Here is a 112,411-nt window from a genome sequence, read left to right as displayed (position 1 = left end):
CTGGTCACCGACGGATGGGTGAAGGTCGTCGAACCCGACGGCAGCAGCGTCGGCCGTCCGGCCCGCCGCTACCGCTTCAACGCCGACGCCGGGCACGTGCTCGGCGTCGACGTCGGTGGCCACAAGATCCTCGTCCTGCTCGCCGACCTCGAGGGACAGGTGCTGCACAGTCACCGGCTGCCGGTCGAGCCCGACGCGGACCCGGCAGCCCGGCTCGCGGCCGTCGACACCGCCATCTCCCAATGCCTGTCGGACGCCGGGATGGGGTCCGACCAGATCTGGGCGGTGACGGTCGGGGTGACCGGCCCGGTCGACGCCGACGGCCGTACCACGCTGTTCACCCCGCTGCCGGGCTGGGCGAGCGTTTCCCCCGCCGAGCACCTCACGACCCGGTTCACCTGCCCGATCCTGGTCGAGAACGACTGCAAACTCGCCGCCGTCGCCGAACGCTGGCAAGGCGCCGCGCAGGACGCCGACGACATCGTCTACCTGCTGGCGGGCATGCGGACCGGTGCCGGCCTCATCCTCGACGGCACCCTGCGGCGCGGGTACGGGGGAGCGGCCGGCGAGATCGGCGCGCTCAAGGCGGTTCGCTGGCTCTCCGCCCCGTCCCACATCGAGAAATGCCCCGGAGTGCCCGAGGACATCCATCCGAACGACAAGGCCGCCTGGGTCTTCGAACGCGCCCGCGAGGGCGACAGCGACGCCAGAAAGGCGCTCCGCCGCTATGTCAAGGATCTGGCCGTGGGCGCCGCGGCCCTCGTGCTGACCCTGGACCCGCAGGTCGTCATCCTCGGCGGCGGCTACTCCCGCTCCGCCGACCTCCTCATCGATCCCCTCGAGCGGGAGCTGCGCCGCCTCTGCCTGCGCGTCCCCGAGATCCGGGCGTCCAACCTCGGCGCGGACAGCGTCGCCCTCGGCGCGTTGCGCGTCGCCCTTGACCAGGTCGACGCGCGACTGTTCACGGACGGGATGCCGGCCCCACTCACCCTCCACGCCTGACTCACACCCTTCCTCAGCTGAGGACTCGAAGGCGGGTCGAGCGGAAGAGACCTGTCGGTAAGGCTGGCCCACCAGCCGCCATCTGTTGTGTTCTCACAGTTCAGGGCCGCGATAGGAGCGTCTGGCTTCTGGCGCGGCCTCACCCCGCTGATCACCACCAATATGACCCCCTACGGCACCGTCCAGCTGCGGCCCGACCGGCGCCTCGACCTGACCGCCCCCACCACGCCCATGGCAGGCGACGAGGGATCAAGCGCATGATCTCGGACAGGGTCAGCGCCGAACGCGCGGACCGAAACCCCGGACCGCCCACCACCCGCAGTGAGCCAAAGCGGCCACCCGCCCCGGACCCCCGCCCAACGCAAGGCCCGCCAACTGGCCAAATACCTGCGCGAGGAACGGCCCGACTACGCCTACCTCAAGGAGGTCTTCCGGCACCCACGCGCCGAACTCGGCATCCAGGTGCAGAACCAGCCCAAGAAGCTGCCCTACGTCCCCACCGAGGCCGAGATCCGCAGCTACTACACCACCGTGTGGGCCGCACGCCGTACCGGCGACATCGTGCTCATCAAGACCCTGCTCTACACCGGCGTCCGCGTCGCCGAACTGGTGAAGATCCGCATCGGCGACGTCGACCTGGACGCCTGCCGCATCCGCATCGCCCAAGGCAAAGCCGGAAAGGATCGCACCGTCCCCTTCCCCGCGCACTTCAAAGAGACCCTCGCCCTGCACATCTCCGCCGCCCGCCGGAGAGGCGCGGCCTTCCTGTTCGCATCATCGTGGAAGAAGCCGTACTCCACCCGCGGTGTACGCGCCATGCTCGCCCACTACGCCGCCAAAGCCGGCCTGCCGCACAACATCCCCACCGCCTGTGGCACTTCCTGTTCACCTGGCTCAAGTCCCAAGGCATCGACGACGCCCTCATCCAGCCCTACTCCGGCCACGCCAGTCGCATCTCGCTGGAGATCTACTCTGGCTTCTCCCCCCTGCCGCCCTGGGCCGGGCTGGCCGTGCTCTGCGGCTACGCCGCCCTCGCGCTGGTGTCTGCCGTACGGCGGAATCCCGCACCCGCTGAAAACGGATGAAGATGGCCGAATATGGCCATCGCGATTGATCTTCTCCGCGATCGGAGCGAACGTGAGTGGACTTCAGCCAACGGGAGGCGGCGATGGTGGCTCAGGATGCCCTGCTCAAGGTTTACGGCGACCGGACGTACACCCATGTGATGATCGTCCGGCATCAGGGCACCACGGTGGCGTTCGCGATGGACACGGCGCGACGGATCGTCTACAACGTCCTGGACCTGGCCAAGCAGAACGCCGCCAAGGGCGAACTGGACGCCGCGTACTGGGCCGACAACCCCCTCGAGCTGCCCTTCCCCCGGGAGATCGAGGAGGTCGGCTACAGCGTCGCGGGCGCGACGGCGATGCCGACGATCAAGAAGGGTGGCCGGATCGAGGCCAAGCCGTCCGAGCAGCTCGACCCCGAAGAGATCGACATGTTCCTGTCCACGACCGCGCGGCTGTCGGCGGCGGCGCCGTTCCAGGTGGTCTCCGACGGCACGTACGTGGTGGTGCTGCGGCAGGCGATCGGGGCCACCCACCCCGACGCGGTGCACAAGCTGACCGGCGGCGGCTGCTCCGGCGACGCGGCCAGGACCGACTACCTGCTCAGCGGCGGCGCCAAGGTGCCGCTGGTACGTGAGACGCTGCTGAGCGACCGCTTCCTGCTGGTGGACGGCAAGCTCAAGCCGGTGCTGGAGGTGCGCCACCGGCGCAGCCGCCACGCCACCCGGCCCGACTCGGCCAAGGACACGCTCGGCACCGAGGACATGGAGGGCCGGCCGTTCTACGAGCCGACGCGTGAGCTGTCGTTCATTCGCAACCTGACCGGCGGGCGGTTCGCGGCGCTGCTGGTGCCGACCGCGATCTCCACCATGTGGCGCTGGCAACTGTTCGCGCACAACGGCGCCACCGGCCGCGTCGACTGCTTCAACATCGAGCAGGGCGCCGACGGCGGCTTCAACACCCAGGGCACGCGCTTCTACACCAGCCCCGACGCCAAGTACCGCGACTCCGTCTTCGAGCGCGCCCCCGGCAAGTGCCCCTTCACCAGCCAGGACCTGGTGCCGGTGGCGGGCGTCGCGGGGCACGCGGAGACCGCGCTGCTACTCGACGGTACGGCAGGCCACGTGGACCTCGGTTCCCCTGGAGCGCTCCAATTCGGCCCGGGGGCGTACACGATCGAGGCCTGGATCAAACCGGCGGCCTTCGGCGGCACCGTGCTGGCCAAGGGCGCCGCCTGCTCGCTCGGGATCGGCGCCAACGGCACGGTCGTCCTGGCCCACAACAGCGGGGCGTGGTCGGTGGTCTCGACCGAGTCGATCTCGCTGAACGACTACACCCACGTGGCCGGGGTCTACGACGGGACCAAGGCGAGCGTCCTGGTCAACGGCAGGGTGAGCCAGAGCGCGAACCTGCAGCACCAGGCCGACGCGACCGCGCCGGTCCTGATCGGCGCGGCGACCACCGCGGGCCAGCCGGGCGGCTTCTTCAACGGCGAGATCGACGAGGTGCGCCTGTGGGAACGCGCCCGCACGGCCGAGGAACTCAAGCGCGAACTGGGCCACCGCCTGATCGGCAACGAGCCGGGACTGGTGGCCTACTACCGCTTCGACGAGGGATCGGGCACGACCGCCTTCGACCAGAGCGACCGCGCGCTGAACGGCACGCTGCGCGGCGGCGTGCAGTGGGTCGGCTCGCAGGCCCCGGTGGGCGACCACCCCGGAGTGCGCCGCGACAGCTTCTCCGTCACAGGCCGCAGCGTGGTCTCCGGGCTGGCCGCCGTCATCTACCACCAGCAGCAGTCCTCCACGGTCGGGTACGGCACGGCCGCCAAACCCGCCAAGCGCCAGGCGAGGGTGCTGCTCGCCTTCGCCACCAAGGCCCCCGCCGACAAGGACGGCCAGGTGGCGACCGTGGACTTCGGCGTGGGCAGGGACGGGCGGCTGACCCAGGTGCCCGACGTGCTGGACATGCCGGTGCTGGATCGCCCGAAGCAGAGCCAGGACCTGGATGCGATCAGCGTGCTGGAGCAGCGGATCAAGGCGCTGGAGACCGAGGTGCGCGACCTGCCCCTGGAGATCGACCGGCTGTCCAAGGTCGCCGTGAACCTGGCCGGGCTCCAGGACTCCCATGACAAGAAGGTCGCGGAGGTCGCCCACTACCAGCGGATCGTCGATAGAGACAAGGGCACGATGTCGGCCTGGCTGTGGCGGCTGGAGATGAAGGGATCTCCCGGCCGGCCGACCATCTCGATCAGGGGCGACAGCCTCGAATCACAGGCGGAGCTGGTGCGAAACGCCGATCCCAACTCGCCGAGCGGCCAATGGCGGTTCATCTGGACCGATGCCAGCGCCAGCGGCCCACGCCGCTACGTCATCATGAACGCCTTGTCCTACCGCAGCATCGCCCCCGCCGGCTCGTCCGCCGACGACATGACCAGGCTCGTCCAGGCACGCCCCGGCGCGGTGTACATCGTGGAGCAGAACGGCGAGTACGTCAGGCTCATCGGCACCGGCAACGGGCTGGCCATCTCCTCGGCGGGCACGGGCAGCACGGTGGTCCACTCGCGGGCGGCCCTGACCAACGACACCGGGCTGATCAAGATGGTCCCCGCCAGGCACATCGGCGACTTCGACACCAGCCTGAAGAAGGCGCAGACCGAACTCGTCTCCCTGCGCATCTCCCTGGACGAGGCACGCAACGCGCAGACCAGGCTCGCCGCGCTCCAGCTCACCCTGGCCGCCAAGACCACCGAACTGGACACCGCGCGCAACCAGCTCGCCCGGATGACCGGCGCCGCCCAGGGCGCGACCGACCTGACCGTGACCATGCCGCTGCTGGCCCTGGACCGCACCGGTCTGAGCTGCGCCGGAGCCGTGCTGTCCTTCGCCCGATGCGCCGATGCGCCCGTCCTGATGGACAGCGCCACCGGCCACGTGGTGCTGTACTTCCGCGGGGTCAACGACCAGTTCTTCGCCGCCTACTTCGACACCTTCGTGATCCCGTCGACCCAGGAGCTGCCCGTCGACAGCAACGCGGTGGTCTTCACGGCCCGTGACGCCTGCATCGACCTGGGCGCCCTCACGATCACGGTGAGCGACGGCGACGCGCCGGGCCGGTGCGACCTGACCATCTCCGGCGGCAAGGAGGGCGAGACCTGGCGCTCGCTGCCGCGCAACGCCGAGCGGATGACCGCGATACTCGCCGGCGTGCCCGGCGAGCCGGTCAGGCTCACCACGGTTGCCACCGTGAACCGCACCCAGGTGGAGCTGGCCGAGCCCCTGACGACCGCCGTTCCCAAGGCCGCGCACCTCACGATCGGCTCGAACGGTTACAGCGCGGGCGCGGACCACCCGGTGGGTGCCAAGACGCTCACGCTGGCCGCGGCCGGTCAGCCGATCACGGTCGGCGCCGTGGTCACGCTGGTCGGCTACGACTATCAGCGGGCCACGTGCGCGCGTCCCGGGGTGCCGCTCACGGCGGGCTCGCGCCTGGTCGGCCTCGCCGCGGGCACGGTCGCCTCCATCGCGAACGGCGCCGCCAAGCGCCTGGTCAGCGGGCACGGCTGCCGCTGGCGTGGCGAGATGCCGGGCCGCGCCTACTCCTTCGACGGCCGCCAGCAGCACCTGCGCCTGCCCGCCGCCCAGCTGGAGCGCGTGACGGTGACGGGCGACCTGACGATGGAGACCTGGGCGCACGTCGCCCCGGTGTCCGGCAAGGCCAGGATCGTGCACGCCAACAGCGGACAGTCGCCGTACACGATGGCGCTGGTCGACGCCCCGTTGAAGACGGCGAAGCTGTTCAACGGCTCGGAGTCGCTCGAACTGAGCAAGACCATCGAACTGGCCGAGCGGGACTTCTCGATCGAACTGTGGGCACGGCGCGATGCCGGGCAGACCCACACCCAGCCCCTGCTACTGCAGGGCGACCCGACGGGACGGCAGAACCGGACGCTGCACCTGCAGATCTTCAACGACAACAGCTTCGGCTTCAGTCTCTGGGGCGATGACCTCGTCGCCCCTGGCCCCCCTGACGTGGGCTGGCACCACTGGGCGGTGACGCACGAGCACGCCACCCGTGCCCAGGTCATCTACCTCGACGGCGTCGAGGTAGCCCGCCGGACCGCCAACGCGGCCTACGTCGGGCGCGGCCCGCTGCTGCTGGGTTTCAAGCCGTTCGCCGGCCAGTACCTGTCCGGCGCGATCGACGAGGTGCGCGTCTTCGGGCGGGTCCGCACCCCCGCCGAGATCAACGGCGAGCGCAACCAGCGGCTGTCGGGCCGCGAGCCCAACCTGCTGGGCTACTGGACCTTCCCCGGACCCTCGGCCCTGCCCTCACCGATCAAGGGCTACCAGCTGGTGGCCGGGGTCGGCGGCCGGTTCGTGCGCAGCCAGGAGACCTTCCCCTGCGGCGAGTGGACGCACCTGGCCGCCGCCTTCCAGCAGTCCTGGGCGGTCAAGCTGGACGGCGGCGCCTACCTGGAGGTGGGCAAGGAAGAGGCGCTGAACGTCACCGAGGACCTGACGATCGAGGTGTTCCTGCAGGCCGATCGGCTCGGCAGTACGATGGGGCTGGTCTCCAAGGGCGAGCTGGGCTTGTCGGGCGGCGTGCCGTACCAGCTCAGTGTGCGCGGGGACGGCAAGCTGGAGTTCGCCTTCGAGGAGCCCGGCGGCAACGTCGTGCGTTACACCTCCACCGCCGGCATCACCCCCAGGGCCTTCCAGCGGGTGGCCGTCGTGCGCAAGAGGCGCAAGGTGGAGGTTTCGGCAACCTCCCAGACCCCGCCGGACACCGATCCGGGCAAGGACATCCGCTTCTACATCAACGGGCAGCCGGTCGGCGCCGATCACTACACCGGCCCCGGCGCCCAGGCCAACAGCAGCAACCTGACCATGGGCAGGATCGGGTCGGGCGCCGCGTTCTCCGGGGTGCTGGGCGAGGTGCGGCTGTGGAGCGTGGCTCGCGAGCCGGCCCAGATCGGGCTGCCGGTCGCCGGGCGCGACCGGGGGCTGCTGGCGCGCTGGGCTTTCGAGGAGAACACGGGCAACGTCACCCTCACCAGCGACGGGAGCTACCCGGCGCGCCTGAGATCCACGCAGTGGGTGCGCGACCCCGATCCGATCGCCAGCCCGTTCCGCCTGTATCGCAACGGTGTGCCGGTGGTCGCGGTTTCCACGCCGGACCCGGGCCCGGCCGACTACGGCGACCAGCAGCTCACGCTGGGCGCCCGGCTGGCCGGCGGCGCGGTGAGCGAGCCGTTCAGCGGCATGCTGGAGGAGATCCGGATCTGGCGTACGGCACGCACCACCGAGCAGGTGCTCGACAACCTGTTCACCCGGCTCAAGGGTGACAAGCAGGATCTGGTCGCCTACTGGCCCTTCGACCGCGACTCCACCGCGATCACGGCCACGCAGGTGCACGATGAGGGGCTGCGGGGCAATGACCTGGAGTTTCCCGCGGCGCGTCCGCGGCCGATGCTCTCCAGCGCTCCCATCGCCACCGACACTGCCCAGGTGCGCTCCGCGCTGGCCGCGATCCGCACCCCCTTCCACGACACGATCGGCGCGGCTCCGGCGGTCGCGGAGTACGCGGACATGCAGCACACGGCCAAGGGCGAGCCGTTCGGCGTGCTCAAACGCTGCTACAGCTTCGTGCGTCAGGGCCGCTGGCACCTGGTGACCGGCTACAAGGTCGGCAACCTGGTGTCGGAGTGGGTGGGGCAGGCCCAGTTCGACCCGCAGCTCATCGGCTACATCGAAAGCGCCCCGCCGGTGCCGTCGGAGAACCTGACCGGCGCCGACTCCTTCGCCGGCGCCTCTTCGGTGGAGTTCACCGAGGCCGACCAGGTCACCTACAGCATGTCCTCCAGCCGCACCAGCAGCATCGATTCCTCCTTCGAGGTGAAGATCGGCCAGGACCAGAACCAGAACCTGCTGATGATCTCCGCGCCGATGGGCGTCGGTACGGCCAAGCCGATCGTGGAGGTGGACTACAAGCTCACGGGCGTCAGGAAGCTGGAGTTCTCCAACGCCTGGTCGGATGAGACCAAGCTCTCGCAGGGCCTGAACACCACGCGCGCCGCCAAGCTGCGCCTGACCGGCAACCTGGAGGACCCCACTCAGTTGCTCAACCCGGCCATCGGCCGCCGTTACGTGCCCGCCAATACGGGCTTCGCGCTGGTGCAGTCGGAGACGGCCGACATCTTCGCGTTGCGCCTGGCCCACACCGGGGCTCTGGTCGCCTACCGGATGATGCCCAACCCCGACATCCCCCGGGACTGGAACATCATCGCCTTCCCGGTCAATCCCCGTTACACCAAGCAGGGCACGCTGGACGGCGCGGTCGGCTTCGACGACCGGGGCAAGGTCCGCGATCCCGACTACCCGGCCGCCGCCGACTACGGTCAGCACAGCTTCTTCAAGCCCCAGGAGGCGTACGCGCTCAAACGCCGCATCGTCCGCGACCAGCAGCGGCTGCGCGCCTACTACGAGTCGATCTCCACCAAGACCCATACGCCCGACCAGACGCAGGTACAGGCCGGCAAGATCCTGCGGAACATGGGGATGACCGCCGAGGTGTCCTCGGGCGATCGCAACGGGAGCAGCAGTTCGGCCCCCGAGAAGTTCTCCCACCGGGACCTGGTCAACACCTACGTCTGGACGGCGCAGGGCGGCTTCTTCGCCGAGACCACCCAGGCCACCGACTCCGTCACGCAGACCCACAGCGGCAGCTACACCTTCAAGGCGGCCGATACGGGGACGGTGGAGTTCAAGATCACGATCGTGGGCTTCGGGCTGACCGGCCACATCGAAGCCTCCCTCGCGGGCAGCACCTCCGTGACCCGCACCCGGGCCAAGGACGTCAGTCGTTCCTTCGGTCTGACCGTCGACTGCGCGCCCTCCGGTGACCTGCAGCGCTACGACAGCGGCAAACCGGTCTTCACGGCGCAGGGCAAGCCCGTCCTGGTGCCGGGGAAGGTGGACGCCTACCGTTTCCTCACCTTCTACCTGGGTGAGAGCAGCGCCAACTTCGACGACTTCTTCCACAAGGTCGTCGACCCGGTCTGGCTGGCCAACAGCGGCGCCGCCGACGCCGCCGCGCTGCGCCAGGCCCGGCAGACGGCCGCCAAGCCGCCCTGCTGGCGGATCATGCACCGGGTGACGTTCATCAGCCGGGTGCTGCCGCCGATCCCGCCGCCGGGGGCGCCGCCGCTGGAGCGGGCGATGCGGGTGGAGAACATCTCCAGCAACTACGAGCTGATCCAGCGGCTGGCGCCGTACACCCGGACCGCGACGGCGAGCAAGGCGGTGCTGGCCACGGCCACTCGGGCGGCGCTCACCACGCATCTGCCCGAGCTGGTGCCGCACGCCGCCGAGGTGATCGACTACCTGGCTGACTACTACGGCATCGACAACTAGGAGGGATCCGCTCCCAGCATGCTCTCCACCAGGTCGGCGGCCCGCAGGGCGCCGCCCTCGGCACGCGCTTGGCTCCGCAGGCGCGCCGAGCGGCGAGTGACCTCCGGGTCGGCGACCAGGGCGAGCAGCGCGGTCCGCAGGGTCTCGGCGGTGGCGTCCTGGGTGTCGATCCGGCGGGCGATGCCCAGCTCGGTCAGCCGGTCGGCGTTCATGAACTGCTCGGCGCCCTGTGGTACGGCGATCATCGGCACTCCGGCCAGCAGCCCCTCGCCGCAGCCGCCTATGCCGGCGTGGGTGACGAAGGCGTCGGCCTGCGCCAGGGTGGCCCGTTGCGGCACCCAGGAGTGCACCTTGACGTTGGCCGGGATCTTCCCCAGTTCGCTCGCGTCGGTGTGCCGGCCGATCTGCAGGACGACGTGCCAGCCGGGCAGGTCGCCGAAGACGGCCAGGCACTGGCGGTAGAACTCCGGCCGGCGCGTGTAGGCCGAGCCCAGCGAGATCAGCAGGACGCGTTCGGCTCCGGCGGGCCGGGTCCAGCCGCCCTGCCGCTCGTGCGGGGGGGTAGCAGGGGCCGACGAAAGTCACCGTGTCGGTGTCGACCTGGTCGGCGTGGGGTTGCATGGCCTTGGGGATGAGCACCAGCGCCCGTGACGGCGGCCCGGAGAAGGCGTCCACGTCTGTCGTGGTCGCCCCGGCCTCGGCGAGCCAGCGGGCGAACCGCTCCCGGTAGGCGTCCGCACCGGGCAACTGCCGCAGCTGCGCCGCCACCTGCTCGTCGTATCCCTTCCAGGCCACGAACGTCGGCGACAGCTGCAGCACCGGCCGCCGCTGCGCCTCGGCGAGCGCCCGCCCGGCATAGGCGCCGATGTCGTACAGATACAGGTCCGCGGGGTCCTGGTCGTAGGCGGCCCGCAGCTGCGGCAGGGCCTGTACGGCGTCGCCGAGGAAGAGGTTCATGGCGACGATGGGGTCGTCGGGCCAGGCGTTGTCGGCCACCGGAAGCACCGAGGCGCACGGGATGAAATCGGCGTCGGCGCCCTCGATCAGGTCGCCGACCGCCGGGTCGTTGGCGTAGGTGACCCGGTGCCCGCGTGCCACCAGTTCCCGGATGATCTCCAGGCTGGGCGGCACGTGGCTGACGATCGGGGTGCCGATCATGGCGAGGTGTGACACGAAAGATCAGCTCATTTCTGGTCGAGGGCTGAGGCTTCCAGGGCGTCCACGTCGCCCGATCAGGGCTGGATCACCGAGGACCCGTTGCGTCGGCTCAAACGCCGCCCCGTCGAGGCCGACCGTACGAGGTCGCTGGACCGTGCCGAGGTCGCCGAGCTGCTTGGCCGGGAAAGGATTGCGCTTCGTGAGCGGACCTTGTGGCGGCTGCTGTACGAGTCCGCGGCACGGGCCTCCGAAGTCCTGGCGCTCGATGTCGAGGAACTGGACTTGCGTAATCGAAAGGCCCGGGTGCGGCGTAAAGGTGGCGCGGTGGACGTGATCGTGTGGCGAACCGGCACCGCCCGGCTGCTGCCCCGTCTGATAGGTGGACGCAGGTCGGGGCCAGTGTTCACCACCGACCGGCGGGCCCGAGTGGAGTTGCCGCCAGCCGACATCGACAGTGGCAGCGGGAGGGCGCGACTGTCGTATCGGCGGGCAGCTGAGCTGTTCGAGGCGGCCACCGGCGGCTGGACGCTCCATCAACTACGGCACTCGACGCTGACCCACGCGGCCGAGGATGGGGCCAACACCTCCACCTTGCTCGCCTTCTCCGGGCACACCTCGGTCGCTTCGCTGGCCCGCTACGCCCGGGTCTCGAGTGAAGCTCTCGGGCGCTGGCAGGCTGGACGCGATCCTGCCGCTCGCAAGCGGTGAGGGCGGACCTTCGAGAAAGCTGAGTGCAAGGGGATCGATATGCCTGCTAGATGACAGAGGAACGGCAGGAAGCCCGCGTGTGTGCCGCGCGGTTGATCTTCGCAGCGCAGGCCTTACGCTGTCTGGCGTACGGCCTGGCCGCCGTGATGGCCGTGGGCGCCGCGGCCCTCGTGCTGACCCTGGACCCGCAGGTCGTCATCCTCGGCGGCGGCTACTCCCGCTCCGCCGACCTCCTCATCGATCCCCTCGAGCGGGAGCTGCGCCGCCTCTGCCTGCGCGTCCCCGAGATCCGGGCGTCCAACCTCGGCGCGGACAGCGTCGCCCTCGGCGCGTTGCGCGTCGCCCTTGACCAGGTCGACGCGCGACTGTTCACGGACGGGATGCCGGCCCCACTCACCCTCCACGCCTGACTCACACCCTCCCTCAGCTGAAGACAGCGCACCCGCACCCAGGTTCTCAGCTGGAGGCGCCCCAGGTGAGGGAGAGGCCGGTGGCGGCGCGTTCGGTGCGGATCTCCATCATGCTGCCGAGGATGGTGGCATGGTCGGACACCACGGGCGTGGCGTCGAGCGTGTAGGTGATCCGGGTGCTGACGAGCACCGGGCTGCCCTCCGGCTCGTGGAGGTGGCGGGCGGTGTCGGGGTCGAGCAGGCCGGGCCGGACCACCTCGGACGCCCGGGCGACCGTCACTCCCGCGTCGGCGAGGGCCGTGTAGAGGGAGACGGCGGTGAAGTCACGGTCCTGGATCTGGTCGGCCACCGGCCGGCGGACCCAGGACACCTGGTGCAGGGCGGGACGTCCCGCGAACTCGCGGACCCGCTCCAGCCGCAGGGCGGTGTCGCCGGGGCGCAGCCGCAGCTCCGCGGCGATCCGGGCGGGGGCCCGGCGCACCGCCCGCCCGGTCACCGAGGTGCGCACATCGTGGCCCTGTTTGCGCAGGTCGTCGACCAGGCTGCGGAGCGAGTCGAGCTGGTACGCCAGGTGGGGCGGGGCGACGAACGTGCCCCGGCCGGGCTGCTGCACGATCAGCCTCTCGTCGCTGAGCTCCCGCAACGCCTGGCGCAGCGTCATGAGGGTCACCCCGTAGGAGGCGCTCAGCTCCCGTTGCGGCGGCAGGGCCTCACCGGGGGCGTAGTGTCCCGACCGGATCTTCGCGGCGAGGTCGGCGGCGATGGCGCGGTATCTCGCCTCGTGCCCGGCGTCGGGGGTCATCGTGGTCGGTCACACTCCTGGTCGAGGGCTTGCCGCAGGGTCGCGAGGAAGGCCCGCAGGTCGTCCGGCCCGGCCCCGTCGAGCACCCGCCGCATGACCGCGGCGCCGACCACCACGCCGTCGGCGTGCCGGCGGGCTTCGCGTGCCTGGTCCGGGGTGGAGATGCCAAATCCTAGCAAGACCGGCCGGTCGGTGGCGCTCCTGATCCGCTCGGTGAGCTCCGCCGCCGAAGCGGCGAGGGCGGTCCGTTCACCGGTGGTGCCCATGAGCGACACCGCGTAGACGAAGCCGCGGCTGCGGCACGAGATCTCCGCCAGCCGCGGCTGCGGCGTCGCCGGCGAGGCCAGCAGGACCAGCTCGATCCCGACGGCGGCGGCCGCGTCCGTCAGCTCGTCCGCCTCGTGCACCGGCAGGTCGGGCACGATCAGGCCGCCGACGCCGGCCCGGCGCAGCGCGGCGCAGAACGCCTCGGGGCCGTCGTGCAGCACCAGGTTGTAGTAGGTGCTGACGACCAGCGGCACGCCCACGTCCGGCATGCCGGACAGGTCGGCGAGGATCCGGCGGGTGCTCGCCCCCCGGGCCAGTGCCGTCTCGCTGGCCTGCTGGATGGTGACGCCGTCCAGCGTGGGGTCGGAGAAGGGCAGGCCGACCTCGATCGCGTCCGCGCCGGCGGCGGCGAACGCCCGCAGGTACTCCGTCCAGCCGGAGGTGATCCCCGCGGTGACGTACGGCATGAGCAGGCCGCGGCCGGTGTCCCGGCGGGCCCGCAGGTGGCGTTCGACCGCGCCCGCGGCCGGCGTGGGGTTGGTCACAGCAGCTCCTTCAGGGTTGAGGCGTCCTTGTCGCCCCGGCCGGACAACGTCATCAGCACCGTCGATCCCGCGGGCAGGTCGCCGTCGCCCGCCGCGCGGATCACCCAGGCGAGGGCGTGCGCCGATTCGAGCGCCGGGACGATGCCTTCGGTACGCGCCAGCCGTACCGCCGCGCCGACCGCCTCGTCGTCGGTCACCGTGACGTAGCGGGCCCGGCCCAGGTCGCGCAGGTGGGCGTGCTCCGGGCCGACCCCCGGGTAGTCGAGCCCGGCGGCGATGGAGTGCGCCTGGGTGATCTGCCCGTCCTCGTCCTGCAGGAACAGCGAGCGGCTGCCGTGCAGGACGCCGAGCCGGCCGCGGGCCGCCCCGGCGCCGCCCTCCGCCTCGACCCCGACCAGGCGCGCCGGGGTGTCGGCGAATCCGGCGAACGTGCCGGCCGCGTTGGAGCCGCCGCCGACGCACGCGACCACGTAGTCCGGCACGCCGGTCCGCAGCTCGGCGGCGCACTGCCCGCGGGCCTCGTCGCCGATGACCCGCTGGAACTCCCTGACCATCCATGGGTACGGATCCGGCCCGACGACGGAGCCGATGCAGTAGTGGGAGTCGCCGGTCGTGCCCACCCAGTGCCGCATGGCCTCGCTGGTCGCGTCCTTGAGGGTGCGGCTGCCCGTGGTCACCGGGACCACCTCGGCGCCCAGCATGCGCATCCGGAAGACGTTCAGCGCCTGCCGCTCGATGTCGCGCTCGCCCATGAACACCGTGGCCTCCAGCCCGAGCAGCGCGGCGGCCGTCGCGGTGGCCACCCCGTGCTGGCCCGCTCCCGTCTCGGCGATCAGCCTGCGCCGTCCCATCCGGGTGGCCAGCAGGGCCTGGCCCAGCACGTTGTTGATCTTGTGGGATCCGGTGTGGGTGAGATCCTCGCGCTTGAGGTACAGCTGCACGCCCAGGGCCTCCGACAGCCGGTGGGCCGGTGTGAGCGGGGTCGGCCGCCCGGCGTTCACGGCGAGCAGCCGCGCCAGGGCGCCGCGGAACCCCGGATCCGCCCACGCCTCGCGGAACGCCTCGTCCACCTCGCGGCACGCCTCCACGAGGGACTCCGGCGCGTACCGTCCGCCGTACTCGCCGAATCGGCCCCGGGCTCGTGGCTCGCCCATCGTCCCGTCCAGCGGGACCGGCTCCCGCCAGGGCAGCGCGTCTCGCATGCCATCCTCCTATCGTTCTATAACTCTGTGAAGAGTTCTATAACAGTGAGTGTGGCACAGGCGGGGTGGACGTGCCACCGCCGGGTGCTCGGCACGGCAGCGCCGGATGGCTAGATCTGGTCCCCGTTCTCGACGACGTGGCGCACGCCGGGGTGGGGTCGTCGTCGTGGCGGTGTGCCGCCGCTGTCCGGGCGGTACTCGAAATGCCACCACTCGTTGTCGTACATGCGGTAGAGGTGGTAGCGGGCGCCGTGTTCCTCGAGCCAGCGCGCGCCTTCGTGGGGGCGCACGTCCAGCGCGATGCCCTTGACGTGCGGGGATTCCGCCGGAGGTAACACGAGCATGCGTGCCGAGGCAGGAGAGCCGGAGCGGCGCACCTCCTCGTCGAACATCCGTTGCTGGACAAGGGGATCGCGGTATCCGGAGGTGAGGCCGAGGAGCTGGCCGTGGCGCCAGAGCGCCTCGGTGCGCGCCGCGATGAACGCCGCCATGGTGCCGTCGGTGAGCCCGGTGAGGTCCTCGGCGGGGAACCGCATCCGCAACGCCCAGCGGCAGGCCAGCTCGCGGGCGCGGCCGGGATGCCGGGCGAACGCCGCGGGCAGCAGGAGCACGGCGAGCAGCAGCGTGACCGCGGCGAACAGCCGGTCTCGGGGCCGAGGCGGGATGGTGCGTGGTTCGCTCATGACGACTACGATTGGCACCCGATATGCGCGCGTTGTCCGCCGCATGTCACCGTTCATCGACGGCGCCCACCGTCTGCGCGACCGTGACGCAACCATGACACGGCGCGGACGAGGCGGGGACACGGCCGGCCGACAGTGAACAGGGTTGACTGGCGGGCGAGTTACGGAGCGAACTGTGATATTCGGCGGCGTGTCGCGAGTGTTGTTGATCGAGGATGACCCGGCCGTGCGGGAGGGCCTCGATCTGGCCCTGACCCGGCATGGGCACCGGGTGCGCGCGGTGGAGTCCGGCGAGCAGGGGCTGGATCGGCTGCGCACGGACCTTCCCGACGTCATCGTGCTCGATCTGATGTTGCCCGGCATGGACGGGTTCGAGGTCTGCCGCCGCGTCCGGGCCGCCGGTGACGTACCGATCATCATGCTGACCGCGCGCGGCGACGACATGGACGTGGTGGCCGGGTTGGAGGCGGGCGCCGACGACTACGTGGTCAAGCCGGTGCAGCCCAGAGTGCTTGAGGCACGCATACGAGCGGTGCTCCGGCGGATCGGCCGGGACCAGGCGGAGCTGGAGCGGCACGGGGACCTGACCATCGATCGGGCCGGGCTGGTGATCGCCAACCGCGGCGTGCCGGTCAGTCTCGCTCCGACCGAGCTGCGCCTGCTGCTCGAGCTCTCCGGCGCGCCGGGCCGGGTGCACAGCCGCCAGCAGCTGCTGGAGTCGGTGTGGGAGCACGGGTATTTCGGCGACTCGCGTCTCGTGGACGCCTGCGTGCAGCGGCTACGCGCGAAGATCGAGGACGACTCGGCGGCGCCCGTCTACGTGCAGACGGTGCGTGGGTTCGGGTACCGGTTCGGGCCGGTGTGAGCAGCCGGTGGCACCTCGACCGCGCCCGGGGCTGCGTGCCCGGCTGTTGTTCGCCTTCGCACTGCTGTGTGTGGTCACCGCGACGGCGGTGGCCGGCGGGATGTACGTCCAAGCCCGCATCGACATCCTGCAGCGGGCCCAGGATGCCGCGGTGGAGGCGATGAGAAGCCGCCTGGAGGCGGTCTTCCCGTTGCGGAGTCCGGCGCCGGGCCCGGACGAGCTCGACGAGATCGCCCGTGCGGTGACCGACCAGTACAGCTCCGCGGTTGCCATCTACCACGGGGCGCACTCGCCGGTCATGTCGCCGCCGGGGCTCTGGAAGCCGCCCAACGTGCCGGTCCTGGACCCCGGGCTGATTCCCGAGGACTTGCGGCGGGTGGTGGCCGGCGGCGACATCGCGTGGCAACGCGTGGTGTGGCGGGGCGAGCCCCACCTGATCATCGGTACGCCGTTGCTGATCGTCGAGCGCGACCGGACGACGCGGATGTCCGGCATCGAGGTCTACACCGCGCGCAGCCTGCTTCCCGAGCAGCTCAGCATCGACCGGCTCGCCACATCCGCCTGGCTCACCGGCGGGGCGGCCCTGGCGTTCGCGGTCGTCCTCGCGTTGCTGGCCACCCGTGGCGTGCTCCGCCCGGTGCGCGAGCTCGGCCGGGCGGCACGCCTGCTGGGCGAGGGCGAGCTGCGGACCAGGATCGCGGTCAGCGGCTCCGATGAGCTGGCCGATGTGGCACACACGTTCAACAACACCGCCGCGGAGCTGGAACGGCACGTCGAGCAGCTGCGCGAGATGGAGGCCGACGCCCGCCGGTTCGTGGCCGACGTGTCCCACGAGCTGCGCACCCCGCTGGCCGCGCTGACCGCGGTCGCCGACGTCCTCGATGAGGAGGCGGCCCGGCTCCCCGAGCCCGCCGGCCGCGCCGCCAGGCTGGTCGGCCAGGAGACGCTCAACCTCACCGGGCTGGTGAACGACCTCATCGAGATCAGCAGGTTCGACTCCGGCGTGGCGGCCCTCGCGCTGAACGAGGTCGACGTGGCCGAGCTGGTGCCCGCGACCCTGCGTGTCCGGGGCTGGTCGGAGCTGGTGGACGCCGAGCTTCCACCCGCGGTGACGGCACGGCTGGACCCGCGCCGAGTGGACGTCATCCTCGCGAACCTGGTCGGCAACGCCCTGCGACACGGCGAGCCTCCGGTGTCGGTACGGCTTTCGGCCGACCCGCACTGGATCGCCCTTGAGGTCCGCGACCACGGGCCGGGGCTGGAGGGAGCGGTGCTGCCGCACGTGTTCGACCGGTTCTACAAGGCCAGCGCGGCCAGGACCAGGTCCGAGGGCAGCGGCCTCGGCCTGGCCATCGCACGGGAGAACGCGCGCCTGCACCGAGGCGACCTCACCGTCACCAACGCCCCGGACGGCGGCGCCGTCTTCACGCTCCGCCTGCCACGCCGGTCACCCGACCCGGACGGAGGCCCCGAGTGAGGACCGGGCTCGCCGGCCGCATGCTCGCCGCGGGACTCGTATCGCTCGTCGCCACGGCCGGCTGCGGTGTGCGGCCCAGCGACGCCATCTCCGTCGGTGACCCGCCGAGCGGAGCCGTCGAACCAGCACCAGCCACGATGACCACCCTCTACCTGGTCGAGAACGGCCGGCTCCACGCGGTGACGCGGCTCACCCGTCGACCGATGTTCCCAGCGGACACGCTCGCGCTGCTGGCGGCCGGACCGTCCGCGCAGGAACAGGCGAACGGACTGACCACCGACGTCCCGCCCGAAGCCGGCCCGTTCTCGGTGACCGCCGAGTCCGCCGGCCATTTGGTGGTCACCCTGTCCACTGCGGCCGACGAACTGTCCACACTGGCCGTCGAGCAGATCGTGTGCACGGCCGCCGCCAAGGCGCCGGAAACCCGTGCCCAGGTCACCGTCGTCGGTGCCGGGCAGCGCGTCGGCCCCCGGAGCTGCCCGGGGTGACTCTTCTGCTCACCCCGTCACGGCGGCGTGGGCGTCGGGTTCGGGGGCGCCCGATGATGGGGTGTGGTCGCGGAGCGGGACCTCGCGGATGAGCCAGGACGCCGCGAAAGCGATCAGCGCGAGAACGGCCGCGCCGATGAGGATGCCCTGCAAGCCGCTGGTGACGGCCTCTCGCACGGCGTCGGCTGTCCGAGCGGGCAGGCCGGGCAGCAGTTCGGGCGTGAGTTCGCCGCCTGTGGCCAGCCGGTCGGCCGCCGCCGGACCGAGGTGCGTACTGAGGTCGGCCCGCATGCGGCCCGCGTACACACTGCCCAGCAATGCGATGCCGAGGGAACCGCCGATGGTGCGCAGCAGGGTGACCGTCCCGCTGGCGGCGCCCATGTCCCGCGGATCGGCACTGTTCATGGTGACCAGCGTCGTACTCTGCATCACCAGGCCCATCCCGGTGCCGATGACCAGGCCGAGCGCGGAGGCCGCCGCCGCCGGGGTGGCGATGTCGAGCAGCAGCAGGAGCAGAGCGCCCGCGATCATCAGTGCGCCGCCGAGGATGGGATGGACGCGGTAGCGGCCGTTGGCGCTGATGAGACGGCCGGTGACCAGCTGCGCGCCGAGCATGCCGAACATCAGCGGCAGCAGCAGCATGCCGCTGGCCGCCGGCGAGAATCCCTGGACGAACTGCATGTACTGCGGCAGGTAGTTCGTCACGCTGAGCATGATCGCGCCGACAAGGAAACTGAGGACCTGGACGAGCGTGAAGTTGCGGTCCTGGAACAGGCGTGGCGGGATGATCGGTTCGGCGGCGCGCCGTTCGACGGCCACGAATCCGGCCAGGGCGAGAACGGCGACGGCGGTCAGGGCCAGAACCTGAGGTGAGGACCAGGAGTAGGTGGTCCCGCCCCAGCTCGCCAGCAGAGTCAGGGCCACGATGGCGGTGGTGAGCAGGGCCGCTCCGCCGTAGTCGATGCGGACTTTGACGCGTTCGACGGGTGGCAGGTGGATGCGGGTGGTGATGATCAGGAGGGCGACGGCGCCGAGCGGCAGGTTGACGTAGAAGGTCCAGCGCCAGCTCAGGTAGTCGGTGAGCAGGCCGCCGACGAGCGGGCCACCGATGTAGGCGATCGGCATGATGACGCCGATCATCGACTGCAGGCGGCCGCTGTGGCGTGGTGGTACGAGCACGCCGATGATGGCCAGCGCGCCGACCATCAGCCCGCCCGCGCCCAGGCCCTGGACGGCGCGGAAGGCGATGAGCTGGCTCATGTCCTGGGACACGCCTGACAGCACGGAGCCGGCCATGAAGAGCGCGATCGCGGTGATGAAGCTGGCCTTGCGGCCGTACAGGTCGCCGAGTTTGCCCCAGATCGGGGTGGTGGCCGCGCCGGCGAGCATGTACGCGGTCACCACCCACGGCAGGTGGTTCAGGCCGCCGAGGTCGCCCACGATCGTGGGGAGCGCGGTGCCGACGATCAGGCCGTCCAGCATGGCCAGGAACATGCCGAGCAGCAGGCCGAACACCGCGAGATACGGCAAACGGTCGTTCATCGCGGTTCAGGCGGCGTAGGGGCGGACGGCCTTGGCCTCGCGCAGGGCGTGCGCCCACCAGGCGAGCTGGTCGAGCATGACCTTGGCCGCGGCGCCGGCGGCGGGGTCGACGGCCTTGCCGTCCCCGTCGAACTGCTCCCAGGCGCGCTGGAAGCCGACGCTGTCGCGGATGGTGACCGCGTGCAGTTCGGCCAGCACCAGGCGCAGCTGCTCGACCGCGCGCGATCCGGCGGAGAAGGCGCCGTAGGACACGAAGGCGACCGGCTTGGCGTGCCATTCCCTGGTGTGCCAGTCGATGGCGTTCTTCAGGGCCGCCGGGAAGCTGTGGTTGTACTCCGGGGTGACGATGACGAAGGCGTCGGCCGCAGCCAGCCGCGGTGATACGGCTGCGAGCAGGTCCTTGGCCTCCTGCGAGGCCGGGGGCTGTCCGAGCACGGGGAGAACGGTGGGCAGCGGGGTCTCGACGAGATCGACGAGGTCGGCGGTCATGTCGTCGCGCTGCGCGATGTGGTCGAGGACCCAGCTGGCCACTCGGGTGCCGAAACGGCCGTCGCGGGTGCTGCCGAGGATGACTGCGATCTTCAGGCGGTCGTCGTTCATGAGCGGTCTTCCTTCTTGTGTGTACGGCGTATCGGAATGAGATACAACGTACACAGCAATGTGTACGTTGTCTACTTTTGATACGTTGTATCTGGGACGAGCCGGAGGGAAGCCGCACGCCATGCCAACCGAGAACGACAAACCGCGCCTATCACTCTGGGAACGCCTGGAACGCCCCACCCCTCCTCAGCGTCAGACGCTCTCCCCGCAGCGCATCGCCACGACCGCGGTCGCGATCGCCGACGCGGAAGGCCTGGAAGCCATCACCATGCGCCGCCTGGCCACCGAACTGGGCGTCGCCCCCATGGCGCCCTATCGCTACGTCTCGGGCAAGGACGACCTCCTGGAGCTGATGGTCGACCACGTCTACGCCGACCTTCACCTCCCGGTCGACCGCGAGTGGCGCGAGACCATGCGCGCCCTGGCCCTGCGGACCCGTGAGCTGATGCTCCGGCACCTGTGGCTGGCTCAGCTGTCCCCGCAGGCGAGGCTCTCGCTCACACCCAACAGGATGACCGTCGCCGAGCGGGCCCTGTCGGCTCTGGACGGCCTGGGCCTGGACGCCGACGCGATGATGAGCATCTTCCGCGCGGTGGACGCCTACGTCCACGGCGCCATGAACTACGAGAGCGCGGTGCGCAACCTCATCGACGAGCACGGCTGGTCCGACGGCGACGACCTGCGTTCGGAACTGGCCCCGGAGATGATGTGGCACATGCGGACCGGCCGCTATCCCACCTTCCGGCGCTACCTGCACACCGCCACCCGCAAGGACGACGCGCAGTGGCAGTTCGAAACCGGCCTCACCTACGTCCTCGACGGCATCGCCGCCACCCTGGCCATCTGACGCCAGAGGCAGGCAGGACCACGGCCGTGGACATTCTGTCCACGCTGCTCAGGGCTGACGCGGGCACGGCCGGTGTCAACGGCTTCGACCTCGCCACGCAACCGGCGAACGTGCGGGAGCCGGTCAGCTTCCGGACCCCTACCGCTCCGGCGGGCCGGTCGCGGGGAGTGTTCGTTCCCATGTCTGTTCCAGCAGGCTCTCGGCCAGCCGCCGGACGGCAGTGCGCAGTTCCTGCGGCGACAAGATCGTGAACGGGAAGCCGAGCCCGGCGAGCATGGCGGCCATGCCGTCCAGGGACTCGGCACGCGTCCGCAGGAGGACTCCGTCCGGGGTTTCGGTGAGTGTGGCCACCGACGGCGGGATGCGCCGGGACGCCTCTGCGAGCGGAACGTGCAGAGTGACCTCGACAGTGTGCGCATACGGTACCTGGGCCAGCGACGCGGTGACCTGCCGCACCGGGTCGGACTCCTCGGGGATCTCATAGGAGGCAGTCCCCGGGACGACGGAGGAGATCCGGTCGACGCGGAAGGTCCGGATCTCGCCGGAGCGGTGGTCGTGGCCGGTCACGTACCAGCGGCCGGAGTGGAAGACCAGGCCGTGGCCGTCCAGTTCGCGTTCGGTCTGGGCGCCTTTCCAGGAGCGGTGGCGCAGTGTGACCCGGCGGCGGTCGCGGATCGCGGCGGCCAGGGTCAGCACGGCCCGGCTCGCGGGCGTCGGCGCCGCGCGTTCGGCGAGGGTGAAGTCCAAGGTCTCCTCCAGCGCGCCGACCTGTTCTCGCAGCGTGGCCGGCAACACTCTCCGGATCTTGGCCAGGGCGGCTTCGGTGGCCTGGGCGGCAACGCCCAGGCGGCGTCCGGCGAGCAGGCCGAGAACCACGGCGGTCGCCTCGTCGTCGGTGAGCATCAGCGGTGGCAGCTTGTAGCCGGGCATCAGCCGGTAGCCGCCGTAGCGGCCGCGCTCGGCGGCGACCGGGATGCCCAGTTCGGCGAGCCGGGCGGCGTAGCGCCGGACGGTCCGCTCGTCCACACCGAGCCGCTGCGCCAGGTCGCGGCCGCCCATCCCGTGGTGCGCCTGGAGCAGTTCGAGCATCGCCAGCATCCGGGTCGCCGGATATGACACAGGTCACCCACTTAATCCGGGCGGATTCTGTCCGCTATCAGCTTTAGCGTAGCGACATCGGCTCACTGGAAGGACGATGAGATGGCGAACTACGTGCTGGTTCCCGGCTTCTGGCTCGGCGCCTGGGCTTGGGACCAGGTGGCGCAGCAGCTGCGCGCCGCCGGACACCAGGTGCGGGCGGTCACCCTGACGGGGCTGGGGGAGAGGGCTGGGGAGCTGTCGCCGGAGGTCGGCGTGGAGACCCATGTCCTCGACATCCTCGCGGCGATGGAGGGATGGGAGGAGGTCGTCCTGGTCGGGCACAGCGGGGCGAGCGTCCCGGTGACCGCGGTCGCCGACCGGCATCCCGAGCGGCTCAGCCGGGTGGTCTACGTCGACACCGCGCCGCTGCCGTCCGGTGTGGCGGTGATCGACTTCAATGACGAGGACACGCAGAAGGCCTGGCGCGCTCAGGTCGGGGACGGATATGCGCTCGATGTGCCCAGCTTCGAGCAGGAGGAGAGGATGTTCGCAGGACTGACTGAGGAGCTTTGGGCGCAGATCCGTGCGAAGGCGACGCCGCAGCCGTGGGGCGCGGTCACCCAGTCGATTCAGCGGCCGCAGCAGATCCCGGCGACGCCGAAGACCATGATCGCCTCGACGATGCCGCTGGTGGTGATCCGCGAGCTGATCGCTTCGGGGAACCCGGCGTTCGCCCCGCTCGGCACACCCGAATGGACCTTCGTCGAGCTGCCGACCGGCCACTGGCCGATGATCTCGCGACCGGCGGATCTCGCCGCGTTGCTCTGACGACCCGGCGAGACGATCCGTCCGGGTGTTCAGCTCTGTGCATGTCAGAACCAGGCCGCACCGGCATCGTCAGGGCGGCCTGGCAAGGCCCGCTCACCACCGGTCCCAGTGCAGGACCTCCTCGCGCGGGATACGGGGGCCGGGTTGAAGTCGGTGCCGATGGTGAAGGCCAGCGGGATGAAGGCCGCCAGCATGACTTCCTCGCACGGAACGCCGAGCACCCGTGCCAGCTCGCGCTCGAGCGGCCCCTGCGCCGTGGTCCACACCGTGCCCAGGCCCCGCTTCTCTTCAGGAAATGGCCCTTCCGTGAAGTACGGAGGTGAGGAACCGCCGGACAGCCGTCGGCGCTGAGAAGGATCTTGATCGCAGCGAGCGAAGACTGTTCATTGATCACGAAGTTCATAGGCGCCTTGCCCGATGTCGGCGTCGGCGACTCATTCGTTGACCCATGCGCAGGCCCTTGAGCGGCAACCAGTAGCGTTAGCGAGCCGTCGGGGCTGGGTTACCGGTGCAAGTGCGGAACCGGTAGAGCAGCAGCGGGAGGTAAGCGGCCGCGGTGGCCATGGTGGTGGCCTGCCGCTCGGTCTCTCGGTTGATGTGGCGTGGGTCGCGGGCTCGCCTGGACATGCTCGGGCTGACGTTCATCTAACGGTTGTTAGATGAACACTCGGGGACCCCTTCGATCACGGGAAACGCCGCCGGGCGGACTCCGAGGCCCGCTCCGCCCGGGCCTGCGCCGCCTTGATCCACCGGTAAGAACCCCGAACGAGACACCTTCAGCACCCAGCACAGCCGCTTGACGCCGAAGGCAGGCGGATGGATGCCGATTCCCAACAGCTCGGGACCGGTGACCAGTAGGCGTCGGATGCGTTCATCCAGCGGGACGGCTCCTCGGTGGTGCCGCAGGCATCACGGACGCCGGCTGTGCGGTGACCGCAGCGGGTCGTCGTGCCGGCCGCTCTGCGGCCCGTGAGTGATGCGGGAGCTCGATGGTGATGTCGAGGCCGCCGCCTGGGCGGACTGTGATCGCGATGTGTCCATGGTGGGCATGGGTGATCGCGCGCACGATGGACAGTCCCAGGCCCAGGCCCGGGCTGTCGGTGCGGACGCGGGTGCCCTGCCCGTGCACGAACGGTTCCAGCAGCGTCTGGGCTTCCTCGGGCGCGATCTCGCGGCCGGTGTTGCAGATCCGCAGCACGGCGCGTGCGCCCGCTGTGCGCGTCTCGACGATGAGGTGCCCGTCGGCGTGGTTGTAGCGGAGCGCGTTGTCGACCAGGTTACCGACCAGGCGTTCCAGCAGGACGGGCTCGCCGGTGACCGGTGCGGGCCGCAGCCTTGCGTGTACGGCTATGCCGGCGGCTGCCGCTTGCTCCTCGGCCGTGCCCAGGGCGGCTGCCGTGATGGCGGCCAGATCGGCCGCCTCCCGCGTGCCGGCTCCGGCCTGGCTGCGGGCCAGCAGCAGCAGCCCGTTCAGGACGCGCTGCATGTGGGTGACGGCGTCGCGCACGTCGCCGGCCATCGCGAGCAGCTCGTTGCGGCTGGGGTTTCCGTCCAGGGTGACGTCGATCGCGGTGCGGGCGGTGGTCAGCGGGGTGCGCAGCTCGTGGGCGGCGTTGGCGGTGAACAGCCGCTGGCTGTCCAGGATCCGGTCGCGCTCGGCGACGCCGCACTGGATGCGGTCCAGCATGTCGTTGACCGTGCCCGCCAGCGCCGACAGTTCGTCGGCCGGGGTGGTGACCGGGACCCGCTCGGTGAGGTTCTCGGCCGACAGCCGGCGGGCGGCGGCGGAGATGACGCGGATCGGCCGCAGCACCCGGCCGGCCACCAGCCAGGCGAGCACGGCGGCCAGGGCGGTCACCACGACGAGCGCCAGACCGGCCTGGGGCAGCAGCGCGGACAGCGTGTCGGCCTGCACCCGATCGGCCAGCTCGCGCAGGTCCTGCGGCTGCGGCACCAGCTGCAGGGTGCCCTGCGCATCGGGGCCGGCTGGGTCCAGGTGGGTGACGAGCGCCGGGCGCCGTTTCATCAGCAGGTAGGTCAGGCCGGTCAGCGCGGCGCCGGCGGCCAGTACGAGGGCGGTCTGCAGGATGGCGAGCCGGGCGCGGGCGGTCAGTCTCATGGGCTGATCCGGTAGCCGGCGCCGATGATGGTCTCGATCAGTGGCGGGTCGCCGAGCTTGCGGCGCAGGGTGCCGACGGTGATCCGGACCGCGTTGGTGAACGGGTCGGCGTGCTCGTCCCACACCCGTTCCAGCAGCATCTCCGCGCTGACGACGTCGCCGCCGGCGGCCAGGAGTTGCTGCAGCACGCCGAACTCCTTGGGAGTCAGGCGCAGCAGCCTGCCGTCCCGCTCGGCGCTGCGCCGGGCCGGATCCAGGCTCACCCCGCCGGTGCGCAGCACCGGTGGACGAGCCGGCGCGCTACGCCGTACCAGGGCGTGCACGCGGGCGACCAGCTCGGAGAACGCGAACGGCTTGCCGAGATAGTCGTCGGCGCCCAGCATCAGCCCGCCGACCCGGTCCTCCACCGCGTCGGACGCGGTCAGCATCAGCACCCGCGACACGCCCCGCTGGACGAGCCGGCGGCAGACCTGGTCGCCGTGCACCTCCGGCAGGTCCCGGTCCAGGACCACCACCTCGTACGGGATGAGCTCGCATTTGTCCAGCGCGCTGCGGCCGTCGAGAGCGAGGTCCACGGTGAAACCGTGCTTGCGCAGCCCGGCCTCGATGTAGCCGGCGAGGGGCTGCTCGTCTTCGACCAGGAGGACACGCATCCGGGCAGTATCGCAACGTCCACATATGGACCACATATGGTTCGCCGATCGCCCGCTGATAGGCGCCGGCCGGTAGATGTGATCACCTCGAAATCCCCTTAGAAAGGATCATGACGAGATGAGCCGTGCACGAGCGGCCGGCATGACCGGGTTGGCATCGGCCATGCTGGCGTTGAGTCTCCACACATCCGCCACCGCCGCCGTCGAGGTCAAGCCGGGAGACGTCCAGCAGGCGATGAAGGACCTGGCGAAGACGGACGGCGTGGTGGGGGCCATCGGCGAGCTGTACGTCGACGGCCGGCGCAAGGGGCAGGGGAGCGCGGGGACGCGCCTGCTCGGCGGCAAGGGTGGGCACATTCCTGCGGCTTCCCGTTACCGGGTGGGGTCCCAGACCAAGCTGATGACGGCCACGGTGGTCCTGCAACTGGTCCAGGAGGGCAAGCTCGGCCTGGGGGACACGCTGGCCGCCGTTCTGCCGCAGGTGGCGCAGCAGGATCTGGTCGAGCGGGCCGGCGAGATCACCGTCCAGCAGCTGCTCCGCCACAGCTCCGGCATCCCTGACTTCTTCGCTTCGGGGAAGTTCGACGACGCCTTCGACTTCACGACCTACTACTCCCCGATCGACCTGGTGAAGGCATCCCGCGAGGTCCCCCGCACCGGGGAGCCGGGCGCGGGGTTCGCCTACTCCAACACCAACTACGCTCTCCTCGGCCTGATCGTCGAGAAGGTAACCGGCCGCAGCCTGTCCGCCGAGCTGGAGCGGCGTCTTTTCGTACCTCTGGGGATGAAGCACACCTATGTGACCACCAGGCCTCCTCAGGGGATCAAGGGCCCGCACGGGCACGGCTACTACCCCGACGCCAAGGGCAGGCCGCGCGACGTCGACCGGCAGAACGCGAGCCTCGGCGGCGCGGCCGGAGGAGTGGTCTCCACCTCCGGCGATCTCAGTGCCTTCTACCGCGCGCTCAACCAGGGCCGGCTGCTGCCGGCGGACCTGCAGAAGGCGGCGGGACAGCCGCGGCCCGATCTGTGTGGCGGAACGGTCGCAGCGGCCGCGGGCAGCGGCCCCGGCTTCCTGGCCGTGACCTACACCTCCGCCGACGGCCGGACCCAGCTCGTGGTATCCACCACGCTGAAGATCGACAACCAACAGGCCATGCCCGTCAATGACGCCATGAACAAGGCCGCCGCAACCGTGCTCTGCCCAAGCCGATGACCGGAGGCGTCCATCCACCGCGACCTGCGTCCACGAGCCTCCGGACCCCGCGAACCGATCAACGGCATCGACGTGGCGCCCGGTAGCCGGGGCCCCGGCGGCAACAGCGTGATGCAGCCTCCTGTCCATGCACTCTTGAAAAGGAATATCTCCATGGTTGTCAGCCGTAGGGCCTTTGTCGGCGGAGCGGTGCTGATGGCGCTTGCCGCCACCGGAGGGCCGGTCGCGCGGGCGGCGGCCGCTGTTCCCTCACGAGAAGATTGGCGTGCCTTTCATGCCTATCTGAAGGAACTGGCCGCTGCCGGGAAGTTCTCGGGAGCGGTCCTGGTGGCCAAGAACGGCCGGCCGGTACTGAACAACGCCTACGGCATGGCCGACAAGGCCGGGAACGAGGTCAACACGCTGCAGACGCGATTCTGCATCGGCTCCATGGGCAAGATGATCACCGGCGTCGCCGTCGCCCAGCTCGTCCAGAGAGGCAAGGTCTCCTTCCAGGACACGATCGGCACGTACGTCAAGGGGTTCCCGAACGAGATCGCCGACACGGTAACCGTTCATCACCTCCTCACCCACACCTCGGGCATGGGCGAGGTTCCCGGGAACGACCATGCGCAGACCGACGTCGACGTCCTGATGAAGGAGATCGTCAAGCAGCCGCTGACGTCCGAGCCGGGCACGAAGATGCAGTACAGCAATGCCGGCTACATCGTCCTGGGCGCGATCATCGAGCAGGTGGCCAAGCAGGACTACGCCGACTACGTCCGCAAGCACATCCTGACGCCCGCGCGGATGCACGACACCTTCCTCGGCCCCTGGACGCCCGTCAAGGTTAAGCGCATGGCTCATCCCTACGCACTGTTCGACACGAACGGCCGGTGGGTCGGCATGCCGACGATGGACGGCACCACACCGGAGGGCGAGCTACGCGACCTCGGCGACCAGCCCGACGGGGCGTCGCCGGCTGGTGGCGCCATCTCCACCGTGGGCGACATGCTCAAGTTCGCCCAGGCCCTGCAGGGACACCGGCTGCTCAATGCCAAGCTCACCCGGATCGTCATGGAGGGCAAGGTGCAAGGCATGAACAAGGACAGCAAGTACGCCTACGGCTTCAGCGACGAGCTGCGCAACGGCGTGCGCGTGGTCGGCCACAACGGCGGCATCCCCGGCTACTGGAGTGAGCTGGACATGTTTCCCACCAAGGGCTACACCATCGTCATCCTCACCAACCAGGACCTCGCCCTCTTCGAGCCACTCAGGAAGGCCAGAACCCTGATAACGGGTTAGCGCCGCCTCTAGGCGGTTGAGTCTTTCCGATCGACACATTGTCGGCTATCCGCAGCAGGGCGGCCTGGCAACCTGGCCGATCGGCACAATCGAGAGCGTGGGCAGGACTGCTGACGAATTGAGGTTAGTAGGCGAGTTCTCCGATGCCGCCATCGACGCGCAGGACGGTGCCGGCGGTGTAGGCGGACTCGTCGGAGGCGAGGTAGACAGCTGCCTTCGCCAGCTCGGTGGCGGTGCCGCAAACGTCCGCCAGCCAGGCGAGGAAGGGTACGACGCCCCCGAGGCCATTGAGCAGGTATACCTCCGGATCTGGCCGGCCCCTTACAGCATCCCCGCCGCGATCAAGCGATGGACGGCTGACCGCCAGAAGGGTCCAGTGCGGGCGGTGTCATCGGAATAGCGCAATAGCTCCACGGACCTCGGCGCGCGGTGGGCTCAGACCTCCAAGCCCACCGCGATCCCCGGATTCCGCCTTGGTGGCCTTGTTCTATTCAGGTTGCGGGCGTCCAGGCTCACATGAGCCTTCAGCGGAACGCGCTGCCCGGTGTCGATGTAGTGGGCCGCACTCCCGGCGTCGGCGAAGCCGGGTCCAGGTGACGATCGTCGCTGTCACGGGCGCACGGCCGGCGGGCGCGTGGCGGCACAGCCTGTACGGCCTGTACGGCCACGACCTCATAAGGCTGCGGTGGCGGGAAACGATCAACGACCTTCCTGGAAGCGATCTTTCCAGCCCTATCTCAACCGCAGGCCACACCCACTCGTGAACACCCCGAGACAGGACCTCTCGTGCTGCGGCGAAGATCCTTTCCGTTCTCGCGCAAGATCATTGTCATCGCCAACGGCGGTTCCTGGGTTCCTCGACCCCGGACCCGTCAGGTCCGGACCTTGCGTCAAGCCGCGGGCCGCAGGTGCTGTCGCGCCCATTCCTCGAAGCTGGTGAGCGAAAGGCCGAAGTCCCTGGCGTACTGCGGGCGGGCCGGCTGGCCGGCTATGTTCATCCACTCGTGTGAGACACCCATCGCCGGCATTCCGGCGGCGAGCGCCTGCTCCTCGGTCATGTCCGGCGCGGACAGGTACGTGCCCAGCGCGCGGGAGAGGACCTCGGCGACCTCCGTCATCGACAGATAGTCACTCGCCAGCTCCAGCTCGACCCCATGGAACCGCTCCGGCTCGGCGATGGCCGCGGCGGCCGCCCTGCCGATGTCATCCACCGCGGCGAGGGACAGCCGGGTATCCGGCTTCACGACACTCACCAGGCCGCCTTCGACACCGCGCGGGAACAGGAAAGCCATGGACGGCAGGAAGTTCTCCATGAAGAAACCCGGCTTGAGGATCGCCCAGCGGGAGAAGCCAGCCGCGCGAACCCGGTCCTGGATTGTGCTCTTGGCTCCCAGGCTGCCGTCCAACGAGCCCCAACGGCCTGCGATCCAGCCAGGAGTCTCGGTGTGCTGACCGGCGCCACTGGTGGACGTGTGTACGAACTGCGGCACTCCCGCGGCCTTCGCGCCCTCGATGAGGTTGACGGCCTGGGCCACCTCTCCGTCGAAATCGAATCCGTCGGCGGTCAGGGCGGCCATCTGAACGGAGAAGACAGCTCGTACGCCCTCGGCGGCCCGGACCACCGAATCGCGATCGTGGAGATCGCCGGTGACCAGCTCGGCACCGAGCGCCTCGACGGCCTTGGCTCGCTCGGTGTCGGGGTAACGCACCAGGGCGCGTACGGGAACGCCTGCAGCGAGCAGGGCACGCGCGGTGGCTCCGCCCTGTCTGCCGGTGGCGCCGCTGACCAGGACGGGTGCGGAAGCTGCGGACATGGTGCTCCTCAGGGCATTAAACGGCGGGGCCCGCCATTTTCTTTTACGGTACGATATGGCGGGCCGCGCCACTTAGCAACTCTGGAGATGACGTCATGCCCGACCGCCAGCGCGCGGACGCCCGGCGGAACTACGCGCGCATCCTCGCCGTGGCCGAGGAGGAGGTCGCCGCGTACGGGGCCGGCGCCTCACTGGAGCAGATCGCCCGCATCGCGGGGGTCGGCTCGGCCACCGTACGCCGCCACTTCCCGACCCGCCGGGCGTTGCTGGAGGCGGTCTCCCATCAACGGATCGAGGCCCTGGCCGCCTGCGCCCGCGAGCTGACAGGCAAGAGCGACAGCCGTGACGCGCTCCTGGAATGGCTCAATGCCGTCGTCGCCTACTGCGTCGCGGCCCGAGGGCTGGCGGCGGCACTGGCCTACGACGGGGCCGAGCCCGACCCCGTACACGAGAACACCTGCTCGGCGATGATGGCAGAGGCGGGGAACCCCCTACTGCAGCGCGCCGTGCGGGACGGGGCGGTGGCGGAAGGCATCACCGTCGCCGACCTGATCGCGCTGATCGTCGGCATCGTCCTCGCGACGGAGCACCACCCTGACCCGGCCGCCCGCGCGGACCGGTTGTTCCGACTGGCCGTGGCGGGCCTGAGCCCGCAGAGCTGAGAAGCCTGCTCGAAGGAGCGTCCCTCGTCCTGCCCGCGTGAGTCGGGGGTCAGAGAGATTGGGAACGGAGTCCGGCGTTTACGGGCTCTCCCAGCTCAGCGAGCCCCTGCCGTTGCGGTCTTCCAGGCGTGGTCAACGCCGGATTCCGTTCCATCGCACAGGAGAGGATAGGTGCCGAGAATGATCATGGTGCGGGAGGCAGCCCCGGGTCTCGACAGGTGCGGCGGGCGGCTGGCGAGGGTCTGGGACGATCTGAGGCATGGCGCGTGGTGATGGTGCCGGCAGGGACGGCCGAGGCGAGCCGGAGTGGCGGCCGGTGAGGGACGTGGACATGATGACCGCGATCGTGCTGGAGCAGTTGGGTGCCAACCGCGACCAAACCACCGCGAACGCGCCAAGCGCGACGCCACCCTGCGCCGCCTCGAAGCACGCGACCCCTCGTGACACCGGCCCCCGTGATCACAGCCGTACGTCAGTAAGGGGCTCCCGTAGCAAACGGCGAAAATGCAACGGATATGGCCCTGACCTGCGAGTTTCTGGCGTTAGGGGCAGGCTGTTGCGACGCGGGCGGTATACACGCGGTGTGCTTTGCGTGCAGCGGGGCTGGCGGTATCGGCGGCGAGTGCGACGCTCTGCTCCAGTGCGGCTCGGTGGAGGTCTAGCGGGGCGGTGACGCGGACCGTGTGGCCTTGACCGCGGCGGATGGTTCGCCCGGTGTCGATGGCCTGGCGAACGGTCTCGTCGCCGACGACGCGTAGGTGGTCGGCGAGCAGGCCAGGCAGATCGAGCGTCACCTGCGGGTCGAGCGCGGGATCGGAGGCGGGTTCGCCGGTGGCGGGGAGGGTGTCGAGATGGTCGGGCGGTTGGCGAGCCCCAGCGTTGTCCAGGACGCGGCGGATGGTCTTGGGTGCGACGTGGTACTGGCGGGCGAGGGCCTTGACGGCGATGCCACCCCGGTAGGCATCTACGACGTCGGCGGCGAGGGCGGCGTCGAGGGCGGTGGGGCGGCCGAGGGTTTTGCCGGAGGCCTCGGCGGCGGCGACGCCTTGGCGGGTGTTCTCGCTGATCATGTCGCGCTGGAACTCCAGCACTGCGGCGAGCACGGAGACCATCATCTTGGTGCCGGGGTCGTCTGAGGCAAGGTCGATGCCGGACAGCAGCCCGGATTCGACGCGCAAGTGCAAGCCGCGCCGGATGAGCACGGGGCGCAGGGCGAGGATGTCGGCCACGGAGCGGAACAGACGGGCGGCGTCCGCGATGCGGATGGTGTCGCCGACGGCGGCCTCGTGCAGGAGCCGGGCGAATCCCGCGCGATCCAGGGAGAGCTGGCGGCTGGAAGTGGCAGGGTCCTCATAAGTGAGGGCGCCGGCGCCCAGGAGCGTGGCCAAGGCGTGTCGTTGGCGGGTATCGGTCTGCTTGTCGGTGGAATACCGAAGGTAGATACGGTCGGCCATACCCGATCGTGCCCCTTCCCAGGTCGGCCGGGGTTGATTTCAGGAGTCCTACGCGGGGTCCTCAAGGGATGTCTGCTGCAGGTCGGCGGGAATTCGGTCGACGGCGATGGCGATCGCTTCGGCGGGTGTGGGGATCTGCATCGGGTCGGGGTCGTTGCGCTCTTCGCTGATGGTGTAGCCGCCGGCTCCTCGTGGTGCGTCAATCCAGACGAAGGGCCGGGAGAACGGGTAGTCGGGCGTGCTGGAGAAGCCCAGCTCCCAGTGGCTGGTGTAGGGGTAGAGCCGTCGCAGCCTGGGTTCGGCATAGGCGGCCTCGATGAGGGCCTGGTATTCGGGCCAGTCGGCGTCGCGGGCGTCTTTGAGCATCCACTGCCACTCTGAGGCGATGATGTCGACGGGGTTGTTGTCGGGCACCTCGAAACGTCCGGTCAGGACGTCGAAGAGTGCGGCCTGCCCGATCGCCTCGAGGCTGGCTCCTTCGGCCCACCCGCGGATTACTTGAGGAAGCTCACGCAGATCCGCGGTGGCGCCGCAGATCATGAGCCTGTTGTTAGACGAGCCCCAGATGGTCCAGCGCCGTTCGTGATGCCACGCCGTGACGTAGGACGAGTGGCGATGCGGGATGAGGCTGGCGATCGTGGCATGGCGGAGTGGATCGGAGGGAGTGACGGCCAGGGGCAGGGACAGGCCCTGGCCGGCGGCTGCGGCGAGGAGTGCTGCGGCGAGGCTGCCATGGGCGGCCACGTCCGGGTAGAGGACAGCCGGGTCGGGTTCGCAGCTCATAAGATTCCGATCTTCTGCCCGTGTGGTGTTGCGGTGGCGGCCATCATAGGAGGCGAAAAGGGGAGGCGTAAGTCGGGATCGGATCCGATTGGATCGACGGCCCGTTCCAGCAGGTCGGGCACGGCATTCAGATCGGATCCGGCGAGGGGGCGGACTCGACCGATTGCACCCCCACCTGTGATCGGACTACGAGGTGCCGGTTGGCTAGGGCCGCCAGGCATGCGTATCAGTTCGGCCGGGTCTGATCAGGTAGCTTCACGCCATGGTTGATGTTGCGACGCTGCGCGAGTTCCTCCGGTCGGAGCTGCCTGCGGCTCGGCCGGTTCTAGCTGCGTGGGAAGTTAAGGAGAGCGCGGACGCCGCCGATTACGACCGCGAGCCGTTCCTCGACAACGTGTACGGGTTGATGTCCGAGGTTTTCTGGTGGGAGGTGTTCGAGCCTGCCATCTCCAAAACGGACGTCCCGGTGCTTGAACGCTGCTACGCAGTGACGGAAGCGCTCCTCACGTGTGACGATCCGTCGAACATGATCCGAGAATGCTTGATCATCCGAGTCCTCAAGTACCTGGACGCACAGTCTCCTGGGTACGCCTTCGCAGGCCCGGAGACCAGACGGCTTCTCGAATCACCGTGAGCGGCAATGCTCACCGAGCATCATCAGCAAACCGACATACTTCTGGATATGACGGTCGAGATGCGCAAGATCCTTGAGATCAAGCCGGGGCGCACCTGGCTGATCATCCTCGACGGACAGTGGGCCTACGAAGCGCCACCCAACCCTCACGCGGTGCCGCTCGGCAAGGCGTCGATCGGGCTGCTTCCTCTGGTCGAACGACCACGTGACGAGGTCGAATCCGAGGCTCGCGCGCGGCTCGGCCCCACTGACCCCGACCTTGCCGGACCGGTGCGATTCGTCATGAGCACCGGGTTGAGCGCGTGATCGGCAGGTCGGTCTCGTTACCGAGGAGCTCGTCCAGGGTGTAGTTGGCCTCGTGGGTGGTGGGGATGATCTGCTTGGTCCCGTAGGTCGACCACTGGTCGGACACGTGGGTGTAGGTCGACAGGACGCGCCCGCCGTGGATGTTCATGTCCCGGCCGGTGAGGGACTTGCCGCGGAGGGGGAACCGCTGCCCGTCGGAGGAGGACATGGTGCCGCCGCCGAACTCCTTGGCCAGTTCCAGCTGGTAGTGGTGGTTGACCAGAACCGTGCCGGGTCTCCACCGACAGGTTGATCTTCCGGCCGCCGGCGTGGGTGAAACGGTCCAGGAACTTGGTGCGGACGTCCAGCTCTATCAGGAGCGAGGCGATCGGCACGAACGGCAGCATCCCCGCCAGCTCCTCCCGCAGCGCCTTGGCCTTGGTGGGGATGTCCTCGGCCGACAGCGGCGGGATGACCAGCCGCCCTTCCTCGTCCAGGCGGATCGCGCCGACGTCGTTCGGGGCGGCGTTCGCCAGCGTCTCCTCCAGGTCGTTGAGGGCCTGGAGGAGTTCTTCCTTGACCTGGTCGATCGCCTCGGATGCGGCGGCGGGCTTGCGGACCAGCTGGCAGAACTCCGCCCGCTTGCCCTCCCACTGCTCCGGTGTGAACAGGTAGGTTCCCGGGTCGGCGTAACGGCGTGAACCGGGTACGAACACATCCCCAGACCGCAGGCCGTCGCGCAGGCCGAGCACCACGCACAGCTCCCAGTAGTGCCGGAACGCCGTGTCATCGCCCGCCTTGCGGGCCTTGGCGAGGTAGTCGGCGTATCGGGCCGGCACGAACGACGTCGGTGCCGCGGCCGGGACCTTCCGGCCGCCGGTCCGGTTCAACTCCTTCAACATCCCCAGCGCGGTCATCAGGTCCTGCGCACCCGGCCCGCCGTGGAAGTCGACCGCAGTCAGCACCTTGGGGGTGAAGCGGCGCAGATAGTTGTAGGAGGCCTCCACCGCGGCCAGCCGACCGTGGTCGCGGGGCAGCGGCTTCCAGTTGATCGCCGACACCTCGCGGATCTTGTCCAGGCCGATCCGGCCGCGCAGCAGACCGCCGACCTCCTCGTCCGCGATGCCTGGGTCGTTCAGTACCGGCAGGATCACGTCCATCAGCAACTGACGGGCCTCGCCCTTCTTGGCCCGCTCGGCCAGAGCCTCGTCCGTCTTGGCCTTCGCGTGCGACTCCCGCGCCGACACCGCCTGGTCGAACAACGCGATGACCTCGTCCATCTGGTCGACTGCTGACTGGGCGACCAGAGCGAGCAGGATCGGGTAGCGGCGTTCTTCTCGCCGCTCCAGGCCCTGAACCGTCGAGCGGCGTGCCACCGTGGCCAGGAACCGGCGCCGCTCCCTCGGCAGCATCGACAAATCAAGCTGGTGGGCGTGGCCAGTTGAGCGCGACCCTCGCCAAGCTGCTGCAGGCCGGCGCCGTCGGCCCTCGCTGACGGCGGCTGCCGACCACTGGTGAGCAACCGCGAGCGTCTCTGGCCGCGCCGTTACTGACGATCGACGACATCGCCTGGCCCGACCGTCTCCGGCCCGTTCAACACGCGCTCAACACATCCTCAACACGCCCGGCCATACCTTCGCGTTCGAACAGAGAACCTGACTCGATCCCGAAAGGCAGGCACCGATGCGTCCCACGAGAACCGCCTTCGCCCTCGCCGCCACCGCCTCCAGCCTGGCCCTGCTGACGGCTGCGCCCGCCGTCGCCGCCCCGGCCGCGCGCACCCAGGTCACGGCCCCGGCGAGCACGGCTCAGGCGAGCACGGCCCTGGCCAGCACGGCCCTGGCGAGCTGGCACACCCAACGGCACGAGACGTTGGGCCCGTACAAGGGGTACTTCGACACCTCGGCGTGGACTCGGCCCTCGGGCGTACGCGTCATGCAGGTCAAGGCCCGCTGCTGGGGCAACGACGCGCGCATCAAGGTCGACCTCTGGTTCCTGCGCCGCTGGGGCGGCGGCGAGAAGATCGCCAAGTCCGGCACGTGGTCCTGCAACGGCAAGTACGGCATCGTCCGCATCAGCAACGCCGGCCACTCGAAGTACTGGGCGACCTTCAACATCAGCAAGAAGCACACGGTCGAGTACTGGGTGCAGTACTACAAGTGACCTTCAGCCGTGGCCCGTGAGCTCCGCCGGCGCGCGAGAGCTCACGAGCCTCGTCGAAGGCGGCGCTGGGGCAGGTGTCGACCGTGACCGGCCGGGCCGCCACGCCGGATTCGGGATCCCGGTAGTCCTGGCCGGAAACCGAGGGATATCGCTGACCTGCGCTAACGCGGAATCTCAGCATCCGTCGTCCCCGTCGTCTTGATGCGGTCGAGGAAGCGGTAGACGGTGGCGCGACCGATGGAGAAGACCTCCATGAGATCGGCGATGGTGTAGTCGCCGGTGGCGTGCATGGGCTGTTTGCCCTTGAGCTTGCCGCGGGAGCGGGCGATGGCCATGCCCTCGCGGGTGCGCATCTTCAGCAGGTCGGCTTCGAACTCTGCGAACACGGCCGGCAATTTGAAGATCATCTGCGACATGGGGTCGGCAGTCGCACTTCATGGTGGCTGGCAACATGCGTCACTGCAGGTAGCCGTGTCGGCTATCGGCGGGTGTTTGTGTCACTGGTTGTCCTTGAGGAGTTGTTGTGTGCGGGTGAGGAATGCCTGGCGGACCTCTTCTGGGTGCAGTATCTGGAGTGGTCGGCCGAGGCTGAGCAGGTAGCGGGCCAGGCCGTCGGCGTCTGGCCCGCCGATGTCGATGATCGTGGCGTCATCGCCGTCCGGGTGGTGGACGCCGACCGTTGGTGGTACCAGCCTGCGAGCCTCATCGGCAGGTACGGCCAGGCGGATGGTCACCCGCACCGGGTAGGGCCTCAGCGCGATGCCCGTGCTGACCATCTGTGCTGGATCTGGCGGGTTGGGCAGGGCAGTGGCCTGCCCGGTGGCTGTGGCATCGACGATGCGATCGGTGCGGAAGGTGCGCCAGTCCTGCCGCGTCAGGTCGTAGGCGAGGAGATACCAGCGGCGGCCGGTGTAGACGAGCCGGTAGGGGTCCACTCGGCGGGTGGACGTCGTTCCGGCCGGTTCGCGGTAGGTCAACTGGGTGCGTTCGCCTCGCCGGCACGCGGTGGCCAGGTCGAGCAGCAGCGCGGGGGAGATCTGGCTGTCGTCGGGCCGTGCGGTGTGGGTGAACGCGGCGTCCAGCTCGCCGAGCCGGTCGGCGATCCTGGCCGGCAGCACCTGGCGTAGTTTCAGCAGCGCCGACAGGGCTGCCTGGTCGCTGCCGGAGACCCCGCTGAAGGCGGCGGTGCGCAGCCCGACAGCGACCGCGAGGGCCTCCTCCTCGTCAAGGATCAGTGGCGGAATGCTGGTTCCGGGCCCGAGGTGGTAGCCGCCCCATGGGCCCATCTCCGATTCGATGCCGTAGCCGAGTTCACGTAGCCGGGCGATGTCCCGGCGAACCGTCCGTTCGGTGATCTCCAGCTGGGCGGCAAGATCAGCGCACGTCCAGGACTGCCGCGTTGACAGCAATGACAGCAGCCGCAGCAGCCGCGCCGAGGTGTTGACCATGGCTGACAGTCTGCTCGATAACCAGGACCGTTTCTGACCGGGTCATACCGTAACGTCGCCGGCATGACCGAGAACTCCTCGGCCGAAAAGTTCATGACGACGACGATGACCTCCGCCAAGGTGCGTCAGATGGCGGGCCCGGATGGGCGCACGTAACCGACGAGGGGCAGGACCCATGGAAGCACGCATGAAGAGCGTGGCGAATCCCGACGTGATCACAGCGATCCAGCATCTCCACAAGGCGATTCACGCCGGTGGCGTCGACCCGCTCGTGCTCGAGCTGGTCCATCTGCGGGCCAGCCAGATCAACGGCTGCAGCCCGTGTGTGTTCGCCGGCGTCCAGTCGGCGAAGAAGCTTGGAGAGACCGAGGAGCGGCTGCACAACGTGGTCGCCTGGCGCGAGACCCCGCTCTTCACCGAGGAGGAGCGGGCAGCGCTCGCGCTGACCGAGGCCGCCACCCGGATCCAGGACGGCGCGCCGGGTGTGACCGACGAGATCTGGGACGGTGCTGCCACCCACTTCGACGAGAAGCAGATGTCCGCGATCATCCTGAACATCGCGATCACCAACTTCTTCAACCGGATCAACCACACGATCCGGGAGCAGGCCGGCAAGACCTGGTGAAGGCGGGCGGGCGTCATCCGTCCCGAGGCCGCGGTGGCGACGTGGCGAAAGACGTGATCGGCCCGCTCCACCGCTGACCGATCCAGCGCCACTTCCGCCAGGCCCCCGTCCTGGGCTCCCATCTTCGGGTGACCGCCGACAACCATCCCTTTGATGATCATCAGGGGCACATGACGATGAGCAACGAACTACCGGAACTGACCGTTACCGATGCCCTGGCCTGGCGGGAGTGGCTCAGCAGTCACCACGACAGCTCGGCAGGGGTGTGGCTGGTCCTCGCCAAGCAGAACACGACCCGGCCCACGAGCTTGACCTATGACCAGGCGCTCGACGAAGCCCTGTGCCACGGCTGGATCGATGGTCGGCTACGACGGCGGAATGAGATCACCTTCTGTCGGCGCTTCACCCCTCGCGGAAGGCAGAGTCCCTGGTCAGCGCGTAACGTTGGCATCGTCACCCGTCTGATCAGCGAGGGCCGGATGCATCCGGCCGGAATGACCGAGGTCGAACGCGCCAAGGCCGACGGCCGTTGGGACGCGGCCTACGCGGGACAGGCCGGCATCGAGGTACCAGCCGACCTGGCCGCCGCATTGGCCGCGGAACCCCAGGCACAAGCGATGTTCGACATCCTCACCTCCCAAAACCGCTACGCCGTTCTCTATCGGATCGCGAGCGCCAAACGCGCCGAGACCCGAGCCCGCCGTATCACCCAGTTCGTTGAAATGCTCGCCCGGGGCGAGGCGATCCACCCACAAAAGCGCGCCCTCGGCAGTTGAGTGCGGGCCCACTCCTCTCCCCGCCTCGCTCCTCCAAGCCCACGCACATGGCGGCTCGGCGTTCGGCCAGACCCGGGACCTACCAGCCCCCAAGAACCCGTCATGGGCGCAGGCTCGGCTCAACAGCGGCCGGGCGCAGGGGGCGCACTCGCTGTGGGCCGGGGAGATGTGGGCCGGCAGCTCATCAGGCACATCCCGGCCGCCGGCGCGCAGGTTTCTGACGGCGAGCTGGTAGTACTCGGTCGTCCACGTGATGACCGCGTTGGTCAGCACCGTCGGGCACCACGCTTGTTCGGTCTGGTCGGCAAGGTGCGGCGTGGTGATGGTGCCCTGCTGGGCGTAGCGCAGGTCCCGGCGCAGGCAAACGGTACGAACCGTCGGTGGTGATCAGAACGCCCGACACTGACTCCGCATCACTGCAGGTCAGCGATATCCGTTCGGAGTCGTGATCGGGGCTGGAAAAGGGTTGGACGGGGTGATGCTCGGGCTTGTAACTTCCAGTTGACCGTGACACCGCCCGAGGAGGTGAGACCCATGAACGCTGTAGCGATGTGGGTGCTCCCCCTTCCCGTCACGGCCGGGCGATTGACGTAGGTGTCGCCGGGAGCGCCTCGCCAACAAGGCACTCCCGAGAGGCAACACCTATGCATTCTCCGCAGTTCACCGCCGAACCGTCGTCGAACGACTCGGCCGAGCGCGACTTCGCCGTGGGCGGCGTCCCCGGAGTTCTCCGGTCGCCGGCCTCCGGCGCCGATCACACACCCAGGTTCGACGTGATCATCGCCGGGTGCGGGCCGACCGGCGCGATGCTGGCCGCCGAACTGCGGCTGCACGATGTGCGGGTACTCGTTCTGGAGAAGGAAACCCAGCCCAAGTCGTTCGTCCGCATAGTCGGCCTGCACATTCGCAGTCTTGAGCTGATGGCCATGCGCGGACTGCTGGATCGCATGCTCGAACACGGAAGACAGCGGCCGGCCGGCGGTTTCTTCGCCGCCATCGCCAAACCCGCGCCCAAAGGCCTGGATTCCGCGCACGCCTATCTGCTGGGCATCCCGCAGCCGGTCATCGAGCGCCTGCTCGAAGAGCATGCGATCGCACTGGGTGCGCGGGTCCGGCGCGGCTGCGCGGTCGCCGGTTTCGAGCAGGACGACGAAGGTGTGACCGTCGAGCTGGCCGACGGTGAGCAGCTGCGTTCGCGCTACCTCGTCGGCTGTGACGGCGGGCGCAGTACAGTGCGCAAACTGCTCGGCGTCGGCTTCCCCGGCGAGCCTTCACGGACCGAGACGCTGATGGGCGAGATGGAAGTGGGCGTTCCGCAGGAGGAGATCGCCGCCAAGGTGAGCGCGATCCGCGAGACCCATCAGCCGTTCTGGCTCCGGCCCTTCGGCGAAGGGGTCTACAGCGTCGTGGTCCCCGCCGCGGGAGTCAGCGACCGCGCGGAACCGCCCACCCTCGAGGATTTCCAACAACAGTTGCGCGCCATCGCCGGAACCGATTTCGGTGTGCACTCCCCGCGCTGGTTGTCCCGCTTCGGGGACGCCACCCGGCTGGCCGAACGTTATCGGGTCGGGCGGGTGCTGCTGGCCGGCGATGCGGCACACATCCATCCACCCACCGGCGGACAGGGCCTCAACCTGGGCGTGCAGGACGCGGTCAACCTCGGCTGGAAACTGGCCGCAGAGGTCCGCGGCTGGGCGCCGGAAACACTGCTGGACACCTACCAGACCGAACGCCATCCGGTCGCCGACGACGTGCTGGACAACACCCGCGCCCAGATGGAACTGCTGTCCACCGAACCGGGCCCGCGGGCCGTGCGCAGGCTGCTCACCGAGCTGATGGACTTCGACGAGGTGAACCGCCATCTGATCGAGAAGATCACCGCGATCGGCATCCGCTACGACTTCGGCGAAGGCCCCGACCTGCTCGGCCGCCGCCTGCGCGACATCGAGGTGAAACAGGGCCACCTCTACGGTCTGCTGCATCGCGGCCGCGGCCTGCTGCTGGACCGCACCGAACGCCTGACAGTAGGCGGCTGGTCAGACCGGGTCGATCAGCTCGCGGATCCCACTGCGCGCCTGGATGTTCCGTGCGTCCTGCTACGCCCCGACGGCCACGTCGCCTGGGTCGGCGACGATCAGCAGGACCTGGACGACCACCTCTCCCGCTGGTTCGGCAAGCCCGCCGACTGATGGAGCGTGAGCAACCGAAAAGGCCCGTGAGGAGGGTCGGAACGACCGGTAGCGATTGACCATCGCAAGGCTGGAGACAGCATCGGGCTGGATCGGCGCAGGCGGCCGTGCGTTCGTCCACGGTCCGTTCGACGAACGCACGCCGAGCGGGCGTCGGCGATGCCGCCGTGTCGGGTTCGGGTGGCGGTGGCGGGTATGGTTCCATCCCTCGGTGGCAGGCGTCCACCGGGTCCTGGCCGCCGACCGTGAAGGTGCGGCAGCGACCTGAGCACAGCGCAGCGGTCGTCGCCGGGTCAGGCTTGCGCATGCCGCGGCCGCATGCTCACTTCGTTTCTCCATCAGGGCCGGAGGGAGGGCGGGTGAGGCGGACCATGGCGCGGTACAGCACGGTGGGTGCGGGGGCCGGCTCCAAGGGCGGCAGGTCGGCGCCGGGGGTGGCGTAGGCGCGCAGCATCTGGCCGACCAGGCGGCGCCAGGTGTCGGGGGCGGCGTCTTGGCTGGCGGCGATGACGCCGGCGTTGGCCATCAGCAGGATGACCATGTCCTGGTCAGTGAAGTCCTCGCGCAGGTGGCCGGACGAAGACGATGGCGTCGGTCTGGTCGGCGGTGGCCGGGTCGAGGGGGAAGTACGTGTGGTCGGCCGGGACGCGGGGGGCCGGCTTCCGGTCGAGGACCGCGGCCAGGCGGACGGGATTGATGACGGCGCGAGCGTCAGGGAGGGACGACAGCAGCCCTTCGAGGGTGTCAGGCTGGGGGACGTCGGAGCCGCGGGTGCCGAAGGTGATGGCTGCGAAGGCGTACTGCTCGCCGAGGCGGGTGCCGACGATCGCCCCGGCGCTCCACCACTCCAGCATCCGGCCCGCCGGCGGGCCCCAGCCCTCCGGCAACAGCCAGCGGCTCCTGTCCTTTTGCAGGTGGCGGGTGTGAGCGAAGGCGAGGGTGGGGCCGCGAAGAGCCTCGCGGCCCACGATGGCGTCGAGGTTGTCGGCCATCATCGCATCGCGCAGGCACATCAGCGTGCCGACGCGAGTGCCCGAAGTGTCGGCCATGCCTGCGTGGTAGCGCAGGAGCCCCGCAGCGGTGCGGGCGTACAAGTCAGCGCGCCACCAGCCGTCCGGGGAGACGATGGCCGTCAGATCAGGGAGGTGCGCGGTGAGCAGCGCGCGCAGATCGTCGGCGATCAGGCGTAGTTCCTTGGCCTCAGGGGTGCGGCCGACGGATCGGGTGGGATCCGTGGTGACGGCAGGGTCGGTCCAGCGCTCGTCGGGGCCGAGCAGCTCGTCGAGGGTCTCGCGGCTCCAGGGCAGGTCGAGGTGGGCGGCGAGGCAGTCGTACAGCGCGGTCAATGCGGGGCGGGGACTGGCAGCGCCGGTCATCTCCAGAGGGCCGTCGAAGCCGTAGAAGCGGAGCTGCTCGTGCGGCGTACGCTGCTCGTTGTAGGCGCGCATCCAGCGCACGAGCTCGCGGTTGGCGGGTGAGAGGCCATGGCTGAAGATCCGGCCATGATCTCGTAGGTGTTGCGGCCCATGAGGAAGGCCCCGGCCTCCCACAGCCGGCTGACGAAGTACTCCGCCTGCTTCGGGTCGTCGATGCTCATCATGACGTCCCGGGTTCCGTGTCCCCGTCAGCGCTCTTACCGTCGAGCGAGACGTAAAAACCCCAGAATCAACTTCCGCACCCGGTGCCTCCATGTGTTTCGTCCCGCGCCGGGACGGTCCCAGCACGGCCATCCCGCTCCGCGCCATCGACACCCCTCACGCAGCAGGAAGCTGCTCCCCGCGACGGCACGGTCGCGGCGTCACCGGAGCCGGCTGGGCCGCAGGTCCTGCGCGGTGACCCCGCCAACGATCCACAGCCGATTCGATGGCAGATAATTAGAGATAGTACTATCTTGCATCGAAGCATTCGGGAGTCACTGCGGCCGGCGCCTGCACCGACGCCTCATGCCGCGAAGTGCCAGAAGCAACGTGAACGGGAGCAACCATGCACACCCTCATCCGCGACGTCCGTGTCTTCGACGGCGAGCGCACCGTCCCTCGCACGGACGTCCTGATCGCCGGCGACCTGATCGCGGAGCCCGACGGGCGTCCCGCGGACGTGGAGATCGACGGCTCCGGCAGGACGCTGATGCCGGGCCTGATCGACGCGCACACCCACGTCTCGGACGGAATGCTCGCGAAGGCACTGACCTTCGGGGTGACCACCGAGCTGGACATGTTCTGCCTTCCGGGCAACCTGGCCCGCCAGCGCCGCCTGGCCGCCGAGCGTGACGACGTGGCCGACCTGCGCAGCGCCGGAGTGCTGGCCACCGCGCCGAGCGGCCACCCCAGCCAGATCATGGCCGCCGAGAGCGAGGCACTGGCATGGCTGGGCGACGCGGTCGGCCCGTTCGACACCATCGGCGACGCCGGTCGGGCCAAGGAGTTCGTGGAGGCACGGCTGGCCGAGGGCATCGACTACCTGAAGATCGTGATCGACGACGGCTGCACCGCCGGACTGGATCTGCCGGTCCTGAGCCCCGGCGTCGTGGCCGCCCTGGTGGAAGCCGGCCACGCGGCCGGGCTGCGGACGATCGCGCACGTCGCCACGGCGCGCGACACCGTGCTCGCGCTGGACGCGGGCATCGACGGGCTGGCGCACGTCTTCCACCACAGCGAGCCGGGCGACCCGACCGTGGAGGACCTGGCCGCCCGCATCGCGGCCCACGGAGTATTCGTGATCACCACGCTCACCTACATCGAGACGATCGCGCAGGACCCGGCGGGAGCGGAGCTGGTGCGCGACGAGCGGATCGCCGCCCGGCTGTCCGAGCGGGACAGGGCCGCCGTCGACCGGGACCACTCGGCGGTGCCCGTCCATCCGGACGGCGTCGCCCACGCCCGGCGCGCCACCGCCGCGCTGCACGAGGCCGGGGTGGCGTTGCTGGCCGGCACGGACGCGAACTTCTTCGCCCCGGTGCACGGAGCCGCCATGCACCGTGAGCTGCTCATGCTCACGCAGGCGGGCCTGAGTCCCGAAGCCGCTCTGGCCGCCGCCACGAGCGGCCCCGCCCGGGCGTTCGGGCTGACCGACCGCGGCCGGGTCGCGCCCGGACTCCGGGCCGATCTGCTGCTGGTGGACGGCGACCCGACCCGCGACATCACCGCCACCCGCGCCATCGCCGAGGTGTGGCGGCGCGGCGTCCGCCGGTTCGGCTGACACCCCGGGCCTGGGGAAGGTCAGGCCCAGGACTCCAGCAGGCCGCGCAGGATCCGGTCCGGCGCGGCGGCGTCCTGCGGCCTCAGGGCCGCGCCGAGATCGGCCAGGTTCGCCGCGTGCTCGGTGAGCGTCTTGTCGATCGCGGGCGGGGATCCGCCGAAGGGATCGCGGCGGTGCCGGACTGTCCCGTGAAGCCGTGGCGAGCTGGTGGCGCCGGCGCCGGCGCCGGCCCCGGCGCTCTCGCGCCGGGCGGTCAGGATGACTGCACTTCGTCGAAGAGGGCGAGGGCCTCGGTGGGGTCCGGGCTCACGAGGCGTTCCAGACCAGCCATCGTGAACTTCGCCCACCTGCCGGCCCGTGCCCACATCTGTTCCTCGAAAGCGCGGACGGACTCGTCCAGCTCGTCAGGGCCGTGGGCGGCGACGACGGACTCGGCGAGTTCGGCGCCTTCCAGCATCGCGAGGTTCGCGCCCACTCCCAACGGGGGCATCAGGTGGGCGGCGTCGCCCAGGAGCGTCACCCCGGGGACGTGGGCCCAGGTGTGGGACACGGGCAGGACGTAGAGGGGGCGGTGGACGAAAGCGGTGCCGTGGCGGAGGAGGTCGAGGACGGGAGCGGCCCAGCCGTCGAACAGAGCGAGCAGGCTTGATCGCACGGCCTCGACGTCGGCCAGGTCCACGCCTGCGTCCAGACCCGCGCGCCGATTCAGGCCCAGATGACGGTCCGGGTTCGTGTGCCAGTCCAGCGGCGCGCGGAACTGGGCGTACACCTTGACGTGGCCGCCACTGTTGCGCTGGGCGACGAGGCCGCGGTTCACGCCGTACACAGCCATGGAACCGTCGCCGATCAGCCGGGCGAGGTCGGGGTGGCGGGTGTCGACGTCGTCCAGGGAGGTCTCGACCGCGGTGATGCCGGTGTAGTGCGGCGTCGCGGACGAGACCGCCGGGCGGACCCGGGACCAGGCGCCGTCCGCGCCGACCACGAGGTCGAACGTCTCATGTCGCCCGTCCGCGAAACGGACCAGCACGCCGTCCCGGGTCCCCGGCTCCACCTCCGTAACGCCCCGCCCCCACTGAACGTCCAGAGGGCCGAGCAGCAGGTCACGGAGTTGCCCCCGGTCGATCTCGGGATTGGCCCGGTCATCCGGACGGGGTTGCCAGTCGCGGAGGACGGTTCCGTCGGTGTCCAGGATGCGCATGGCCTGCCCCTCGGGACGGGACAGCGCCTGGAACTCCGCCAGCAGCCCCGCCTTGCTCAGCGCTGACTGACCCAGCCCTTCGTGCATGTCCAGCGTGCCGCCCGGGGGACGGGCATCGGGGGCGGGATCGCGTTCGAGGACGGTGACGGGGTGATCGTGGCGGTGCAGGACGCGGGCGAAGGTAAGGCCGGCGGGTCCGCCTCCAATTACAGCGATACGGTGTCTCATGTAGAGACACTGTATTTTAGTGAGACGGTGTATCGCAACAGGATGATGCATCCATGACGGTGTGGGACCGGCCCGAGCCGCCGGCTCGGCCCGCGGCTGTACGGATACATCCACGGGCCGCTTCCCGGCGCCGGCCAAGGCCGAGACGGCGGGCCGGCGCGCAAGACGCGCGCTCATGCCGCTGTCGCATCAGGCCGGTGACATGCCTACCGGGCGGAGATGCCGGACGAAGAACAGAGCCGAGTCGTCGACTCCGATTGCCGCATCGAGCACATTTCCGATCCAGATCGGAGGCTTCTACTCCTGATTCGGCGCGTCACGCCCGCCGCTACGTCCTGTATCGGAAGAGGATCCGGCCGCGGGTGAGGTCGTACGGGCTGAGTTCGACGAGCACCCGGTCGTACGGCAAGATCTTGATGTGGTTCTTCCGTATCTTCCCGCTGATGTGCGCTAACACTTTGTGTCCGTTCTGCAGCTCCACCTTGAAGTTGGCGTTGCGCAGGCACTCGACCACGGTGCCCTCGACTTCGATGCCGCCTGCTGTTCTTGCCATATTTTCGCCCTTCTCCGGTCGGTGATGGTGAGGTCGGTGAGGAAAGGAATGCCGTTGACGCAACCGTGATCGAGGCGCCTCGGCAGACGCGGTACCCGCGGACGGCGGCCGCGACCGGCCGCCCCGCACGCTACGGGAACCGATGCTCGCTCATCAGTGCCACGCGTGCTTCCGGTCCGGTCCTCTCGCGAGGTGATGCGGTGGGGCATCAGCGGAGCACCAACTCCAGGTTGCTGCTCGCACGCCGGGCGCCGACGCCCTCGAACAGGGCCATGGCCGCCGCGTTGGACTCGTTCACCTCGGCTGATGCTGTTTCGATCCCGGAGCGGTGCAGCGAGCCCAGCACCTGGGCGAGCAGCGCCCGAGCGATACCGCGGCGGTGGTGGTCGGACCGGACTGCGATCAGCCCGATCCGCGGCTGCCTGGTCACCGGCGCTAACCGGATCAGTCCCACGTAATCATCGGACTGCGCTGCCGCCGCGTACTTCGACGGGTCCAGCAGGGTGACGCCGTCCGGGCGGGGCAACACCTCGGCCGGCATCTCCTGCCATCCGACGGTGGCCTCGACCTCGTCGCGGATCGCCTGGTCCAACGTGCGCAGAGGGCCCTCCTCCGCCTCGCCGACCGCCACCATCGTCACGCCCGGCGGCGGTAGCACCGAGTCGAGTCCCGTGACGCGCGGGTCGGTGGGCACGAGGTACTCCCACTCACGGCGTCGGGTCGTGAAGCCGGCTCGCTCCCAATGGGAGGTCAGGTCGAGGTCGGCGTCGTCGACCAGCGTGTACAGCGGACTGGGCAGGTCCGCCAGCATGGCGTCGGCGAGCCGGTCGAAGACCGCGCAGTGCCATGCGTCGATGCTGACGAAGATCCGCCCGTCGGGCCTGCGCGAAGCGTCACCGCGGCCGACCACCCGGTCGTCCGCCACAGCGTGCCATTGCTTGTCCGCGACCCGCGTGATGGCTACGGCATGCTCGCCCATGCCCGAAGTGAAATGCACAGAGTCCATAGGTGTTGCCTTTCGGGATTGCCTGATCGAGGCGCTCCCGGCGACACCTACGTCAATCGCCCGACCGTGACGACGAGGGGAGCACCCACATCGATACAGCGTTCATGGGTCTCACCTCCTTACGTGATGTCACGGTGCGCGGAACGCTAGCAGCCCGAACGTCGTCCGGTCCAACCATTTTCCGCCGGCCAACGCGGCGGGCCGCCGATGAGCTCATCCGCCGCAAGTCGCGCGGCCACCCCAAGGCCCAGGCGCCCGCGCGTCGTTGATCCGGTGACAGCCGCCGCGTCAACGAATCCCCGCCTTGGGCCTGTTCGCGATGGTCCTGCGCATCACCGAAAGCTGGCTGGACGCACCCCAGCCCTGGCCGCCACTACCCGAACCGACCCCCGCTCCGCCCGTCGGCTTGCGAGCACCGTGCCGCCCTCCTGCAAGCAGTGCGCCGCATCGCCGCCCCCCGCACTGCCGATCAGCCGGACGACATGGACGTCAAGCCAAGAGCGGACCGGTCCGCTGCCTCACCCGGCCGTACATCGTCTACCGCGGCAGCGACGAGGGCCGGGCGCCCGTCCGGCGCGGCTGGGGAGTCGTCGCGTTGACCGGTGTTTCGACGGCTGCCGTGGGTGAGTTGAGCACGGCCCCGCCTACAACCATGAGCTATCGTAATTGCGAAGAATCGTAATTGCTCAATAGGCGCGGCTGCGTTGTCCGGCGCCGAGGGAAGCGGGGGATGACGTGAGCACGGGACTTGCCGCCGCAGTCCGGGAGCGGGCGCGGCTGGCCGGACAGGCGCTGCGGGCCGCCCGTCAGGGCGGGGACGCCCACGCGGTCCTGGTGGCCGAGGGCGAATGGGAGGACGTGCGGCGGCTGGCCGAGGCGCACGCGGTGAGCCTCGGCGGTGTCGAGGAGGCGCTCGACGCCGCCGCGCCGGTCGAGGCCGGCGGCACAGGGCCGGCGGGGGGCGACGCGACGTGACGTCGGTCCCGCTGTACGAGGCCAAGGCGGAGCTGTTCCGGCTGCTGGGCCATCCGGTTCGCATACGGGTCCTCGAACTGCTGCAGGACGGCCCGCGACCGGTCCGGGAGTTGCTGGCCGCGATCGATGTGGAGCCGACCGGGCTCTCACAGCACCTGGCGGTGCTGCGACGTTCGGGCCTGGTCACCGCCCAGCGCGACGGCACCACCGTGGTCTACGCTCTGGCCGGCGGCAGGGTGGCCGGGCTGCTGCGCGCGGCCCGCGAACTGCTGGCCGAGAAGCTGTCGGGGCAGCACGAGCTGCTCAGCGAGCTGTTGGAGGACAGCACCGGAAGCGGCGCCTCGTGAACCTGCCGACCTCTGTGGGCTGGCCGGCCCGCCTGCGCGCGCTGCTGCCCGCCCGCGCCGACCTGGTCGCGCTCGGCCGCCACCCGCGACGGGACCTGCTGGCCGGGCTGACGGTGGCGATCGTGGCGTTGCCGCTGGCGCTCGGGTTCGGCATCTCCTCCGGGCTCGGAGCCGAGGCGGGGCTGGCCACCGCGGTGGTGGCCGGCGCGGTCGCCGCCTTCTTCGGCGGATCGGCCCTGCAGGTCTCCGGCCCGACCGGAGCGATGACCGTGGTCCTGGTGCCGATCATGCACGAGCACGGCGCCTCCGGTGTGCTCACGGTCGGAGTGCTGGCCGGGCTGCTGCTGATCGCGCTGGCCCTGGCCCGTGCCGGCCGTTACATGGCACTGGTTCCGGCTCCGGTGGTGGAGGGCTTCACCCTCGGCATCGCCTGCGTGATCGGCCTGCAGCAGATCCCGGCCGCGCTCGGCGTACCGGCCGCGGACGCCGACAAGGTCACGGTCGTGGCGTGGCTGGCCGTACGCGACTTCGCCGCCCATCCGTCCTGGTGGCCGCCGGCGATCGCCGTCGGGGTGGCCGCGTTCATGCTGGCGGGTGCCCGCCGGCGGCCCACCATGCCGTTCTCCCTGATCGCGGTCGCCGCCGCCACCGCCGCGGCCGAGCTGACCGGGCTGGACGTCGCCCGGATCGGGCAGCTGCCCGCCGGACTGCCGGCTCCCTCGCTGTCCTTCCTGGAGGTGAACACGCTGGCTTCGCTGATCGCCCCCGCCGTGGCGGTCGCCGCCCTGGCCGGCCTGGAGTCGCTGCTGTCGGCCACGGTCGCCGACGGCATGAGCGTGAGCCACCGCCACGACCCCGACCGCGAGCTGCTCGGCCAGGGCCTCGCCAACCTCGCCGCGCCGCTGTTCGGCGGTGTCCCGGCCACGGGGGCGATCGCCCGCACCGCGGTCAACGTCCGCGCCGGCGCCCGCTCCCGCCTGGCCGCGGTGGCGCACGCGGCCATCCTGTGCCTGATCGTGTACACCGCCTCCGGGCTGGTCGCCAAGATCCCCCTGGCCGCTCTGGCGGGTGTGCTGCTGGCCACCGCCGTCCGCATGATCGAGGCCGGCTCGGTCAAGGCGATGCTCGCCTCCACCCGCGGTGACGCGCTCGTCCTCGTGCTCACCGCACTGGCCACGCTGGCCCTCGACCTGGTCCAGGCCGTCATCCTCGGCCTGCTCGTGGCCGGTGTGCTGGCGCTACGCGCCATCGCCCGTCAGGTACGCCTGGAGGCCATGCCGCTGCGCCCCGACCTGCCCGGCGACCACACCGACGAGGAACACGCGCTGCTGGCCGAGCACATCGTCGCCTACCGCCTGGACGGGCCCCTGTTCTTCGCCGCCGCCCACCGCTTCCTGCTCCAGCTGTCCGAGGTCGCCGACGTCTCGGTGGTCATCCTGCGCATGTCCCGTGTCACCACCATCGACGCCAGTGGCGCCCTCGTGCTGGCTGACGCCATCGATCGGCTCCAGCGCCGCGGCATCGCCGTCTACGTCTCCGGCATCCGCGACGGCCACCATCAGCCCCTGCGCGCCCTGGGCGTGATCACCCGCCTGGACCAGGCCGGGCACGTCCTCGCCAGCACCCCACACGCCATCGCCGCCGCGCGCGACCACCTGCAGCACACCGGCGTCCTGGCCGTCCCGCCCTCCGACACCATGCCCGGAATGCCGGCCCGGTGAGCGAGAAGCCCCTTCTGGTCTCGCCGGTTACGACGACACCACCCCGGCACCGACCGGTGGCCGGATCAGCGGGTGTCCGCGCGCGTGGCGGTCAGAGCACGCGAGCGCCTTGGGGTCGAGTTGTGACGAACGCAGGCCGGCCGGATCACTCGGCCACCGTGAAGTAGGCGGCCGGATCAAGGGAGTTGAGCGCGATCCAGCGCTGCGCCGTCGCTTCGGCGGGCGCCTGGCCGCCGCCCGCCGAAGCGCGGAAGAAGCCCTGTACGTCGAGAGCGATGCGGGGATCGTCGTCGATGCGCCGCGCCATGTCGTAGTAGAGGGCCAGCTCATGGACGCATCGCGGGGTGGCGGCCGGGCAGGAGCAGTCGACGGTTTCGAGGACCGGCGCGGGCGGATGGCCCGCGTCGGCGATCGCGCGGTACAGATCGTCAGTGAGCAGGGGCTGGATGCCGCTCAGGTGACGGGAGATCTCGGCTGTCGCCCCCGCGGACATCGGCGCGACCTCGATCGTGACCACCGTGGTGCCGCGACCTCGGTGCACGGCGGCGCGCACGGTCCGGCCGTCGAACGTGATCTGCACCTTTCCGTCGCGCACCATGCGCCGCGCACCCGGCAGCTGGGGATCGGGACGGGTCTGGCGCAACGACTCGGCGAACCGGACCCAGTCCTTGCCCCACTTCGTGTAACCGTAGTCGTGGTCGGCCATGGTCAGTGGGCTCGCTTCCGGCGTAGGACCTCGATGAGACTGTCGTCGTCCAGGCGTGTCAGCTCGGCGACGCTGGACATGTCGGCGATGTCCGACAGCGCGGACTTGCGGTTGTGCATGGCCGCGATGTGCTCCTCGACGGTGGTCCCGGTGGTCAGGGTGGTGACGGTGACCGTGCGGGTCTGACCGATCCGGTGGACCCGGTCGGACGCCTGAGCCTCCACGGCCGGGTTCCACCACCGGTCGAAGTGGATGACGTCGGCCGCGCGCGTGAGCGTGAGCCCGGTGCCCCCGGCCTTCAGGCTGAGGACGAGCACCTGCGGACCGTCGTCGGACTGGAAGCGGCGGACGATGTCGGCCCGTTGCTCCTGGTTCAGGCCGCCGTGGAAGAATGGCGTACTCACCCCGAACTGTTCGGCGAAATGCCGGACCAGCAGCTCACCGGTCTGCCGGTACTGGGTGAAGACGAGGGTCGGAGAGCCGTTCTCCAGGTTGTTGGCCACGATGTCGGTGCACAGGTCGAGCTTTCCCGACCTGCCCGACAGCTCACCAAGGTCGTCCGTGATCAGGCTCGGATGGTTGCAGACCTTCTTGAGCGAGGTCAGGGCCGCGAGCACCTTGGTCTGCCGCTGGGCGCCACTGCCGAAGCCGTCGTCGATGACCTGCTCCAGCAGCCGGTCGTACAGCCTCTCCTGCTCCTCGGTGAGGTCGCAGATGAGATCGGCATGGATCTTGGGCGGGAGCGACCCCGCGACCTGGGACTTCTTCCGCATCAGCACGACCGGCTCGATGGCCCCGCGCAGCCGGGCGGAAGCGGCCGTGGAGCCGTGCGCGATCGGCCGCACGAAGCGATGGCGGAACTGCGTCCGGTTCCCGAACAGATGCGGTGCGACCAGATTGAGCAGGGCCCACAGCTCGTCGAGGTGATTCTCGACGGGCGTCCCGGTCAGGGCGATCCGCGCGTCGGCCGCGATGGCGCGCGCGGCCTTAGACACCTGCGTACGGGGATTCTTCAGGACCTGCGCCTCGTCGAAGACCGCGGTGCTCCACTGGATCCCCGCCAGGTCCGGGCTGTGCGTGCGTAGCGTGGGGTAGCCGGTGAGCGCCACCGTACCCCTGTCCACCGCGGGCAGCGGCCCGCCGCGCCAGATCGTGGTGCGCAGGTCGGGTGCGAACCGCGCGATCTCGTGTGCCCAGTTCCCCACCAACGACGTGGGACAGACCACCAGTTGCGGCCCCTCCTCGGCCCGTCCGGCGACACAGCCGATGGTCTGCAGGGTCTTGCCGAGTCCCATCTCGTCGGCCAGCACCGCGCCGCTGTGCGTCTCGATGGTCTCGCGCAGCCAGCTCACCCCGCGTGCCTGATACGGGCGCAGCTTGGCGGTGAGCGTCGCGCGCATCTCGGCCCCCACCGAGGTGGTGCGGCGGAAGACGTCGCTCGCGTGCTCCGGCGTCGTGACGGCGACACCGGTGGCGTCGGGGACCGCGTGCGCGGCGATCGGCAGAGCCGACTCGCCGCCCGCGATCCACGAACGCCAGACGTCCACCGACCGGCCGGGGGAGTCGAGGGGCACGGCCGCGAGCCGGTCCGGCTCGATCAGCACGCAGTCGACGTCGGACACCTTGAGCCCGCCGAGGTCCGGCGTCGGGACGACCAGGGGGACGGTCTCGACGTCACCGACCGGCGGGGCCGCTCCCACGGCGCCGTCGGCCCAGGTCCACAGGGCGAACATGTGCCGGTCGGGCAGGTACGTGGCCTGACTGTACGACCGCGCCTCGGAGAGTTTCTGCCTGGTTCCCATGGCGTCAGCGGGCTCCCACGTTGTCGCCCTCGCGGGCGGTCAGGTCCTCGGCCCCGGCCCGGGGGGCCCTCTCGTCCGCGGTCGGGCCGCCGTCCCGCACGGGCTCCGGCGCGCCCCCGGCAGTCGCGGGCTTGCGGACCGAGCGCAGGGCGAGCAGCAGCACGGCCGCGCCGAAGAGCGCGATGAACATGATCCAGACCGCGCCGACATGCATGGCGTGGACGTACGCGTCGTCGGCGGCGTGCCCGAGCGCGGGCAGGTGGGACGTGGTGGCGATGTGCCGCGCCTGTTCGGCGGAGACCCGCGCCTGCTCCCGTAGCGGTCCGGGGACACCGTCCAGCGACGGCTCGATCGCGCTTCGGTACACGATCGACATGATCGTGCCGCCGACGGCGATACCGATCACACTGCCGGTCTGGCGCACGGTGTTGGTGACGGCCGCCCCGGCACCGGCCCGCTCCAGCGGCAGCGTGCTGATCAGCGCCGCGGTCACCGGGCCGAGCACCATGCCGATGGACAGACCTTGGACCAGCAGCACGACCCCGATCCAGACGAGGGGCGTGCCCAGTCCGAAGAGCCCGTACGCGCCCATGGTCAGCGCCGCGACGATCAGCGCCGGCACGGCGACGAGCCGCAGCGACCAGCGGTGCACCAGGCGGGCGCCGACGGGCGCGCCGAAGATCGCGCCGAGCGCGGTCGGGAGGCTGGTCAGACCCGCCTCGATCGGCGAGTAGCCGCGCGCGCCCTGCAGGTAGAACGCGTTGTAGAAGGTGACCGCGGACACGGCGAACAGGAGCAGGCCGAGCGCCACGTTGCCGCCGCCGAACGCGCGCTGGGCAAGCAGCCGGGGATCGAAGCTCGGCATCCTGCTTCGCAGTTCGACGCGGACGAACACGGCCAGCAGGATCAGCCCGCCGACGATCGGCGCCCAGACGTCCGTACGGCCCCAGGCCGCCACCTGACCCGCGCGGATCAGTCCGTAGGCGAGCGCCGCGAGACCGGTGATGGACAGCAGCATCCCGGCCGGGTCCAGCAGGCGCACGACGGGGCTGCGAAAGTTCGGGACCAGCAGGGCGATGCCGATCAGCGCGAGGACCACGACAGGGACGTTGACCAGGAAGACCGAGCCCCACCAGAAGTGGTCGAGCAGCACACCGGCGAGCACCGGGCCCACGGCCATGCCGACACCGGCGGAGGTCGAGGAGATGGCGATCGCGGTCGACCGCGCCGGGCCGGTGAACGTCCATATGAGGATGGCCAGGTTGGCCGGCATGATCAGCGCGCTGCCGACGCCCATCGCCGCCCGCGCGGCGATGAGCTGCCCCGCGTCGCCCGCGTACGCCGCCCACACCGAGGACGCGGCGAAGACCACCAGGCCCGTCGCGAGCACGACCCGGTGGCCGAAGCGGTCGCCCAGCGCACCCGCGGTGAACATCAAGGTGGCGAAGGCCAGCGTGTACGAGCCGGTGGCCCACTGCAGCTCGGCCGGGCTGGCGTTCAGCCCACGGACCGGGTCCGCGAGGGTCTCCAGGGTGGTGCTCAGGACGGTGTTGTCCAGCCAGATCAGCAGTGAACACAGCATAAGAACGGCAAGGATCAACTGCTGCCTGGACTTCGGCAACGTGGATGCAGGCATGAATACCTTTGGATTCGGTCTGAAAAACTGACGAGCAGACCGTAGGCGACTATCGGGCGTGTGTCAATTCTCAGACGGCCGGTAACGGTGGCGATTTTTCGGCGCCCTCGAGGGCATGCCGCCAGGTGCTCTGTCAATTCTTGAAGACGGGAGCGGACCGGCGGTTCAGTGCGCCCCCGTGGGCATGCCGCCAAGCGCCCTGTCAAGTTCTGATCCTGTTGTTTGACTTCGCGTGAATTCTGTGTCCCACCCCCGGCGTTCTGCCTCTGCCCCGGGCCCAGTCCCGCCCGGCGTCCCGCGTCGTGCGCTGCACCGGTGAGCAGGAAGGGGTGGGCGCCATGCCGGTGCCACCACGTGGGGGCGGTCCTTTCGACCTGCCGGTTCAGCAGGCCGAAAATTCTTCTCCGCATATTTTTCTAATGGGGAGAAGAATTCACCCCGGATCAGCGGAACAGAAGTCGCCGGGGTATGCATGGAGAGGCAGGGGATGACCCTGCATGGCCAATGGTGGAGCGAGAGCGAAAGTTACGTCTCGGACATTCTCTGGGTGTCCTCATTGGATTCGTACCGTGCGGTTCTGCACTGGCGCGGTCAGGTGATCTCAGGCGCCGAACTCAAGTGAACAGCAACTCGAGCGCGACACCTTTCGCGATCTCAGCAACCGACTGGACGAAGCCTTCGGGACCACCGGTCAGAACATCAATGGGTGGGGCGCGAATAGAAGAACCGCCAGAGCAAGCCTGGGGCCTGGGCTGGGAAGGCCCCATCACCCTCGTCCGGCCGCGTTGCTCGACCGCCTGAACGAGCTGCGCCCCGATCCCCGGCACTGGATCGAGGGCCCCCGATGACCACAGAACTGGAGTGAGCGTGCTGAGCAGGAAAGACTTCCCGCCGGACTTCACCTGGGGCACGGCCACGGCCCGCGTACCAGGTCGAGGGCGCCGTGACAGCCGACGGCCGCGGCCGGAGCATCTGGGACACCTTCGCCCACACACCCGGACGGATCGCCGACGGAAGAACCGCAGACGTCGCCGACGACCACTACCGGCTGTTCGTCCCAGTGCCCAGCCGGGCAGCGAGAACATCGTCACCGTCGGCACCGGTCTTCCCGCACGCAGATGGACTGGCCGATCCAGGCCACCGGTCTCCGCGACAGCACATCACCGTCGCCCGGCAAGTCGTGGGGGAGGGGCTGCCGCTGAAGGGATATCTCGTCTGGCCCCTGATGGACAACTTCACCAGACACCGCTGCGGTCGACCAGGGCCCGCCCTGCTGGCTATTCGGTGTCAGTCAGGTGCTTCAGGAGGGTCTGGCTGATGTCGCCGAGCTGGCGGATCTGTTCGGGCGACAGGAGATCAATGAGGTGGGTGCGGACGCTCTCGACATGGATGGGGGCGGCGGTCTCGAGCGCAGCCTTTCCTTCGTCGGTGAGGACGGCGAGCCAGCCACGCCGGTCGCCCGCGTAGTGCTCCCGGCGTACCCACCCGGCCTGTTCCAGCTTATTGATCGCGTGGGAGATGCGGCTGGGCTTGGAGTTGGTCCAGTGGGCCAGTTCGCTCATGCGCATGGTTCGGTCGGGACTCTCCGACAGCAGGACCAGCAGTTCGTAGTAGGTGGGCGGCATGCCGGCCGCAGCCTGCAGGTCGCGCTCCAGTCGGTCGGTGAGCAGGCGCATCGCCAGCCCGAAAGCGCGCCAGGTGTGTTGCTCGTCGTCGGTGAGCCATCGCGTCATGCCAACCATCGTACGCAAATGTTGCGCACTGAAATACCTTGATGTACTGTCCTGCTCAATCTTCAAGCACTGAAATAAATTCAGAGGAGCACGACATGTTCCCCCACGAGCTCACCGGCACCTACACCATCGACCCGGCCCACAGCCGCTTCGGCTTCGTCGCTCGCCACGCGATGATCACCAAGGTGCGCGGCAGCTTGCCCCTCCTCAAGGCCACCGCCTACCTCGACGCCGCCAACCCAGCCGCCTCCACCGTCGAGGTGAAGCTGGACGCCGCCGGCGTGAACACCGGCAACCCGCAGCGTGACGGCCACCTGCGCACCAGCGACTTCCTGGACGCCGAGACCCACCCGCACATCACCTTCACCAGCACCGGCGTCAAGCGCATCGACGACGCCGCCTTCGAGGTGACCGGCCCGTTGACCATCCGCGGCATCACCCGCGAGATCACTGTCCCGCTCGAGTACACCGGCACCGCCATCGACGCCCAGGGCCTGACCCGGGCCGGCTTCGAGGGCGGCACCGTGATCAACCGCAAGGACTATGGCGTCAGCTTCAACGCCGTCCTGGAGACCGGCGGCGTGATGATCTCCGAGAAGATCACCCTCGAGTTCGACCTGTCCGCCGTCAAGAACGTCTGAACGGCCTCGTGAACCCAGCGGGCCACGGCCTCGCTGTTGCGTCCCGGGCGGGTGCTGCCGATGATGAGCTGGTCCGACAAGTGGGTGATCATTTGTGGCCGGGCAGGCTTGCGGCCATGGCCAGGCCGGTCGCGGTGAGGATGAACATCCACGTCAGAGCTGAGGTGAAGCCGCCGGCCTGGAGGATGACGGCCATCAGCGCGGTGCCGGTGGCGGCGCCGATCCGTTGCACGACGGTGCTGGCGCTGGTGGCGTGCGGAATGGCGGCCGGGCGCAGGGTGCGGTAGACGGCGACGCTGACGGGCAGGCTGGCGACGCCGAATCCGACTCCGCGCAGGAGCAACGCCACGCTCAGCAGAAAGGTGTCGGTGTCAGCGGTGGCGAAGACGAACGGGAGGGTGCCCGCGGTGGCCGCCGCCATCCCGGCCAGGGCCAGCGGGCGGGGCGGCAGGCGGTCGGTATACCGTCCGATGAGCAGGGACGCCAGGGCGACGCCGAGGGTCTGTGGGGCGAGCGCGAGCCCGGCGTCGAGCGCCGACAGGCCGTGCAGTCGCTGGTAGTACAGCGGCAGCAGGAACATCGGCCCCCAGCTCGTGACGCCGAGGACGAACATCATGACCGTCCCCGACCGGAAGCTGCGATCGGCGAAGAGTCCCAGGTCGAGCAGGCTCCCCTCGCCCCGGCGCAGCGAGCGCGCGACGAACGCCGCCAGCAGTGCGGTCCCGGCCGTCACCGTCACCACCGTCGGCACTACTGCCGGCGCCCCGGTCCCGGTGTCGGTCTCCAGCCCGGTCAGCGCGTACAGCAGGGCGACCACCGCGGCCGGCAGCAGGAGCAGCCCGACAAGGTCGAGCCGGCGGTCGTCGCGTTCCTCGTCCCGGGGAAACCACCGCCACGTCATGGCCAGCGAGACCAGGACGAGCGGCACGTTGACGAAGAAGACCCAGCGCCAGCCCCAGCCGTCGATCAGCAGGCCGCCGAGCACAGGCCCGGAGATCGGGGCGATCTGGCCGACGAACCCGACCTTGCCCATCACCCGGCCCAGGCGTTCGGGCCCCGCGGCCCGGGCCAGGACGAGCTGCGTCGCCGGCAAAATCATGCCCCCGCCCAGCCCTTGCAGGGTCCGGAAGGCGATGAGCGAGCCCGCCGACCACGCGGCGCCGCACAGGATCGATCCGAGCAGGAACAGCCCCAGGGCCGTCAGCCACACGGCGCGGGCGCCGAAGCGGCCGACCGACCAGCCCACCAGCGGGATGACGGCGGTCATCGCCAGCACGTAGGAGGTGGTGACCCACTGGATCGTCGTCACCGGCGCGGCCAGGTCCCTGGCCAGCTCGTCCAGCGCCACCGCGACGATCGTGGTGTCCAGCAACGCTGCCATCGCGCCCACCAGGACCGTCGCGGCCAGCGGCAGCAGGGGGCGTGCGCTGGTGGAGGCCGGCGTGCTCACGGGACCAGCAGGGTCTTGCCGATCGTGGCGCGGGCTTCGATCGCCCGGTGTGCCTGGGCGGCCTCGGACAGGGGATAGGTCTGGCCGATGATCGGGCGCAGCCGACCGGCCGCGGCGTGCGCGAGCGCCTCCTCGGCCAGCGCCCGGATCTGCGCCGGGGTTGGTACGCCGCCGTCGGGGACGAGCGTCACATGAGCCTCCGGCTCGGTCCAGGAGCCGGAGGCCATGCCGTACACCCTGGCCCGGCCGCCGGGCCGCACGGCGCGCATGCCCTGCGCGCCCACGACGCCGCCGACTCCGTCGAAGACCAGATCGACGCCTCCGCTCATCTCGGCGACCTCGCGTTCCCACCCCGGCCTGGAGTAGTCCACGTAAGCGAGAGCACCCAGCGAGGTGACCAACGCCTCCTTACCGGGACCGCGGGCGGCGCCGACCACCTTCGCCCCCGAGGCGGCGGCCAGCTGGACCAGCAGACTGCCGACACCACCGGCGGCCGCCTCCACCAGCACCCACTCGCCCGGACGCACCTCGGCCTGCCGGTGCAGGAGCACCGCTGTCCGCCCATCGGCCAGCAGCGCCACCGCATCCCGCAGCGCCACCTGCGCCGGGACGGGGACGAGGTCCTCCGCCCGGGCCACGGCCAGCTCCGCATAGCCGCCGGTGCCGCCCGTCGTGGTCACCACGGTTCGCCCGACCAGCGCCGCATCCGCCCCCAGGCCGACAGCCGAGACGCGCCCGCCCACCCCGTTGCCGGGGATGCGCGGAAGCGGTGGCCGCTGGTGGGCCGCGGGACCGCGACCGGCCCGCACCTGTGTCTCGACGTACGTGATCCCGGCATAGTCCACCGCCACGAGCACCTGCCCCGGCCCCGACACCGGGTCTTCGACCTCCCGGATGCGCAGCACCTCCGGCCCGCCGAAGCGGTCCATGACCACAGCACGCATGACTGCCTCCTCAATAGGAGCAAAACGCTCCGCTTGGAAGGGGACTCTATAACCGGAGTAATTCGCTCCGCAAGTTCGATATGCTGCCGACATGACCCAACCCCAGCGCCGCGGTCCCCGGCAGGCGGAAGCCGAGCGCAACGACCGGGCCCTCCTGCGGGCGGCACGCCAGGTGCTGGCGGCCGACGGGGAGCACGCTTCGGTCGCGGCCATCGCAGCGGCCGCCGGGGTCGGTATCGGCAGCCTCTACCGCCGCTACCGCACGAAAGAGGAGCTCTTTCAGCGGCTGGCCGAACTGTCCCTCGACAACTGGAACCAAGCCGCCGAACGAGGTCTCGCCGAGGACGATCCATGGGAAGGGCTGGCCTCCTTCATCGTCACCTGCGTCGAGTTCGGCCAAGGTTCGCTCGCCCCAGTCGCCGGAACCATCGAGGTCACCAAGGAGATGCAGGCCAAGTCCGACCGCTCGGACGAACTGCTCGCCGCGCTCGTCACGCGCGCCCACCAGGCCCGCGTGCTCCGACCGGACGTCACCGCCGTCGACATCTCCCTGCTGATCGAGCAGTTCGGCAGATCGCCCGCCCTGGACCAGTTGCGCAAGCAGGGGCGCGACGACCTCATCGAAGCCGCCGCCGACGCTCACAAGCGCGTTCTCGCTATCGCCGTGGACGGCCTGCGCGCCTGCCACCCGCGTCCGCTACCCGGCGACCCGCCCACCGACCGGCTCTTCACCGAACGCTGGACACACGAAACCGGCCGATCTCGCCGCGCGTCACCGACGAGCGACTGATCCCTTCCCAGGTCACGATCCAGCGACCACCCGTGATCCTCGCACCCTCACCGCGCACGCCGTCCGCGTCGGCCAGCAGAGCATGTTTTCCCAGGTAGTGGTTGTTTCGGTGAAAACCGGCGGCGGAAAATCGTCTCGTGTCGCGTCGGCCAGGGCACTCCTCGGTGCCGACGCAAAAAGGGGGCGACTCATGCGTATCGTCGTGGACCTGAACCGGTGCCAGGGATACGCACAGTGCGTGTATCTGGCCCACGAGATCTTCAAGCTGAACGGGACGGAAGCGCTTACCTACGAGCCCAACCCCGACGACGCGCGGCGCATGCAGGTCCAGCGGGCCGCCGCCGCCTGCCCGGTGCAGGCGATCATGACCGACCGCTTGGACGGTGTGGATCGGGGCACGCCGTCATGACCATGTCGGCAACGCTCGCCGAGTTGGTGCGCGACTTCAAGGCCAACGGCCGGATCGTCATCGTCGGCGCCTCCCTGGCGGGGCTGCGGGCCGCCGAGGCCCTGCGCGAGGAGAGCTTCCGGGGGTCCCTGACCATCGTCGGGGACGAGCCGCACGAGCCCTACGACCGGCCCCCGCTGTCCAAACAGGTGCTCAAGGGCTGGGTCCCGGCTGACCACACTCTGCTGCCCCGCTTTCGAGAACTGGACGCACAGTGGCGGCTCGGCGTGGCCGCCACCGGGCTGGACAGAGCCACCAGGCAGGTGCGCTTGGCCGACGGCGAGCAGATCCCGTACCACCGGCTGCTGATCGCCACAGGGACCCGCGCGCGACCATGGCCCAACCCGGCCGAGGCCGCCCTGGAAGGGGTGTTCTCGCTGCGCTCGCGTGATGACGCCGCTCGGCTGCAACAGGCGCTGGCCGCGCGGCCATCACGGGTGCTGATCATCGGCGGCGGGTTCATCGGCTCGGAGGCGGCCTCCGTCTGCCGGGAACTCGACATCCCGGTGACCCTCACCGAGCGAGGCTCGGCCCCCCTGGTCGGGGCGCTGGGCGGGGTGATCGGTGAGATCGCCGCCGAAATGCAGCGCGACCACGGCGTGGACCTGCGCTGCGGGGTCGGCGTGTCGTCGCTGGAGGGCGACGCGCACGGACATGTACGGCGTGCCCGGCTCTCGGACGGGACCACCATCGAGGCCGACGTGGTCCTGGCCGCGCTGGGGTCGATCCGTAACGTGGAATGGTTGGAGGGCTCCGGGCTGGCAGCCGGCTTCTGGGGGGTCGGCTGCGACGCCGGGGGTCGCGCCTTCGACATCAACGGCGTGGTGACCGACACCGTCTACGTGGCGGGGGACGTGGCGCGCGCGCCCCACGTGCTGTACGAGTACCAGTTCCTGGCGATGGAGCACTGGGACAATGCCGTCTTCGGTGCCGGGGTGGCGGCCCACAACATGGTGAGTCTCGAGCCCGACTACCGCCCGAATCTGTTGCTGCCGGGCTTCTGGTCCGGTCAGTTCGGCGTCAACATCAAGTCCGTCGGCGTACCGCCGTTCGGCGATGAGATCGTCTTCACGCAGGGATCCGTGAAGGAGCGCTGCTTCGCCGCCGCCTACGGTCACCGCGGCCGCATCGTCGCCGCCGTCAGCTTCAATCACGGCAAGTGGCTGGAGTACTACGCGCGGCTGATCGAGCAGTCGGCTCCGTTCCCGCCTCCGCCGCCGGGCTGGGATCGGCCGGACGTCATGAAGCCGGTCCCGGCGGAGTTCCCGGCACCTGGTGTCCCGACGGCGATACCCGACGTCGTCCTGACCGGCCACGACCCGAGCGGGCGGAGCGCCGAGTTCCGGCCTCGGGGCCACTGACGCGCCTCAGCGGGATCGGCGGGTGACCCGGCCGACGCAGCAAGAAGGAGAGGAACAGCATGGGCGAGGAAACACCCTGGCAGCAGGCGCTCCGCTACGCCAACCGTGCCAATCCGTACCCCTTCTACGCCGAACTCCGCAAGACCCCGGTGGCGCGGCAGCCGGACGGCACCTACGTCGTCAGCACCTACCAGGAGGTCGTCGCGCTTCTCCACGACCCCCGGGTCAGCTCCGATGTCAGGAAGCTCCCGGCCCGCGCCCCGGCCGCGGCGGAGCCGGGAGCCGAGCCGATCACCGAGGCCGTCATCGGTCTGGAGCCGAACATCATCACCTGTGACCCGCCCGAACATGATCGTGATCGCCGCATGATGACGCGGCACTTCTTCGGCCCGCCCCATTCGCCGCACCAGATCTCGGACCTGGAGCCCGATATTCGCCGTATCGTCGCCGGCCTGCTGGACGGGATGCGGGGCAAGACCCGGATCGACGTCGTGGACGAGTTCGCCTACCCCCTGCCGGTGGCCGTGATCTGCAAGGTTCTGGGCGTGCCGCTGGAAGACGAACGGCGCTTCCACGCCTGGATCGAAACGGCCCTGGACGCTCTGGATTTCGGCCCGGAGGCGGCCTCCGACGAGATGCGGAGCCGGTTGGAGGGCGGCCGCCGCAGCGTGAAGGAGTTCGAGCAGTTCCTGGCCGGGCTGCTCGACCAGTACGCCGGGCAGCCCGGCCCCGGCATGCTCTCGGCGATGGTGCACGACGACGGCCCGGACGGGCGCATGTCCGCGGGCGTGCTCGCCAGCAATGCCGTGCTCCTGCTCTTCGCCGGGCATGAAACCACGGTCAATCTGATCGCCCACAGCGTGCTCACCCTGCTGAGACACCCCGAGGCGCTGGAGGAGCTGCGCCGCCGGCCCGACCTGATCGTGCCCGCGGTGGAGGAACTGCTGCGGTTCGAGTCGTCGGTCCAGTTCTGGCACACCCGCTCGGCCGTCGAGGACATCGAGATCGCGGGCACCACCATCCCGAAGGGCGCTCCGATCTTCCTGGTGTACGGCTCGGCGAACCGCGACCCGGTACGGTTCGCCGACCCTGACCGGCTCGATCTCGAACGCCCCGGCAACGAGCACCTCGGCTTCAGCCAGGGCATCCACTTCTGCTTCGGTGCTCCACTCGCCCGGCTGGAGGTCCAGGTCGCGGTCGGGGAGTTCGTCCGCCGCGTGGAAAACCCCCGGCTCGTCGTCGACCCGCCGCCGTACCGCCACAACCAGATCTTCCGCGGCCCCCGCCACGTCCTGGTCGACATCGACGGGATCCGCGACTGACCCACGGCGGCAGGCACCAGTGCTTGGTGAAGCTGGAGGAGAGAAGCTGCGGTCGGTTCCGGAGGAGCGGCTTCCTCCTGGCCGTGGCCGCACGGACCGGTATGCCGGATCCCGGCGCGCGGTAAGGAGGCTCGCCATGACAAGCGACACGAGCCCCATGGGCGTGCCGCCGGGCCTGCGGGCATCGACGGAGAGGCTGCGCTGCTGGACCTCCCGGTGGTTTGTGAGACCTTTCCGGGGGCCTTGCGGATACTGCTGCCCAGATGACGAGCCGGGATCCCCCACGCGCCCGCAGCCGGCGGGCAGGCCGATGTGACGGCGCCGGCGCGGCCGTGCCCCCGAGCCGACCCGGAAGGCTGACGTTCGTCATCCATTGCCTCGGGGCTGGTTGGGGGGCTCCTCGACCCAACGCCTGTGGAGGTCGGTGGTGAGCTTGAGTTCCAGTTCCTGCTCGTTGAAGTCGTGATCGGCTTTGGCTTGCTGGAAAGCCGCCTGGCGGTTCTGTCCGATCAGGACGAAGGTGGACAGGAAGATCGCTTCGAGGGACACGGTGAGGGTGAGAGTCGGCCAGGAGCCGGCGAAGTCAGTGATCTTGTCGGCGAGCCGCAACTGCACGCTGGCCGCCCGCTGTGCCTGGTGTTCCAGGACGGCGGGGTGGTGGTTCGGCTGGTGGGCGAAAGGGGGCTTCATGAGAACCTCCAAGCTCGGCCGCGGTACGACGTCGCGCCGGGTCACTCGCAGCGGCTGCCGCCGCGCCGTCTCCTCGATCGCTCGGCTACTCGGCGTCAGCCGCTCCACGATCTACAGGTATCTGCCCGAGCTCAAGCCCGACGGTCCTACGGCCATCGAGATCCCGCTTGCACGGGTCGAGCTGGAAGCCCCTGGTGCCCGGGCCGCCCGTGAGGTCATGGTCGCCTTGGGCGCCCTGACATCGGCAAGGTCCATGAGGTCGGCCGGAGTCTGGTGCGGAGTGCGGTGCGCAGTGTGTCGGCGATCAGTCGATTGTCTCGGCCGATTCGGGGTCGTTGGTCGGGGCGTGCCTGTCGATGGCGTCGTGGGTTGCGGCCCAGCTGGCCAGGAGGTTCAGTGCGTCCTGGGTGGGTGAGGCGGGTTCGGCGGTGTAGGTGAGGAGGAACTGGCTGGGGTCGGCGCCCAGAGGGAAGGTCTCGAACGGCAGGTCGAGGTCGCCGACGACCGGGTGGTGGAGGAGCTTCACGCCAGTGGTGTGGATCCGGACGTTGTGGGCTGCCCAGCGGCGACGGAAATGCTCGCTGCGGGAGTCGAGACCGACAACCACCTGCTGCGCCACGCCACCAGGACGATCAGGCGCCGATCGGCCGTGCGTGCTCCGGTCGGGCCTCCAGCCGGTGCACGCCGTCACGCCGCAGCGCACGTGCTCCTCGCCGGGCAATCGCCGCGAGGGGGGCCGGGTTCGAACCCTGCGCCGCGGGAAGTGGGCCAGGGTCTGCGCCGAGTAGTCGCGCGGCTCCTGCGGTGCGCGCTCCGCCCCGTGTCCGATGACCCAGGAGTGGTCGCGTTCCGGCTCTGCGTTCATAGGCTGCTCCTCCTGGTGGCCATGCGGCGCAGTGTCCGAAACCGAGCCTGCATCAACGCCCACCTGAGGCGCTGGAGGACAGAAACCCACGCGCACGCGATCCGTGTCAAAAAAGCCTGGACGATTTCGCAGGGCTGGACCAGGCCACCAACCGGTCATCAGCGGTGGAGGTCACCGAGACGTGTCAGATCCAGCCCTCTTCCCACGCGCGGTGAGCGGCGGCGTGGCGAGAGCTGACGCCGAGCTTGCTCATGGCGGCCGACAGGTAGTTGCGTACGGTGCCCGGCGCCAGATGGACCTGACCGGCGATCTCCCTGATCGAAGCGCCGGTGCGTGACGCCCGCAGCACCTCCAGCTCGCGGTCGCTGAGCGGGCAGTCGCCCTCCGTCAGCGCGGAAGAGGCGATGTCGGGGTCCACGTAGCGCCGCCCTGCCGCGGTGTTGCGGATGATCTGAGCGAGCTGCGCCGCCGGCGTCGTCTTGGGGACGAAGCCGCTCACCCCCGCCGACAGCGCACGACGCAGTATGGCAGGCCGGGCGTGCCGCGTGACGAGGATGACCCTGGTGGTGGTCGCGGCCAGGATCTCCCGGGCGGCGTGCAGCCCGTCGGCCGGGGGCATCTCCAGATCCAGGACGGCGATGTCCGGGCGGTGCTCCAAGGCCAGGCGTACGGCGTCGGTCGAGGTGGCGGCCTCGGCGGTGACGGTGAGGTCGTCCTCCAGCTCCAGCAGCGCGGCCAGGGCGCCCCTGATCAGGTCCTCGTCGTCGGCGATCAGCAGGCGGATCATCCCGCCTCCCCCTTTACCGGCAGCCGGGCCGCCACGACGAAGCGGTCGCCGTCCTGGCGCCAGGTCAGCGCGCCGCCGGCGGCCTCGATCCGGCTGGCGAGCGTGCGCAGGCCGGTACCCGTTCCTCGGGCGGGCGGGCTGGACGCAGGGCCGGTGCCCGTGTCGGGGCCGGGCGCGCCGTCGTTGGACACCTCGAGGCTGGCCTGGCCGCCGGCGATCCGGCAGCCGATCTCGGCGTGCCGGGCCTGGCTGTGGCGCAGCACGTTCGTGGTCGCCTCGCGTATCACCAGGCCCAGCAGGTGCCTGCCGGAGGCCGGAAGCCGGCCAGCGGAAGGAACCGGGTCCATCTGGGCGTCGATGCCGGCGGCGGCCAGCACGCTGGTGGCGTTCGCGAGCTCCTCCTCCAGCGTGACGCGCCGGTAGCCCTGGACGACAGCGCGGGTGTCGCGCAGAGCGTCGGTGGCCAGGAGTCGCACGGCGTCCATCTCCCCGGCCGCCCGCTCGGGATCTGTGCGCGCGAGCCTGGCGGCGAACTCGCTCTTGAGCGCTATCACCTGCAGGTGGTGGCCCTGGATGTCGTGGAGGTCGGCGGCGAAGCGCAGCCGCTCGTCCTTGACGGCCACCTCGGCCGCCAGCCCGCGGGCAGCCTCCAGCCGCTCAGCGACGTCCCACGCCCACAGCATGCCTAGCGTGACCCAGCCGGTGAGGATCACCAGTCCGGCAGGGAACGCTGCGGCGAAGGCCACCGGCCGCTCCGCCCCGACGGCCGTGACCCCACCCAGCAGCGCCGCGACCGCCGCCGCGGCCGCGATCAGCAGCCACCGGCGGTGCCCGGGCAGGAACATCGCCACGATCGACACCATCGTCGCCGGGCCGAACGACCACAGCCCGAGCTCCAGCCGCGAGAGGAGGATCCCGCCCAGCAGCGCGGCGCCCGCGATGCCCGCCACCAGCCACGGGATCGGCGGCCTTCCGTACTCATGGTCCGCGGCGCGGGGAAGGCGGCTGCTGAGGCAAACAGCGCTGGCGGTCAGCGTGACCGCCAGCGCTGCGACGGCGGCGAGCCGGACCATCACCGGTACACCCGGCTCGATGATCCGGCTCCGGACGATGAAGACCAGCAGGAAGGCGGTGACGCCGATGAGGCTCCACCAGGTGTAGCGGCGGAGGCTCGTCAGATCCTTCCCAGGGCTGGCCGGTACGTCAGGCACGTTGTCCATTGTCTCTTACGGTTGGAAGACGAGCTGCGCGGCGATCATGACGTCGAGGACGCCGCACCATTCGGCGAAGGTGCGGGCCACGACCTTGTCCTGCTTGAGGTGGACGAAGTCCCAGACGCCGTGCAGGAACCAGCCGGCGGCCACCAGGTAACGTCCCACTTCCGGGTCGAGGAGAAGGCCCGCCAGGGCGAGTGCGCCGAAGAACAGCATGCCCAGGGCCTGGAGCCGGAAGGTGCCGTCCCGGCGCAGCTGGCCGTCCACTCCTGCCCAGACCAGAATGACCAGCGCGATCCCGGTGAAGGCGGCGGCCGGCGGGATCACGTCCAGGATCCGCAGGCCGAAGACGGTGGCGACGCCGATCGCGAGGCCTGGCCAGGTCGCTTGGCGCTTACCCAGCTTGACCATGGCGAGGTAGATCAGTGGCAGCAGCGACAGGACGTGGGCCAGCCCGGCCACGCCCCCGGGGGAGTCGCTGCCAGATCCTATGATGGCCGACGCCACGAGAGCCAGCGCCGCGGGCCAGCGCCGCTTCAACCAGGCGATCGAGCCGGTGCGGACGGAAGTGGAGGCGGATGCCGAGTACGGGGTATGGGTATCCATGGGGTCCAGCTTCGGGCAGGCCTGCAGACACAGGTAGTGCCGGATCGCACTGGCGGGCGTGGAGATGTCATGTGAACTCATGACATCTGTCATCCGGTGGTGGGCCCCTACGGGCACGTCGACGCAATGTCCGGTCCATGTCCTTGTGCGTGGCTCGCGAGTGCCGCCAAGCTCTCTCGGAGAGAGAGCATCGTCCGCGTTCCCATATGGCGAGGCCGGAAGCAGCTCGGCGCGGTGAGACCCGAGGCGCACGCGATGGCGCGGGGAGCCGGAGTGCTGATCGTGGCCGCGGCACCGCCTGCCGTACCCCATAGGCCGTCTGCTTACGGCCGGTGTACTGCTTGGTGCACGAGGGATCCGCTATTCGGAGCTGTTCGGCCAGGTACTCCACCACCGGCCACGGCTCCTCCAGCGGATCTTCCAGAGAACAAGCCGATATACCTGACCGTGGTCAGCTGCAGCGCGAAGCCGAGCTGGTGGGACTTGGTACGACGCAGCGCGATCAAGTCCTGGTCGACGTCATCCAGACAGAAGAAGCGCTCCAGCTCCGAGCGCATCAACACCTCGGTGAGCGTCCCATACGCCGTAGCCTGCTCATCCGTCAGCAACCCAACCGGCACAACTTGGACATTAGCCGCGAGATTTGACGGAGATCGAGTTCTTCACCGAATCGCCCCAGTCGCGATTTCGCAAGATCATTCTCAGCGATAACGACTGTACCGCTGTTCCTCAACCCCGGGGTCGTACGGGGCTTGGCGGGGCCTGGAAAGGCGTCCAGGATGTCGGCCACCAACCGTGAGCAGGGCTTCCCCCTGCTGGCCGTGATCGCGCACGGCGTGCTCGCGGTGGTGACGTTCGTCCTGGTGCTCCTCGGCGCGACGACCCTCTAGAGGCGGCATGACGGCCGGCTGGGGGGCCCGACAAGGACGTCCGATTTCTGCCGGAGGTGTGCCCGTCTTGGCGGGACATCATGGAGCTCATGACAGCGGAAACGACGATGAACGACGAGAGCAGGCGCTCGCTCGAAGTCCTGGAGAGGTTCTACCAGGCGGAGGCCGCCTACATCGGCGCGGGCGGCCCGGGCAAGGCCGACTTCGGTGTGATGGCCGACTGCCTGGATCCCGAGGTGGTGATGTACCAGGCGGACTCCCTTCCGTACGGGGGCATCTGGCACGGGCCGAGCGGCATCGAGGGGTTCATGGCCGGCATGAGCGAGGCCTGGGAGTCCCTGGAGTTCCTGGAGCAAAGGTACGTGGTCGACGGCGGCAGCGTGGTGGTCTGGAACCGCGGCCTCTTGCGCGCCCGTGCCACCGGCCGTGAGCTGGAGACCGCGGTGATGCAGCTGATGACCATCAAGGACGGCCGCATCGCGGAGATCCGCCCGTTCTACCTGGACACCGCCGCGGTCCTCGCCGCCCTTCGCCCGGATGGCGCCTGACGGGTCACCGGCCCTATCACTCGGTGGACCGCAGGATCTGCATCGAGCGGCTGGTGACTTCTCGGAGACATCTCCTCTCGGACAACGCACCACCTCTACCTGCCGTACCGGACGAAACCGGAACGAACGTAGCGGCAGTGATCACCAGCCCGTCGAACGGAACCGTTGCCGCAGGTCAGGACCTACTTCGTTGGAAATTTCTTCATTGCTACCGGGACCCCTGGAAGGGCGCACAAGGGCCAAGGGGATCGATGGCGAGGTTCGGGTTTGCGGGTCCCGTGGGCGGCGGCCGGGACCGGCGCTCCAGGGCCGCACGCCCGGGCCGTCGATCCACCGGGCCCGCACCCCGCGCGCTCGGCGCGGGGTGCGGCTTGATGATCGTAGAGAAAAGTTGCTTTCGATCACTCGCTCGGCGTGTCAGGTCTCATGATCTGCGTGACAGATCGTGCTCAGGACCTGTGTGACACTTCGCCGAGTGCTGGCGGAGTTGAGCGTGGTCGAGCAGCGGTACCAAGCCGTGCTGCAGGTGTCATCCGGGGCGAGCGTGACCGAGGTCGCCCGACGGTTCGGAGTCTCCCGGCAGACGGTGCATAGGTGGCTGGGCCGCTACCGTGATCAGGGCCTGGACGGTTTGTCGGACCGCTCCTCGCGCCCGCACCCCTCCCCGACCCGGATCCCGGCCGCGGTGGAGGCGCTGATCTGCGAGCTGCGGCGCAACCACCCCCGCTGGGGCGCCCGCCGCCTGGTGTGGGAACTGACCCGCCGCCCCTGCCCCGGGCCGGTGCCGTCCCGGGCCACGGTGCACCGGGTCCTCATCCGCCACCACCTGGTGCAGCCCGTCCCCCGGCGCCGGCGGCGCGAGGACTACAAACGCTGGCAGCGAAGCGAGCCGATGCAGCTGTGGCAGATGGACATCGTCGGCGGGATCATGCTGGCCGACGGCACCGAATGCAAAATCGTCACCGGCGTCGACGACCACTCCCGCTACTGCTCACCGCCACCGTGGTGACCCGCCCCACCGGCCGGGCCGTGTGCCTGGCCCTGGCCGGCGCACTGGGCCGCCACGGCATCCCCGAGGAACTGCTGACCGACAGCGGCAAACAGTTCACCGCCCGCTTCGGCCGCGGCGGAGAAGTACTGTTCGACCGGATCTGCCGCGAGAACGGCATCACCCACCGGCTCACCCGCCCGCACTCACCCACCACCACCGGCAAGATCGAACGCTTCCACCAAAGCCTGCGCCGCGAACTGCTCGACGACCACGAACCGTTCGACAGCATCGAACACGCCCAACAGGTCCTGGACGCCTTCGTCGCCGACTACAACACCCACCGCCCCCACCAAGCGCTGAACATGGCCCGCCCCGCCGACCGGTTCCGCCCCCGCACCGACGAGCGGCTGCCACTGCGCCTACCGGCGGACCTGCGCGCCACCGGAGCACTCCCCGCCCCCGAGGCGGACCTTGGGACCGTCGCGGAGCCGGCGGTGGAACCGGTGCCGGTCGAGACAGCCGCGCCGGTGATTTCGGTGAACGAGCTCGATCCGGTGGATCTGGCGGTCGAGTTCACCCGCGTCGTCCCCGCTTCGGGCAACCTGACCGTCTGCGGGCAGCAGTTCTGGCTCGGCACCCACCGCGCCGGTCTGACGCTCACACTGCGAGCCGACGCCGGCACCGTCGAGCTGCTGATCGCCGGGGTCAGGATCAAGAAGGTGCCCTCCCGGCTCACCGTCCGGCACCTGCGGCAGCTGATCGCCGAGGGCGGCACCCGCCTCCAACCCGCCGCACCGGCCCGGCCCAGCGCCGGCGGGGCGGTCGAGGTGGAGCGGACCGTCAACGCCTCCGGCGTGGTCTCCCTCGGCGGCCGGTCATGCCCGGTCGGCTCCCCGTTCGCCGGACGCCGGCTGACCGTCCGCATCGACGGCGCCGTGCTGCACCTGAGCGACGGATCCACCCTGCTGCGCACCCTGCCCAACCCGCTCACCGACGACGAGACGGCTCGGCTGCGCGACGCACGCCCCGCCGGGCCCGCACCCCGGCCGGCCACCGAACCGGTCCGGGTGCAGCGGCGGGTCAGCAGCCGCGGCTGGATCGCCATCGCCGGGCAGCGCATCGGCGTCGGCATCGGCCACGCCGGAGCGACCGTGACCGTCGAAGCCGCCGACGGCACCTTCCGCATCACCCGCGCCGGCCAGACCATCGCCGAGGTCGCCCGCACCACCACCAAGCCGATCGCCCGGTTCAAGGTCCGCAAGCTCCAGCACTGACCGGAAGATCGCGCTGTCGGGTAGAACTGCGTGCATGGATCCGGTGAAGCTGCAGCAGGCCCTGGACGACGTCTTCGACCAGGCCCTGCTCCACCACGGCTTCACGAACTACATGCGCGACTATCAGCTCGTGATCCACGCGACCGCCGACCCCAGGAGCGGGATCACACCGGCGACGCTGCGCTACCTGTTCCGCCACTGCGTGCAGGCCACCTGCACCACCATCCTGCCGGCCGGCACCTGGCGCACCTCTCTCGATGACCGGCTCATCAGCTACGAAACCGGCGTCGACCTCGACGGATACGTCTGGGGCGTCAACTGGCAGGAGCTCTACCCCGGGGCCAGGCTCATCACCGACTCACCGACCGCCCGCACCTGGGCCGCAGCCCTCGGCATCGACTTCCACGAGGTCCGAATCCAGGCCAACGCCCACGATCTGACCCTGGTCTTCTCCGACCTGCAGATCGAAGAACTCCCGCCCGAAGGGCAGGGCCCAGACCACAGGTTTCCGATTCAATAGGCATCGGAGAGCAACAGATCATCTAGCCGGAGTGTCACCCACCTCCCGAGCCGGATCTGTCGCACGGGTCCTGAGCCCTGACATCACTCGCTCGGCGTCTGGCGGGGCTTGGAAGGGCCGCGCCGGGTGTCCTTGGTCTGCTTGCCTCTGCGGGTGAGCAGGGCGGAAGCTGCTTCGCTCAGCGGGTAGCTGTACGCACGCCCGTCGGCTCGCTCCATGCCTTTGAGGATCTTCCGGATCTGGGTGGCTTTGATGGGGCCTTTGGCGAGGTAAGCCGCGAGCTGGGCCGCCGTGGCAGTGGGCTCGGCAGCGGCAGGCTCGGCAGGGGCGGGGCCAGGAGCCGAAGGCGGGATGGGTTCGTCACTCGGTGGGGACGGGCTTGCTGCGGCATCGGCTTCGAGCAAGTCCTTGCGGGTGGCTATGAGCCATTGCTCGATGCGGCGGTCGATCCGGTCCTCGATGCAGTTGGCGATCCTGGCCTTGACCTGGCTGTCGAGTTGGTCGTCGAACCTGGTGTCGAAGTGCTTGTCGAGCCGCTGCTGCAGGCTCGGGCCGCCGGCCCATGTGTCGGCGAAGACGGCAAAGCGGAGGTCGAACCAGTGGTCGATCCGCTCGTCGAACGTCTCCCGCAGCTGCGTGTCGACCCAGGCCTTGAGCCGCGTGTCGAAGCGGGACTCGAAGCGCGGGTCAAAGCGACGGTTGAACGCCGTATCGAAGCGGGATTCGAAGGCCGCGTCGTACCGGGCGTCGAAACGCGTGTCGAACCGCTCGGCGAAGCAGGCGTCGAAACGCCCCTGAATCCAGTCCTCGAACCAGGCTCGAAACCAGCGTTCGAACCGCTTCTCGATCCACGCCCTGAGTCCCATGCATGCGCCTCGCCAGGAGTGAGAGTTGGCAGCGTTGCCTGGACAATACGAAGATGGCGTTGCGGGCGGATAGGCGACGATCAGGCATGTTTTCGTCTCTTGGGAGAGACGGAATCCAGGTGTTGACCGGTCCGCGATGAGCATCTCGGAGTCGCCCGTCAACGCCGGTCTGCTGTCCACTTGCGGGCCGTGGTCGGGCATCAGGGGACACTTAGCGCCTATCTTGCTGCGCCGGTCGTGGGGTCCGGTTGCGTGTTGGTTAGCGGCCCAGGAAGCTGCAGTAGGTCGGCGGCCGGCCGCGCCCGGAGTAGGGGATGAGGCTGCCGCACCAGTCACAGGTACGGCTCTGCAGGCGCTGCTGTACGCGGGTTCTGAGGGTGCTCTCGCCGGCGGGATCCATTGATTCGTAACAGCGGGCTTGCGTCCCGGACGGAACGTCTTCTCCGAGTTTCGTACTAACTTGCTCCGCGACGATCACGGTTGTGGCGGCTGGACGGCGCGGCCCGTGGCCGCCGACCAGTTGATCTTTACTGTGTTCGATCGAGCTTGCTGTGGTCGGTCAGGGAGTGCCCCATTTGGCCGCCCATCGGTGTGCGCTCTCGATGTAGCCATCCGGTCCCTCGGGTGGAAGGTTCTCGGCGTAGGTGTCGGCGATGATGTCCGGATCGCCGTCCAGGCAGCAGATCTCGCAGCTGCGGATGTGGGCGGCCATCTCGGTGATCTGGCCAATGGTGTAGGTCATGAGGCGGGCTCCGCTGGAGAGGTTCAGCGGGTTGCACGGTGCTGGTGGAACTGTGCGGCGTAGGCGGGAGTGGTCCACACGCGGGTACCCGGCCGGCGGCTGGGGCCGTAGACGCTAGGAAAGTACAGGTTGCTGCGCCGCGGGACCGCGATATTGACGAGGTTTCCGGTGAGCACGGCGGTGACGAAGACGTTCAGCTTCAACGGCCCGGGGTTCTCCCAGGTGCCGGTGGCCGGGTCGTAGCGGCGGTGCCCGTCGAGGACGGCGGGGACGACGCCGGGGGAGTGGGGCCCGACAGACTCGAAGGGCGAGGGGCCGACAGCCCCGATCTGAATCGAGGGGAACAGTCCCAGCCAGTGCCTGAGTCGGTCGCAGATCCAGCACACCGCCACCCGGTCGCGGGCCAGGGTTTCGGTACGGCGTTGCAAGCTGGCGAGGTTGGCCGGGGAGAGCTGAACCTCCCAAGCGACCTTGCGTCCGGTGCTCGGGTGGGTGGCCAGGGTGTCAGCGCGCCAGCCCTGGCCGGGAACCTCCACATCGGCGTGCCAGCCGGCCTCTCTGGACAAGCGGGCGAACAGGGTCTTGAGGTAAAGGTGCGCCTGTGATTCACCTCGCCAGGGGCAGGAGAGGTCAGCTATGTCATGCGCGAAGAAGCGCAGCCCCTGCGGGCTGACCTTGGCGTGCACACGCCCCCCACACCACGTGCAGGCCAGCATGGGACGGGGCCGAACCCGATGGATGGTGTCCCAGGCCAGCCCGCAGCCCAGATCCTCATGCGTGGCGTCGAGCCGCCCGGCCTCGACATGGTGGGCAGTGAGTGGCACCTGAAGGACCTCCTCGACAAGGAGTGTCCATGCCAAGTACATGGCTGGCGAGGGCAGAAAACCAAGATCGGGATTTACTTGGGAGAACGGTGTTTCGTGTAGGTCGGGGACAGCGGACGTAAAGCCCTGCCTACCTGCCCGTATGGGCCTATGTGGGCGAGATGGAGAAGGCGGACGGGAGCGGGAAGCCGGCACCGCGGCGAGAGACGGGGGAGGATCTCCCAGGCCTGAGGTTGATGCCGGTGGGCCCCGCGCTCGCCCTGGTCGGCGGGGCCGCGGCGGTGCTGCTGACGACGGTGATCGTCGGCGGGCTGGTGCTGCTGGGCGCGGAAGGGCTGAAGCCCGAGGCGCAGGTCAGCGCGGCCACCCTGTTCGACCTGCTGAAGATCGCTTTTGCGGTGGTGGCCGGGATGGGCGGGCTGGTGGCGCTGGTGGTGGCCTACCGGCGGCAGAAGGTCGCCGAGGCGGCGCAGAAGCTCGCCGAGGACGCGCACATCCTGGCCCGGCAGGGTGAGGAGCGGGCGCACCGGGGTGAGGCGCGCGAGGCCACCAAGCTGCACAACGACCGCTTCGCCACTGCGGCTGGCCAGCTCGGCCACGACTCACCCGCGGTGCGGCTGGCCGGCGTGCACGCGCTGGCCGGCTTGGCCGACGACGCCCCCACCCGGGAGCTGCGGCAGACCTGCATCGACGTGCTGTGCGCCTACCTGCGCATGCCGTACGCGCCGCAGCCGGCCGCCGACGCCCCAGAGGCCGAGCGGCTGGCCTTCGCCGGACTGCGCGAGGTCCGCCACACCATCATCCGCATTATCACCGCCCACCTCCGCGAGGGTGCCGGCGTCTCTTGGCAGGGTTACGATCTCGACTTCACCGGTGTCGTCTTCGACGGCGGTGACTTCACCGGCGCGAGGTTCGCCGGCGGTCAGGTCTCCTTCTACGGCGCGGAGTTCGCTAGCGGCCGGGTCTCCTTCGACGGCGCGGAGTTCGCCAGCAGCCGCGTCTCCTTCTACGGCGCGAGGTTCACCGGCGGTCAGGTCTCCTTCTACGGCGCGGAGTTCGCCGGCGGCGAGATCTCCTTCGAGCTCGCGACGTTGTCCAGCGGCCAGGTCTCCTTCGAAAGCATGGAGCTCTCCGGCGGCGAGATCTTCTTCTACGGCACGAGGTTCACCGGCGGCCCGGTCTCCTTCTACGGCACGAGGTTCACCGGCGGCCGGATCTCCTTCACCGACGCGAGGTTCGCCGGCGGCCAGGTCTCCTTCCTGGGCACGGAGTTCTCCGGCGGCCAGCTCGCCTTCGAGCGCGCGGCGTTGTCCAGCGGCCAGGTCTCCTTCAACGACGCGACATGCTCCAGCGGCGAGATCTCCTTCTTCGGCATGAAGTTCTCCGGCGGTGAGGCCTCTTTCTTCGGCGTGGAGTTCGACGGCGGCCGCGTCTCCTTCACCGGCGCGAAGTTCTCCGGCAGCGAGATCTCCTTCACCGGCGCGGAGTTCTCCGGCGGGTGGCTGGATTTGTCAGCGGTGGCCGGATGGGCAGTACCGCCGGTGGGACTGCCGCAGCCGGCGCCGCCCGGGCTGGTGCTTCCCGCGGGGTGGCCCGGCGTCGGCGGGCAGCGCGGCCCCGACGACGCCGGCCGGGCGGGCGGCGGCCCGGAGGGGCCGGACGGCAACTTGCGGGAGGCTTAGTTCCGGCACCCTACCGGCGGGTAGATCGGAGGCCCTTGCCTGTTTCCGCCGCACTTGGTCTGTCACTCACAGCTACCTTGCGGCTGGTGACACGGACCTGAGCGGAGGGCCTCTCACACCGGGGCGGCATGTGGCGGCGGCTCCGAGAGAACCTGGCTCAACCCCTCAGCCAGTACGGCTCTCCTCCGGTGCGTGTCGCCGGGGGAGTGGCCAGCATTCGGTGAAGGTGGGCGTAGGGCTGCCGAGGAACGTCGAGGGCTATGCCATCCTCGCACCACGCCACCAGAGCGGTTGCGGCGGCGAAGGGCCGAGGTCGCGGAGGTGTGAGTCCATCAGCCGCGATGCCGAGCAGGCCGCCGACGCGCACACCGCGGACGCGGCGACCGCGGTCGAGCGCGATCCGGGCGTCGCGCAGCAGGACCTGCCCCGCGGGCGGGTGCCACGTGCCGAGTGGTGCGCTGCAACGGTGACAAAGGTGCTCGGATCGGTTCTTCAGTTCCGTCGCAGCGCACGCCCCGACCGATCACTCAGCCCGACGCCGAGCGAGGTCTTGTGCGCAACCGCCGCAGCACGCCCCTCAATCCCGCGGTTCCTGCCCGACGACGGCTTGGCCGGACGCGTGCCCGAGCCATCAGGATTCCTCCTGTCCTGGCGGCGGCCGTCACGGGAGCCTGACCTCGGCGAAGACCGGCCGGTGATCGGTGTGCCGCAACTCCAGCACGCGGAAGTCTCGCACCGCCATCCGCGAGTCCGCGAGCACGTGGTCGATCGTCACGCCGGGCAGTCGCCACGTACGACCCATCGCCTGCGGCCAGGTCGCCGTGAATCCGCGTCCCATGACGTCGGCCGCGTCCCGATACCCGGACGCCAGTAGCTCACGCATCGGCAGGTGGTCGAGCGTGGCGTTGAAGTCGCCCGCCAGCAGCCGCAGCTGGCCGCCGCCGCGCGGCAGCGCTTGGAGGCCACCCTGCCAGCACGGTTGCCGGCCGACGCGTTTGGGCGCGCACGGGTGCACGGAGACGATCTCCACACGGTCCCCGCCGGGATGCGCGAGCCACACCCTGGCCTGCCCGAACGCTCCCACCTTGATCGTCTCTCCGGCTGTCAGCGGATGCCTCGCGTACACGGCGGACCCGCCGACCCCTGGCAACGGCCGCGTGACGGCGTGCGGCAACCTCTCGCGCACGCCCGCCTCCTCCAGCCGCCGCATGGCGTCCGGGGTGAGTTCCTGCAGCGTCAGCACGTCCGGCCGCACCTGGCCGACCAGGGCCATCAACTGGTCCGTGTCCGCCTGGCCCACCATCAGATTGGCCGCCAGCACCCGCAACACCGGCCCGTCCGCCGCTGGGTTTCCGTCGGCGAAGGCCCGGGGCACGACGGCGATGCCCAAGGCCATCACGGCCGCGATCCCCACCACCCCCGCCGCCCGCCGTCTCAGCAGCCACGCCAGCGCCACGGCGACCACCGCCCCGGCCGCCGCGTACGGCGTGTACGCCACCACCGGCACCCACGGCCAGTCCGGCTCGAACCCGCTCAGCCGCACCAGCGCCCACCCGGCGAACGGGACAACGGCGATCCAGCTCATCCATGTACGCACGTCTCTGTATCGCCGCGAAGCCCGATGGGCGTTCACAAGAGGGTGCGAAGCGCTCCTGCGCCGTCCGGTGTTGACCATTGACGCGAGGCACTGGGATTAGCAGTTTGCCGTAGCCATCGGTGAGTTGGCCCTACCAGCTGACTTCATCGTCATGCTGCACCTGGAATGAGCCTTTTCGACCGGCGTTCCTGTGGGCATTGCTCGGACCGGGACTGTCATTGTGGCGGCTCGGAGACCTTGCGGCAGCCGAAACGGCCTCGAACTCGATCGCGCGTATCTCGTTGTGCGCCACGAGGCGCTTAGGCATTGAATCGACGGTCACAGATACCGTGGATTCACTACGGCACTTGATCGTTTCGGTGACGGCTCGCTAGGGTTGGGCGCCTTTGTTCGGATCCTGTCCGCTCGTGCCCGAGGATCGTTCGTGCGCCGCTATCGTTTCGGCAGAATCGCCGCGCTGTTCGCCGCCATCTATGTGGCCGCGGTCGTCGTGTCCGGCGTCCTCGCCCTGGCCACCGGCGACTCCGCGCTACTGCGTGAGATCGTCACCGGCGGGTGGGACCCGGACTTCGTGCCCTACACCTGGTGGGTGGAGCTCCTCGTGGTCGCGGGAGGAGTCCTGCAGGGCTGGGCCTACTGGCAGGTGCTGCGCGGGCGGCCGGCCGGCACGGCGGCGGTCAACGACAGGCCGGTCCGGCTGTTACGGGCGGCCCTGTACCTCAGCGTCGCCTGCACGCTGCAGTACCGGCTTCCGATCCCGTACCAGTGGTGGTCGGGCCTGCCCTCCGATGTGCTCAACTTCGCCGTCGTCGGGCTGTTCTTCGTGGTCCTCGCCGGGGCCCTGCCTCGATGGCTGCGGCTGCTCGGGCTCGTGGCCGGGCTGGCGAGCGCCGCCATAGGCATGACCTCCACCGTCGCCTACGGCCTCGGCCAGTACTCCGTCGTGCAGTCCATCTCTCCGTACCAGCTCGGCAACGCCGTCTACCTGCTGTGGCTGGTGCCGGTCCTGGCCGGCCAGGCCAGGGACGCACGCTGGAGGCCAGGCACCGTGCGGATGGGCGGGGCCGCGGCGGCGGTGTCGCTGCTGTCGCCGGGAGGCAATTCGATCGTCGGGTCCGGCGCTTGGGACGTTGACTACAAGCTGGTGCTGCTCATGGTCCTGAGCATCCTGAGCGTCTTCGGGACGGTGTGGCAGGCCCGCTCCGCCCACGACCTGGGCGGCCCGACCCCGGTGCCGTCTCCGGCGCCTCCGGTCCGGGTCGCACCTGCGCGGGCATGGCCCCTCGCCGCCGTGGCCGTGGTGCCCCCACTGATCCCCGCGGCCGTCAACCTCGCGGACGGCATGCCTGTGTGGATCGGCCCGAGGGGCGCGGTCGACGATCTCTTTCACGGGTACGTCGGCTACCCGGCGACGGTGCTCTGGGTCGCCGTGGACATGCTCGTCGGAGTCGGCGCCCCGGCCGTACTGATTCTGATCGCGATCGTCCGCAGGACCAGGCGGCTGCTGCGTGTCACGATGCTGATCTTGACTCTCGCCGCGGCGGCAGGCGTCGTCACCGCGCTCACCACGAAGTCCGAGGCGGACTGGCGACTCATCCCCGAGATGGCCGAACAGCGGCTGGCTCTGTACCCGGATGGGCTGTTCGGCCGGACCGAGAAGGGCGACCTCCTCTTCGGGCTCTCCCCGCTGTGGTACAGCGCCGCGCTCGCCGCCTCCGCCCTCATCCTGCTCGTCCTGTACGGCGCCCCACCGGCCGCCCGCCTGCGCCACCACGTGCTCGTGACGGCGCTGGCCACCTCCGTGGCCCTGTGCTTCCTGCCGGCCGCCGACCAGTCACGCGGTCCGATCACCACGGCCGAGGACTGCTCGCCTCCCGAGCCCTGGGAGATGGACGGCAAGCCCGTGGAACCCCCGCCGCCGACTGGCTCGCGCGCCTTCATCTGCGCCGTACGCCAGCAGAATGCGCTCACATTCGCCGCCACCACGCCCGACCAGGTGCTGCTCGCCCACGGCCGTCGCCTGTGCGCCGTCTACACCCGCAACGACCCACGCGAGCTGACCCGCCTGCGGGAGGTGGAAGGGGTGAGCGTCGGCAACCTGAGCGGGGTGCTCGCCGGGATCTGCCCGGCCGCGAAGGCAAAGGTCACAGCGGAAGCGGCCGCCCAGGATCGCGAATTCGACGAGTTCATGGCCGAGGAGCAAAGCAAATGCGACGCCACCCGGCGTCACCATCCCCTCATCAAGCCCGCCAAGGCGATCCGCCTCAAGGAGCCGGAGTGGCCCGAGGCAGGGCTGGAGCTGTACGACGAGTTCGCCGGCGTGGGCAAGAGCACGACCGCCGGCCCGGTCACCGCCGGACCCGGCCGCGTGACGGTGGACACGCATTCCGACTTCCACGTCTGTGTCACGCTGGAGACCTACACGCGCCGCCCACCGATCGAGACCAAGGGCTGGGACGACGTCGTCGAGGTCGGCTACGCCAACCAGAGCGGCGAGATGAGTTTCATGGACGGCCTGAGCGGCACCGAACTGCCCGACCTGTCGCTCAACGGCCGCAAGGGGCACTACCGCATCCGCGTGCACTTCGCCTGGTTTCCCTGGAAGGGTGAGGAGTACGGCACCCAGCGGCTACTGATCATGGCGTACCCGGGACCGGGCGACAAAGTCGTCACCTACCGCAGACCACCCAAGCGACGTTGAGTGCTGAGGTGGTGTCCCGCCGAGTGGTGGATCGACGATCTCGTCATGCGTTCCTAGTGGCCGTGCAAGGTCCAGTCGTCTGCCGTCTTGGCCCTCCACTCAGATCCGCGCAACCAGCCCCAAAGTAGCTCTGCGTGATGCCCCGGGACCAGCACCCCTACTTGGTCAGGGATTCGGCGACGAGTCGCCAGATGTCCGCGGCCAGGTCCATGTTGCCGCTCTGCTGGGCCTGCTCGGCGAACTTGCGCAGCCCGGCGAGCGCCGTGTCCTGCTCGCCCTCCAGGAGCAGGACGCGGTTGCGCAGGACGTCGAGCCGCATCCGCTCCTGGTAGGTGAGCAGGTCGTCGAAGCCGGTCAGCCGGTCCAGGACCGTGCGGGCCTCGTCGAGGTCGCCGGTGAGGACGGCGATCCGGGCACGCACGGCCAACAGTTGCTGCTCGATGGTGGGTGCGCCCGCGAACGGCAACGCGGCCTGGACTTCTGTGACACGCCGCCGGGCGGACTCCGTTCTGGGCGGATCGGCCCTGAGGTCGAGCCGGGCCGCGCCGAGGCGCAGGCGCATCCAGAGCGTCAGGTCGTCACGGCCGTCGAAGCCGTCGATGGCCTGGTTCATCAGCTTCGCGCCGGTGTCGAGGTCGCCTTGGCGGACCCGGATGTTGGCCACGGTCCACACGGCTTGGGCGCGCAGCGCTCCCGAGACCTGGTCCGCCAGCGTGAGCAGTTCGTCGGCGTGCCGGGCGGCGTCGGGCAGTCGCCCGGCCTCGGCCAGCGCCGACACCAGGGCCAGCAGTGTGGAGGCGCGCACGCGGGCGGGCAGGGCTTCGCGTTCGGCCAGCTCGTAGGCGTGTGTTGCGGCATCGACGGCGCCGACGATCTCTCCGGTGCTGCGCATGCAGCGCGACAATGCGGCCAGCACTCTGGACTGCAACTCGGGTAGCCCGATCTGCGCGCTGAGCGTGGCCAGCTCGTCGAGGCATGTCCGCTGTTCGGCGTACTCCTGACGCCACTGACGCCATTCGGCGACTTGCCAGAGGGCCTGCCAGCGCAGCAGGGGGTCCTCTCCGCCGGAGGTTTTCAGGGCGTCGCTGAGGGTCTGGCCGCCTTCGTCCTGGCTCAGGCCGGTGGCCAGGGTCAGGCTCTGGGCCAGGGAGGTGGCGGTGGACTGGGTGAGCTCGGCGGGGCTGATGCCGAGCTGTGTGGCCAGGTGCGTGATGGCCCGCTCGGTGGGCTGACGCGCCCCTGATTCCAGCCGGGACAGGTATCCGGTGGACATGCCCTCGCCCGCGAGGGCGGCGAGCGTCAGGCCGCGTTCGGTCCTCAGCTGCCTGAGTCGGCGGCCGAAGACTGGTTGTTCGAGCATGTCCGAACTCCCGGGTAGCGGTTGACGTCGTCCGACGTCCGGAGGGTCACGCCCGAGGCTAGCTCATTTGCCTCCCTCTGGACAAGTTCTTGCCAGTGCAGATGCTCGTACGCCACAGCTCTGGCAATTTCGCTTGGCAAATACTTGCCAAGACTTTGGCAATAGCCGTAACGTTCCTGTCGTCGCCAACGGACCTCGTCGCCGACAAGCCAGAAGCAACCCGAAGGAGCACCGCCATGTCCCTCACCCTCGCCCTCACCGACCAGGACCAGCTCACCCTGCGCACCGCCGCCTGGGGCGCCGTCTCGCTGATGTCCGCCGCCGGTGCCGCCGGTTCGGCCCATAAGGCCGCCACCGAGGGCTCCATCGCCCTGACCTCCGCGACCGGCCTGGTCGGGCACGTGCTGGCCAAGGCGCCCAAGGGCGTGAAGTACGGCAAGACCGTGGCCGAACTGGCCGACCAGGTGCTGCCGGCCCTGACCGCCTCCATGAGCCTGCTCAAGCAGCAGGCCCCGGCAGAGGCCGACAACTTCCGCCGCACCGTCCTGGTCGCCATCGAAGCGTCCACCCAGAAAGAGCCCAGCCCCACCATGACCGAGATGGCCCGCAAGATCAGCGCAGCCCTCGACGCCGCCTCGGCCACGCCCGAGGTGAGCGCAGCGAACACCGTAGCCGGGCAGGTTCGCCCGGAGCTGCAGAAGATCATCGAGGAGATCGTGGACTCCGGTATCACCGGAATGCAGCTGCGCGTGAACGACGAGCGCGGTGAGTGGGTCGGCACCGCCGGGGTGCGCGAGCTGGGTTCGTCGGAGCGGCCGCCGGCGGATGGGCGGTTCCGGGTCGGCAGCGCCACCAAGGCGTTCATCGCGACGCTGGTGCTGCAGTTGGTGGCCGAGGGCAGGATCGGGCTGGACAGCCCGGTGGACGGCTATCTGCCCGAGTTCGGGCTGGACGAGCGGATCACCGTACGGATGGTGCTGCAGCACACCAGCGGGATCTTCAACTTCACCGGCGAGTACTACGAGGACGGGACGTTCGCGCCGGGGATCGCGTGGTCGGGCAAGGAATGGGTGGACGGCCGGTTCCGCACCTACCAGCCCGAAGAGCTGGTCCGGCTGGCGCTGTCCAAGCCGGCGCGGTTCGAGCCGGGCACGGACTGGAGCTACTCCAACACCAACTACGTGCTGGCCAGGCTGGTGATCGAGCGGGTCACGGGCCGCTCGTTCGCCGAGGAGCTGCGGCGGCTGATCCTGGGCCCGCTGGGGATGACGGGCACCGAGGCGCCGGGCACCTCGACGGAGATCACCGGGCCGCACGCCCACGCCTACTACCGGTACGAGGACGGCGGCCGGGAGCACACGGTGGATGTCACCCGCCAGAATCCTTCGTGGATCTCCGCCGGCGGCGACATGATCTCGACCACCCAGGACCTGCACACGTTCTTCGCCGCGCTGAACGGCGGCCGGCTGCTGCCCGCCGAACTGCTGGCCGAGATGCGCAAGCCGGACCCGAAGATCGGCTACGGCCTGGGGATCTTCGAGCAGGACCTGGGCGACAACGGCGGCTTCATCTACCACCACAACGGCGGCATGGCGGGCTCCGCGGCGCTGATGTACAGCACGCCCGACGGCGGCAAGACGATGACGGCCTCGGTGACCTACGTGGACGACGCCGACCTGTCCAAGGCGGCGGCGTTCCAGCAGGCGACGCAGCGGCTCATCGACGCGGTGTTCCGCGACGGCCGGACCACGAGCTGACAACAGCGACCAAGACCCCAGAAACGAGGAAACCATGAAGACAACGATCAGCCGGCGCACGGCCGTCGCGGCGCTCGCAACGGCGGTGCTGGCGGGGACTGCCACCCCCGCCATGGCCACCCCCACCGGGCAGGATCGCCCGGAGCTGCGCAAGGCGATGCAGGCCTTCGTCGACGCCGGTTTCACCGGGATCCAGCTGCGCGTACGCGATCAGCAGGGCGACTGGGCCGCCAGCGCCGGGGTGCGCAAGCTGGGAGCGGCCGCCAAGCCTCCGACCAACGGCAGCTTCTGGACGGGCAGCGTCATCAAGACCTTCACCGCGACCATGGTGTTGCAACTGGTGGCAGAGGGCAGGATCGAGCTGGACAGCCCCGCCGCCGACTACCTGCCCGGCTACGGGCTGGACGAGCGGATCACCGTACGGATGCTGCTGCGGCACACCAGCGGGATCTTCAACTACACCGGCGAGTACAAGCCCGACGGGACGATGGACGAGCCGGGGATCCCCGCCAACGGCGACGGGTGGGTGCCCAACCGGTTCAAGAGCTACGAGCCCGAGGAGCTGGTACGGCTGGCGCTGTCCAAGAAGCCGCGGTTCGAGCCCGGGACGCAGTGGAACTACTCCAACACCAACTACACGGTGGCGCTGCTGATCATCGAAAAGGTCACCGGCCGCTCCTACGCCACCGAGCTGAAGCAGCGCATCACCGGGCCGCTCGGCCTGCGGGGCACCCTCGCGGCGGGCAACCGGACGACGGCACTGCCCGGGCCACACGCCCACGGCTACTACCAGTACAAGAACAGCGTGATCGACCTCTCCCATCAGAACATGTCCCTGCTGACCGGCGCCGGTGACCTGATCTCCACCACGCAGGACTTGACCACGTTCTTCTCCGCACTGAACGGCGGCAGGCTCCTGCCTGCCAAGCTGCTGGCCGAGATGCGCACGGCGATTCCCACGTCGATCCCCAAGCAGGACTACGGCCTCGGCATATGGGCGCAGGACCTGGGCCCCGGCTGCGGCACCGTCTACCAGCACAACGGCAGCCCACCGCACGGCTACGGGGCGCTGATGTACAGCTCGCCCGACGGCAGCAAGACCCTGACCGCCTCGGTGACCTGGCTGGACTCGGCCACCAGAGGTCCGGCGAAGGACTTCCTGACGCTGGTGGACGCCCTCGTCAAGCAGGAGTTCTGCGACACGCCGGCCGGCTCGGCCGACCAGAGTGAACCCACCGGATAGGCACGGCCGGACGGGCGTGGTTCTGCCTGTTGTGCTGCCGCGGTTCACCGGAACGTGTCCCCGTCCTGAGGTTCAGCAGTGCGTCAGGAACGGCAGCAGCCGTACCGGGGCGGGGCTGTCGGCATCGGAGAGCGGGGCGGCCCGCTGGGGGCCGCGTTCGCCGAGTACGGCCGGATCGACAAGACCATGCACCTGCTCGCCGTGGTCGACCCAGTCGACGACACCTACCGGCGGCTGATGAAACGGCAGCTCACCGTGCAGGAGTCCCGCCACCGCCTGGCCCGTGCAATTCGCCACGGCGGCCGGGGGCCAGATCCGCCAGGCGTACCGCGAAGGCCAGGAGGACCAGCTCGCCGTGCTCGGCCTGGTCCTCAACGCCGTCGTCCTGTGGAACACCCGCTACCTGGATGCCGCCGTCGCCCTGTCATCCGCGGTCGCTGATCCGCTGCGCCTCGCCTTGATCTTCAACCTGCGCCACACGGTCGCGAGCCGGTCGGGTCAGTCCGCTCTGCGGTGATGGCCCGGACGTCTTCGGGCGGTTGCAACCCAGATGGATGCAGGATGCGCCCCTGGTCATCGAAGCCGTGTGTTCGCTGGACCGGTCTGTCGAGGTGCCGGCCGCAGCGGCGACCGCATGCCGGTCCGCGTCCGTCGCCGCCGGGTCGTCGTCGGTGACGGCCGTGGGGCCACCGCCCCGGCCGTCGCGCCGCACGCACGCATCAACCACCGTGACATCCGGCCAGGACATCGGCCCACCTTCGACTCTCAACGAACCGGCAACCGCGCACGGCGTCCGCCGATAGCCGGGCCTGGCCGCAACGGCCGACCGAACGCGTCCCGGAGCGTACCGGCCTGCCTCAGCCGGTGGCGTAGCCCATCCATGATCCCAACATCGACACCGTCGGTGTTGGACAACGACTCCCGCCAGGTCCGACCGACCACGCCTTCACTACTTGCCTAACTTGCCTTAACGTCATCCAATTCGCTGACCTGCGCAAACACTTCACAACCCAAGATGACGGCGAGAGTCGTCGTTCAGCATCGCGGGCGTATCAGGTGACGGATGCACGGCGATGGCTGGGCCCGCCGGTCAGTCGATGCCTTCGATGATGCGGAAGTCGCGCTCGAAGCCGTCGGGGAGGACCACCAGCGCCTTCTGGTACGCCTCGCTCTCGTATGCCGCGACGGCCTGTTCGAAGCTGTCGAACTCGATCAGAACGACGCGTTGCGTGATTCCGGCCTCGTGGGCGACGACTCGACCGCCACGGGACAGGGTGCGCCCGCCCGCAGCCCGGACAGCCGGACCCGCCAGCTTGGTGTAGGCAGTCAGCCTCTCAGGGTCGGAAATGGCGGGGTAGACACTGACCCAGTAGCCCTTGGCCATGGAAACCTCCTGTGTTCGGCCGGACACGTCCGACTTCGAATTGACGCTCAGATGGCTCGACCCCGACGACGGCCCAGGGGCTCGAGGTTCTCAAATGTCTCCGTCGAGGTCATGCCTCGATCCTTGCCGTTCGACCCGGCCTCGGCCATGGCGGAGAAGTCATCCTCCGATATATTCTCGCCATGCCCGTCCACCATGCCGCCCCCGGTGCTCCCGGCACCCGCGACCTGGCCGGTCGCACCGCCGAACAGGATCGGGCGACGCGCCCAGAACCGCGGCCTGGCGCCCACAAGGTGGTCGTCCTCGTACTCGACGGGATCTACCCCTTCGAACTCGGCATACCTCAACACGTCCTGGGCTCCGCCGGTGGCCGCTACGAGGTGGTGACCGCGGGCGTGGACGGGAAGCCCGTGCGCACCGTCTCGGACCTGACCGTCACCCCCGGGCACGGCCCTGAGGTGCTGGCCGAGGCGGACACCGTGATCATCCCTGGGTACGCGATCACCCAGGCCTCGGCCGCCGTTACGGGCTCGAAGGCCCTGGACGCGCTTTCCATCGTCCGGCCCGGCACCCGTCTGGTGTCGATCTGCAGCGGTGCCTTCCTGCTGGCCGGCGCCGGTCTCCTCGATGGGCGCCGAGCCACCACCCACTGGGCGCTCAGCGACCGCTTCCGGGAACTGTTCCCCCGGGTCGAGCTCGACGCCGGCGTTCTTTTCGTCGACGGCGGTGACGTGTTGACCTCAGCGGGGGCGGCCAGCGGCTTCGACGTCTGCCTGCACCTGCTGCGCCAGGACCACGGCACCGAGGTCGCCAACCAGGTCGCCCGCTTCTGCGTCATGCCGCCGTACCGGGACGGCGGGCAGGCACAGTACATCGAGCGCCCACTGCCGCCGACGGGCGCAACCGGCACCGGTCCGACCCGCGACTGGGCATTGCAGCGGCTTGAACTGCCGCTGTCGCTGGACGAGTTGGCCGCGCACGCGGCGATGAGCACCCGTACCTTCGCCCGGCGCTTCAAGGAGGAGACCGGTCTGAGCCCCGGCCGCTGGCTGACCTCGCAGCGGCTGCGGCGGGCCCGGCACCTGCTGGAGTCCAGCGATCTGCCGGTGGAACGCGTCGCCCACGAGGTCGGATTCGCCACCGCCACCTCGCTGCGGCGGCACCTCGCGGCGGAGGCCGGAGTCGCCCCGTCGGCGTACCGTCGCACCTTCCGTGCCCCGGATCCGGCCGCCGGCCATGCGGGCTCCATTTCCGCCTAGCGACGACGCACCGTACGCTTCCCGGTGGTTCATCCGAACCTCTGCGCCGGGCGTCCATCGGCCGAGGCGCGCGGCGATTCGCCCGCGAGCGTCGTCGGTGTCAACAGCCGACTGAGCTCGAAGGCCTTGTCCAGCGTGATCCACTCGACTTCCGCGTGCAGGGCCTCGATTGCCTGGGCTGTCGACTCGACCTCCACCTCGACAGCAACACCCTGCGTGTTGTGCGCGCGCTGCCGCGATCGCGGCGCTCGCCCCGCCCGCCGCGGCGATGCAGACCAGCGCTGCAGTGGTGCACCCGAGGGACAAGGTCTTCAGCGAGAAGATCAGCACCCGCGTCCGCGTACGCCCCAAGTTCGAGGAAGCACTGCGGACCGCGCGGGAGGTCAAGGCCCACGCCCCACACTGCCGGGTCATCTTCACCGGGTACGAGATGAAGCGACTCGGCCGCGCCGCCGCCGAACTCACCGCGCTCGCCGACCACCTCACCGCCCACGGCCTCATCCCGGAGATGCTCGCCGGGCCGTTCCCCGGCATCTACGACTCCACCGGGCCCGGCAAGCTGCTGTTCGCGTTCTTCGTCGCGATGGCCGAGACCGAGCGGGAGAACATCCGCGAGTCCACGCTCGAAGGACTTGACACCGCGGCCCACAAGGGCAAGCACGGCGGCCGGCCCCGGTCATCACCGATGGCGGCGGCATGGACGAGGAGGGGGCGTAAGGCGGAGGTCTCTGAAGCTCGAACCCTCGCGACTCGCAGGAAAGACAAACTCGCGATCGTCTGAATGTCGTGGCTGACGCAGCAGAAATTGCCCGGATGAATTCGGTTGCGGTGTGATTAATGGGCTTGGTGGAGTACCTGCATGGACAGTGCCACTGAGCAGGTGCAATGGGCGAGCGCTCGAAGAGGCCGAACGATTACGCGACCACCTGCTCCCTGGCACAGGTTTGCGGTGCTCGGGGCCCTGATGCTTGCCGCCCTCACCTTCAACACCGCGGAGAACCTACCAGTCGGCCTCCTGGAGCTCATCTCCGAAGACCTCCGGGTGTCACTGTCAGCGGTCGGCCTCCTGGTCACCGGCTACGGCGTGACGGTGGCCATCGCGTCTGTGCCGATTGCCCACGTTGTCCGCGCCGTGCCCCGACGTTTTGTGCTCACGGGGCTGCTGGCCGCGCTCGTGGTGTCCAGTCTCGTTGCGGCGCTGGCTCCCTCGTACGGGCTGCTCCTGGTGGCGCGGCTGCTGACTGCGCTCGCCCAGGCGCTGTTCTGGGCCGTGATGGGGCCGGTCGCGGTGGGCCTGTTCGCGCCCGAGGTCCGGGGGCGGGTGGTCGGGGCGCTGTCCGTCGCCGGTTCGCTCGCCCTCGTGCTCGGTGTTCCCGCTGGTACCTGGCTGGGCCAGCAGAGCAACTGGCAGGTACCCATCGCCCTACTGGCGGCTCTGGGGCTTGTCTCCCTAGTGACGATCGCCGTCCTGCTGCCGACTTCGCGCCCGGAAGAAGAGCCTGCCGCATACGCCACCAGTCCCGACGGGCGACGGTTCGGCACGGTACTGGCGGCCGGAGCCTTGTCCGCCACCGGGGCGTTCACGGGATACACCTACATCGTGACGTTCTTGGGAGACATGAGCGGGTTCTCCCCGAGCGCGGTCAGCGTCCTGTTCGTGGTTTTCGGTGTCGCGTGCCTGATCGGGGTGAGCATCACCGGGGTGTTCCTGGACCGTTTTCCGCAGTCCGCGTTGGCCACTGCCGTGGCCACGCAGGCGGTGGGCATGCTCGGCCTGTACGCGTTCGGCGCTCATCAGGTGGCGGCGGTGGTGTTCCTGGTACTGATGGGCGGTGCACTCGGGCCGGTGTTCATGACTACGCAAAACGCGATGCTGCACTGCGCGCCGGGTCGCACGGACATCGCCTTTGCGGCGAACTCCGGCGCCTACAACGCCGGCATAGCGGCGGGTGCCGCGCTTGGGGCTCTGGTCCTGCCACTCGCCGAGGTACGAGGCACCTTCCTCGCCGAGGGGCTGCTGACCATTGGGTCCTGCGCAGTCCTCCTCGGCGGTCGGCTGATACCGGGGTTGAGGAACACCGGTACAGCCATTAGCGCTGAGAACGATCTTGATTGCTGATTGGGGCTCTGCCTTCGCTGTCGGGCCGCCTACAGATCAACACGCCCGTCGGCCGAGAAGAGCCACCGAACACCACACAGGATTAGCCGAAGTCACCTCAAGAGATTGACAGGTAACCGCACCAGTTCGTACTCGGTGCCCATCTCCGGGAAGGAGAGGCGGAGCGCCGCTGGCCTCAGCGCTGGCCTGGGTCGGTGGCCGATCGGCTCAGCGGCGGATGCGGTAGCGGATGTGGGTGGCCTCCGGTGTGTCGATCACCTGAACGATCTCCAGTTCGATCTCCGACGGCAAGACGTCGAACAGCCGGCGGCCGGCGCCCAGCAGCACCGGGATGTGATGGATCTGCACCTCATCCAGCACCCCGGCCTCGAGTGCCTGTTGCACCGTGTAGGCGCCGCCACGCACCTGGACGTCCCGGTCCCCGGCGGCGGCCTTCGCCTGCGCCATCGCGCTTTCGATCCCGTCGTTCACATATGTCACCAGCGGATGACCCCAACGGGCGGCCGGGCTGGGCGGCCGGTGACTGGGGACGAAGATCGGGAGACCGTCGTGATCGCCTCCCCAGTGATCCATGAGTTCGGCGGTCCGCCGCCCTGCGAGGACCGCACCGGCCGCCTTCCATTCGCCTTGGAACTGCTGGATCGGCCCGGACGACGGACCGGTCTGCGGGCCCGCGTCAGCCCACTTGTGCAGCCGCTCGCCATCGTCGCCACCGAGATAGTCGTTGGGATCGGCGACGTACCCGTCGAGCGACATTGACATGTCGAGCACTGATGTGGACATAGTCCGCTCCTTGTCTGCGACGGTGCAACTCCCCAGCCACGCCGCCTGCTCCCGAGTTCGGGAACTAACTGTGTCTCCATAACACTGTGTATCATAGATACAGTTTTAGGGTGGGCAAGTGGGAGGCTGCGATGTCGGCTAACGAGGATCCGATGGCCGTGGCCGAACTGTTGTGGGGCCTGCGGAAGCCGCGCACCAGGGGCCCCAGACCCGCCTTCGACCTCGCCCAGGTGGCCGACGCCGCTGTCAAGGTCGCCGATACCGAGGGACTGGAGGCGGTCTCGATGCATCGGGTAGCCGCCGAGCTCGGCCTCACCAAAATGGCCCTGTACCGCTATGTCAACGGCAAGTCTGAGCTGAGTGCAATCATGATCGAGGCGGCGGTCGGCACACCCCCCGACTTGAGCGGCGCGACCAGCTGGCGGACCAAGCTGGAAGAGTACGCCCGCCAACTGTCCGCCGCCTGGCGACGCCACCCCTGGCTGCCGTCGATCACCGTGGGCGACCGCGTCATGGGTCCATGCGAAACTGGATGGCCCGAAAGAGCCCTCAGTGCTCTGGCCGACACGCCCCTGACCGAACGCGAACGGCTGGACGCGGTCATGCTGGTCTCCCACCACATCCGCGCCACCCACCCAGCCGCCACCCAAGGCACTCAGACCTGGACGGACGGCAGCGCCGCCCCCATCATGCGCGACCTGCTACTCCGCAACGCCGACCGTTTCCCGCTGCTGGCCACCACCATGGCCATCCCCTCGGCCACCACGACCCAGGAGTTCGGCCTGCACACCCTCCTCGACGGCCTCGAACACATCATCACCCAACGCACTCGAAACAGCGGCGACGAATCAGCAGCTTCGAGTCCAGCTCCTCCGTAAGGAGCAGCGGCGCCCGACCGGGATGGATGGAGTGGTGCGGTCGCGAAGCTTGTTGTCGGACAACGACGGGGGCCTGAACTACTGCGTTCCGCTCGGGGACGCGCGGGAACCGATGATGATCGCTATCAGAACTCCTCATTCCTGAGATCACGAAGAGTGGCGATGATTACACGGAGCTACTTTGGGGCTGGTCGCGCCGACCCGAGTGGTGGGCCCAGTAGCTGCCGGTGGAACGACGGGGGGACGGACTCGAAGCCACGTCATGGGCCTGCAGGGCGGCCTGCTCGGGGCCCTGGGGGTCTTATTGGTCGGTGTCGTCGCTCTCAGCTCGGGCTGGATCGCGCAGGGGCCGCAGCCCGTCTGTGGGCTGGGATGCGGTGAAGCTGTATCGGCCCAGGGTGTCGACGTGCTTGGGCCCCAGCGGAGAGAGCCGGGCGACGTCCTCATTGAGGACCTGGCGGTCCTTGGGCGGGCGGGAGCGCAGGTGGGTAACGGCGGCGTCCTGGTAGCGGGTGTTCCACAGCGCGGTCTGCTGATCGCCGATGCCTACCTGCGGGTCGAGGACGGCGTGCCGTACCCGGCGGTGCTGCTGACCACCGGACGGCGCGACGCGCGGGTGCCGCCGTGGCAGCCGGCGAAGCTGGCCGCCCGCCTGCAGGCGGCCAGCTTCGCCGGCCGGCCGGTGCTGCTGCGTGTTGAGGAGCACGGCGGTCACGGCGCCGGCTCGACCCGAGAGCAGGAACATGCCCTGCTCGCTGATGTGCTGGCCTTCCTGTTGCACGCTTTCGAGGCGTCACGATGAGTACGACTGAGCAGCGGGCCCTTGGTCATGTCGTGTTCGGCGAGCGCGGCGGCGACGGCTTCGGTGCTGGGCTGGACGTAGATGCCGGGGGAGCGTAGGTTCCGGTGGCCGGACAGGGCCATGAGCATCGAGGATGACCAGCCGTCCTCGCCCAGGTCGCTCAGCAGGGCGCCGTCGCCGAGAGCGGCCCGCAACTGGGCGTCACGCGAGCGGCCCAGCGCATGGCCGGCCGGTTCGCTGGACACGCCACCAGGCGGTTCCTTCATGTTCCCGGACACTCAAGATGAGGACGAGCGCATCATTCACCGTGAGGACGTGGTGGTGTGAGCAGACCCCGGCAGCGTGAAGCTGACGGGGTCTGCGCGTATGGGTTGGCGGCTTGATGTGCGCATTGGCAGCCGGTCGCGGAGGCCCGGGCTCAGCCGTGGATCGCGTCCGGCCAGGTCATTGATGAGTGGCCGCCTCTGTGAGTGGCGCGTTAGGAGATCGTGCTCCGTGACGCCACCGGCAGGTCTCCTCGGTCGAGTCGCGGCGAGGCCGCGGTCACGCGGCCAGGGCGGTAAGCACCCGTTGCCGCAGTAGCTCGTACTCCTCGCGACACCGGCGGGGCGGTCCTGGTGGCCGCTGCTGTACGTGACCACCGGCCACGACCTCGCCGGGTTGAAATTGATCGGATGTGAAGTCCACGTCGGTGCCGTCAGGCAGCCGATTCCAATAGTGGTTCCAGACCTTGACGCCATCGATATGAACCTCGCCAAGAATCAGGTCACCTCCGAGCAGGTCCTGCACTACCAGTGCCGTCGTCCCGCACTGGCTCCTTGCTGGGTTGTCGGGCCGCCACTGTTCACGGCCAACTGGATCGCAGGTGTCAGGCCCCCAGGCGGCCCGCAGTAGCGGCCGCAACAGTTCTACGTTCAGCATCCCGAGAGTGTCGCAGATAGGGGTGACAGATCCGCGGATTGACCGATCTGCACGTGCGTCTGGTCAGCCGAAAGGATGGGGTCGACGATCGCAGCCGCTTGGCGAGGGCGTCGTCGGTGAACAGTGGGTCGGAGCAGCCGGCCGGGCCGACGTGATGGGCGAGGTAGCTGGTGGTCTGTTGCAGGGTCATGCCGTTCTTGTGGCAGCGTTGCGCAGGTGACCATGAAGCACCGGCACCCGGGATGGAGACTTGCAGAACCCTCCTGGGTCAGGCCTTCAGGGCGGGTGGCTGCGGTGCGGCCCGAAGTTCCCACAGGTCGGGGATGTGGCTGTACAGGCGTTCCGACGGAGACGCCCAGCAGTTCGCAATCGAGGTGAGCGAGCGCTCTGGATGGGGCGCCGCACGGACAGGGCCGTGCGGGTCAGGCAGGAGCGCTGGAACTGGGTTTCGGTGTGACCGCTTTCGCTGGCGCACGCCGCCGTGGCGGCCGCCGGAGCTGGCGATCGACAGTGCCGCGGTCCGCGAGGGGATGGGATTTCAAGATCCTTCCCTAGGGCCGATCAGCGGGTTCGGATGCAGGCGCACGTAGTCGGTCGCCGCCTGTGTGAACGCGCGTACGCGGGCGCTCTCAGCGGAGGTCAACCACACCAGCCGCCACTCGAACGGCCGGCCATCTTGGATCGGCACGTAGGTGACGTCCGGCCGTGAGTCGTAGCGGCGCGCGTGCGCGGGCACGACGAAGACGCCCTTGCCCGCCCCGATGAGCGCGAGCATCTCCTGGATGGTCCCGAACGTGAGGCCGCGCGGGATCGGCAGGCCGCCCGGGGTGGTGCGCGGCACCACCAGCGCGTCCACCTCGTCGGTGAACTCCCTGGGCCGCAGCACCCTGTCGCGGGCCAGGTCCTCCATCGATACCGACGCGCGGCGCGCGAACGGGTGCCGCGAGGAGACTGCCAGCATCGGCTGCTCGCGGAACAGGATCGGCCCCTCGGCCACCTCTGGCTCCAGTGACGGCGCGCCGACGAGCAGGACGTCGATCTGGTCGCTGTGCAGGAGCGAGGTGCCCTCGGCGTAGCGGCTCTCGGTGATCTCCACCTCGCACTCGGGGTAGCGGCTGTGGAAGAGATCGGAGACCTCGATGGCGAACTGGCCGACCGCGGTGCCCACGAACCCCACCCGCAGCACGCCGTCGATGCCCCTGCCCGCGGCGACGGCCCGGGCAATGCCGTCCTCGATCTGCTGGACGGCCGGCCGTACGTCGTCGAAGAGACGCTGACCGACGGGGGTGAGCGCGACCTGGCGGCTGGTGCGTTCGAACAGCGGGACGCCGATGCGGCGCTCGATCTTCTTGATCGTCTGGCTGACGCGGGCGGTGGAGACGTGCAACCGCTCCGCAGTGCGTCCGAAGTGCAGCTCCTCGGCGAGCATGAGGAAGATCTCCAAGTCCCGCCGCTCCACTCCGTGAACCTCCATGTTAACGATCGTTGCCGACACTCTCATTGTTGCCGACCCGGGCAAACAGCATCGTGGAGGCATGACAAACATGACTCTTGTTCTGGGCGGAACTGGCAAGACCGGGCGGCGTGTGGTCGAGCGGTTGACTGCGATGGACGTGCCGGTCCGGGTCGGCACCCGCTCCGGCGGCGTCCCCTTCGACTGGGCGGACCGCTCGACCTGGGCGCCCGCGCTCGAGGGGACCCGCACCGCGTACGTCTCCTACTACCCCGACCTGGCCGTCCCCGGCGCGGCCGACGACATCGCGGCCTTCACCGAGCTGGCCGGCTCGCGGCGGCTGGTGCTGCTGTCGGGCCGCGGCGAGGAGGAGGCGCAGCAGTGCGAGAAGATCCTGGCCGCCTCCGCGGCCGAGTGGACTGTGGTGCGCTGCAGCTGGTTCAACCAGAACTTCAGCGAGGGCTACATGCTCGCGCCCCTCCAGGAGGGAGACGTCTACCTCCCGGCGGGTGAGGTGCCCGAACCGTTCGTGGACGCCGACGACATCGCCGAGGTGGCGGTCGCCGCGCTCACCCGAGACGGGCACGCGGGGGAGACCTACGAGCTGACCGGGCCCAGGCTGCTGACGTTCGCCCAGGCCACCGCCGAGATCGCCGCGGCCGCCGGGCGCGGGATCCGCTACACGCAGATCCCGGTCGAGGCGTACGTGGAGCACGTGCCCGAGGACGTCGCCGGCTTCCTGGCCTACCTGTTCACGACGGTGCTCGACGGCCGCAACGCCTCGCTCGGCGACGGGGTCCAGCGCGTGCTGGGCCGCGAGCCGCGCGACTTCGCCGACTTCGCCCGGGAGAGTGCGGCGACCGGAATCTGGAGCGTGTGATGAGATCAGCGCTCCTGCTCGCGGCCACGCTGGCTGCCGGCCTGATGGCCGGGCTGTTCACCGGGTTCGCCTACGCGGTGATGCCGGGGCTGGCCGGGGCGGGTGACGCGATGTTCGTCGAGGCGATGAACCAGATCAACGTCGCCATCGTGAATCCGTTGTTCTTGCTGGTGTTCCTGGGCGGGCCGGTGCTCGGCCTGGTGGCGCTCGTCCTGGAGCGCCGCTGGACGGTTGCGGTCGGGTTCGCGCTGTCGGTGGTGATGTTGCTGGTCACCATGGCGGCGAACGTGCCGCTCAACGACGCGCTCGCCGCGGGCAAGGTGACGCGGTCCGGGTTCGAGGATCCCTGGAACACCTGGAACGTGGTGCGGGCGGTGGCCAGCACCGGCTCGCTGGTGGCCTTCAGCTGGGCGCTGCGGACCAGATGATCAATTCCAAGGGGTCGGTGGCTTCGCCGCGCGGGGCTGTGGCGGGCGGATCGGTTACCGCTTGAGGAGTTCGGTCAGCATGGCACTGGTCGCTTGGTCAACCGGTAGGAACGCCTCAAGTCGTAGTTCGGCGATGGTGACGTCGATGGCGGTGCCGAAATGGGTGAGCGTGGTGATGAGCGTCAGCTCCCGGCCGTCGCCCGGATCAGGTGCCCGCAGGCGCAGCGGTACGGCGAAGCCGAGGTGGTGCGGGGACTCGCGCGGACGTGGCGGTGCCAGGTCGGTGAGTTCGGAGGCCAGGCGTTGGAGCCGGTCGTCCGGGCTGCGTACGCTCTCGGCCTGGATGCGGTCGATGATGTGCTGCCAAGCACACCGCCGACCCCGTCCACCTCATGCGCGTGTTCGGCATCGGCGCCAGGACCGCCATGAAGTACGTCTACGCCGCCCACCCCGAGAAGCGATCGAGCCTGCCCCGGTAGTGATTCCGCTGGGCGATTCCTGCCCCATCTGGCCCTTCCGGTTCGCATGTTGAGAGACTGATCTTCGTGGCAGAGCTTCCTGGGTTGCGCTCCCCGTCGGAGATGCGGGACTACCTCGTCCTCCAGTTGAACTCGGTACTGCGCCGCCCAGGGATGTATGGCGGAGAAGTGAGCGTTCGACTCGTCCTTGATCACCTGCTCCACCTCGAGCACAGCGACGAAGCCTGGGCCGAAGAACAGCGAGCTCTGGAGCTGCGCGGAGCCTGGACCTCGACCGGCGTGTCCGGGGCTTTCCGGAACTTGATCCCTGGTCCATACGAATCCGGGATGACCGCTGTCTACTCGGAGTTCGCCCACGCCCGCGGCTGGCTGGAGGCTGACCGAACGTTGACAAGTGCTGAGTACGACCAGATGCGAACCCAGATCCCCACCTGGGCCACACGCGACCGCTCGCTCAGCGAGGTGATCAACACCTTCGGGCCACCTTCCGTGCTGCTGGGCGGCAACAACCCCTGCTACGGCAAGACCCTCGGCTACCTCACCGAACCCACAGAAATCCCGATGATCTTCTTTCATCTGTGGAACGGCGTTGATCCAGATGCCGAGTCGACCTGGCCTCCTCGCTACGACGAAGCCGTCCTCCTGGCGGTCCACTACGGCCCGGGCGACTTCAAAACCGGCTTCACCTTCACCCCGGAAGGCAGGAAGCGCCGTCCCACCGGCATCTGACCCAGAACGCCGCCGCCAGCCACCCAGCTCCGAACCCGCACCACCAAGTACCCTCAACACCACGTCGGCGTGTGAGTTCCCGCATGTCCACTGCCAGGAATCGACGAACCCACGCGCTTCAGGATTCGGCGGCATCGCCTACCACCACATCTTCGACACCTACGTGGCGCTGTTCTCCCGGTTCATCCCGTGCGGGCTGTGGGAGGCGGTGCACCTCATCGAAGGGCTGCTGGCCAACACCTCCGACATCCAGCCCTCCACCGTGCACGCCGACACCCAAGGCCAGAACTTCCCGGTCTTCACGCTGGCCACGTTGTTCGGGTTCGACCTGATGCCACGCATCCGCAACTTCAAAGACCTGATCTTCTTCCGCGCCTCCGAGAAGATCGCCTATCCGCACATCGACCAGCTGTTCGGCGAGAGCGGCCGCAACGTCATCGACTGGAAGCTGATCGACAAGCACTGGGTCGACCTGATGCAGGTGGCCATCTCGATCAGCGAGGGCCGCCTGTACTCGGCCACGCTGATGCGGCGGCTGCGGTCCAACTCCCGCAAGAAACGCGTCTACAAGGCCTTCCGCGAGGTCGGCGGCAGCGTGCGCACCGTCGCGCTGCTGCGGTACCCGGCCGACCCCGCGCTGCGAGCGCGCGTCACCGCGGCGACCAACAAGGTCGAGTCCTACAACGGATTCTCCAAGTGGCTCGGCTTCGGCGGGGTGCTGGCCGACAACGACCCCGAAGAGCAGGAGAAACTGATCAAGTTCAACACCCTGCTGGCCGACCTGGTCGTCTTCCACAACGCCCTGGACATCTCCGACGTCGTGCGGCAGTTGGTCGCCGAGGGCTGGCAGATCACCGCCGACCAGCTTCACCTGCAGAGCCGTGTACGGCTAACCATGCACAGCAGGACGTGCTGAGGATCCCTCATACAGATGGTCCTCCGGCTCCTGTCCGAAAGAAGCGGGCGGTGTCGTCATCGGCGGGAAAGTACGCCTCGACGGCGATCTCCTCCAGTGTGACGTCGAAGGCGGCGCCGAACGTCGTGACCGCGTTGATGAAACACAGCTCCACCCCGCGATGACGGATGCGGATGGGCAGCGCGATGTCGGCGGGGTTGAGCGGCGCCGGATCCCCTTCGGGTCCGTATGACAGCAGTTCCTCATACAGCGCGCTCAGCTCAGCATCACCCGCCTGCGCCACCTGGCGGGCGAGCCGGGGCAGTAGATAGCCGCGGACCTGCCCGAGGTTGCGCAGCCGCGGCGCGAACCCGCCCGGATGCAGGCCCAGCCGCATCATGTTGACCGGCGGCCGCAGCAACGACGCATCGACGTTCTCCAGGAAGACGTCAATCGCTCTGTTGGCCAGCAGCAGGTTCCAGCGGCGGTCCACGGCCAGCGCCGGATACGGCTCGTGCCCCCGCAGGATCTGCTCCAGGACCTCCCGCGCCGACGCCAGGTGCGGATCGTCCAGCGGCCGCTCCCGGACGACGGGCGCGTGCCCGGCCGCCACTAGCAGGCGGTTGCGTTCCCGCAACGGCACGCCCAGATTCTCGGCCAGACGCAACACCATCGCGCTGCTGGGAATGGTCCGTCCCGTCTCCACGAAGCTGACGTGCCGGGCGGACACCTCCGCCTGGATCGCCAGATCGAGCTGGCTGAGCCCTCTGCGGTGACGCCACTCGCGCAGCAGCTCGCCGACCGGCCGATCTTGCACCATGCGGCGATTATGGCCCCGCCTGGTCGATCACCGCGATTACATGACATGTAATCGACAGGGCCGGGCGGCTGCTGGAACGGTGGCCGCATGAGCGAAAGCAGCAAGGCCGCACGCAACAAGCAACTCGCCGTCCATGGCTTCACCGAGTTCGCGGCGGGCAACATCGATGTGCTCCGCACCCTCCTGCACGAGAACTTCATCGAGCACAGCCCGGGAAACCCCTCCGGGCGGGAGCCGTTCATCGCGTTCACCGCCGCCGCGCCGGTGGCCCGCGCCAGGCTCGAGCTCAAACGGGTCATTGCCGACGACGATTACGTGGTGATGCACTACCACATGGCCACGGACGACGACCCGCGCGGCATCGCAGTCGTCGACATTTGGCGGCTGGTCGACGGGCAGATCGTCGAGCACTGGGATGTCGTCCAGCCGGTGCCGGAAGCGGCGCAGGTTCCCCACGGGATGTTCTGAGCGGACGGTACGAGGCAGATATCCACCCTGATCGAGATCGATGCCCCGGCGATGGCGGTCTGGTCGGCCCCGACCAGGCCGCACCGCCTTGGTTCACGCAGAGCCATCCCTCAGCTGCGCACGTTTACTCGTTCCTCCGTCTGCACGATTAGAGGTACGCCGACACGAGTTCCTCCGGCGGGCGCTGGAAGGCTGATGTGGACTGCCCGACGCCGCTCGCTGGCGATAGTGACGGGGAAGGTTCATCAGCGAAAGCTGATCGCCAGGGTCGAGGTCGTCGACGACACCGCCAGCGCCCTGCGCATCATCGACCTCTTCGACCAACTGGTCGAGCCCGATGCCGTGCGGCCGGCCGTCGTCCGGGCGGCCGCCGCGATGGCCGGCTGCCCTGCGGGCCTGCACGACGCAGGGCGGGGCTGAGCCGCCGGTGCAACGCCTACGGGCCCTCGCTCGATGGCCACCCGAACATCACGGTGAACCGGATGCCGGTGCCAGGGCAGCCCGGATCGTGGGTGCGGCTGGAACGGAACGGGCCTGCCCGGCCCCCTCGACGCGTTCACCCGGCTCGGGCTCTCCACACCGGTGGCAGACGGCGAGGCCATCGCGGCGCCGCCGATGCGGCGACTGCGCCGTGCGGAACGACACAAGCAAATCCTGGACGCGGCCACCCGCGCCGGCCGGCCCGACCCCGAGCGCGCCGCCGACCGCGTCGCGGCAACGTGCACGCCGTCATGGCCGCTGCCGCCCACCCCACCCCGCCTCCCACCACGTGACGGCGACAGGCGAAATGTCACCGGCTCCTGCTTCGCTATGACGAATGACGACGGTGAACTGGGAGCGCGAGCCCGGAGAGAAGATCGAGGAGTTCGTCGCCGCCCTGCTGCTGCTCAAGCACCCGCACGGCAATCAGCCCACCCCCTCCAAGGGGGATCGGGGCGTCGACGTCCGCGTGGAGCACCCCGACGGCTTCGATATCTACCAGGTCAAGCGTTACAGCCGCCCCCTGACGGCCGGCCAGGCGCGCAGGGTGGAAGATTCCTGGAACACCTTCGTCGCCCAGACGCTGCCGGTGCTGCCGGTGCGGTCCTGGACTCTGGTGACGCCGTGGGAGCCCAGCAACCCGCGGCTCGACTGGCTGGCCAAGCTGACCGCCGGCCACGGCATCCCCACCCGCTGGATGGGCGGCCGCACCCTGGACGGACTGGCCGCCGACAACACCGCCCTGGTGGAGTACTTCTTCGGCGACGGCGGGCAGCGCCTGGCACGGCTGATGGCCGAGGCGCTGCAGGGCGGCCGCGAGGTGCCTGCGGGCGTCCCGGCCGAGGACCTGCTGGACGCCGTCATCGCGCGCCAGCGCGGCCTGGCCGCCGCGTTGAATGAGGTGGACCCGTTCTACCGCATCCCTGCAGCTGCGCCCGATCACCACCGCGATCAACCTGGAGGTCCCCGTCGGCTCGCCCGAACAGCAGGCGATCGAGGATTGGCTGCGCTACGGCTCCCCCTTCCACGACGTGTCCGGCACCGTCACCAGCATCACCGGCCCGCCCGGCCTGCTCCGATCCACCGGGCCGGGACGCTTCACCTTCATGGTCACCGCCGACCCCGGCAGCGACCGCCCTGACATGGAAGTCCGGCTCCTGGCCCCGGACGACACCGTCGCACACACCCTGCACCTCACCGGCGTGCGCATCAATCACGGCGTGGACGGTCCTGGCGTCTGCCGGTCAGGCACCGACCCATCGGGCGTCTTGGAGTTCCGCTTCCTGCTCAACGGGCCCGACCGTGACCGGGTCCGTATGACCCTGTCCTCCCTGCTCGGCAAGACCCCCGCCGACGTGCTGCCGGCGGTGCAGCTGCTGGCCGACCTCGCCCCCGCCACCGGCCTCGTCCTGGCGGTGCGCGGCGGCCGGCCCCTCACCCCCGTCTGGCGGCCGGAGGAATCCGAAGTGCGCGCCTCACCCCTGGTGAAGATGGCCCGCTGGATGGTCACCTTCCTGCAGGCGCTCCTCGCCGTGCAGGCCCACGCCCTCCAGCGTGTGATCGTTCCCGACCTGGAGCAGGTCACCCCCGAGCAGGTCGGTGAACTCATCCAGCTCGCGCGGCTGCTGCGCGGCGAGGAGATCCGCACCACCTGGACGCAGATCACCCTGACCCGCGGCGCCTCCAGTCAGGCACCCGCCGACCCGGAATTCGGTGTCCTGGCCACCAACCAGATCCAGGTGAACCTGGCAGGCCGGCAGATCCTCCTGGATGACGTGCAGCGCCGCGTCCTTTACCACAGCGCCCGTCCGGCCGACCCTCACCAGTTGGCCTCGGCGCAACCGGGCGACACCGTCCACCTGGTGCCCGGATCTTCGGCCGAGGCGACGATCGCCGTGGTGCCCGCCGGCGACCAGGCCCGCTGACCCCACAGCGAGATGTTCAGCTCTTGGCTGGAACCTCGCTGTCGTCGGCCAGCACCCGGTAGACGCTGGCCACCGAGGGATGCCGGCCCTTGTTCTTGGGGTCCCGGTAGCAATGAAGAAATTCTCAACGAAATAGCGTCTGACCTGCGGATAGCCCGGTCTCTGCGGCTAAGGTCTCGATTCGCTTACGGTGCGGATCATGGAGCGACGATCCCTAACTTCAGCGAGGACGTCGGCGTTGGATGGGGTCGGCTTCAGCGGTGACGCGGGCGGAGGTCTCCTCGCCGAGTTGTACGTAGCGGCCGAGGCTGGCCAGGTGCTGGTGGCGGCTCTTGGCCTGCAGCTCGGGCGCGGTGCGGCCGGCTTGCGCGAGATGCTGCAGGGCCGAGTGACGGAGCTGGTGCAGAGTCCATCCCTGGCGGTGCGGGTCGAGCTGGGCTGTGGCGGTCTTGAACAGGTGTTCGGCGCGCGGGTAGGACAGCCGGCCATGGCCGGTTTCGGGGCAGACGTCGACGGTTGCGGGCGCCCGGCGGCCGGAGGTGGGGGCGCGCCGGTCGGCCAGGAACACCGGCCCGGCGGTGCGGCCGGTCAGCAGGCGGGGCAGGATCCGGGCGGTGGGGGTGGCCCAGTGCACGTACTCGAGGGCGCCGCCCTTGGAGACGACGCGGGCGCGGCGGAACTCCAGGTCGAGGTCCCCGATGTTGAGGGTGAGGATTTCCTCGGCGCGGGCGGCCGTGTCGTACAGGAGCCGCCACAGCAGGCGTTCCCGCAGGGCGTGCGCGGGGTCGGTGAACAGCTTGTCCAGCCGGGTGGCCGGGATGGCGCGGTCGCCGCGGCGGGCGCTCTTGCGGCGCTCTAGCCGCCGGGCGGGGTTGGTGGCCAGCAGGTCCTGGCGCTGGGCCCAGGTGGTGAAGGAGACCAGAGCGGACAGGTGGCGGTTCCAGGTGGCGGCGGCCGCGCCGTGCACGTGCTCCATCACCGCGGCGTACTGCTCGGGTGTCAGCGCGGCGACCGGATACTGAGGCCCGGTCACGGTGGTCAGGCGGGCGAGGGTCTCGGCGTAGCCGGTGCGGTTGGTGGCCGCCTGCACCGACTCCAGGAAGCGCTCGACCGCGGCCGTCATCGGCGAGGCGGGCTGGGGCCCGGCGGCCGGGGTCGGATGTAGCCGAGTTGCCGTCGTGGCAGCAGACGCCGAGCTGGGCGGACACGTCCCGATAGCAGCCAGCGTGACAGATAAGGCAAGTTCTGTGTCACAGATGTGCGGCGCCATGGGCAGTGGCTAGGTGGTCGTTCGCGATCGGGCCTCGGCGGCCCAATGCGGTGCGTTCCACCGGTCGGCGATAGTGGCGGCCTGAGCGAAGTGGGTGGCGGCCTCGTCGTCGTGGCCGAGGAAGACGGCCAGCTCGCCGAGAGTGTGGGCGACCGGCCGCAGCTCCACCGACAGGCTCGTGGCGTCCGGCGGAGGATCGTCACGGCGCGCAAGCAGTGTCGCGTAGATCTCCTCGGCCGCGGCGCGGTCGTCCAGGGCGATGGCGGCCATCGCGCGGACGGTCGTGAGGAAGGTGAAGAAGTAGTCGGGGCGGATCGGGTCCGAGGTGCGTATCCGGCGGGCTTCGTCGATCAGGCCGTTGGCGTGCAGGGCGAGGACCAGCAGGTCGGAGGCGATCGGGCCGAACGCCTCGTGGAAGGCGCGCATCTCCTCCAGGTGCTCGCCGAGCGTGCCGTTGTTCACCCAGATCGCGGCCAGCGCGAGGCCGAGGAAGCCGACGGCGTGCAGGGATCCGGCCCTCGATGAGGGCCAGGGTCGCCAGCACCACCTTGGCGACGCCGATCGCTTCGGGCAGTCGGTAGGTGCGCGAGGTCGAGGGCCTCGGCAGTCGCGCGGCGCATGGTGGCCGGGTCGTTGGCCCCGGCGGCGGCGCTGGCCTGGTTGAGCAGCCCGGTGACGCGATAGACGGGCAGGTCGTGCTCGGTGCCGATCGCCACCAGCTCGCGGCAGAGGTCGTCGCGTTCGGGCAAGCCGCGGTGGCCGCGGGTAAAGACCTGGAGGGCCGCCGCCCGCAGGCGTGATACGGAGGCTTCGGCTCGGCGTGACAAAATGGGGGGCCGTTCGTCCGTCCCTTGATGCTGCGAGGTTCTCCGTGAGCAAGCCCGTGGCCCGTGAGCCGCTGCGCCGTAATTCGCGGTCCAACCGGGCGCGCATCCTGGCCACGGCCCGTGAGGAGCTGGGGCGGAACCCCGATGTCACGCTGGAGGAGCTGGCGCGGGCCGCCGGAGTCGTCCGGCGCACCCTCTTCGGGCACTTCCCGGGGCGGGCGGCGCTGCTGGAGGCGCTCGCCGAGGAAGCCGCCGAGACGTTGCGGAACACGGTGGAGGCCAGGCCGGAGTCGGGGGAGCCGGCGGAGTCGGCCGAGCGGGCGTTGGCGCGGTTCGTACTCCGGATGTGGCCCGTGGGCGACCGCTACCGCATGCTGCTGGCGCTCACCCGGCGGGACCTCGGCTCCGAGCGCCTCGACGAGGTGCTCGCGCCGGCCCAGGAGGCCGCCACCGGGATCCTGGAGCGCGGGCAGCGGGACGGTGTCTTCCACTCCCATCTGCCGCCGGCCGTGCTGAGCGCAGGCCTGATGGCGATGATCGTAGCTCTGGTGGAGTCCGTCAACACCGGCGCGCTGGAGGACGACGGGCACCGGATCGCCACGGCCACCCTCATCGCGGCCGGCGCGCCGGAGGATCGGGCGAGCGCGGTGGTCGAGGAGGTTGCGTCGGCGATGGCTACGGCTCTTCCGGCCCCCGGCACCTGATTTCTCTCCGGCCAACCCGTTCGACGAGGTGTCCCGGGCGTCGTCGCGGCGGAAGGTGACCGACTTGCCGGAGAAGTGGGCGGTGAGGCCCTGCTCCGTGGTGGTGACCGAGCGCAGTCGGAGGCCGCTGGGGATGTTCCGCGGCGATCGGCTCGGCGAAGACCTTGCCGAGCAACTCTCACCGGCCTCGGGCAGGGCGACGCGGCCCGCGACCTTGAAGTCCTTGAAGGTGACGCGGTCGCCGGAGGCCGCCGAGACGGTCGTCGTCGCGGTGACCTCGAAGCCGAGGGTGGTCAGGACGCGGGCGCGGATCCGGTCGGAACCGTAGCCCGGGGTCAGGTCCAGGCCTAGGGCGTCGGACAGGTCCGCGTACGACAGGAAGACGGTCGCCTCCGCCGAGCGGGCCCGAGCCTCGCTGTCGTCGTCCGGCTTCATCAACCCGTCCATCCGCAGGGCGAGTTCGGTCACCGGCAGCGGGCGGTCGGAGCCGTCGGCGGGTTCGTGCGAGTACGAGTACGAAAACTCGCACTCCTGGTCACGGTCGTGCTCGGGGCGGGGGCGGTACATCGGCCCTCCTCCAAAGGGCTTCGGGGGACAGGGAGTTGGGGGCGGACATTTGTGTGAGTGCGAGTGGGGGTGCGGGCACGGGTTTCAGACGGGACTCGATCGCGACCCGGCCCTCCGTACGTGATCGACCTTCGCGGCGGCGGTGTCCGGGGCGACTCCGGCGGCGATGAGGGCGGCGGTTGCGGCGCCGGTGCCGTCGTCGGGGCACAGGCCGCGGTCGACGCAGTCGAGCAGGGCCAGCAGTTGGGCCTCGATGGCTCGGGCGAGCGGGTCGGGCGGGACGGTGGTCTGGAAGACGCCCTGTCGGCGGCCGTGGGCGAAGACTCTCGTGGCCATGTCGCGGGCGGGGGTCAGCAGTGCGTCGACGCGTGCGCGTGCGAGGTCCTGGCCTCGGGCCAGCCGGATGAGGGTGCGGTAGCGGTCGCCGACGGGCCACATCATGAGGACGAATCGCGCCAGGTCCGCGACGGCGTCGGGGGTCGGGGCCGGGGCACCCGCGACGGCGCGCCGGATCGCCTCCGCGGCCTCGGCGGCCAGGCACTCGACGAGCGCGGTCCGGCCGGCGAAGTGGACGTACACGGTGCGCCGGGCCACACCGGCGGCGGCGGCGATGTCCTCCAGGCTGCTGTCGGGGTCGCGGGTCAGTTCCCGCCGAGCCGCGTCGAGGATCCGGGCACGGGTGGCCCGCGCGTCCCGACGCTGCGCCGAAGTCGAGGTCGAAGTCGGAGCAGGAGGGGGCGGCGTCTCGTGGGGCCGGGCCGGAGACCGGCTCGGCCTCGTCGTCGGTGTTCGTGCTGGTCGGCTGGTCACGTCGGCACCTCGAGGGCGGGTGGGAGGAGGGAGTCATCGCGATATTTGCACATCAATGGGCAATAAACTAGTCTGCACATCGATGGGCAATTAAGCGATTCCGCTCAAACATGTTCCAGCAGATCGGCTCCGTGATCGGCGTCAGCGTCCTGGTCGCCGTCAGCCGTACTTGCTGCTTGGTCCGGGCTTGCCGGACCGCGACGCCGCGAAGGCGGCTTGGGGGTTGAACTCATGACACCGGTGACCCAGCGACCGCCCTTTGGCGAGGGCTCCCCGGCCAGGGGGTCCCAGGCGACCGACCGCGTCCGTCATCGGACGGTTCAGGCAGGCGGGCTGGAGGTTCCGATCCTTGAGGCCGGCAGCGGGCCGCTCGTTGTGTGCCTCCACGGGTTTCCCGACCATGCCGCCAGCTGGGCAGGGATCCTCGACCGCCTTGCGCAGGAAGGGTACTTGGCGGTCGCGCCCGCACAGCGCGGATACTGGCCCGGCGGCGCGGCTCCCGACGGCTCCTACCGCATTGCCTCGACCGGACAGGACGTCCTCGCCCTGATCGAAGCGCTCGGGCGCGAGCAGGCGGATCTCATCGGCCACGACTTCGGAGCCGGGGCGGCGTACGCGGCTACGAGCCTCGACGCGAGGCGTGTCCGCAAGCTTGTCACCATGGCGGGTCCCCATGGCCGTCAACTGATGACCTCATTGGTCACTGACGGTGACCAGCAGCGACGCAGCTGGTACATGTTCTTCTTCCAGACAGCCATGGCGGAGGCGGCCGTCGAGCTCGACGACTTCGCCTTCATCGACCGGCTCTGGCGGGAATGGTCACCCGGCTACGAGCTGCCGGACGCGGAGCGTGCCGCGCTCAAGGAAACCCTGGGTGCTCCAGGAGTCCTGACCGAGATCCTGGGCTACTACCGCCAGTTGTTCACGCCCCCCGCGGACGAGGCGGCCCAAGCCCTGGAAGCCCGGGCGAGCGGTGCCATCACCGTCCCGTCGCTCTACCTCCACGGTGCCGACGACAACTGCTTTTCCGTGGAGTTGAGCGACGGCATGGACGACCTGTTCACGAACGGCCTCGAACGCATCGTCATACCCGGCGCAGGGCACTTCCCGCACCTGGAGCAGCCCAAGACGGTCGCCGACCACATCCTGGGCTTTCTGAACGGCTGACCCCCCTCCAACCACCCAGAACTCGAAGGGTTGACCGAACCATGACTGATAAGGAAAGGCAGGAGGACATGGCTGTGACGACTTCTCCGTACGCGAGCGACGCACTGGCCGAGGGGACCGTCGACGCGGTGGTGATCGGCGGGGGCGCCGCCGGGCTGAACGGTGCACTGATCCTCGCCCGCTCCCGCCGCTCGGTCGTCGTGATCGACAGCGGCTCCCCGCGCAACACGCCCGCCAAGGCCGTGCACGGCCTCATCGCCCTGGACGGCACCCCGCCGCCCGAGATCCTTCGACGGGGCCGGGAGCAGGTGCGCCAGTACGGCGGACGCGTCGTGCTAGGCGAGGTGGTCTCGGCCGAGTCTGCCGCCCCGTCGGCGGACGGGGACCTGCGGTTCACCGTCACCCTCGCCGACGGCCGCAGCATCACCGCTCGCCGCATCCTGGTGGCCACCGGCCTCACGGATGTGCTGCCGGAGGTGCCCGGGCTCGCCGAGCACTGGGGGCACAGCGTGGTGCACTGCCCGTACTGCCACGGCTGGGAGGTGCGCGATGAGCCCATCGGTATCCTCGCCACCGGTCCGGTCTCCATCGACCACGCGTACCTGTTCCGTCAGCTGACCGAGGACCTGACCTACTTCACCCACGGCACTGACCTTGACGAGGACAGCCGCGCCCGCTTCGCCGCCCGCGGCATCCACGTCATCGACACCCCGGTCACCGAGGTCGTCGACGACGAGGACGGTGCCCTCGCCGGGGTGCGCCTGGCCGACGGCCAGGTCGTGGCCCGCCGCGTCTTCGCGGTCGCCGCGCAGCTGCAGGCCCGCACCCAGGGCCTGGAAGGTCTGGGCCTGCCGGTGCAGGACCTGCCGAAGGGCCGCGGTTTCGCCTCCGGCACGGCCGGCACCACCGAGGTGCCGGGTGTGTGGGTGGCCGGCAACGTCACCGATCTGGTCGCCCAGGTCGGGGCCTCCGCAGCGGCCGGCGCACTGGCCGGCGCCGACATCAACAGGATGCTGGCCATCGCGGACACCGACGCGGCCCTCCAGGGGATAGCCGAGGTAAGCCCGAAAGGGGCCACAGGATGATCTTGAAGCCCTGAGATCTCAGCCCGTCACCCGCTCGCCTCACCTTCGCTGGCGGGGAAACCGATCTGTTTTCCAGGTGGCAACCGATCAGTTTCCAGACGGTTTTCAGCCATGCCCAGCAAGCAAGCAGCAGGAGCGTCCCGCCGAGGTCAACGCCACACTCCTCGGCTTCCTCGCCCGCCTCGACGACTCCACATCCTCGGCTTCCTGAACGGCCGACCCACCCCAACCAGATGGAGGACACGACAATGTCGGACCGCACTCCCATGGACAAGAACACGACATCGCGACAGCGGGCCCTGGTGGTCGGCCTCGGGATCAGCGGGATCGCCTCCGCGCTGCGACTGCATCGCGCGGGCTGGGACGTGGTGGTGCTGGAGAAGGCCCCCGAGCGGCGCCGCGGCGGATACTTCATCGCCCTGTTCGGGACCGGGCTCGCCGCCGCCGAACGGCTGGGCATCGCCGATGCGGTGCCGAATCGCTTCGCTCCGGAAGGCGTGAGCTACGACGTCGACCGCACGGGCCGGCGCCGCCGCGGTGTGGGCTACGCCGATGTGTTCGGCGGGTCTCGAATGGTGATGCGGGGCGACATCGAAGACGCGGCCTTCACCGCCCTGCCCGACGAGGTCGAGATCCGGTACTCGACCGTGCCGATCGCGCTGGACCAGTACCTCGACGGGGTGGACGTCGAGATCCGCGACCTGACGACGGAGACGACGACCGTCGAACGGTTCGACCTGGTGGTCGGGGCAGACGGACTGCGCTCGACGGTGCGCCGGCTTGCGTTCGAGCCCGAGCAGAGCCCGATCCGTCGGCTGAACTACATGATCGCCGTGTACAGCCTGCCCGAGCCGGTACCCGGCTACCGCCTACAGGACGGGCTGTACATGGGCGAGGCGGGCCGATCGGTGTGGGTGTTCTCGTTCGCCGACCGTCCGCCGTCGGTGCTGTTCTCCTACCGCACCGACGACGTGGACGCCGAGTTCACCCGGCCGGCCATCGACTCGCTGCGCGCCGCCTACGGCCCCGAGCCCACCGGCTCCACGCTCGGTTGGCTGCTCGACCAGTTCGAGAAGGCCCCGGACCACCTGTTCGACTCCGCCGAGCAGGTGCACCTCGACCACTGGCATCGCGGCCGAGTCGTGCTCGTCGGCGACGCCGCGTGGTGCCTGACCGTTTACTCCGGCATGGGGGCATCCACCGGCCTGGCCGGGGCGGACCTGCTCGGCACCATGCTGGAACGCCACCCGCACGACGTGCCACGAGCGCTGCAGGACTGGGAGGACCACCTGCGCCCGTTCATCGACCACCACCTCGGCAGCGGTGTGAGCATGCGCGGTTTCTTCACCCCAGGCAACCGCGCCGAGTTGCTGCTTCGGTCCGTGCTGATCCGCCTCGCCCGGCTGCCGATCGCCGGCCGGCTGCTCGCCAAGATGATGACCAACAGGGCGCGGATGAAAAGTCTGGATATCGCCGCCGCTGCAGCGTGAGTGGAGTTCCTCGAATACGAGCGGGAGAACGAGGTCGTCTGGGCCCGCAACGACTTCGTCGAACGAATGCTCGGACGCAAGCCGCCCACTGAGGCTTTCCGCGCACTATCACTGCGCACAACGCAGGATCACTGCACGAACACAGCGCAACTACCATCGGAGGTCGGGATGAAACCGAAGATCGTGTCACCGCAGCACCTCGTCGAGGGCATCGCCGTCGCTGCGTCCGACCAGAGCTGCTCGATTTCGGTGGGGATCCGGCGATGAACGCCCCGGCCCGAGCCCGCGGCGCCGCGGTGCAGGTCAAGGCGCCGCCGCTGTTGTACGGCCTTTCCTTGGCTGCGGCGCTGGCGGTGCACCAGTGGGTACTGCCCTTGCCGCTGTCGCTGCCGGGGCTCACCTACGCCGGGGTGGTTCTGGTCGTGGCGGGGCTGGGGTTGGGCCTGTCCGGTGTGGTGACCGTGCTCGCACACCGCACCACGCTCGCGCCCCACCTGCCGGTGTCGCGGCTGGTCGTGGCCGGCCCGTACCGGGTCAGCCGCAACCCGATGTACACCGGACTGTCGGTCGCCCTCGTCGGCGCCGGCCTCTGCGCCGGGTCGTGGTGGCCGCTGATCGTGGCACCGCTGTGCATGCTGGCCACCTACCGGTGGGTGATCCGCGCCGAAGAGGCCTACCTGCTCGACCGCTTCGGCGCCGACTACCAGCGCTACCGAGCTCAGGTGCGGCGCTGGCTCTGACCCACCCTGCAGGGCCGACAGGCCGGGCTCTGCCCGTGAGCCGACCGCACCGCATCTCATCACTTCCCCCGCAGGCGTGCAGGTGCAGGATCTCGGGGCATGGCGGGCCTGCAGGCCGGTGCCCAGGCGGCGATGTTCGTGGGCTACCACGCCCGCGCCGGCACCGGTAGCGCGGTGCTCGCCCACACCATGGCCGACGCCGTCCTCGACGTCCGCATCAACGGCACCTCGCACGGCGAGATCGGCATCAACACGCTACTGGCCGGCTCCTACGGCGTGCCCGTCGTGCTGGCCAGCGGCGATGAGGCGGCATACGCGGAGTTCAAAGCCCTGGCGCCCCAGGCCGCACCGTGCCGGTCAAACGCGATCTCGGCCAGCACGCGGCCGACGGCATGCACCCCGACGAAGCGCACGAACGCCTGCAGCGCGGCGCCAGCCAGGCGATGCGATCGCACGCCACCACAGCACCGGCCTCGGTGCCACAGCTGCTCCGCCCCGAGGTCGACCTGCACCAGCCGCGCACGGCGGACCTGGCCGCTCTCCTGTCCGGCCTCACCCGGAGCGGGCGCACCGGCGCCTTCTACGCCGAGACCATGACGGCCGCCTACGGCATGCTCCACGTCATCGCCGCGCTCACCCAGAACGGGCCGTAGGTACCCAAGGGGGTGGCCCGCGCCCGGCGCAAGCCACCCCTACGATCAACCGCCTGCGCCCTCTCCCTGCAGAAGGCGCGGCGCAGAACCTGTCAGGGCGTCAGCCCCAGGTCGCGAAGTTGCGCGGGCCGCAGCGGCCGCCAGCCGCTGGTGTCGAGCTTGGCCAGCTCCGCCTCCACGTCAACATTGATGACACCGAAGAAGTTGATGTTGTCGCTGTGGCCGGGCGAGATGTGCGACAGGATCTCGTCGCTCACCTCCCGGCCCTGGGAGCGCAGCTCCAGCACCGCTCTGGAATAATATTCTGTCGCCCAGGCGGGCCTGACTGCGGCCGCCGGCGCCATTGCGTCCACCGCCGGGCCCACCTGCCAGACGCGACTTTGTAGATCTTGCCCGGGTCGGCGTGCTTGTTCCCGGCGGTGTAGATCTCGTGCGCGGATTTCCCGCGCATGTGCCAGGCCACCTCGGTCGGGCCGAGGTTCCCGCCGTAGGCGAACGCGGTCACCACGTACCAGCCAAGGAGCCGGAGGCGACGGACCGTCCAGAAAGAACTTGCGGGAATTCTGCATTCCCGCAAGTTACCGGGGAGCCGCCGCGACGCAACAGAACTGATTTTCTGATTTTTATTTTCTGGAAAATCAGAAATGGTAGGGTACTGCCGTGACCGTGGAGACTGGCGTGGTGACGCCGTGCAAGCACTGTGGGGCGCCGATCGAGCAGCGGCGGGGGAGAGGGCGGCCGAAGGCGTACTGTCCCGAAAGTGACTGCCAGGCCGCCGCCAAGCGGGAGCGGGAGCTGCGGCGCGCCACCCCCGGACTGGAGGGCGCGCTGGCCAGGGCCGAGCAGTTGTACGAGCGGATGGAGAGCGGGCTGGCCGCCGCCATCGAGCCGCTCGCGCACGCGCTCGCGCAGGAGCTGAGTCCCGCCGGAGTGGAGGCGAAGCTGAGCGCCGTGCAGGCCGAGGCGCACACCCGGGTGGCGGTGGCGCGTGCCGAGCGGGAGCAGGCGTTCGAGCAGGTACGGCTGGCGCGTGAGGCGGCCGAGCACGCGCGCCGGGAGGCGGCGCAGATGCGGCTGCGGGTCGAGGAGGCCGAGGCGGAGCGCGACACCGCGCTCGGCGACGCCGAGCAGGCACGCGAGCAGGCCCTCGCCGCGCTGCGGGAGGCGGCCAGCACCGAGCGGCAGGCGTTGCAGAGCGCCGAGGAGGCTGCCCGCCGGGCCGAGCTGGCCGAGCGGCGGGCGGAGGAGGCGGGCGGCCGGGCCGAGCAGGCTGAACGGGCCCGCGCCCAGGCGGCTCGGGAGCTGGCCGAACGGGTGGAGGCCGCCGAGGTCCGTACGAGCGAGGCGCTGGAGCAGGCCGTACAAGCCGGTGCGGAAGCGGAGCTGGCGCGGGCCGAACGGGATCAGGCGCGGCAGGAGGTGGCCGCGGCGGTGCAGGCCCGGCAGGAGGCCGAGCGTGACGTGGCGGCGGCGCGGGCTCGGGCGGAGGCGGCCGAGCAGGAGCGGGACCGGGCGCTCGCGCGGGCGCAGAGCGCCGAGCGGGCCGCCGCGGAGGCGGAGCGTGACCGCGCCGTGGCGCTCAACGCGGCCGAGCAGGCGCGCGAGGCCGCCGAGGCGGAGGCGGCGGAGGCCCGGCGGGAGCGCGAGCGGGCCGAGAGCGAGCTCGCCGCCGCGGCGGAGAGCCTGGAGGCGGCACGTCGGGAGGCGTCCGCGGCGGCCGAGCGCGAGTCGGCGCGGCGCGCCGAGGCTGTGGCGGCCGAGCGGGAACGGGCCGACACTCTGGCCGGCGAGCGTGACGAGTTGCGGGTGGAGCTGCGGCTGGAGCGGGCGCGGTTGGACGACGTACGGGCGCAGTTGGAGGCTGTCCGGGCCGAGGCGGCGGAGCTGCGCGAGCGGGCGGTGGCGGCGGAGCTGCGCGGCAGGTGAGGGCGACCCCGGGCGCGGGGGGAAAGCGCCGTATTGCTAGGGCCTGTTTTGTGGATCTCATAAGAGCCATAGCAGCAGGCAGGCGATGGTGACACCTGCCTGGTAGTGAACGGCGAGCTTGTCGTAGCGGGTGGCGATGCCTCTGAACTGTTTGAGCCGGTT

At 69.7% G+C, this 112,411-nt stretch carries 105 protein-coding genes and 8 pseudogenes (1 of these 113 cut by a window edge); 60 read left to right on the top strand and 53 right to left on the bottom strand.

The annotated features are described in order from the left end of the window. Positions 1-1,002, top strand: the 3' portion of a protein-coding gene (locus MTP10_RS33405; protein WP_310714590.1) for an ROK family transcriptional regulator. It extends 147 nt beyond the left edge of the window; the window shows 1,002 of its 1,149 coding nt (coding positions 148-1,149); its start codon lies beyond the left edge, outside the window; the stop codon is at positions 1,000-1,002. 273 nt (positions 1,003-1,275) lie between these two features. Here the strand turns inward: MTP10_RS33405 and MTP10_RS33400 are convergent, their stop codons facing one another. Next, positions 1,276-1,734 (bottom strand): hypothetical protein, encoded by a 459-nt coding sequence (locus tag MTP10_RS33400; protein ID WP_310714589.1) that lies wholly within the window; start codon positions 1,732-1,734, stop codon positions 1,276-1,278. On the opposite strand from MTP10_RS33400, the gene MTP10_RS42130 reads away from it, so the two are divergent. Then, the gene (locus tag MTP10_RS42130) at positions 1,618-2,706 is read left to right on the top strand and encodes a tyrosine-type recombinase/integrase (RefSeq protein WP_397334559.1); all 1,089 of its coding nucleotides are present in this window, start codon (positions 1,618-1,620) and stop codon (positions 2,704-2,706) included. The genes MTP10_RS33400 and MTP10_RS42130 overlap by 117 nt on opposite strands. A 127-nt stretch (positions 2,707-2,833) precedes the next feature. Next, positions 2,834-9,484 (top strand): LamG-like jellyroll fold domain-containing protein, encoded by a 6,651-nt coding sequence (locus tag MTP10_RS33395; protein WP_397334558.1) that lies wholly within the window; start codon positions 2,834-2,836, stop codon positions 9,482-9,484. Here the strand turns inward: MTP10_RS33395 and MTP10_RS42125 are convergent. Further along, complete coding sequence (locus tag MTP10_RS42125; RefSeq protein WP_397334557.1) at positions 9,481-9,990, bottom strand: nucleotide disphospho-sugar-binding domain-containing protein; 510 nt, start codon at positions 9,988-9,990, stop codon at positions 9,481-9,483. The genes MTP10_RS33395 and MTP10_RS42125 overlap by 4 nt on opposite strands. A 751-nt stretch (positions 9,991-10,741) precedes the next feature. Between MTP10_RS42125 and MTP10_RS33385 the strand changes: the two genes are divergently transcribed. Together MTP10_RS33385 and MTP10_RS33380 are read left to right on the top strand one after the other, a co-directional pair. Continuing rightward, positions 10,742-11,350 carry a site-specific integrase gene (locus tag MTP10_RS33385; RefSeq protein WP_310714587.1) on the top strand — a complete coding sequence of 203 codons (609 nt, stop codon included), beginning with the start codon at positions 10,742-10,744 and terminating at the stop codon, positions 11,348-11,350. A gap of 50 nt (positions 11,351-11,400) precedes the next feature. Further along, positions 11,401-11,760: an ROK family protein gene (locus tag MTP10_RS33380; protein WP_310714586.1), complete on the top strand. Its 360-nt coding sequence runs from the start codon at positions 11,401-11,403 to the stop codon at positions 11,758-11,760. 46 nt (positions 11,761-11,806) lie between these two features. Here MTP10_RS33380 and MTP10_RS33375 read toward each other — a convergent pair whose 3' ends face one another. The 4 genes from MTP10_RS33375 to vanY-N form a co-directional block, all read right to left on the bottom strand. Beyond that, entirely contained in the window at positions 11,807-12,562 is a 756-nt protein-coding gene (locus MTP10_RS33375) for a GntR family transcriptional regulator (RefSeq protein WP_310714585.1), read from the bottom strand. Beyond that, a complete protein-coding gene (trpA, locus tag MTP10_RS33370; protein ID WP_310714584.1) occupies positions 12,559-13,374 on the bottom strand; it encodes a tryptophan synthase subunit alpha in 816 nt (271 codons plus the stop codon). Before trpA ends, MTP10_RS33375 begins: the two co-directional genes overlap by 4 nt. Next, entirely contained in the window at positions 13,371-14,576 is a 1,206-nt protein-coding gene (trpB, locus tag MTP10_RS33365) for a tryptophan synthase subunit beta (protein WP_310714582.1), read from the bottom strand. The genes trpA and trpB overlap by 4 nt, the downstream gene beginning before the upstream one ends. A 110-nt stretch (positions 14,577-14,686) precedes the next feature. Then, the gene (gene vanY-N, locus MTP10_RS33360; protein ID WP_310714581.1) at positions 14,687-15,259 is read right to left on the bottom strand and encodes a D,D-peptidase/D,D-carboxypeptidase VanY-N; all 573 of its coding nucleotides are present in this window, start codon (positions 15,257-15,259) and stop codon (positions 14,687-14,689) included. 190 nt (positions 15,260-15,449) lie between these two features. Here vanY-N and MTP10_RS33355 point away from each other — a divergent pair, with 190 nt between their 5' ends. The 3 genes from MTP10_RS33355 to MTP10_RS33345 are packed head-to-tail and all read left to right on the top strand — an operon-like array spanning position 15,450 to position 18,089. After that, complete coding sequence (locus MTP10_RS33355) at positions 15,450-16,124, top strand: response regulator transcription factor (RefSeq protein ID WP_310714580.1); 675 nt, start codon at positions 15,450-15,452, stop codon at positions 16,122-16,124. A gap of 7 nt (positions 16,125-16,131) precedes the next feature. Beyond that, entirely contained in the window at positions 16,132-17,601 is a 1,470-nt protein-coding gene (locus MTP10_RS33350; RefSeq protein ID WP_310714578.1) for a HAMP domain-containing sensor histidine kinase, read from the top strand. Then, entirely contained in the window at positions 17,598-18,089 is a 492-nt protein-coding gene (locus MTP10_RS33345) for a GerMN domain-containing protein (protein WP_310714577.1), read from the top strand. Before MTP10_RS33350 ends, MTP10_RS33345 begins: the two co-directional genes overlap by 4 nt. 9 nt (positions 18,090-18,098) lie before the next feature. On the opposite strand, the gene MTP10_RS33340 is transcribed toward MTP10_RS33345, so the two are convergent. Both MTP10_RS33340 and MTP10_RS33335 read right to left on the bottom strand, forming a co-directional pair. Beyond that, the gene (locus tag MTP10_RS33340; RefSeq protein WP_310714576.1) at positions 18,099-19,631 is read right to left on the bottom strand and encodes an MDR family MFS transporter; all 1,533 of its coding nucleotides are present in this window, start codon (positions 19,629-19,631) and stop codon (positions 18,099-18,101) included. A 6-nt stretch (positions 19,632-19,637) separates the two neighbouring features. Continuing rightward, positions 19,638-20,231 (bottom strand): NAD(P)H-dependent oxidoreductase, encoded by a 594-nt coding sequence (locus MTP10_RS33335; protein ID WP_310714575.1) that lies wholly within the window; start codon positions 20,229-20,231, stop codon positions 19,638-19,640. Between the two features lie 121 nt (positions 20,232-20,352). On the opposite strand from MTP10_RS33335, the gene MTP10_RS33330 reads away from it, so the two are divergent. Further along, entirely contained in the window at positions 20,353-21,078 is a 726-nt protein-coding gene (locus MTP10_RS33330) for a TetR/AcrR family transcriptional regulator C-terminal domain-containing protein (protein WP_310714574.1), read from the top strand. A 138-nt stretch (positions 21,079-21,216) separates the two neighbouring features. Here MTP10_RS33330 and MTP10_RS33325 read toward each other — a convergent pair whose 3' ends face one another. Further along, the gene (locus MTP10_RS33325) at positions 21,217-22,197 is read right to left on the bottom strand and encodes a YafY family protein (protein WP_310714573.1); all 981 of its coding nucleotides are present in this window, start codon (positions 22,195-22,197) and stop codon (positions 21,217-21,219) included. An 81-nt stretch (positions 22,198-22,278) separates the two neighbouring features. Between MTP10_RS33325 and MTP10_RS33320 the strand changes: the two genes are divergently transcribed. Beyond that, positions 22,279-22,986, top strand: a complete 708-nt coding sequence (locus tag MTP10_RS33320; RefSeq protein ID WP_310714572.1) for an alpha/beta hydrolase — start codon at positions 22,279-22,281, stop codon at positions 22,984-22,986. Positions 22,987-23,857: 871 nt separating this feature from the next. Here MTP10_RS33320 and MTP10_RS33315 read toward each other — a convergent pair. Both MTP10_RS33315 and MTP10_RS33310 read right to left on the bottom strand, forming a co-directional pair. Beyond that, the gene (locus tag MTP10_RS33315; protein ID WP_310714570.1) at positions 23,858-25,105 is read right to left on the bottom strand and encodes a HAMP domain-containing sensor histidine kinase; all 1,248 of its coding nucleotides are present in this window, start codon (positions 25,103-25,105) and stop codon (positions 23,858-23,860) included. Further along, complete coding sequence (locus tag MTP10_RS33310; protein WP_310714569.1) at positions 25,102-25,758, bottom strand: response regulator transcription factor; 657 nt, start codon at positions 25,756-25,758, stop codon at positions 25,102-25,104. The genes MTP10_RS33315 and MTP10_RS33310 overlap by 4 nt, the downstream gene beginning before the upstream one ends. Positions 25,759-25,876: 118 nt before the next feature. Between MTP10_RS33310 and MTP10_RS33305 the strand changes: the two genes are divergently transcribed. Both MTP10_RS33305 and MTP10_RS33300 read left to right on the top strand, forming a co-directional pair. Beyond that, on the top strand, positions 25,877-26,974 hold the full coding sequence (locus MTP10_RS33305; RefSeq protein WP_310714568.1) for a serine hydrolase domain-containing protein: 1,098 nt from the start codon (positions 25,877-25,879) through the stop codon (positions 26,972-26,974). A gap of 72 nt (positions 26,975-27,046) precedes the next feature. Then, positions 27,047-28,258, top strand: a complete 1,212-nt coding sequence (locus MTP10_RS33300) for a serine hydrolase domain-containing protein (protein ID WP_310714567.1) — start codon at positions 27,047-27,049, stop codon at positions 28,256-28,258. Between the two features lie 124 nt (positions 28,259-28,382). Here the strand turns inward: MTP10_RS33300 and MTP10_RS33295 are convergent, their stop codons facing one another. Further along, positions 28,383-28,511 (bottom strand): SDR family oxidoreductase, encoded by a 129-nt coding sequence (locus tag MTP10_RS33295; RefSeq protein ID WP_310714606.1) that lies wholly within the window; start codon positions 28,509-28,511, stop codon positions 28,383-28,385. Between the two features lie 637 nt (positions 28,512-29,148). Then, positions 29,149-30,072: an NmrA family NAD(P)-binding protein gene (locus tag MTP10_RS33290; RefSeq protein WP_310714566.1), complete on the bottom strand. Its 924-nt coding sequence runs from the start codon at positions 30,070-30,072 to the stop codon at positions 29,149-29,151. A 95-nt stretch (positions 30,073-30,167) separates the two neighbouring features. On the opposite strand from MTP10_RS33290, the gene MTP10_RS33285 reads away from it, so the two are divergent. Then, a complete protein-coding gene (locus MTP10_RS33285; protein ID WP_310714564.1) occupies positions 30,168-30,734 on the top strand; it encodes a TetR/AcrR family transcriptional regulator in 567 nt (188 codons plus the stop codon). Between the two features lie 542 nt (positions 30,735-31,276). Here MTP10_RS33285 and MTP10_RS33280 read toward each other — a convergent pair. Beyond that, positions 31,277-32,188, bottom strand: coding sequence for a recombinase family protein (locus MTP10_RS33280; RefSeq protein ID WP_310714563.1), 912 nt, complete (start codon positions 32,186-32,188; stop codon positions 31,277-31,279). Positions 32,189-32,236: 48 nt separating this feature from the next. Next, complete coding sequence (locus MTP10_RS33275; RefSeq protein ID WP_310714562.1) at positions 32,237-32,971, bottom strand: DUF6193 family natural product biosynthesis protein; 735 nt, start codon at positions 32,969-32,971, stop codon at positions 32,237-32,239. Between the two features lie 262 nt (positions 32,972-33,233). Between MTP10_RS33275 and MTP10_RS33270 the strand changes: the two genes are divergently transcribed. Both MTP10_RS33270 and MTP10_RS33265 read left to right on the top strand, forming a co-directional pair. Next, a complete protein-coding gene (locus MTP10_RS33270; protein ID WP_310714561.1) occupies positions 33,234-33,605 on the top strand; it encodes a hypothetical protein in 372 nt (123 codons plus the stop codon). A 6-nt stretch (positions 33,606-33,611) separates the two neighbouring features. Next, complete coding sequence (locus MTP10_RS33265; RefSeq protein WP_310714560.1) at positions 33,612-33,911, top strand: hypothetical protein; 300 nt, start codon at positions 33,612-33,614, stop codon at positions 33,909-33,911. On the opposite strand, the gene MTP10_RS42120 is transcribed toward MTP10_RS33265, so the two are convergent. Next, the gene (locus MTP10_RS42120) at positions 33,886-34,119 is read right to left on the bottom strand and encodes a Tn3 family transposase (RefSeq protein ID WP_397334556.1); all 234 of its coding nucleotides are present in this window, start codon (positions 34,117-34,119) and stop codon (positions 33,886-33,888) included. The genes MTP10_RS33265 and MTP10_RS42120 overlap by 26 nt on opposite strands. Positions 34,120-35,573: 1,454 nt before the next feature. Between MTP10_RS42120 and MTP10_RS33255 the strand changes: the two genes are divergently transcribed. Continuing rightward, on the top strand, positions 35,574-36,053 hold the full coding sequence (locus MTP10_RS33255) for a hypothetical protein (RefSeq protein ID WP_310714558.1): 480 nt from the start codon (positions 35,574-35,576) through the stop codon (positions 36,051-36,053). Between the two features lie 161 nt (positions 36,054-36,214). On the opposite strand, the gene MTP10_RS33250 is transcribed toward MTP10_RS33255, so the two are convergent. Beyond that, positions 36,215-36,469: a recombinase family protein gene (locus tag MTP10_RS33250; protein WP_310714556.1), complete on the bottom strand. Its 255-nt coding sequence runs from the start codon at positions 36,467-36,469 to the stop codon at positions 36,215-36,217. Positions 36,470-36,550: 81 nt separating this feature from the next. Then, complete coding sequence (locus MTP10_RS33245; RefSeq protein WP_310714555.1) at positions 36,551-37,501, bottom strand: YafY family protein; 951 nt, start codon at positions 37,499-37,501, stop codon at positions 36,551-36,553. Between the two features lie 187 nt (positions 37,502-37,688). Between MTP10_RS33245 and MTP10_RS33240 the strand changes: the two genes are divergently transcribed. Together MTP10_RS33240 and MTP10_RS33235 are read left to right on the top strand one after the other, a co-directional pair. Continuing rightward, a complete protein-coding gene (locus MTP10_RS33240) occupies positions 37,689-38,126 on the top strand; it encodes a carboxymuconolactone decarboxylase family protein (RefSeq protein WP_310714554.1) in 438 nt (145 codons plus the stop codon). A gap of 128 nt (positions 38,127-38,254) precedes the next feature. Further along, entirely contained in the window at positions 38,255-38,902 is a 648-nt protein-coding gene (locus tag MTP10_RS33235) for a YdeI/OmpD-associated family protein (RefSeq protein ID WP_310714553.1), read from the top strand. A 162-nt stretch (positions 38,903-39,064) separates the two neighbouring features. On the opposite strand, the pseudogene MTP10_RS42115 reads toward MTP10_RS33235, so the two are convergent. After that, a pseudogene (locus MTP10_RS42115) lies at positions 39,065-39,250 on the bottom strand (Tn3 family transposase); the annotation flags it as partial. Between the two features lie 296 nt (positions 39,251-39,546). Here MTP10_RS42115 and rox point away from each other — a divergent pair. Continuing rightward, positions 39,547-41,091, top strand: a complete 1,545-nt coding sequence (rox, locus tag MTP10_RS33230) for a rifampin monooxygenase (protein WP_310714552.1) — start codon at positions 39,547-39,549, stop codon at positions 41,089-41,091. Between the two features lie 322 nt (positions 41,092-41,413). Here the strand turns inward: rox and MTP10_RS33225 are convergent, their stop codons facing one another. Next, positions 41,414-41,632: a hypothetical protein gene (locus MTP10_RS33225; protein WP_310714551.1), complete on the bottom strand. Its 219-nt coding sequence runs from the start codon at positions 41,630-41,632 to the stop codon at positions 41,414-41,416. Positions 41,633-41,639: 7 nt separating this feature from the next. Beyond that, positions 41,640-42,539, bottom strand: a complete 900-nt coding sequence (locus MTP10_RS33220) for an erythromycin esterase family protein (RefSeq protein WP_310714604.1) — start codon at positions 42,537-42,539, stop codon at positions 41,640-41,642. A gap of 535 nt (positions 42,540-43,074) precedes the next feature. On the opposite strand from MTP10_RS33220, the gene MTP10_RS33215 reads away from it, so the two are divergent. Then, entirely contained in the window at positions 43,075-44,289 is a 1,215-nt protein-coding gene (locus tag MTP10_RS33215; RefSeq protein WP_310714550.1) for an amidohydrolase family protein, read from the top strand. A gap of 253 nt (positions 44,290-44,542) precedes the next feature. On the opposite strand, the gene MTP10_RS33210 is transcribed toward MTP10_RS33215, so the two are convergent. The 3 genes from MTP10_RS33210 to MTP10_RS33200 all read right to left on the bottom strand — a co-directional run bounded on the left by MTP10_RS33210 (position 44,543) and on the right by MTP10_RS33200 (position 47,247). Next, positions 44,543-45,715, bottom strand: a complete 1,173-nt coding sequence (locus MTP10_RS33210; protein ID WP_310714549.1) for an NAD(P)/FAD-dependent oxidoreductase — start codon at positions 45,713-45,715, stop codon at positions 44,543-44,545. 328 nt (positions 45,716-46,043) lie between these two features. Next, positions 46,044-46,268: a translation initiation factor IF-1 gene (gene infA / locus MTP10_RS33205; protein ID WP_310714548.1), complete on the bottom strand. Its 225-nt coding sequence runs from the start codon at positions 46,266-46,268 to the stop codon at positions 46,044-46,046. Positions 46,269-46,476: 208 nt separating this feature from the next. Then, positions 46,477-47,247, bottom strand: coding sequence for a GNAT family N-acetyltransferase (locus tag MTP10_RS33200; protein WP_310714547.1), 771 nt, complete (start codon positions 47,245-47,247; stop codon positions 46,477-46,479). 762 nt (positions 47,248-48,009) lie between these two features. Here MTP10_RS33200 and MTP10_RS33195 point away from each other — a divergent pair. From MTP10_RS33195 to MTP10_RS33185, 3 genes are read left to right on the top strand one after another with little or no spacing between them, the layout of a single operon-like run. After that, positions 48,010-48,249: a hypothetical protein gene (locus MTP10_RS33195; protein WP_310714546.1), complete on the top strand. Its 240-nt coding sequence runs from the start codon at positions 48,010-48,012 to the stop codon at positions 48,247-48,249. Next, complete coding sequence (locus MTP10_RS33190; protein WP_310714544.1) at positions 48,246-48,596, top strand: metalloregulator ArsR/SmtB family transcription factor; 351 nt, start codon at positions 48,246-48,248, stop codon at positions 48,594-48,596. Before MTP10_RS33195 ends, MTP10_RS33190 begins: the two co-directional genes overlap by 4 nt. Continuing rightward, entirely contained in the window at positions 48,593-50,317 is a 1,725-nt protein-coding gene (locus MTP10_RS33185; RefSeq protein WP_310714543.1) for a SulP family inorganic anion transporter, read from the top strand. Before MTP10_RS33190 ends, MTP10_RS33185 begins: the two co-directional genes overlap by 4 nt. 145 nt (positions 50,318-50,462) lie before the next feature. On the opposite strand, the gene MTP10_RS33180 is transcribed toward MTP10_RS33185, so the two are convergent. Genes MTP10_RS33180 through MTP10_RS33170 form a run of 3 tightly spaced genes read right to left on the bottom strand, consistent with a single transcriptional unit; the run spans position 50,463 to position 54,407 of the window. Further along, entirely contained in the window at positions 50,463-51,023 is a 561-nt protein-coding gene (locus MTP10_RS33180; protein ID WP_310714541.1) for a hypothetical protein, read from the bottom strand. Positions 51,024-51,025: 2 nt separating this feature from the next. Next, positions 51,026-52,825: a DEAD/DEAH box helicase gene (locus MTP10_RS33175; RefSeq protein WP_310714538.1), complete on the bottom strand. Its 1,800-nt coding sequence runs from the start codon at positions 52,823-52,825 to the stop codon at positions 51,026-51,028. A 4-nt stretch (positions 52,826-52,829) separates the two neighbouring features. After that, positions 52,830-54,407 (bottom strand): MFS transporter, encoded by a 1,578-nt coding sequence (locus MTP10_RS33170; protein ID WP_310714536.1) that lies wholly within the window; start codon positions 54,405-54,407, stop codon positions 52,830-52,832. Between the two features lie 921 nt (positions 54,408-55,328). Between MTP10_RS33170 and MTP10_RS33165 the strand changes: the two are divergent. Beyond that, positions 55,329-55,515, top strand: a pseudogene (locus MTP10_RS33165) (family 1 glycosylhydrolase); the annotation flags it as partial. 223 nt (positions 55,516-55,738) lie between these two features. On the opposite strand, the gene MTP10_RS33160 reads toward MTP10_RS33165, so the two are convergent. Then, positions 55,739-56,194, bottom strand: a complete 456-nt coding sequence (locus MTP10_RS33160) for a MarR family transcriptional regulator (protein ID WP_310714535.1) — start codon at positions 56,192-56,194, stop codon at positions 55,739-55,741. Between the two features lie 95 nt (positions 56,195-56,289). Between MTP10_RS33160 and MTP10_RS33155 the strand changes: the two genes are divergently transcribed. After that, complete coding sequence (locus MTP10_RS33155; RefSeq protein WP_310714534.1) at positions 56,290-56,835, top strand: YceI family protein; 546 nt, start codon at positions 56,290-56,292, stop codon at positions 56,833-56,835. Positions 56,836-56,923: 88 nt separating this feature from the next. Here MTP10_RS33155 and MTP10_RS33150 read toward each other — a convergent pair whose 3' ends face one another. Then, entirely contained in the window at positions 56,924-58,285 is a 1,362-nt protein-coding gene (locus MTP10_RS33150; protein WP_310714532.1) for an MDR family MFS transporter, read from the bottom strand. After that, the gene (locus MTP10_RS33145; protein ID WP_310714530.1) at positions 58,282-59,229 is read right to left on the bottom strand and encodes a zinc-binding dehydrogenase; all 948 of its coding nucleotides are present in this window, start codon (positions 59,227-59,229) and stop codon (positions 58,282-58,284) included. Before MTP10_RS33145 ends, MTP10_RS33150 begins: the two co-directional genes overlap by 4 nt. 91 nt (positions 59,230-59,320) lie before the next feature. On the opposite strand from MTP10_RS33145, the gene MTP10_RS33140 reads away from it, so the two are divergent. The 4 genes from MTP10_RS33140 (at position 59,321) to MTP10_RS33125 (ending at position 63,150) form a co-directional block, all read left to right on the top strand. Next, complete coding sequence (locus tag MTP10_RS33140; protein ID WP_310714528.1) at positions 59,321-60,019, top strand: TetR family transcriptional regulator; 699 nt, start codon at positions 59,321-59,323, stop codon at positions 60,017-60,019. A gap of 190 nt (positions 60,020-60,209) precedes the next feature. After that, positions 60,210-60,428 carry a ferredoxin gene (locus MTP10_RS33135; RefSeq protein ID WP_310714526.1) on the top strand — a complete coding sequence of 73 codons (219 nt, stop codon included), beginning with the start codon at positions 60,210-60,212 and terminating at the stop codon, positions 60,426-60,428. Next, on the top strand, positions 60,425-61,828 hold the full coding sequence (locus MTP10_RS33130) for an FAD-dependent oxidoreductase (protein WP_310714524.1): 1,404 nt from the start codon (positions 60,425-60,427) through the stop codon (positions 61,826-61,828). Before MTP10_RS33135 ends, MTP10_RS33130 begins: the two co-directional genes overlap by 4 nt. 59 nt (positions 61,829-61,887) lie before the next feature. After that, a complete protein-coding gene (locus tag MTP10_RS33125) occupies positions 61,888-63,150 on the top strand; it encodes a cytochrome P450 (protein WP_310714523.1) in 1,263 nt (420 codons plus the stop codon). A gap of 366 nt (positions 63,151-63,516) precedes the next feature. On the opposite strand, the gene MTP10_RS33120 is transcribed toward MTP10_RS33125, so the two are convergent. Next, positions 63,517-63,948, bottom strand: coding sequence for a DUF1003 domain-containing protein (locus MTP10_RS33120; protein WP_310714521.1), 432 nt, complete (start codon positions 63,946-63,948; stop codon positions 63,517-63,519). Between MTP10_RS33120 and MTP10_RS42110 the strand changes: the two genes are divergently transcribed. Beyond that, positions 63,839-64,255, top strand: a complete 417-nt coding sequence (locus MTP10_RS42110) for a helix-turn-helix domain-containing protein (RefSeq protein ID WP_397334555.1) — start codon at positions 63,839-63,841, stop codon at positions 64,253-64,255. The genes MTP10_RS33120 and MTP10_RS42110 overlap by 110 nt on opposite strands. Here MTP10_RS42110 and MTP10_RS33115 read toward each other — a convergent pair. The 5 genes from MTP10_RS33115 to MTP10_RS42105 all read right to left on the bottom strand — a co-directional run bounded on the left by MTP10_RS33115 (position 64,145) and on the right by MTP10_RS42105 (position 67,932). After that, the gene (locus MTP10_RS33115) at positions 64,145-64,705 is read right to left on the bottom strand and encodes a hypothetical protein (protein ID WP_310714519.1); all 561 of its coding nucleotides are present in this window, start codon (positions 64,703-64,705) and stop codon (positions 64,145-64,147) included. The genes MTP10_RS42110 and MTP10_RS33115 overlap by 111 nt on opposite strands. A 184-nt stretch (positions 64,706-64,889) precedes the next feature. Beyond that, positions 64,890-65,492 carry a response regulator transcription factor gene (locus MTP10_RS33110; RefSeq protein ID WP_310714517.1) on the bottom strand — a complete coding sequence of 201 codons (603 nt, stop codon included), beginning with the start codon at positions 65,490-65,492 and terminating at the stop codon, positions 64,890-64,892. Continuing rightward, positions 65,489-66,703, bottom strand: a complete 1,215-nt coding sequence (locus MTP10_RS33105) for a histidine kinase (protein ID WP_310714515.1) — start codon at positions 66,701-66,703, stop codon at positions 65,489-65,491. Before MTP10_RS33105 ends, MTP10_RS33110 begins: the two co-directional genes overlap by 4 nt. Positions 66,704-66,718: 15 nt before the next feature. Continuing rightward, the gene (locus MTP10_RS33100) at positions 66,719-67,312 is read right to left on the bottom strand and encodes a hypothetical protein (protein WP_310714514.1); all 594 of its coding nucleotides are present in this window, start codon (positions 67,310-67,312) and stop codon (positions 66,719-66,721) included. 323 nt (positions 67,313-67,635) lie between these two features. Further along, the gene (locus MTP10_RS42105; RefSeq protein ID WP_397334554.1) at positions 67,636-67,932 is read right to left on the bottom strand and encodes a DUF4158 domain-containing protein; all 297 of its coding nucleotides are present in this window, start codon (positions 67,930-67,932) and stop codon (positions 67,636-67,638) included. A 359-nt stretch (positions 67,933-68,291) separates the two neighbouring features. On the opposite strand from MTP10_RS42105, the gene MTP10_RS33095 reads away from it, so the two are divergent. From MTP10_RS33095 to MTP10_RS33080, 3 genes and pseudogenes are all read left to right on the top strand, one after another. After that, on the top strand, positions 68,292-68,750 hold the full coding sequence (locus MTP10_RS33095; protein ID WP_310714511.1) for a nuclear transport factor 2 family protein: 459 nt from the start codon (positions 68,292-68,294) through the stop codon (positions 68,748-68,750). A 487-nt stretch (positions 68,751-69,237) separates the two neighbouring features. Beyond that, positions 69,238-71,015: pseudogene (locus tag MTP10_RS33085) on the top strand (IS481 family transposase). Between the two features lie 34 nt (positions 71,016-71,049). Continuing rightward, the gene (locus MTP10_RS33080) at positions 71,050-71,535 is read left to right on the top strand and encodes a hypothetical protein (RefSeq protein WP_310714507.1); all 486 of its coding nucleotides are present in this window, start codon (positions 71,050-71,052) and stop codon (positions 71,533-71,535) included. Between the two features lie 83 nt (positions 71,536-71,618). Here MTP10_RS33080 and MTP10_RS33075 read toward each other — a convergent pair whose 3' ends face one another. The 3 genes from MTP10_RS33075 to MTP10_RS33065 all read right to left on the bottom strand — a co-directional run bounded on the left by MTP10_RS33075 (position 71,619) and on the right by MTP10_RS33065 (position 74,009). Then, positions 71,619-72,401 carry a hypothetical protein gene (locus MTP10_RS33075; protein ID WP_310714506.1) on the bottom strand — a complete coding sequence of 261 codons (783 nt, stop codon included), beginning with the start codon at positions 72,399-72,401 and terminating at the stop codon, positions 71,619-71,621. Positions 72,402-72,960: 559 nt separating this feature from the next. Beyond that, the gene (locus MTP10_RS33070) at positions 72,961-73,143 is read right to left on the bottom strand and encodes a hypothetical protein (RefSeq protein WP_310714503.1); all 183 of its coding nucleotides are present in this window, start codon (positions 73,141-73,143) and stop codon (positions 72,961-72,963) included. A gap of 23 nt (positions 73,144-73,166) precedes the next feature. After that, the gene (locus tag MTP10_RS33065) at positions 73,167-74,009 is read right to left on the bottom strand and encodes a hypothetical protein (RefSeq protein ID WP_310714502.1); all 843 of its coding nucleotides are present in this window, start codon (positions 74,007-74,009) and stop codon (positions 73,167-73,169) included. Between the two features lie 200 nt (positions 74,010-74,209). On the opposite strand from MTP10_RS33065, the gene MTP10_RS33060 reads away from it, so the two are divergent. After that, the gene (locus tag MTP10_RS33060) at positions 74,210-75,649 is read left to right on the top strand and encodes a pentapeptide repeat-containing protein (protein ID WP_310714501.1); all 1,440 of its coding nucleotides are present in this window, start codon (positions 74,210-74,212) and stop codon (positions 75,647-75,649) included. A gap of 661 nt (positions 75,650-76,310) precedes the next feature. Here the strand turns inward: MTP10_RS33060 and MTP10_RS33055 are convergent. Beyond that, the gene (locus MTP10_RS33055; protein WP_310714500.1) at positions 76,311-77,234 is read right to left on the bottom strand and encodes an endonuclease/exonuclease/phosphatase family protein; all 924 of its coding nucleotides are present in this window, start codon (positions 77,232-77,234) and stop codon (positions 76,311-76,313) included. Positions 77,235-77,670: 436 nt separating this feature from the next. Here MTP10_RS33055 and MTP10_RS33050 point away from each other — a divergent pair, with 436 nt between their 5' ends. Then, positions 77,671-79,947 (top strand): hypothetical protein, encoded by a 2,277-nt coding sequence (locus tag MTP10_RS33050; RefSeq protein ID WP_310714499.1) that lies wholly within the window; start codon positions 77,671-77,673, stop codon positions 79,945-79,947. Positions 79,948-80,104: 157 nt separating this feature from the next. On the opposite strand, the gene MTP10_RS33045 is transcribed toward MTP10_RS33050, so the two are convergent. Further along, complete coding sequence (locus MTP10_RS33045) at positions 80,105-81,307, bottom strand: helix-turn-helix transcriptional regulator (protein WP_310714498.1); 1,203 nt, start codon at positions 81,305-81,307, stop codon at positions 80,105-80,107. Positions 81,308-81,543: 236 nt separating this feature from the next. Here MTP10_RS33045 and MTP10_RS33040 point away from each other — a divergent pair, with 236 nt between their 5' ends. From MTP10_RS33040 to MTP10_RS33030, 3 genes and pseudogenes are all read left to right on the top strand, one after another. Next, positions 81,544-83,064 carry a serine hydrolase domain-containing protein gene (locus tag MTP10_RS33040; protein ID WP_310714496.1) on the top strand — a complete coding sequence of 507 codons (1,521 nt, stop codon included), beginning with the start codon at positions 81,544-81,546 and terminating at the stop codon, positions 83,062-83,064. A gap of 34 nt (positions 83,065-83,098) precedes the next feature. Beyond that, on the top strand, positions 83,099-84,307 hold the full coding sequence (locus MTP10_RS33035) for a serine hydrolase domain-containing protein (RefSeq protein WP_310714493.1): 1,209 nt from the start codon (positions 83,099-83,101) through the stop codon (positions 84,305-84,307). A gap of 141 nt (positions 84,308-84,448) precedes the next feature. Continuing rightward, positions 84,449-84,749, top strand: a pseudogene (locus MTP10_RS33030) (Tn3 family transposase); the annotation flags it as partial. 648 nt (positions 84,750-85,397) lie between these two features. Here the strand turns inward: MTP10_RS33030 and MTP10_RS33025 are convergent. Then, the gene (locus MTP10_RS33025; protein ID WP_310714491.1) at positions 85,398-85,691 is read right to left on the bottom strand and encodes a DUF1330 domain-containing protein; all 294 of its coding nucleotides are present in this window, start codon (positions 85,689-85,691) and stop codon (positions 85,398-85,400) included. Positions 85,692-85,873: 182 nt separating this feature from the next. On the opposite strand from MTP10_RS33025, the gene MTP10_RS33020 reads away from it, so the two are divergent. Next, entirely contained in the window at positions 85,874-86,950 is a 1,077-nt protein-coding gene (locus MTP10_RS33020; RefSeq protein ID WP_310714488.1) for a helix-turn-helix domain-containing protein, read from the top strand. Between the two features lie 29 nt (positions 86,951-86,979). Here MTP10_RS33020 and MTP10_RS33015 read toward each other — a convergent pair whose 3' ends face one another. After that, complete coding sequence (locus MTP10_RS33015; RefSeq protein ID WP_310714486.1) at positions 86,980-87,147, bottom strand: hypothetical protein; 168 nt, start codon at positions 87,145-87,147, stop codon at positions 86,980-86,982. Positions 87,148-87,239: 92 nt separating this feature from the next. On the opposite strand from MTP10_RS33015, the gene MTP10_RS33010 reads away from it, so the two are divergent. After that, complete coding sequence (locus MTP10_RS33010) at positions 87,240-87,731, top strand: recombinase family protein (RefSeq protein ID WP_310714484.1); 492 nt, start codon at positions 87,240-87,242, stop codon at positions 87,729-87,731. 168 nt (positions 87,732-87,899) lie between these two features. Further along, on the top strand, positions 87,900-89,069 hold the full coding sequence (locus MTP10_RS33005; protein ID WP_310714482.1) for an MFS transporter: 1,170 nt from the start codon (positions 87,900-87,902) through the stop codon (positions 89,067-89,069). Between the two features lie 207 nt (positions 89,070-89,276). Here the strand turns inward: MTP10_RS33005 and MTP10_RS33000 are convergent, their stop codons facing one another. Then, positions 89,277-89,852, bottom strand: coding sequence for a dihydrofolate reductase family protein (locus MTP10_RS33000; RefSeq protein WP_310714480.1), 576 nt, complete (start codon positions 89,850-89,852; stop codon positions 89,277-89,279). Positions 89,853-89,962: 110 nt separating this feature from the next. Between MTP10_RS33000 and MTP10_RS32995 the strand changes: the two genes are divergently transcribed. Beyond that, on the top strand, positions 89,963-90,730 hold the full coding sequence (locus MTP10_RS32995; protein ID WP_310714478.1) for a TetR/AcrR family transcriptional regulator: 768 nt from the start codon (positions 89,963-89,965) through the stop codon (positions 90,728-90,730). A gap of 262 nt (positions 90,731-90,992) precedes the next feature. Then, a complete protein-coding gene (locus MTP10_RS32990) occupies positions 90,993-91,532 on the top strand; it encodes a prolyl oligopeptidase family serine peptidase (protein ID WP_310714476.1) in 540 nt (179 codons plus the stop codon). A gap of 543 nt (positions 91,533-92,075) precedes the next feature. On the opposite strand, the gene MTP10_RS32985 is transcribed toward MTP10_RS32990, so the two are convergent. Together MTP10_RS32985 and MTP10_RS32980 are read right to left on the bottom strand one after the other, a co-directional pair. Continuing rightward, the gene (locus MTP10_RS32985) at positions 92,076-92,453 is read right to left on the bottom strand and encodes a hypothetical protein (RefSeq protein WP_310714474.1); all 378 of its coding nucleotides are present in this window, start codon (positions 92,451-92,453) and stop codon (positions 92,076-92,078) included. 538 nt (positions 92,454-92,991) lie between these two features. Continuing rightward, positions 92,992-93,927 (bottom strand): LysR family transcriptional regulator, encoded by a 936-nt coding sequence (locus tag MTP10_RS32980; RefSeq protein ID WP_310714473.1) that lies wholly within the window; start codon positions 93,925-93,927, stop codon positions 92,992-92,994. 70 nt (positions 93,928-93,997) lie between these two features. On the opposite strand from MTP10_RS32980, the gene MTP10_RS32975 reads away from it, so the two are divergent. The 4 genes and pseudogenes from MTP10_RS32975 to MTP10_RS32955 form a co-directional block, all read left to right on the top strand. Further along, entirely contained in the window at positions 93,998-94,786 is a 789-nt protein-coding gene (locus MTP10_RS32975) for an NmrA family transcriptional regulator (protein ID WP_310714472.1), read from the top strand. Next, positions 94,786-95,214, top strand: a complete 429-nt coding sequence (locus MTP10_RS32970; protein ID WP_310714469.1) for an anthrone oxygenase family protein — start codon at positions 94,786-94,788, stop codon at positions 95,212-95,214. The genes MTP10_RS32975 and MTP10_RS32970 overlap by 1 nt, the downstream gene beginning before the upstream one ends. Before the next feature lie 545 nt (positions 95,215-95,759). Next, complete coding sequence (locus MTP10_RS32960) at positions 95,760-96,422, top strand: hypothetical protein (protein ID WP_310714466.1); 663 nt, start codon at positions 95,760-95,762, stop codon at positions 96,420-96,422. Between the two features lie 103 nt (positions 96,423-96,525). Next, positions 96,526-97,338, top strand: a pseudogene (locus tag MTP10_RS32955) (Tn3 family transposase); the annotation flags it as partial. A 7-nt stretch (positions 97,339-97,345) separates the two neighbouring features. Here MTP10_RS32955 and MTP10_RS32950 read toward each other — a convergent pair. Continuing rightward, positions 97,346-98,137 (bottom strand): helix-turn-helix transcriptional regulator, encoded by a 792-nt coding sequence (locus MTP10_RS32950; RefSeq protein WP_310714464.1) that lies wholly within the window; start codon positions 98,135-98,137, stop codon positions 97,346-97,348. 87 nt (positions 98,138-98,224) lie between these two features. On the opposite strand from MTP10_RS32950, the gene MTP10_RS32945 reads away from it, so the two are divergent. The 4 genes from MTP10_RS32945 to MTP10_RS32930 all read left to right on the top strand — a co-directional run bounded on the left by MTP10_RS32945 (position 98,225) and on the right by MTP10_RS32930 (position 101,010). Further along, positions 98,225-98,605 (top strand): nuclear transport factor 2 family protein, encoded by a 381-nt coding sequence (locus MTP10_RS32945; RefSeq protein ID WP_310714462.1) that lies wholly within the window; start codon positions 98,225-98,227, stop codon positions 98,603-98,605. 195 nt (positions 98,606-98,800) lie between these two features. Next, entirely contained in the window at positions 98,801-99,025 is a 225-nt protein-coding gene (locus MTP10_RS32940; RefSeq protein ID WP_310714459.1) for a hypothetical protein, read from the top strand. Positions 99,026-99,422: 397 nt separating this feature from the next. Continuing rightward, on the top strand, positions 99,423-100,226 hold the full coding sequence (locus MTP10_RS32935) for a hypothetical protein (protein ID WP_310714457.1): 804 nt from the start codon (positions 99,423-99,425) through the stop codon (positions 100,224-100,226). Next, positions 100,117-101,010: a hypothetical protein gene (locus MTP10_RS32930; RefSeq protein ID WP_310714456.1), complete on the top strand. Its 894-nt coding sequence runs from the start codon at positions 100,117-100,119 to the stop codon at positions 101,008-101,010. The genes MTP10_RS32935 and MTP10_RS32930 overlap by 110 nt, the downstream gene beginning before the upstream one ends. Before the next feature lie 220 nt (positions 101,011-101,230). On the opposite strand, the gene MTP10_RS32925 is transcribed toward MTP10_RS32930, so the two are convergent. Both MTP10_RS32925 and MTP10_RS32920 read right to left on the bottom strand, forming a co-directional pair. Further along, the gene (locus MTP10_RS32925) at positions 101,231-102,133 is read right to left on the bottom strand and encodes a tyrosine-type recombinase/integrase (protein ID WP_310714452.1); all 903 of its coding nucleotides are present in this window, start codon (positions 102,131-102,133) and stop codon (positions 101,231-101,233) included. 156 nt (positions 102,134-102,289) lie between these two features. Beyond that, on the bottom strand, positions 102,290-102,742 hold the full coding sequence (locus tag MTP10_RS32920; protein WP_310714449.1) for a hypothetical protein: 453 nt from the start codon (positions 102,740-102,742) through the stop codon (positions 102,290-102,292). A gap of 119 nt (positions 102,743-102,861) precedes the next feature. Between MTP10_RS32920 and MTP10_RS32915 the strand changes: the two genes are divergently transcribed. Further along, positions 102,862-103,080 carry a hypothetical protein gene (locus tag MTP10_RS32915; protein ID WP_310714448.1) on the top strand — a complete coding sequence of 73 codons (219 nt, stop codon included), beginning with the start codon at positions 102,862-102,864 and terminating at the stop codon, positions 103,078-103,080. Positions 103,081-103,151: 71 nt separating this feature from the next. Continuing rightward, the gene (locus MTP10_RS32910) at positions 103,152-103,811 is read left to right on the top strand and encodes a TetR family transcriptional regulator (protein WP_310714446.1); all 660 of its coding nucleotides are present in this window, start codon (positions 103,152-103,154) and stop codon (positions 103,809-103,811) included. 135 nt (positions 103,812-103,946) lie between these two features. Here MTP10_RS32910 and MTP10_RS42100 read toward each other — a convergent pair. Both MTP10_RS42100 and MTP10_RS32900 read right to left on the bottom strand, forming a co-directional pair. Then, positions 103,947-104,246: pseudogene (locus tag MTP10_RS42100) on the bottom strand (hypothetical protein); the annotation flags it as partial. A 216-nt stretch (positions 104,247-104,462) separates the two neighbouring features. After that, complete coding sequence (locus tag MTP10_RS32900) at positions 104,463-105,188, bottom strand: helix-turn-helix domain-containing protein (RefSeq protein ID WP_310714441.1); 726 nt, start codon at positions 105,186-105,188, stop codon at positions 104,463-104,465. A 231-nt stretch (positions 105,189-105,419) separates the two neighbouring features. On the opposite strand from MTP10_RS32900, the gene MTP10_RS32895 reads away from it, so the two are divergent. The 6 genes and pseudogenes from MTP10_RS32895 (at position 105,420) to MTP10_RS42095 (ending at position 110,323) form a co-directional block, all read left to right on the top strand. After that, entirely contained in the window at positions 105,420-106,355 is a 936-nt protein-coding gene (locus MTP10_RS32895; protein WP_310714439.1) for an alpha/beta hydrolase, read from the top strand. A gap of 74 nt (positions 106,356-106,429) precedes the next feature. Further along, on the top strand, positions 106,430-107,440 hold the full coding sequence (locus MTP10_RS32890) for an NAD(P)/FAD-dependent oxidoreductase (protein ID WP_310714437.1): 1,011 nt from the start codon (positions 106,430-106,432) through the stop codon (positions 107,438-107,440). A gap of 248 nt (positions 107,441-107,688) precedes the next feature. Then, positions 107,689-108,930, top strand: coding sequence for an FAD-dependent monooxygenase (locus MTP10_RS32885; protein WP_310714434.1), 1,242 nt, complete (start codon positions 107,689-107,691; stop codon positions 108,928-108,930). Then, positions 108,931-109,197: a hypothetical protein gene (locus MTP10_RS32880; protein WP_310714433.1), complete on the top strand. Its 267-nt coding sequence runs from the start codon at positions 108,931-108,933 to the stop codon at positions 109,195-109,197. Beyond that, a complete protein-coding gene (locus MTP10_RS32875; RefSeq protein ID WP_310714430.1) occupies positions 109,194-109,670 on the top strand; it encodes an isoprenylcysteine carboxylmethyltransferase family protein in 477 nt (158 codons plus the stop codon). The genes MTP10_RS32880 and MTP10_RS32875 overlap by 4 nt, the downstream gene beginning before the upstream one ends. A gap of 99 nt (positions 109,671-109,769) precedes the next feature. Next, positions 109,770-110,323: pseudogene (locus MTP10_RS42095) on the top strand (M55 family metallopeptidase). Between the two features lie 92 nt (positions 110,324-110,415). On the opposite strand, the gene MTP10_RS32865 reads toward MTP10_RS42095, so the two are convergent. Next, complete coding sequence (locus MTP10_RS32865) at positions 110,416-110,667, bottom strand: Tn3 family transposase (protein WP_310714602.1); 252 nt, start codon at positions 110,665-110,667, stop codon at positions 110,416-110,418. 316 nt (positions 110,668-110,983) lie between these two features. Here MTP10_RS32865 and MTP10_RS32860 point away from each other — a divergent pair, with 316 nt between their 5' ends. Beyond that, positions 110,984-112,249 (top strand): hypothetical protein, encoded by a 1,266-nt coding sequence (locus tag MTP10_RS32860; protein ID WP_310714426.1) that lies wholly within the window; start codon positions 110,984-110,986, stop codon positions 112,247-112,249. Between the two features lie 57 nt (positions 112,250-112,306). On the opposite strand, the pseudogene MTP10_RS32855 reads toward MTP10_RS32860, so the two are convergent. Further along, positions 112,307-112,411 (bottom strand): annotated as a pseudogene (locus tag MTP10_RS32855) (IS5/IS1182 family transposase); the annotation flags it as partial.

It is taken from the genome of Nonomuraea sp. 3-1Str (genome assembly GCF_031570565.1).
Taxonomy (GTDB): domain Bacteria; phylum Actinomycetota; class Actinomycetes; order Streptosporangiales; family Streptosporangiaceae; genus Nonomuraea.
Note: the sequence above shows the minus strand (reverse complement) of the source record. Positions and strands in the feature narration are given on the sequence as shown.

Coding starts and splice junctions, on each gene's coding strand:
- MTP10_RS33225 (WP_310714551.1), bottom strand. CDS start 41,632: ATGGTCATCCTGCTGATGGCCAACGCCGGCGTCATCGCCGCCAGCCAA.
- MTP10_RS33115 (WP_310714519.1), bottom strand. CDS start 64,705: ATGAACGCAGAGCCGGAACGCGACCACTCCTGGGTCATCGGACACGGG.
- MTP10_RS32970 (WP_310714469.1), top strand. CDS start 94,786: ATGAGATCAGCGCTCCTGCTCGCGGCCACGCTGGCTGCCGGCCTGATG.
- MTP10_RS33000 (WP_310714480.1), bottom strand. CDS start 89,852: ATGTCCACATCAGTGCTCGACATGTCAATGTCGCTCGACGGGTACGTC.
- MTP10_RS32950 (WP_310714464.1), bottom strand. CDS start 98,137: ATGGTGCAAGATCGGCCGGTCGGCGAGCTGCTGCGCGAGTGGCGTCAC.
- MTP10_RS33065 (WP_310714502.1), bottom strand. CDS start 74,009: ATGTACTTGGCATGGACACTCCTTGTCGAGGAGGTCCTTCAGGTGCCA.
- MTP10_RS33135 (WP_310714526.1), top strand. CDS start 60,210: ATGCGTATCGTCGTGGACCTGAACCGGTGCCAGGGATACGCACAGTGC.
- MTP10_RS33285 (WP_310714564.1), top strand. CDS start 30,168: ATGCCCGACCGCCAGCGCGCGGACGCCCGGCGGAACTACGCGCGCATC.
- MTP10_RS33080 (WP_310714507.1), top strand. CDS start 71,050: ATGGATCCGGTGAAGCTGCAGCAGGCCCTGGACGACGTCTTCGACCAG.
- MTP10_RS33200 (WP_310714547.1), bottom strand. CDS start 47,247: ATGGGCGAGCATGCCGTAGCCATCACGCGGGTCGCGGACAAGCAATGG.
- MTP10_RS32925 (WP_310714452.1), bottom strand. CDS start 102,133: ATGACGGCCGCGGTCGAGCGCTTCCTGGAGTCGGTGCAGGCGGCCACC.
- MTP10_RS33155 (WP_310714534.1), top strand. CDS start 56,290: ATGTTCCCCCACGAGCTCACCGGCACCTACACCATCGACCCGGCCCAC.
- MTP10_RS33320 (WP_310714572.1), top strand. CDS start 22,279: ATGGCGAACTACGTGCTGGTTCCCGGCTTCTGGCTCGGCGCCTGGGCT.
- MTP10_RS33340 (WP_310714576.1), bottom strand. CDS start 19,631: ATGAACGACCGTTTGCCGTATCTCGCGGTGTTCGGCCTGCTGCTCGGC.
- MTP10_RS33265 (WP_310714560.1), top strand. CDS start 33,612: ATGCTCACCGAGCATCATCAGCAAACCGACATACTTCTGGATATGACG.
- vanY-N (WP_310714581.1), bottom strand. CDS start 15,259: ATGAGCGAACCACGCACCATCCCGCCTCGGCCCCGAGACCGGCTGTTC.
- MTP10_RS33240 (WP_310714554.1), top strand. CDS start 37,689: ATGAAGAGCGTGGCGAATCCCGACGTGATCACAGCGATCCAGCATCTC.
- MTP10_RS33215 (WP_310714550.1), top strand. CDS start 43,075: ATGCACACCCTCATCCGCGACGTCCGTGTCTTCGACGGCGAGCGCACC.
- MTP10_RS33160 (WP_310714535.1), bottom strand. CDS start 56,194: ATGACGCGATGGCTCACCGACGACGAGCAACACACCTGGCGCGCTTTC.
- MTP10_RS33290 (WP_310714566.1), bottom strand. CDS start 30,072: ATGTCCGCAGCTTCCGCACCCGTCCTGGTCAGCGGCGCCACCGGCAGA.
- MTP10_RS32975 (WP_310714472.1), top strand. CDS start 93,998: ATGACTCTTGTTCTGGGCGGAACTGGCAAGACCGGGCGGCGTGTGGTC.
- MTP10_RS33125 (WP_310714523.1), top strand. CDS start 61,888: ATGGGCGAGGAAACACCCTGGCAGCAGGCGCTCCGCTACGCCAACCGT.
- MTP10_RS33020 (WP_310714488.1), top strand. CDS start 85,874: ATGCCCGTCCACCATGCCGCCCCCGGTGCTCCCGGCACCCGCGACCTG.
- MTP10_RS33075 (WP_310714506.1), bottom strand. CDS start 72,401: ATGGGACTCAGGGCGTGGATCGAGAAGCGGTTCGAACGCTGGTTTCGA.
- MTP10_RS33255 (WP_310714558.1), top strand. CDS start 35,574: ATGCGTCCCACGAGAACCGCCTTCGCCCTCGCCGCCACCGCCTCCAGC.
- MTP10_RS33245 (WP_310714555.1), bottom strand. CDS start 37,501: ATGGTCAACACCTCGGCGCGGCTGCTGCGGCTGCTGTCATTGCTGTCA.
- MTP10_RS33270 (WP_310714561.1), top strand. CDS start 33,234: ATGGTTGATGTTGCGACGCTGCGCGAGTTCCTCCGGTCGGAGCTGCCT.
- MTP10_RS33110 (WP_310714517.1), bottom strand. CDS start 65,492: ATGATCCGCCTGCTGATCGCCGACGACGAGGACCTGATCAGGGGCGCC.
- MTP10_RS33170 (WP_310714536.1), bottom strand. CDS start 54,407: ATGCTGTGTTCACTGCTGATCTGGCTGGACAACACCGTCCTGAGCACC.
- MTP10_RS33175 (WP_310714538.1), bottom strand. CDS start 52,825: ATGGGAACCAGGCAGAAACTCTCCGAGGCGCGGTCGTACAGTCAGGCC.
- rox (WP_310714552.1), top strand. CDS start 39,547: ATGCATTCTCCGCAGTTCACCGCCGAACCGTCGTCGAACGACTCGGCC.
- MTP10_RS32875 (WP_310714430.1), top strand. CDS start 109,194: ATGAACGCCCCGGCCCGAGCCCGCGGCGCCGCGGTGCAGGTCAAGGCG.
- MTP10_RS33275 (WP_310714562.1), bottom strand. CDS start 32,971: ATGAGCTGCGAACCCGACCCGGCTGTCCTCTACCCGGACGTGGCCGCC.
- MTP10_RS33055 (WP_310714500.1), bottom strand. CDS start 77,234: ATGAGCTGGATCGCCGTTGTCCCGTTCGCCGGGTGGGCGCTGGTGCGG.
- MTP10_RS33220 (WP_310714604.1), bottom strand. CDS start 42,539: ATGCGCGCCTACAACGAGCAGCGTACGCCGCACGAGCAGCTCCGCTTC.
- MTP10_RS32935 (WP_310714457.1), top strand. CDS start 99,423: ATGACGACGGTGAACTGGGAGCGCGAGCCCGGAGAGAAGATCGAGGAG.
- MTP10_RS33210 (WP_310714549.1), bottom strand. CDS start 45,715: ATGAGACACCGTATCGCTGTAATTGGAGGCGGACCCGCCGGCCTTACC.
- MTP10_RS32980 (WP_310714473.1), bottom strand. CDS start 93,927: ATGGAGGTTCACGGAGTGGAGCGGCGGGACTTGGAGATCTTCCTCATG.
- infA (WP_310714548.1), bottom strand. CDS start 46,268: ATGGCAAGAACAGCAGGCGGCATCGAAGTCGAGGGCACCGTGGTCGAG.
- MTP10_RS33375 (WP_310714585.1), bottom strand. CDS start 12,562: ATGACCCCCGACGCCGGGCACGAGGCGAGATACCGCGCCATCGCCGCC.
- MTP10_RS33070 (WP_310714503.1), bottom strand. CDS start 73,143: ATGACCTACACCATTGGCCAGATCACCGAGATGGCCGCCCACATCCGC.
- MTP10_RS42120 (WP_397334556.1), bottom strand. CDS start 34,119: ATGTCCTCCTCCGACGGGCAGCGGTTCCCCCTCCGCGGCAAGTCCCTC.
- MTP10_RS33095 (WP_310714511.1), top strand. CDS start 68,292: ATGACAGCGGAAACGACGATGAACGACGAGAGCAGGCGCTCGCTCGAA.
- MTP10_RS33250 (WP_310714556.1), bottom strand. CDS start 36,469: ATGTCGCAGATGATCTTCAAATTGCCGGCCGTGTTCGCAGAGTTCGAA.
- MTP10_RS33305 (WP_310714568.1), top strand. CDS start 25,877: ATGAGCCGTGCACGAGCGGCCGGCATGACCGGGTTGGCATCGGCCATG.
- MTP10_RS32865 (WP_310714602.1), bottom strand. CDS start 110,667: ATGGCGCCGGCGGCCGCAGTCAGGCCCGCCTGGGCGACAGAATATTAT.
- MTP10_RS33280 (WP_310714563.1), bottom strand. CDS start 32,188: ATGGCCGACCGTATCTACCTTCGGTATTCCACCGACAAGCAGACCGAT.
- MTP10_RS33100 (WP_310714514.1), bottom strand. CDS start 67,312: ATGGATACCCATACCCCGTACTCGGCATCCGCCTCCACTTCCGTCCGC.
- MTP10_RS32990 (WP_310714476.1), top strand. CDS start 90,993: ATGGGCCTGCAGGGCGGCCTGCTCGGGGCCCTGGGGGTCTTATTGGTC.
- MTP10_RS33145 (WP_310714530.1), bottom strand. CDS start 59,229: ATGCGTGCTGTGGTCATGGACCGCTTCGGCGGGCCGGAGGTGCTGCGC.
- MTP10_RS33395 (WP_397334558.1), top strand. CDS start 2,834: ATGGAGGGCCGGCCGTTCTACGAGCCGACGCGTGAGCTGTCGTTCATT.
- MTP10_RS33025 (WP_310714491.1), bottom strand. CDS start 85,691: ATGGCCAAGGGCTACTGGGTCAGTGTCTACCCCGCCATTTCCGACCCT.
- MTP10_RS33315 (WP_310714570.1), bottom strand. CDS start 25,105: ATGAGACTGACCGCCCGCGCCCGGCTCGCCATCCTGCAGACCGCCCTC.
- MTP10_RS33380 (WP_310714586.1), top strand. CDS start 11,401: ATGACAGAGGAACGGCAGGAAGCCCGCGTGTGTGCCGCGCGGTTGATC.
- MTP10_RS33035 (WP_310714493.1), top strand. CDS start 83,099: ATGAAGACAACGATCAGCCGGCGCACGGCCGTCGCGGCGCTCGCAACG.
- MTP10_RS32985 (WP_310714474.1), bottom strand. CDS start 92,453: ATGCTGAACGTAGAACTGTTGCGGCCGCTACTGCGGGCCGCCTGGGGG.
- trpB (WP_310714582.1), bottom strand. CDS start 14,576: ATGCGAGACGCGCTGCCCTGGCGGGAGCCGGTCCCGCTGGACGGGACG.
- MTP10_RS33130 (WP_310714524.1), top strand. CDS start 60,425: ATGACCATGTCGGCAACGCTCGCCGAGTTGGTGCGCGACTTCAAGGCC.
- MTP10_RS32940 (WP_310714459.1), top strand. CDS start 98,801: ATGTGGACTGCCCGACGCCGCTCGCTGGCGATAGTGACGGGGAAGGTT.
- MTP10_RS32945 (WP_310714462.1), top strand. CDS start 98,225: ATGAGCGAAAGCAGCAAGGCCGCACGCAACAAGCAACTCGCCGTCCAT.
- MTP10_RS33140 (WP_310714528.1), top strand. CDS start 59,321: ATGACCCAACCCCAGCGCCGCGGTCCCCGGCAGGCGGAAGCCGAGCGC.
- MTP10_RS33180 (WP_310714541.1), bottom strand. CDS start 51,023: ATGGCCGACCACGACTACGGTTACACGAAGTGGGGCAAGGACTGGGTC.
- MTP10_RS42110 (WP_397334555.1), top strand. CDS start 63,839: ATGAGAACCTCCAAGCTCGGCCGCGGTACGACGTCGCGCCGGGTCACT.
- MTP10_RS33045 (WP_310714498.1), bottom strand. CDS start 81,307: ATGCTCGAACAACCAGTCTTCGGCCGCCGACTCAGGCAGCTGAGGACC.
- MTP10_RS32885 (WP_310714434.1), top strand. CDS start 107,689: ATGTCGGACCGCACTCCCATGGACAAGAACACGACATCGCGACAGCGG.
- MTP10_RS32895 (WP_310714439.1), top strand. CDS start 105,420: ATGACACCGGTGACCCAGCGACCGCCCTTTGGCGAGGGCTCCCCGGCC.
- MTP10_RS33040 (WP_310714496.1), top strand. CDS start 81,544: ATGTCCCTCACCCTCGCCCTCACCGACCAGGACCAGCTCACCCTGCGC.
- MTP10_RS33330 (WP_310714574.1), top strand. CDS start 20,353: ATGCCAACCGAGAACGACAAACCGCGCCTATCACTCTGGGAACGCCTG.
- MTP10_RS33335 (WP_310714575.1), bottom strand. CDS start 20,231: ATGAACGACGACCGCCTGAAGATCGCAGTCATCCTCGGCAGCACCCGC.
- MTP10_RS33310 (WP_310714569.1), bottom strand. CDS start 25,758: ATGCGTGTCCTCCTGGTCGAAGACGAGCAGCCCCTCGCCGGCTACATC.